The organism is Siphonobacter sp. SORGH_AS_0500 (assembly GCF_031453245.1).
Taxonomy (GTDB): Bacteria; Bacteroidota; Bacteroidia; order Cytophagales; family Spirosomataceae; genus Siphonobacter.
In genome coordinates this window covers 378,186-493,528 of the sequence record NZ_JAVIYT010000001.1, presented here as the reverse complement: position 1 = coordinate 493,528, position 115,343 = coordinate 378,186, and the positions used below count along the sequence as shown (strand labels likewise).

Here is a 115,343-nt window from a genome sequence, read left to right as displayed (position 1 = left end):
ATCTGGGAAAAATGGAACTGGGACCACACCTGGGGCTGGGATTTTCCGATGACGGCCATGACGGCTACCCGACTCTATCAGCCCGAAAAAGCAATTGACGCATTGTTAATGCCCGTCCAGAAAAATACGTATTTACCTAACGGTCATAATTTCCAGGACGGACGTTTACGCATTTACCTGCCCGGCAATGGCGGTTTGTTGGCCACTGTCGCTCTTTTGTGTGCCGGTTTCGATGGAAGTATCAAAGAAAACCCCGGTTTACCCAGGCACTGGAAAGTAAAATGGGAAGGACTTAAAAAGATGCCTTAATAAAAAATGCCGAATGAAGTTCATTCGGCATTTTTTATGGCTGTTCATCTCAGTCTTAAGGATTAGATCCTATCATGGTCAGCGTTCCCAACGCATATTGCAAGACAGCGGAAGTATGATTTGCACCACTCACGGGGAAATACTGCACTTTTGCTGCTCCTTTTGCTTTCATTGCAGCAAACGCCGTTTGGGAATTCAGAACCGGTACCAGATCGTCAGCCGTTCCGTGATACATCCAGAGCGTAGTATTGGGCTTCCAGTCATAAACGTCGTTATCCTTCACCGCATTCAGAAAACCCGTATCCGTTCCATCATTCAACCCTTTTTTAAACGAATCCGTAAACGTATTGCTAATGCTGGTATTAATAACCAGGGAAGATAAATCCGACTGATGTTTCACTTCCGCTGGAATTTGCGAAGCATAAGGCTCTTTGAAATAATAGCTAGCCGGGCGGTTTAATCCATAAATTCGATTATAAGTCAATAATACCCAGGCATATAAGCGATTGTAACTTACAGTCGTGGTAGCCTGATTATTAACGATATACTTCATAAACTCAGTCTTGTTGTAAGCTCCTGAGCCCACCGAAACTGCTCTTAAATTAAACTCTGAAGCCGCTTCTTCTTCTATTTTCTTCAATAAGGACATCGTAGCGTATCCGCCCTCGGAGTAACCTGTCAGGTACAAACGCTTATCCCAATAACGGGTATCTTTCTTCGCAAAATATTCCTTTGCTGCCCGAAGCAAATCCAGGCTCGCCTGCGATAAACCCTGACGATGTTCATACGTATGTGCCAGATTTTTCGACGCTCCGTAACCAATATAATCGGGAGCAACAGCTACATACCCCTGGGCTGCCAACAGAATTACCAACTGTGCATCGTTACCAGCACTGGGGTTTAGATTAGAAGGAGCCTGGGCTTCCGTCGAAATTGTTCCGTGCTGATAGCTAACCATTGGAACGGCACTTGCATTGGCACTTAACGCAGGAATGACGATGGCTCCTGAAGCTTCAATTTCCTGATTATCGGTATTCTTCGTTTTATAGGTAATCCGATAGGCTTTAACACCGTAAGAAACCAGGGTTCCATATAAGGGATTAGAAGTAGCGACCAAAGATTTTACCTTATCAACGGATAGAGAATCAATAGTTTCAACTTTAACTAAATACTTATCGGCAACTTCTCCTGGATTTGGTTCGGGATCTTTTCCGCAAGCCAGCAAGAAAAAAGTAATCAAACACAACAAGGCTTGGGAAGAATAATGCAATAAATGAGTTTTTTTCATGGATTTGGTAAAGAAAACTGCCGATTAAAAGAAGAATGGCCTAGACAAGCCGAAGATAACGAAAAAATATCCGTAACTCCCTAGTAATTAGCCATTCAAATTAATATCCAATCGGGTTCTGTGTTTATAAAAAACAAATAAAATCTTTATAAAGTTCCTATTATTTGAGCATTATAACCTACTAACCTACCCAAACACTCTTTTGGCAAATACCTTGATAGAATATTTTTTTCGTGCCTAAAATACATAATTTAATACATCTAAAATAAGGTACCTAAAGATTAGCTAATGAGTATTTACCTTAATGTAAAACATCTTTACATTACTTTTTAAAAGTATATTTTCGAGTCAGTGTACCCTCATAATTGGTAATAAAACAAATTTTTATTAGCTAAATAAATTAGAAATTATGTACTATTAGTTTCAACAAGCTTAAACCTATTTGTACATATTTAGTCTAATTTGGCAGTTCGTCTGAACAGGTATTTATTAGATAACGCCCCATTTAAAACTCTTTTTTAAAAACAAACGTCAACTTAATGGAGTTACATAATTAGAGTAATGAAGTAAATTTAAGGTCCTATTTTATCCAACTTTGCTTCTAAAAAATCCATACCTACCGATTTATGATACCAATGATTTGTTTTTTAAAGCATAAATCAGATATTTGTTTCGTTATTATACACAAGCAGCACAATTAATTATTTATCAATTCATGAAAAAAAAATCAATTCTTTTCTTTTCTCCTAACGACAATGTAGAGGAAAAGAAAAAGTCAGCCAAAACGAAAGAGGCCCCAACTACTTCTATTTCCAAAAAAGGAAAGCTGTTGTTATCTCCTGCTGTACTTGAATTATTGGAAGCAGACCCTGCAACCAGCTCATTCAAAGTAGGTACAGAAGAAAGAAAAAGAGGCGTTGGTTCCTTCTTTTTAGTGAAGGCAGATGAGGCAGATACAGATGCTTTCCCAATTGCCAAAAGTGGTCGTGGTCATGGTATTGCCTTAGGAGCAATTTTCGATAGAATTGGCCTGGATTACAAAACGTTCGATTATACGTTTGATATCAAACCTTTCACTTATGAAGAAGAAGGTATCAGCGGATATGAATTATCATTAAAAGAAAAATCTCCTCGTACGGCAGCTACTAGTTCTGAAGAAGAATAGTAAAGTATGAGTAAAAAAGAAAAGGTTCGGCTTTGTAAAAAGCTGAACCTTTTCTTTTTTGTCTCTATGGCTAGCACCTGATTTTTCTCAACATTGTTTAGTAATTAGTTATTAATGGTGTTTCCTGATGACTTTAACGGGCAGGAAAAGTGTAATCCGGCATTTAAGACTAAGAAAATTAGAGAGTTATCTGGTTGTTAAGCCTAAAGAAACTAGGCATTTAAAATTGTAACCCAATAACTTTGACTAGCATTCATTCTTTCTATTAGGATAGGTTCGTAGTTATTACTACCAATCGGTTATTATTCGTTAAATGCTTAACTACATTAGCGTAATTACTCCATCCCTTTTACACCTGAAATGAGAGTAAGAGCTTATCCACTGGCTGAGGCCTCACCTCTGCTCCCCTAAATAGCTCCTGAAAATTCTAACAAAATTCTAATTGCCTCCAGGCTACAATTGTTACTGAAATTGCGGAATTTTAAGGTTCTTTACTAGTACTAAAGAAAATTGGGAATGGACTGACCGGGAAAATTTTGTCCCGGTCAGTTTTTTGTAAATCCCCTCAGAAACGTAAGAATACGGTTTTTTTCAAAAAATAGCCCTTGATTTTAAAGGCGAGGACGGGTATCTGCCTATTTCATCTATTCTTTAGCAAATTCGGCTATTTTAGAACCATCCTTCGTTAAAATACCGTATATGTTTGCATGGTATACTCATCAACAGTCTGGTATATTTGCACTTGAAAACTGAATTTGCTAAATCCCCTTTAAAACTAGTATCCACATTATGAGAAAAATTTGGGTAATGCTGGCTCTGTCCACAGCCGTAATGACCAGCTCCTGCGTGAGCAAGAAAAAAGCCCGGGCCCTGCAAACCCAGGTCAACGACCTCCAGGCCGAAAACGCCCGCCTGGCTGAACGCATCCGCGTCGAACTCGGCGACTGCCAGCAAAAGTCCGCTTCCCTGCAGGCTCAACTCGATTCCAAAAACTCCGAACTCTCGGCTAAATCTGCCCGCGTCAAAGAAGTCGAAGATCAACTCGACTACCTCAAACGAACCAACGCCGGGCTCCTCGACCGCATGGCCGATCTCTCCATCGTTTCCAAACAGGGGGCCGAGTCCATCAAACGTTCCCTGGAAGCCATCGATCAGCAGAGTAAATACATCCAGAGCCTCAACTCTTCCATTCAACGCAAGGACTCTTTGAACATGACCCTGGTCATGAACCTCAAGCGGTCCCTGGCCAATGTCAATGATGAGGACGTGGAAGTACAAGTGAAAAAAGGAGTCGTTTACGTTTCCATCTCCGATAAACTCCTCTTTGCTACCGGTCAGTCCAATGTCAATGCCCGGGCTGAGGAAGTCTTAGGAAAAGTAGCCCGGGTCATCAACGATCACAGCGAGCTCGAAGTCATGGTGGAAGGCCACACCGATGCCGTCCCCATCGCTACCGAAGTCAACAAGGATAACTGGGACTTGAGCGTACGCCGGGCCACTTCCGTGGTACGCCTGCTGCAAAGCAAGTTCAAGGTCGATCCCGCTCGTTTGACCGCCGCCGGCAAGGGTGAGTACGAACCCAAGGACTCTAACAAGAGTGCGGCTGGACGTAAAGTCAACCGCAGAACCGAGATTATCCTCACTCCACGTCTGGATGAGTTCTTCCAGTTGCTGGAGAAAAAATAAGGCATTCCTTGAAGAAGGATACACGTGAAAACCCCGGCTCACCAGGAGTGAGCCGGGGTTTTTCATGACCGCCCCTCTTACTTTAGACGCAACTTGACCGCCTCTGGCCGGAAGAGGCAAGTCTCGGCCCAGGGCCTCTCCACTCATGGGGTGGCTGGTGCGACACCAGCCACGGCGTAAGAGACCCGATCAAGTCGAGGCTCTACAAGTTTTATCTTTCCAAAATGATTATAAGCCTGTTTTCAGGAATTCATTCCGATACTGAAGCGGAGCTAAGCCTGTGGTTTGCCGGAATTGGCGATTGAAATGAGATATATTTCCAAAGCCACTTTGAAAGCATACTTCTGAAACCGTTAAATCCCCGTCAGAAACCAGTAACTGACTGGCATAGCGAATGCGGTACTCATTGAGCGAATCCACAAAGGTTTTTTTAGTTACCTTCTTATAATACCGACAAAAGGATTGCGGTGTCATGTTAATTAACTCAGAGATCGTCTCTAGCCGGATTTCCTGACGGAAATTCTCAGACATATACGCATAAATCTTATTCAGCCGTTCGTAATCTGTTTTGGGTAACTGAGCGAAAAACTGACTGGTATCCAGAACGTTCACTTCCTTACTTTCCGTCAGGGTATGTAATAAATCCAAAAGCCCCAGTAATCGGTGAAAGTGACTGGCTTTTAATAAATACTGAAGTTCTTTGCTAGCTAATTCAGCCGTTTTTCCGTAGAAATGTAGCCCTGATTTTGCTTTTTGAAGTAAGCGGGCAATGGGTAAGAATTCTGGTTTTTTGAAGAAATCAGGGCCTAAAAACTCTTCTTTGAACTGAATAACTATCGAGTGAGCAGGATCGGTATTGTTTTCATTTTTCCAGTAATGGGGCATATTAGGTCCCATTAATACTAAATCGCCTGCTTCAAAATTTGATACGTTCGTTCCCACAAATCGCTTTCCCCGACTAGAAAGAATCAGCGTTAATTCCACTTCGGGGTGAAAATGATACGGAGCATCAAAGGCCTCTAAAATATGCTCTCGGAAGGTAAATGAGCTATCGGGCAAAGCATCTATGTGTTCAAAAGATGGCTTCATCTTTGCTAATGTTAATACGAAACAAGTAACAATACTAAGCAAATTAGACCTTTGAATACAAACCTTTAGCTCAAAAAACAGAAGCTAATCTTTGATACTGAGGATATTATTAATTTGCCTGCTTCATAAAAAGAGTTCAGCTTTTGCAAACTGAACTCTTTTCATGAGGATTATTTTGAAGCCCCGTTTTTAAGAATACTCTGATAGCGGTTCATATCCTGAAAAACTTTTAGCGAAGCCATAATCTCGGGATCTTTACTAAAAGAATGCTCTCGAAGGCCTTTTTGTAGATAATAGCGAAGAATGATTTCCTGCTCCAGCATGTACCGGATTTCGTCTTTAAACTTCAATAAATCAGAGTCTTTGCTATGAGCAAATTTCGTTTTTAAGACTTTGAGCTGTTCCTGAACGACATCGTAATATTTTTCCTTTTTGGCAGAAGCTTCCAGTTCTTCAAATTTACGCTCAACATCGGTTGTATAATCGTAATCTTTATCACCTAGCCATTTAACAAATTCCTGATATTCAGCGTCTGACAGACTAAATTCACGACCCGGCTTAATTGAAGCATGATCGTGGCGATACTTATTAGCATACTCGAAAATATAGCCTTTCCGGTATAAGCTCGTCAAAATAGCCGACTGAGCCGGGTGATCTACCAAAATATCAGGAGCAATACCACCGCCGTCATAAACGGTACGTCCACTTTTTCGGGTTTTGAACGCTGTCTGTAACGAATCCGGGATTTTACCTACCGAGCCATCCGCATTCCGGTGTCCATAATCAATCGCCTGAATGCAGCGTCCAGAGGGAATGTAATATTTAGCCGTCGTTATTTTCAGCTTACTGTTATAACTCAAATCACGGGTAATCTGAACCAGCCCTTTTCCGAAACTTTTCTGACCAATGAGTACACCCCGATCATAATCCTGAATAACGCCTGCTACAATCTCAGCTGCCGAAGCACTACGGCTGTTGGTTAATACTACCAGCGGAATTTCTGCATCCATAGCCGGATTCAGGGCCGTGTAGGTTTTATTCCACTCGCTTACTTTGCCTTTGGTACTAACAATCTCGGAATCCTTATTTACAAAGATATTCGAAATATCTACTGCCATATTTAGCAGACCGCCGGGGTTATCACGTAAATCCAGAATTACTTTTTTCATGCCTTTTCCTTTCAAATCGGTAAAAGCCTGACGTACTTCTTTGGATGCCGTTCCGGTGAAATCTTTGAGATCGATGTATCCAATTTCATCATTAATCATGCCGAAATAAGGCACGTTGGACATCTTCACTACGTCGCGAGTAACACTGATCTCCTCCGTATTATCCTGACCAAACCGACGAAGGCTCAATTTTACGGCACTACCCGTCTGCCCCTTCATTAACTTATCCACATTGATGCCCGGCTTCTTCACGTCCAGTCCATCAATTTTTAAAATCTCATCCCCAATGCGAATGCCTGCTTTTTCGGCAGGCGTTCCTTCATACACCATGATAACCAAGAATTTATCCTGCCGCTGCTGAGTCAGAATACCAATTCCGTTATACTTCCCGGTGGTCATGGTCATGTAATCCTCAATGTCGTCTTCGGGGTAATAAACGGTATACGGATCGAGGTTTTTAAGCATGGCGTCAATCCCCGTACGTATGGTTTTATTAGGGTTTACGTCATCTACGTAATACGTATTAAGCTCTTTGAAAAGCGTCGCAAAAATGTCGAGATTCTTCATGATCTCGAACGTCCGCTCTCCTGGATCAGTAAAGGAGAATAATCCGAGCCCTCCCACCAGACATGTGGTAAGAAGGCCAACTTTCAGAGCGGTGTGTTTCATGAATCTATGGCTGGCTTTATAAATGCGATTTCAGAACAATTTAGAGGAAAAATTTCAATTTTGGATTATGGAAAGATGAGATTTGTCGTTTCGAACCCGATTATTCCTCCCTGGTAAGTGAAGCGGAGGCCGAGTTACTGGCTTTCCCGAGTTGCTTGAGCATAAACTTCATCTTCTTTTCAATGTCAGCGAAGGGTAAAATATCTTTTGCCACGTAAACGATGGCAATGCTGGCGGGCCACTGATCGTTGGTTAACAGGATCTCTTTATGTAAACGGTAAGCTTCCCGCAGGCGGCGTTTGAGTAAATTCCGGTCAACTGCTCTTTTGAAATTGCGTTTGGAAACCGAAACCATTACTTGTGGTAAAGCCGTCGAAGCACCCGCCAAAGCATTTACCTTGAGCGGATAACTAAACAAAGCCAGGATATCTTTACCATTGCGGGCAAAAAGTTGATCAATGACTTTTTTACTCTTCAATCGCTCCGTTTTTCGTAACCGCTGATCCATAGACGCTAAATAAGAAATGGGTGGCAAAGATACAATTCATTACCCCGACCAAACGGTTTCCAAAGGATGTTTTCGGGTTTTAATGGGTTAAACTGCATTCTAATCGTCCTTTAGCAGTAGTTAATCCCGTATCTTTAGTACCTAAGTAGCATTCCAAGTAGTTGAACGATATGCAGGCAAAGCAAATTTTATTGGTTGAAGACGATCAGCGGTTATCGGAGAGTATTTCCCGAACCCTGGGTCGAAAAGGATACGAGGTTTCTCCGGTTTTTGACGGAACCGCTGGTTTACAAAAAGCTCTGGACTCCAGTTTTGATCTGGTGATTTTGGATGTGGTTTTACCCGGACTGGATGGATACGCCATTTGCGGAGAATTGCGTCGCCAGAAGCCCCGCCTGCCTATTTTGATGTTAACTGCTCTGGATGATACCGAAGACCGATTAAAAGGATTTGAACAGGGCACGGACGACTACTTGGCTAAGCCATTTGACATCCGGGAGTTACACGCCCGCATGCAGGCCTTGCTTCGCAGAAATGAGTTTATTGAAGAATCCCAGACGCAAACGAAACTACGGATTGCGAATCTGGAAATGAATTTGCTCAATAAGACCGTTATCCGGGATGGGGAAAAGCTGGAATTAACCGCGAAAGAATACGCCCTACTGGAATATTTACTACTCCATCAAAACCGACTGATTACCAAAGCCGAGCTTTTGAAAGAAGTCTGGGGACTGAATTTTGATCCTGGTACGAACATCGTTGAAGTCTACATTGCTTACCTCCGTAAAAAAGTAGATCGCAATTTTGAGCCTAAGTTAATCCAGACCAAGGCGGGACAGGGGTATGTCTTACGTCCTGAACATTAATTCATTACTCGTTGATTCATGCGGATTCGTTACAAGCTTGCTCTGCTTTTTACGCTCATCGTTGCGAGCTTACTCACCTTGTTTTCATACGTCATTTACGAAGATTCGTCGCGGCACCGGGATGAAGTTTTTCTGGGACGACTGGAAAATAAAGCCCGAACGACAGCCCGGTATCTGATTGATGTCAAAGAGATTAATAATGAGCTACTTAGAATCATAGACCAAAACTCCCTGACGGCTCTGGACGAGGAGCTAGTGCTGGTTTTTGATCCCCGAAATAAGCTCGTTTATTCTAGTATCGATGACAAACCCGTTAAATACAGCCGCAGGTTAATCGCAGAAGTTCGGGAGGAAAAAATTGTTGAATATACCGAGGGTGTCTATGACCAGATTGGGCTGGCTTTTCCTTCTAAAATTGATAGCTCCAAGGGTGAGTACGTGGTATTAGCCTCGGCCTACGATAAATTCGGAAAATATAAACTTCGCAACCTACGGAATACGCTCCTCATCTGCTGGTTCGTTGGCGTTGGGCTAACCGTATTGGCTAGTGGCTGGTTGTCCGCTTATTTCCTGCGACCAGTAGCGACAATCAATGAAAAAATACAGCACATTACGGCTCAAAACCTCAAAGAACGTCTTTCGGAAGGAAATGGGAAGGACGAAATTGCTCAGCTAGCCATTAATTTCAATCAGATGCTAAATCGGCTGGATATGTCTTTTGAGCAACAGAAAAGCTTCGTTTCTCATGCCTCTCACGAGTTGCGAACGCCGCTTACGGCCATGAAGACGGATATTCAGTCGGGACTGGAAGAAACGTTGTCCGCCGAAGAATACCGGGAAATTCTGCGGGACTTGTTTCAGGATACCCAACGTCTAATCGGGTTAACGAACGGATTATTACAACTGGCTCGTCCGCTCGATAAAGTGCTGAGGCGAAATACCCTATCCGTCGTTGATTTATTACTTGATATTCAGTCGCACATGGGAGCAACCCAGAAAGTAACTGACATCTGTTTCGACCCGGCAATTTTTGAAATGAAACCGGATGATATTCAGGTAACGGGCGATGAGTCTTTGTTGAAAACCCTATTAACCAACCTCATGGACAATGCCTGCAAATATTCAAATGGGCATCCGGTTTACATTACCATCGAACGCCAGCAGTCCAACTGCTTTATTCACGTAAAGGATCAGGGTATTGGTATTGCCGAAAAAGATCAGGAACGGATTTTCGGGGCATTTTTCCGGGGAAATAATGCGATTCGTTATACGGGATATGGCATCGGGCTGGCCGTAAGTCAACGCATTGCTGAGTGGCACGACGGCTCTGTTTCCGTTCAAAGTGAGCTTCATCAGGGCAGCACCTTTACGCTTCGCTTACCCCTGGCCTAAAGCAGGCCTTTGAAGATCGCTCGAAATGGAAGCTTTATCCCGGTAATCAGGAAGTTCGACGCATTGAAAATTTAAAATTTTTAGGCTTAATTACTTTAGTTGTAGAACAACACACGGACGACTTGTGCGAGATTTGAAATTTAAAAAATTCAGTCAAAGCCTGACTGTTCTGATGCACTTGGCTTTCTGGGCATTTTTTCTGTCCCTGCCTTTTCTGCTCAGATCACCTCAGAATCCCCCGGGTACGCCTCGCGTAAAAGTACCCGATGAGGTAATCATTTTGCTGAATATGTTGACCATCCCCTTGTTTTATGTAAATGCTAATATATTCATTCCCAGAGTCTTAAAACGCCAGGGAGTTTGGTTTTATGTGGCTTACATTCTGCTGTCGATGACAGCCGTTCTTTCCATTAATCTAAGCTTACGCAATTACGTTTTCTTCCCCGAGTTACCCTCGGCCCGAATCACGATCTATACGCTTTTTCCCGTTTTCTTCATCCTCGCCGTTAGTACCACCTATCGTCTGTTGAGTGACTATCTAGCCGACGAACAGCAGCGGAAAGAATTGGAAAATGAGCAACTTAAATCTGAGTTAAGCTTTCTACGTTCGCAGATCAGCCCCCATTTTATGTTCAACGTCTTGAACAGCATCGTTTCCCTTTCCCGGAAAAAATCGGATATGGTTGAGCCCGTCGTTATTCAGCTTTCGGATCTGATGCGTTACATGTTGTATGAGTCTAACGGCACGCGGGTTTCGTTAGAAAAAGAAATCAAGTACCTCAATAACTATATTGATTTGCAGCGAATTCGGTTCGGTAACGACGTAAAAATTAATTTTGAAGCAGACAACAGGCTTTCACATCAGCCTATCGAACCCATGCTGCTGATTCCGTTTGTGGAAAACGCCTTTAAACACGGCGTCGGCATTATTAGTGATCCTGTCATTGACATTATGTTGCAGGCACAAGGGAAAACGCTCATTTTCAAGGTAAGAAACAAAGTAAATCGCCGCTTTAAAGAGGTGAAAGACAGCAGTTCAGGTATTGGGTTACCAAACGTTCAGCGTCGTTTAAGTTTATTATACCCTGAATCGCACGAATTAACCATCAGTGAAACCGGAGAATGGTATGAAGTCCAGCTTTCACTGCATTTCAATGGAGACCATCCGTTAAAAGACCGATCTTTGACCGAAGCCATTAACGGTTGATAAATGTATTTTTAGATTATTAATCAATTAGTTAGTTACCCAAAACGACTGAAACTATGATCAATTGTCTGGCCGTTGACGATGAATCGTTAGCTCTTGATTTACTAGAAGATAACATCCGCAAAGTTCCTTTTCTGAACCTGGTTAAACGTTGTAAAAATGCGTTTGAAGCCCAGGAAGTAATGCAACAGCAACAAATTGACTTACTGTTTCTGGATATTCAGATGCCGGGTATCAGTGGCGTGCAATTTGTGCAGAGTCTGAAAAACTCACCGATGGTAATTTTTGTAACGGCTTACGAGGAATTCGCCCTCGAAGGCTTTAACCTCGACGTGATTGATTACTTGCTAAAACCCGTCTCTTTCGAGCGTTTTCTCAAAGCCGTCAATAAAGCTTACGATTTATATAATCTTAGAAATCAGGAATTTAGCACCGCATCCGTTCCTGAAATACCCGCAGTTCCGCAAGAATACTTATTCGTCAATGCAGATTATTCACTGGTAAAAATCCGCATTTCGGAAATTCTTTACGTGGAAGGCTTAAAAGACTACGTCAAGATTTATCTCGAAGGGCAAACCCGTCCGGTGATTACCCGTTTAACGATGAAGGCCATGGAAGAAAAGCTTCCCAGCGGACCTTTCCTGCGGGTCCATAAATCATTCATTATCGCCTTTGATAAAATCGAGTCCATTCGCAACCTGCGAATTAAAATTGGACAGGTTCATATTCCCATCAGCGAGTCTTACGGCGAAGCATTATTCAAAGCCATTAATGCCGGAAAAGTGGAATAGCTTGCGGTTTTAATCCCATCTTATCTCGCTTTTATTCGATATGATCGGCAAAAAATCGAGAAGAGTATATTTCCCGAAATTAGTAAAATATCTTTTGAGTTATTTGATTAAAGTTCTGCGGGCTTGAGTCTGTTTTTCCTTTTTCAAGCTTGTTCAGTTCTCTGAATTCATAGAAAAGTAATCGCCACGGCGAATCGCTATAAAGAAATCCCCTTGTGGGTAGTTTAAGTTTTGGGGTGAGAGCAACCGTCGTTTCATTGAAGCGACGGTTCTTTATTTTAGGCCAATCCGCGTATTTTGCGAGACAATCTTTCTTCGTTCTTATGGCCTTCTATTCTAATAAAGTGGTCTGGATTACTGGAGCGTCCTCCGGCATCGGGGAGGCCCTGGCTCACGCTCTGGCCCGCGAAGGTTGTCGGCTGGTTTTGTCTGCCCGGCGAGAAGCCGAGCTGGTACGGGTTAAACAAGCATTACCCGTTCCGACAGAAAACGTATGCATTCTACCACTGGACATCACCCATATCGAAGCCTTTCCCGAAGCAATTCATACGGTTCTCCAAACCTTTGGCCGCCTTGATATTTTAATTCAGAACGCCGGCATCAGTCAGCGAGGCTCCGCTCTGGAAAGCCCGCTTGCCATTGATCGCCGATTAATGGAAGTAAATTATTTTGGCGTCATTGCCCTAACCAAAGCCGTCTTACCGCATTTCATTCAGCAACGTACAGGACTCATCGTTCCTATCTGTAGTCTGGCGGGTTACGTAGCCACGCCGGAACGCACGGCTTATGCTGCTTCTAAATTTGCCCTACGAGGCTTTTTTGATGCTCTTCGGGCCGAAATCTGGAAAGAAGGCATATGGGTAACCCTCGTTTGTCCGGGTTATGTCCGAACCTCACTTTCACTTAACGCCCTGAATTCCAGCGGAAAAGCTCACAATCAACTTGATAGTCACTCCTCCAAAGGACTTTCTGCCGAAAGCTGTGCCAAAGCGATTGTAAAAGCCCTGAAGAAAGGGAAAAAAGAAGTATGGATTGGCGGTTTTACAGAAGTAATGGGGGCTTACTTAAAGCGGTATGTTCCAGGCTTGCTCTGGTTATTCATTCGTAATTACCGGAGGATATAAGACTGTTCAGAAGAATCGATTTCAAGATTAAAATAGCACTATTCATAGGATTCAGATCCTCTCAAAAGAGCATATTGACTTATACTAGTAGAATCATATTCCGTAAAAATCCTTAATTCAGAGGGTATATTTATCTAATTATCAGTAAAACTTATGAAATATACGGGTGTTTTGTTAAAAATTGATATTTGATTTGCTTGACATTAGATTCCTATTACATTTGTAGTCTATTGTAATATTCCCTTAACTAAAACTTCATCAATATCATGTATAAATCTACGCTCATTTTGGGAAAACTGTCTCCTCCTTTTCTGGTTTAGTTAATCACTTTTTTCGAAGCAGTACCATCAACCTTTCTGGTTGCTGTTCCGGCATATCCTTTCGCTAGGGTATTCTGTAGTTGTCCCATTTTCTTCTATAAATATATACTCTGATTTCATTCTTAATTCTTAACCAATTCTTTAAACATGAAGAGATTAATACTCTTTCTAAACATTCTGTTTCTGACAGCGACAGTAGCTGCTTATGGACAGGATCGGGTAGTGACCGGAGTGGTTACTACATCTGACGATGGAAGTACCGTTCCCGGCGTTAGTGTGAGCATTAAAGGAACCAGCCGGGGAGCAACCACTGATGCGGATGGGAAGTATCGAATCAGTGTTCCTTCCGGAAATGTAGTGCTTGTTTTCACTTCTATTGGATTTCAGAGACAGGAAATCGAGGTAGCCAACAAAAGCGTCATTGATGTTAAACTGATTAACGATTCCAGCGAACTTTCGGAAGTTGTGGTTATTGGGTATGGTACACAAAGTAAGCGTGATGCTACGGGTAGCATTGGTTCGGTTGCCGGAGCAAAGCTTGCTCAAATGCCTAATCAGAGCTTTGAATCAGGCCTGGCAGGCCGTACGCCTGGAGTTCAGATCACGGTTCCCAGTGGTGTATTAAACGCTCCTCCGGTGTTCCGTATTCGCGGTACGAACTCCATTTCTTTAAGTTCCTATCCGCTGGTTATCGTAGATGGTGTTCCTACCTTTACAGGGAACTACAGTGCGGGAAATGCTTCCAGTAACCCACTTGCCAGTATCAATCCTAATGATATTGAGAGCATTGACGTAGCGAAAGATGCCGCAGCAACCGCCATTTATGGTAGCCGGGCCGCTAACGGGGTAGTATTCATTACTACCAAAAGAGGTAAATCGGGTAAAGTACGCATAAGCTACGATGGATGGGCTGGTGTTTCTAATACCTATCGTCTGCCTGAAATGCTAAATGCTCAGGAATATCTGACTTTCAAGCGGATGGCCATTGCGAATAACCCTAATGCCCGCACGACGACATTAACTCAAACGAACGATGCCAATGGTAATCCTATTGATACGAAATGGCAGGATCAGGTATATCGTCAGGGCGTATCTCATAGCCATAACTTAAACGTGTCTGGCGGTAGTGAGAATACAAATTATTATTTTTCTACGGGTTATACGAACCAGCAAGGCGTTATCCGCAAAAATGACTTTGAGCGTTTAAATGCCTTATTTAACGTAGATAGCAGATTAACGAAAGCCGTTACGGTAGGCGGTAAGATTTCTTACTCCAATGAAAAGAACTTAGCGGCTAGTTCTTCCGGCTCTTTGAATGGTGAAGCTTTCAATACCGGTGGTTTAGGACGTCTGGCTATTGTATTACCTCCTATTCTGGCTCCTTACAATAACGATGGGTCACTTAATATCAATCGTGACAACGCAGCCATTGGTTCTTCTAATAATATGAGTATCACGAACATCTCGTATTATAATCCTACGGCTCTTTTAGCACTTAACCGTTCTAACTCAGAAGTAAGCCACGTCCAGTCTAATGCTTACATTCAGATTAGTCCGATCAAAGGTCTTACTCTGAAAAGCTCTTATGGTATTGATTTCCTGTTAGTTGACAACGATATTTTTCAATCTCCTCTGACAGGTGATGGATTCGCCACGAAAGGAAATGCCTCAGGTGTCTTCAGAAAAGAAAAAACCTGGTTATGGACCAACACCGCTCAATATGATCGCAGCTTCGGCGGAGCTCATAACTTCAGCTTGTTGATTGGACAAGAGCAGCAACGTAACACATCGAGAGGATTTGGTTTAAACCGCCAGAATATTTCTGACAATGCCTACACTGAGTTACAGGCAGGCTGGGCTAACAACAACTATACTAACTTAGTATACGGAGAAAATTATCTGTTATCTGGCTTTGGTCGTTTGAACTACAACTACAAAGAGAAATATTACCTGAGCGGTAACTTACGTCAGGATGAATACTCTGCTCTAGGCGTGAAAAAAGGGGTTTTCTGGGGAGCTTCTGCAGGTTGGGAAATCACACAAGAGAGCTTCTGGAAAAACGCCAGACTGAATAACATCTTTAGCAGCTTCAAAGTACGCGGCAGTTACGGTAAAGTGGGTAACATCGGTGGTATTGGTGACTATACTCCTTACTCCACGTATAACTCTGGCTTATACGGTGGCTTATCTACGCTGGCCTTCTCCAGTGTAGGTAACCCTAACCTCAAATGGGAAACCAGTACGAAAACTGATGTAGGTTTCAACTTTGGTATTCTCAATGATCGCATCACGGGAGAAGTGGCTTACTACAAAAACAACATCAACAACCTGATTCTTTATGTAGCACAAGCTCCTTCCACGGGCCTTCCTTCCAATCCTCCTCAAAACATTGGAACGATGTATAACGAAGGTCTGGAATTAGCCCTTAATGCTCGTATCATCAATACGAGTAACTTCCAGTGGTCATCCAATTTCAATATTACATTCAATAAAAATGAGGTAACGTCTTTAGCTCCTGGTATGGATGTTCTGCAAACAGGAACGAGTGGTTTGGAAACGGTAAACCAAACAGCTCCTGGTTATTCAATTGGTAACCTCTGGGTGGTTCGTACGGGTGGCGTTGATCCAGCTACGGGTAAGCGTATTTTTATTAATAAGCAAGGAACAAAAGTATATTACCAATACTACGCCCCATCAGGTCAGTTTAATTACTCAACTACTCCTGACGGTTTAACTCGTTACGTGGGTCCAACAGGCGGAACATCCATCACTCAGGCCGCTGATGGGGTTATGTATGCTAACGTTAACCCTAAGCAATACGGTGGATGGGATAACAACTTCAAGTTCAAAAACTTTGACTTAGGGGTAATGCTGACCTACCAATTAGGCTTCAATGTTTATTATGGCACCAACTCCGGTCTGCACGATCAGCGTTGGTGGAATAATGCTCGTGATGTCTTAACAGAAGCATGGATGAAAGAAGGAGATACTGATAAGAAATACGCGAAACCCGTATTCAATGATAACGTATCGAACGGTTCTTCCATGCCATTGGATATCAACGTATTTAAGGGTGACTTCCTGAAACTTAGAAACGTAACACTGGGATATACCTTGCCCAACGCATTACTAACTAAAGTAAAAATGAATAGCCTTCGGGTATATGTAAGCGGTCAGAACTTAGCAGTATTAACTAAATACCCTGGTCCAGACCCAGAAGTATCATCTAATGGTTTCTCAAGTAACAGCGGTCAGGGTGTTGACCGAAACACCGTAGGTAATGCTCGTACCTTCACTTTTGGTATCAAAGCTGGGTTCTAATATTTAAAGAGAACATTCATGAAAAAGCATTTCATATACGCATCCATTTTTTGCTTATCTCTGGTAGGTTTTTCTTCCTGCAATAGAGATTACCTGACTCCTATTCCACAAACTGAGGTTTCTGATGCCTCTGCCTTTAGTACCGAAAGCCGCATTACCACCCAGCTCTTATCGGTATATCAGGCCATGAAACATGGTAACTTTTACGGAGGCCGCTATGTAATCTACGGAGACGTCCGTGGGGAAGAGTTCATCAACGAAACTTCTAACCTGGTAACAGGTTCAGATGTGTGGTCTTTGAACCCTACTAACAGTGCTACAGCCGTTGAACGCTTATGGCAATACGCTTACCTGACCATCAATAAAGCTAATATCTTCATTGAAGGGATGCAGGCCACTGGTAATACCGTTGTGGGTAACGATGCCGGAAACCGCTACATTGCTGAAGCCAAAGTTATTCGGTCATTGAGTTATTTTAGTTTACTACAATACTACGCTCGTCCTTATGCAGATGGTAATGGTAATAATCCAGGAGTGCCTCTTCGTTTAACGGGTATTAAAGGTACTGGCCAGTCTGAAATTGCCAGAAGCACCGTTGCTGAAGTCTACGCTCAAATCCTGAAAGATCTGAACGAAGCCGAAGCCGCTTTACCTGATACGTATTCAACGGCGAATGACAATACGACTCGTGCTCATAAAAACACGGCTATTGCCTTGAAAACCCGGGTTTATCTAGCTATGCAGAACTACGCTAGTGTGATAACTGAAGCGAACAAAATTGTTAGTACTGCGGCTCCGTTTACTGCTCCTACGGGCGTAGCTCATACTTTACAGCCAGACATTACGACTATCTTCACCAACTACACAACGGCAGAATCTATTTTCTCGATGCCAATGACAGCGAATGCTGGGGATAACCCAGGAACTCAAAATCAATTGGGTTACTATTATTCTCCAACGGTTGGTAATAAGGAATATTCGCTGAACCCTAACGGAATTATCGCGAATACGAGCTGGAAAGAAACGGATAAAAGAAGATCTCTTTTAGCATCTAACAGTGGCAAAACCTGGTTAAATAAATATAAAACGCCAACTACTTTCCATGATTATGTACCTGTGATTCGCTACGCAGAAGTGTTATTAAACCTAGCTGAAGCTAGGGCTCGTTCCACAAACAGCGTAGACGCTCAAGCAGTTGCTTTATTAAATGCTGTTCGTAATCGCTCGGATGCTACGACAACTTTCACGGCTGGAAGTTTTGCTAACGCCGCCGCTCTGATCAATGGAATTTTGCTGGAAAGAAGAATTGAATTCTTAGGCGAAGGCTTACGTAATGGCGATTTAATGCGTTTGCAGCAAACCATACCAGCAAAAGGCTCTATTTCAGCGAAAGCACCCAATGAAAATGGTTACATCTGGCCGATTGCAGCTTCTGAATTGGCTCTGAACTCTTTAATGAGGGATAACTAATCCTTGGTTAGATTACCTATTAATGTTACTCAAACGACTAGCTCATAAGGCTAGTCGTTTTTTTATGTCGTTTTATCTAATCTATAAATTTCCCGGTCTATTTTATATTTTTTCTTACTCACTAAATTAAGCATAAAATAGAGATACATAGTATTTAATACTCAACCCACATTGAGGGATACGATTCTGCTTCTTTTTGGAATATCCTGAAATGAAAGCAAAATTTCGAAAAAATAATTTCATCATCTGAAAATTTAATATTTGGGATTTATAAAGGCTCTTTTTTTCATTTTTAATAAAAAAATACCCTTTAAAGCCTCTATTTATACATTTCTAAAAATTGGCTACCTCGCTTCATAGCTTATTAAAATCTTTCTTCGGCAATTTTTATCCAAATAAAATTTTGCCATTTATTTAAAACCACTATTTTTGTAGCCCATTTTAGAAACGAGCATCAAATTATTTACTTTTTTAGTAATTTATGCTCATTTCAATAAATGACATAGTAAGTAATTTTATTCCAACTTCATCATTTTATGAGCCTATGCAATATCTATCCTTTCTTCATTCAGCATTCATTCCATTTTCCAGCAATTGTCTTTTGCTTACCTAATTAAGCTCTGGTTTTCCAGGAGCTATTTCAGGATTTTACGCGTACCCAATTTGTATTTTCATTCTTAACCAACTATTCATCCACAAACCATGAAGAAACTTTTATTCTTCACGTTCCTGCTGCTTTTCGGGTGGACGGCCCAGGCTCAGGATCGCGTTGTGACTGGTAGAGTAACTTCCAGTGATGACGGCTCACCAATTCCTGGCGTGAGCATTGTAGTGAAAGGCACTACTAAGGGAACTACTTCCGATGCTAACGGTAATTATCGTATAACCATTTCTGATAACGCTACCTCGCTGGTTTTCAGCTCCATTGGTCTTAGTCGGGTTGAAGAAGCCATTAACGGCAGAACAACCATTGACGTAGTATTACAACCTACCTCAGAATCCCTTAATGAAGTCGTAGTAACGGCTCAGGGAATCGAGCGGGATACTCGTTCGCTGGGTTACGCCACTCAAAATGTAAATGGCAGTGCTTTAGCTCAACGTTCTGAACCTAACGTACTTAACACCTTACAGGGTAAAGTAGCCGGGGTAAACATCACGAGTTCTTCGGGAGCTCCGGGGGCTTCTACCAACATCAACATCCGGGGTATTACCTCTTTCAACGGTAACAACCAGCCTTTGATCGTTGTGGATGGTATTATCTTCAGTAACGATGTGGATAACTCTCAAAATACGCTTTTCGGATCGCAGCCTTCCAGCCGTCTTTCAGACATCAGCCCTGAGAGTATCGAGTCGATCAACGTACTAAAAGGCCCCGCGGCTTCGGTATTGTATGGTTCACGGGCTTCTGCCGGGGTAATCGTTATCACTACGAAAAGTGGTAAAGGTTTGAACGGTAAAACAGAAGTGACGTTTAATTCCTCCGTTAACTGGCAAAATGTAGCTTACTTGCCTAAGTTCCAAAACCGGTATGGCCAAGGTACGCAGAACAACTATGTAAACAACTCTACGGCCTCCTGGGGACCTGCTTTTGGAACGCCTGGTTTTGATAACGTACAGACAGCGTGGGGCGAAACCGTTCCTTATCAGGCCTATCCGAATAACGTTCGTGATTTCTACCAAACAGGAACTATGTTTCAAAACTCGCTGAACATTGCGGGTGGGGATCAGGACAATAACTTTGCCGCAACCATTTCAAGTACCATTCAAGATGGGGTAGTACGCCGTAGTGGATTCGACCGCCATAGTGTTCAGGTAGGGGGTAACTCAAAACTGAAAAATGGGGTTAAGTTAGGAGGAACTATCACTTACGTGAAGTCAGCTCAGACTGGTACAATCATGGGTAATGGCGGTAGTGCCTTTGGGCAGATCACCCGTATTCCCAGAAGCTTTGATTTAGTAGGACGTCCTTACCAGGATGCTACAGGTAAAAGTATCTACTTCGTAAACGGTCAGAACCACCCTTTATGGAGTTTGGAAAACGAATTCTATAAAAGCAACGTTGATCGTGTCTTCGGAAACTTGTCAGTTGGTTATGACATCACCAATTGGTTAAACGTTAGTTACCGAGTAACGGCTGATACGTATACTGATAATAGAAAACAAGTTTTACGCATTGGAGCGGCTCGTGCCCCCCAGGGACAAATCGATGAAGATTTACGGTTCCGTTCAGAATTAAACGGTGACTTATTAATCAATGCGAATAAGAAAGATTTATTCGTGCAAGGGCTGAATGCTACGTTGTTATTAGGTCAAAACCTCAACCAGCGTTCATTCAAACAGTCAGGCGTAGGTGCAGAGGCATTAACGATTCCTGGTTTTGATAACGTAAGCAACGGTTCGGTATTTACGAGCTCTTACGAATCTTCAACCAGAAGAAGACTGGTTGGTCACTATGGCCAGTTATCGCTGGATTATAAATCTTATTTATTCCTGGAGTTATCCGGCCGCGTAGATCAGTCATCTACCTTACCTAAAGGACAGAACGCTTACTTCTACCCTTCAGCAGCGTTAAGCTTCGTTCCTTTGGAGGCTTTCAAAGTTGAATCAGACGTTATTTCGTATGCCAAAGTACGTGGTAACATTGCCCGGGTAGGTCGTGATGCTGATCCCTATCTCTTACAATCGGTATACACTACGGCTGCCTTTGGTAATAACGTGGCTGACGTAACCTTCCCTTTAAGTGTAGGCGGCAGCAGTATTCCTGGTTTCCAAATCAGCAATCGAATTGGTTCTATGAACCTGAAGCCTGAATTTGTTACCTCTTACGAAGCAGGTCTGAATTTAGGTTTCTTCAACAACCGTTTAGGTATTGACTTTACCTTCTTCAATACCAAAAGTACCAGCCAGATTTTTGACGTAGCCATTTCTAACTCCAGCGGATACGACACGCGTACTACGAACATCGGAGAAATGCGTAACCGTGGTATTGAATTACAGGTATCAGCCACTCCGGTTCACACCAAATCATTCAAATGGGATTTGATGCTGAACTTTACTCGTATTCGCAATAAAGTTATCTCGATTGCTCCAGGCGTTACTAACTCAACTATCAACGGTGATGGCTTCATAGGTATCTCTCCATCCATTGCGGAAGGCTATCCTTATGGTGTAATCATTGGAACGGCTAATGCCCGTTCAGAAAGTGGTGAGTTACTGATTAACCCTAACACGGGTGGTTTCCTGCCCGGTATTGCTGGTCAGGTTATTTCAAACCCACAAAAAGACTGGATTGCTGGCTTAACGAACAACTTCTCTTTCAAAGGAATTACATTGTCGGCTCTGTTTGACATCAATAAAGGGGGTCAGATTTATTCCTTCTCTCAAGTTGACATGAGAAGTGCCGGACAAACAGAGATCACGGGTATTGATCGCGATCAGCCTCGTATTCTGCCCGGTGTTATTCAAAACGCTGACGGAACGACTCGTCCTAACAATATCCAGGTATCAGCACAAACGTACTGGGCGGGCTTAGGTGGTTTGGCTTCCGAAGGAGCCGTATTTGATGCTACCGCCTACCGCTTACGGGAAGTTTCTTTAAGCTATGCTCTTCCTAAAACGCTTCTGAGTCGTACCCCATTTGGAAATATTAGTGTTGGCGTGAGTGGCAGAAACTTATGGATGTTTGCTCCTGGTTTCCCCAGCGATCCTGAAATCAACACACAAGGTGCTGGTAATATCCAGGGTCTGGATTTGAACGGGATTCCTACAACTCGCAATTATGGAGTTAACCTTCGTGTAACATTCTAATTATGATTCACATGACATTCTTATCAAGACATAAAAAATGGGTTACCGGGCTGACTTTTGCCTGCTCGCTAGCCACTTTATCTTCGTGTTCTGATTTTTTGGATATTAACCAAACGCCGAATAACCCAACCACCGTTACTCCAGCGACCTTGCTGCCTAGTGGCCTGGTGGGTTCTGCTTTCGCTAATGCCAACGATCTGAACCGTTTTGCCAGCGTCATCATGAGTGTAACTGCCGGAGCCAATGGTAGCCCTGCTACCTGGGACCGGTACAATACAGACGGTTCTGATTTCGGTAACCAGTGGCGTTTTGAAATCTATGCAGGTGCCTTAATTAATTACGACAAACTGATTGAAGCTGCACAGACGACCAACTCCAATGCCTACATTGGAATTGCCAAAATCATGAAGGCCTATACATTTGCGTTGACAACGGATACCTGGGGAGATATTCCTTATTCAGAGGCTCTGAAAGGTGAAGCGAATACGCAACCTCGTCTGGACTCACAGCAGGATATTTACTTAGGTAATAGCGAAAAAGGCATCCAAAGCCTTTTCGACTTAGTAAAAGAAGGATTAGCAGATCTAGAAAAAACCAGCACCACCAAACCGGGCTCTGATGACCTAGTGTATGGAGGTACGATGGATAACTGGAAAAAAGCGGGTAATACTTTGTTATTGAAGTTGGCTATGCAAATCAGCAGCGTTAATCCTGATCGGGCAAAAACCATCATTAACGAAGTACTTCAGGGCAATAACTACATTACCACCAATGACCAGAATCTGGGCGTTAAATTTGGGGGTCAGGTAGGTAGCCAAAGTCCGATTTATACCTATACGTATAACTCATCGTTTAGCACGGATCAGTTGATCAGTACTCGTTTTGTGAACCTGCTTCAGGGTCTGAACGATCCTCGCCTGCCGATTTTCGTTACCAGACCTAGTGGTAGTTACGTAACCATCGACAACGGCTTTGCTGGTTCACCACCACCAGCAACTTCTCGCTCTATGTTCAGTACATACGTAACTGGAGAAAATGGCGTAGGCCCCGTTCGTCTGATTACTAACTGGCAGCGTGCCTTTATTCTGGCAGAAGCAGTAATCCGTTTAGGAACCGCTGGTGATGCTCAGAAATTATACGAAGAAGGCATCAAAGCTTCCATGAGCTCAGCAGGTATTTCAGACGCTGACATTACCGCTTATTTCGCAGCGAACCCAACAGTAGTAACGCTTTCAGGTAGCAACGACAATAAAATCAAGCAGATCATTACGCAGAAATACATTTCTCAGTATGGTAACGGCTTAGAGCAATGGAATGACTGGAGAAGAACCGGTTACCCAACGTTAGCCCAACACCAAAACGCTGTTGGCGTGGATGGTACTCGTCCGGTACGTGCTCGTTACATTGATCAGGAAATTGCTCGTAACCCTAATTTCCCCAACAACGTTTTACAGAACGTGCGGGTTTGGTGGGACGTTAACTAGTTTCAATTCTAATCATTGACACAAATGAAAAATATATTTCTCATCCTAAGCTTGTGCATGGCCGTCGCTTTTACGTCCTGCAAAAGTGACTACGGAACATTCTACGAAGACAACCGGCCGGAGGTGCCTGTAACGTTTCCAGGGACAACAACGTACGGTTTCAATCCATACATTACTAAGTCTATCAAGGATTCGACTACTGCCTTAGAATTTACGCTTTCGATCCCCGAAAGTAGTGGTCGTACGATTAAAGAAATCACGAAAGTTTCTGCTGGAAGCACCAGTATCAACGCAGGTGGAGTAGCTACGGCAACTTATATCTCCGCTCCTATTGCAGCTACTGGAACCACGGCTAAATTCACAACCAGTCTGTCTCAGTTTAAATCAAAATCAGCGGCAAACCGTGCCCTGGTTGTAGCAGGTGGTGAAATTGCCTTCATGTTCCTGGTAACGCTGGATAACGGAGCAACCATCATTCCCGTACAGGTGAGGGTTCGAATTACGGCTTAAGCCTGATTCTTTCAGTAACAAAAAGCTCGACCGTCATGGGTCGAGCTTTTTTGTTGATTACCCAATCGCCTGGGTTAAATCTTCAATCAAGTCCTCTACATCTTCAATACCCACGCTTAGCCGGATCAGGGTATCTTTCAGCCCTGACTTCTCACGTTCGGACTTGGGAATACTGGCGTGTGTCATACTTGCCGGATGCGTGCATAAGGACTCCACGCCACCCAGCGATTCGCCCAGAGAGAATACGTTAAAGCTCGACATTACCCGAATGGCTTCTTCGTAATCATCGCCTTTGAGTTCGAAAGAAAGCATTCCGCCAAAATCCCGCATTTGCGTAGCTGCCAGCTCGTGACCGGGGTGATTTTTCAAACCGGGGTAATAGACTTTCCCTACTTTGGGGTGATTCACCAGAAATTCCGCTACCTGCCGGGCATTCTCGCAATGCTGCTTCATGCGAATGTGTAAGGTCTTGATTCCCCGCAATACCAGAAAACAATCCTGTGGACCGGGCACGGCACCACAAGCGTTCTGAATAAAACGAAGACGGCTAGCGAGCTCGTCATCATTCAGCATCAAAGCTCCCATAACGGTATCGGAGTGACCACCGAGGTATTTGGTAACCGAGTGCATGACGATGTCGGCTCCTAGATCCAATGGATTCTGCAAGAAAGGCGAAGCAAACGTATTATCCACCACTGTCATCACTCCGCGACTTTTGGCTTTCTCTGCTAAAGTCTTAATATCCAGAATTCGAAGTAAGGGATTTGTCGGCGTTTCCAGCCAGAGCATTTTTGTATTTTCAGTAAAAACCGAATCAACTACTGCCGGATCGCCCAGATCGATGAACTTAAATTTAAGGCCAAAGTCTTCGAAAATTCGAACGAAAATTCGGTACGTTCCCCCATATAAATCATTGGTAGCAATAATCTCATCGCCGGGTTTAAATAACTTCAGTAGAGCATCCGTAGCCGCCAAGCCGGAAGCATAGCAAATGCCATGTTTCGCATTTTCCAGAGCAGCCAAAGCCTGTTGCAAAGCCGTTCGGGTGGGGTTATGGGTTCGGGAATATTCGTATCCTTTATGTACGCCCGGAGCTTCCTGAACGTAGGTAGAAGTCTGATAGATAGGCGTCATAATCGCTCCCGTAGAGGGATCGGGTTCAACGCCGGCATGAATGGCTTTCGTGGCAAAACGCATAAGATTTTGTTCTAATTTTTTCGTAAGTTCGGTAACAAGCTGACTTTAATTTATTCTTTTGTGCAAAAACCTATTCCTTTTAAAAAATTCACCTTTTCCAACCTGTATTTATGAAACCCTTTTTACTTTTTCTTCTATGGGGAGTAAGCCTTTCGTCGGCTTTTGCTCAAAAACTAAAACCTGGTTTTGATGGCGACGAGTACCGGGAAATGATTCAATTATTTCATCAACAAGTAGATACCGCCAAAACTGACATTATTCCCAAGCCCATCCGTTACGAACGTTTATACCGCAGCCCTGAATCGGAATTAAAGAATCTTTGGGAGTTATGGAAGCGAACGGATGGCGTTGGTGTAATCTGTATTCGTGGAACTGTTCAGGAAACCCCTAGCTGGCTGGAGAATTTCTACGCCGCCATGATTCCGGCTACGGGCGAACTGAAACTGGGTAACGATAGGGTTTTTCGATATCAATTAGCTCAAAACCCCAGGGCAATGGTTCACGTTGGCTGGACAATCGGGCTGTCGGATCTAGCTCCGACCATCGTTGAAAAAATTCAGGAGTTATACAAAACGGGTACCCGCGAATTTCTAATCATGGGACACAGTCAGGGCGGTGCTTTAGCGTACTTAACACGTGCGTATCTGGCCGATTTAGTTAATCGCAAAGAAATACCTCAGGATATTCGCTTCAAGACCTATTGCAGTGCAGCTCCTAAACCGGGTAATTTATACTTCGCCTATGATTATGAGTTTTTGACTCGCGATGGGTGGAGTTACACCGTTTTAAATGCTTCGGACTGGGTTCCGGAAACGCCTTTTTCCATTCAGACGCTTTCAGATTTCAATAAGGTTAACCCTTTCGAAAGTATTAGGCCTACTTTAAAAAAACAGCCTTTCATTGCCCGTATCGTACTGAGCCGGATTTTTAATCGGATGGATCGGGCCACGCGAATTGCGGAAAAACGTTTTCGTAAGAATTTAGGAAAGATGATGTATTCGCAAATCAAGAAATACAAAAAGGACTTGCCTCAACCGGATTATGAAAAGGGCAATAACTACATGCGGGCAGGTTCGCCAATTATTTTACAGCCTAACGATGCTTATCGGCAACAGTATCCCGATAGCTCTAAAAATATATTTATTCACCATTTGCTGGTTCCGTATTATAGCCTGAGCCAGACGTATTATCCGGGAAAATAACCACAGATCCTAGAGACGCGACTTCATCGCGGCTGGCTAGGAAATGAAAATCTCTCACCATGGCTGGTGTCCTCACCAGCCATGGCGGAAGAAAATAAGGCAAGGGTAACAAAATTTACCTCTTACCCAGCCGCGATAACGTCGCGTCTCTACAGAGATCATCGCACTATTCTATTATAAAACATGAACGGCCTAGTAAGATTACCAAGCCGTTCCTATTATTCTTCATTCAGGATATAAAACTCATACCGCAGTGGATCGAATGTATCCAGCAACTGGGTGATGAATTTAGGATTGGCCAGATAGAAATTCAGGAAGTTATCGGTGCGTTCCTGCAAGCCGCCACCGGGGAATAGGTGGGCCTTCAGTTCGCTTAAATGACGCATATCCGTTTCCTGATTTTGAGCTTCGGAGGCAAAAATTCGTCGATCCAGTCGATCGGACCAATTTTTGAGCTTCTGTTCTTCGGCTTTGATATGCCCGTCCAGCGTTGGATTAACCACCAAAGCTTTCTTCCGAATGCCTTCCATCGCCGCTAAAATTTGCTGGGTTTCAGGAGTAATGTCGAGCGAATACGCGGCGTGTTTTTCTACGTACTGCCTCCGTAATACTGCTTCGTTCTCAAATAAATCGCCAAGCTCCAATTCCAGATTAGTAATGCGTCGCTGCGTCGCCGGACTAATAACCATCGCAAAATTACGAGGCATCAGAATCGGGAAGGGAATGTGGTAGTGATCGAAAACGGGTTTGAGTTGTAACCAGTACGCCAGCTCGCCCGGCCCGCCCAGGTAAGCCAGGTTAGGCAGAATCACCTCCTGATACACCGGACGCAGAATGACATTCGGACTAAAAACTTCAGGGCTTTCCTCCAGCATTCTTCGTACTTCCGCTTCCGAAAAAGCAAGATTGGTTTCATTCACACTAACGCCGTTTTCTTCAGGAATCAGCCGTTCACGCAGGCCATTTTCCAGATAGAAAAAGTTAATTTCACGCGGTGTTACCTGCTGTTTATACCCCAGTTGCTCCAGTTTTTCGGAAGCTTCCTGTACGAGCGTAAATGCCGTATGATTGAAAATATCATCTTCAATAACTGGACGAAATTCGGCTTTCAGAGCCTGATCGTCCGCATCCAGCGAAATCAATCCCTCGGCACCGAATAATTCGTGGATGTAATACCGAACGGCATCTGCCAATGTTTCGTGTTGTAGATATGCCTGCTCAAAGAGTGGCAATCGTTCGGGAATTTCTTTTAGTAAAGTGGCTAACTCCTTCGGGTTCATCCGGCCCACCGCTCCTTTTTGCTCGGTATGCCAGGTATAGGTTTTGCCCGAAAGGCGAAAATGATTGATTTCCTCAAAATCATGATCTTCCGTAGCCATCCAATAGACGGGAACGAAGGTATATTCCGGGAATTCCTGCTTGAGCCGTTTCGCCAGATTAATTGCCGTTACTAACTTAAAAATTACGTAGAGCGGACCCGTGAAAATATTAAGCTGATGGCCTGAAGTTACCGTAAAGGTTTTGTCATTGAGTAAAACGCTAAAGTCGGGTTTATTCTCAATGGTTGCATATTGTTTTTCGAGGACAGAAACGAGCGTTTTTCGCTTCTCAACATCGAATTTTTTCTGCTCAATTTGCTTTCTAAATCCTTCTAAATCAGGAAACTCTCCATAAAAAGGTTTCAGTTTTTCCTGACCAGAAATAAACTCTTGAAAAAGCGAAGAAAACTGCCGCGTGTGGGCTAAAGAGATACAGCTAACCTGCATAATACCGGGATTTCGAGCCCGAAGTTCGTAAAACGGGACTGGCAAACAAACTGTATCAGGTCTGGCTTAGTTCAAAAAGTTTTCAGGTTGGTGCTTTTCATACATTTCACCCCCGTTCGTAAAGATGCGATTCATCGCCTCTAAGCTTCACTAATTCACTTGTTCACGTTTAAACGAGTATTATTCGCACCCAGACGCGACTCATCGTGTCTCTACGAAAAAAGGATTGAAAGCTGACTTTCAATCCTTTTTTCTGTTATTAACTAGCATTGCTTTTACACTAACTCTCCGTATAAATCAAATTCTTCCGCAGAAGTAATACGCACCTGAGCGAAATCACCCTGACTTACGTATTGAGTAGCGGGAATTAATACTTCATTATCTACTTCAGGAGAATCGAATTCCGTACGACCGATGAAGTAACCGCCTTCTTTTCGATCAAACAATACTTTGTAGGTATTGCCTATTTTGGCTTGATTCAACTCCAGAGAAATGCCCTGTTGCAATTCCATAATGTCGTCGGCCCGTTGCTGTTTTTCTTCGGCTGGGATAGTGTCTTCCATCGTGGCCGAATGCGTCGAATCTTCGTGTGAATACTGGAACACCCCCAAACGATCAAAGCGGGAGCTTTCTACGAAACGGTAGGTCTCTTCGAATAACTCTTCTGTTTCGCCGGGGTGACCGACGATTAACGTCGTTCGCAAAGCGATACCGGGGACTTTATCACGAATGGAATGAATGAGTTCTTCCGTTTTTTCACGAGTAATGCCACGACGCATGACTTTCAGCAATTCTGTCGAACCCGTTTGCAGAGGCATATCCAGATACTTACAGATATTTGGCTTAGCGTTCATTACATCCAGCACGTCCATTGGAAAACCGGAAGGATACGCATATTGCAGACGAATCCAGTCGATGCCTTCTACGTCCGAAATGCGATCCATTAACTCTGCCAGATTCCGTTTTTTGTAAATATCCAGTCCGTAATACGTCAAATCCTGAGCAATAAGAATCAGCTCTTTCGTGCCGCGACGAGCCAGGGAACGCACTTCCGTTTCCAGATCTTCAATCGTCCGGGACACGTGCTTACCCCGCATTAACGGAATCGCACAGAAACTACAGGGACGATCGCAACCTTCAGCGATTTTCAGATAAGCATAATGAGCAGGCGTAGTCAACAGGCGTTCCCCGACCAATTCATGCTTGTAATCCGCCTTTAAGGTTTTAAGCAAGCGAGGCATCTCGTTACTTCCAAACCAGGCGTCAACTTCTGGAATTTCAAGCTCCAGTTCATCTTTATAGCGGTGCGACAAACAGCCCGTTACGTATACTTTCTCGACGATACCTTCGGCTTTTGCGTCTACGTAGCGGAGGATGGTATCGATGGATTCCTGCTTGGCGTTATCAATAAAGCCACAGGTATTAATCACCACAATTTGCGAATCGTCCTTCTCTGACTCGTGAGCGACGTTATACCCGTTGCCTTTGAGCTGGGTAAAAAGGTTCTCCGAATCTACCAGGTTTTTAGAACAACCCAGCGTCACGATATTGACTTTATTCTTGCGTAATGTTTTGGTTTTCATTGACTAGTAAGACAAGAGACCCAACGGCTCGTCGAGGGGTTCTGCTTCTTTAATGGTCTAAAATGCGGCTGCGTAGTTAATCTCAAACTGCACCGGTGTATACTTTCCGGCTTCAACCGTAATGGGATACACATTACCGTCGCCGTCCGAGATGTTTGCCCAGAGTCCCCGATGTTCTTTGGTGAAGATGGAATACGTTCCGGGAGCCAGTTTCACTTTGAATTTGCCCTGGCGATTGGTAACTACTTTTGCTACCCGTTTGGTTCGGATGCGTTGGTAAAAACCATCCAGTTGCTCAGTCTGGCTCTGTGGTGTTAATTCATAAATCCAGACTTCCCGCTTAATACCTTTCGCAGCTTTTATGGGCCGATCGGGCGAGGGCATTTGATTACCTGATTTCCAGGTTACCTGACCCACTATTCCCGAAGTAAGCGACGTTTTCTGGGCTTCACTTTGAAAAACGAGGCACAAAAGTACGGATAAAATCGTTAACATTCTCATATACAGAAAGATAAAAAGCGGACACCATTCGATATCCGCTTGTCGGGTTTGAAGTTTTGGGTTTAGTATTTTGAGTTAGTTCTAATTATAACACAACAACCCTATCGGGGTTAAATTTCATAATAGCCCCAGGTGGATCACCCGGGGAGGGATTTTATTGTCCGCATCCGCAACCCTCCATTGCACACGGGGCTACTTATATTTAACCCCAATGGGATTGTTTTATTTCGTAATCACTCAGGTCTATTAACTCGGTCAGGGTTTTATTCCACACCTAACCCTGCATTTCATACGGGGCTACCCATATTTAACCCCGATGGGGTTATTTTATTGGATATTTCTAAGTCTAGTCTCCAAATAACGCTAAACACAAAACCCCAAACTCACCACTTACTTCAAAATATCCGCAGCCAGTTCGGGCAGGTTCAGTCCGTCGAACGTACCGGAGGACATGAGTAATAAATTAGCGTTATTCCATTCCTGAGCCAATAAAAACTCCCGTAGTTTCTGATTGTCCGTAAACACTTTCAGATTAGGGTTACCAAAGGTTTCGGTAATATCTTCTGGCGAAATGGGCGTTAATTTCTTCTGCTCAATGGTGTGCGGGCTGTAATAAACCGCGGCCACATCGGGCGTATTGAATTTACCTTTATACTGAGGCAGGAAATATTTATTGAGGCTGCTGAACGTATGTAATTCCACAACGGCTACCAGCTTGCGTTCAGGGAATTGATTTTTCACCGCTTTAGCCGTCGCTTCCAGTTTAGAGGGAGCATGAGCGAAATCACGGAAAATTGCCGTTGATTCATTTTCACCCGCCCGCTCCAAACGATTGGCCGCTCCGGTAAAAGACTGAATCGCTTCGTAGAACATAAAGTCTTCGATACCGATTTTCTCGAGTACCGTTTTGGCTCCGTTCAGGTTCTTCATATTGTGCCCACCAAAAATCTTCAGCGGCACTTCTTCACCATTCGGTTTTAACAAGTAAGTCACTCCTTCACGAATCACATGGGGGTGTTCAGTGTATCCGAAAGGTTGTACATCCGCCCGTTCTTTCTTGGAAATCACGGACACCACATCGTCAGTATCGTCGTAGATTAGCATTCCACCTTTGGGCGAGCTTTCGGCTAATAATTCAAACTGATGTACGTAAGCCTCAAATTCGGGGTAGACATTAATATGATCCCAGGCAATACCCGAAATCAGGGTAATGTGGGGATGATAATGCAGGAATTTAGGCTGACGATCGATAGGTGAAGAGAAATATTCATCGCCTTCAATCACGATCAGCGGAGCGTCATCCGATAATTTCACCATCGTGTCAAAACCAGCGACGCGGGCTCCAACGAGGTAATCAAATTTCCGGTTGAAATATTTCAGAACGTGCAGGATGATGGCTGTAGTCGTGGTTTTACCATGACTTCCTGCAATGACTACGCGTTGTTTATTACGACTTTGTTCAAAGACAAATTCAGGATAGGAGAATACCCGAATGCCTAATTCCTGAGCTTTCAGTAGCTCCGGGTTATCCGCCCGGGCGTGCATGCCGAGAATCACAGCGTCCAGCTCTGGCGTAATTTTTTCGGGAAACCAACCCATCTGTTCGGGCAACAGACCCGCCTGATCCAGGCGAGTTTTGGAAGGCTCATAAATTTCATCGTCTGAACCCGTTACCGTAATTCCCTTCTGGTTCAGGACGAGAGCCAGGTTGTGCATGGCTGCTCCACCGATGGCAATAAAATGTATGCGTTGAGACTTGATTATTTCGTTGGGCGAAGTCATTCAAAATCAGCTTTTAAAAAAATTAATTTTCAGGCTTTCCGTCCTCCTCACTATTAATTGAGAAAACAGAGAAAAAAAATAACCGAGCCTGCAATTATTGCAGGAGTTTTTCGGTTGCAAAGGTTATAATTTCCGTGCAAATTCGCACGCTCGTTTATGAATAGGTCAGTGGATAACTTCAGTTGTCAACAGCCTTTTCGACGAAAAACAAGTTTTTTTACGAAAATTCACCCTTAAAATGTATTTCCGTCCCAAAGGATGAAAAACTACATTGATCTCATTGAGCAAACTTTTGAATTCCCAACCCGGGAGTTCGGTGTTGACGAGAAAAACACGCTCCTCTTCAACAACGTACCCCTGATGGATATCATCCGTCAGTACGGTACCCCGCTCAAACTTACGTACTTACCCAAAATTGAAGAGCATATTGAACACGCTCGTTTGCTGTTCCGTAATGCCATGAAGAAATTCAATTACAAGGGAAGTTATACGTATTGTTATTGTACGAAGTCTTCACATTTTCAATTTATTCTCGAAGAAGTTCTGAGTAATAACTGCCACCTGGAAACTTCTTCGGCTTATGACATTGCCATTATTCGAGAATTGTATCGTCAGGAAAAACTGACTAAAAATACATTCATCATCTGTAACGGCTATAAGTTACCTCAATACCAAAAATACATTACCAACCTGATCAACGATGGGTTTAACTGTATTCCGGTACTGGATAACTTAAAGGAAATCGATTATTACATCGAGAACACCCACGCAGAAACAGTTAACCTGGCGATTCGTATTGCGACGGATGAGGAACCCAACTTCTCGTTCTACACCTCACGCTTGGGGATTCGTTATTCCGATATTATGGATTTGTTCAAGAATAAGATTGAGCCAAATCCGAAGCTGAAGTTAAAAATGCTTCACTTCTTCATTAACTCGGGTATCAAGGATAACGCTTATTACTGGTCGGAGCTGACTCGCTTTATGTTCAAATATTGCGAGATGAAGAAAGTCTGCCCTGATCTGGACTCGATTGATATCGGCGGGGGGTTACCCATCCAGACTTCGGTATTCTTCAAATACGATTATCAGGCGATGATCGACGAAATCATTGAAAACATTCAATGGATTTGTAATAAGAATAACGTTCCGGTTCCCAATATTCTCACTGAATTTGGTAGTTATACCGTCGGTGAAAGTGGTGCCGTTATTTATAAGGTAATCGACAAAAAGCAGCAGAACGACCGCGAGCTTTGGTACATGATTGACGGCAGCTTCATTACGCAGTTGCCTGATTCCTGGGGTATTGGCCAGAAATACATCATGCTGCCAGTCAATAACTGGGATCTGCCCTACGAGAAAGTAAACCTCGGCGGATTAACCTGTGACTCGCAGGATTTCTATAATACCGAAGCCCATTCGGAGGATTTATACGTACCGAGCTTTGACATTGAAAACGAAGATCAGTACATCGGTTTCTTCCATACGGGAGCGTATCAGGAGTCTCTGGGCGGTTACGGCGGTATTCAGCACTGCCTGATTCCCGCTCCGAAACATGTTATTGTCGATCTGGACGAAGAAGGGAACATCACCACTCGTCTGTTTGCTCCCCAGCAAACGCACGAAAGCATGTTACAGATTCTGGGCTATGGGCTCGAACCCAAAGAAGGAGTGAATGAGTCCGCGAATATCCAGGCTCAGGCCCAGGAAGAAGCCGCTATCAATGAGCAGGAAGCTTCTGTAGCTGAAGAACAGGAAAAATAAACGACTAGAAAGGGAATGGGTCCGAAAAAAGGACTTATTCCCTTTTTCGTTAAAAAAGTGGTAACTTGCTGAGGTATAAGAAAGAGGACACTAAAACTACTCGAAAATATTCATGAAAAAGTCTGCTTACCTGATCGCTCTTTTGGCCGTATTATCACTGGCCTCGTGTGCACGGAAAAACAATTGTCCGGCCTATGGTAACACGAGTATGGAAAGTACTAAACGCTAATTTGTTAAAACAATCTGGAACTATTTTGGATATACGCCTAAAAGTTTAGGCGTAATCGTTTGAGCTGTCCTTAGGGTTGCTTACTTTTGCGTTCCAATTTCAATAGCACCTAACAATGGCGAAGAAAAACAGCGGCTTAGAGTTCTTGGAAAGCCCCGAAGGATTAGCGGGCGAGTTCGGAAAAGCCCAGTCTTTTTTTGATAAAAATCAGAAAGTTGTATACGGCATCATTGCTGCGGCGATTATCGTTGTAGCAGGTTTCTTTGGCTACCAGGCCTGGCAGGATTCTCAAAACGCAGACGCTTCTGCGGCGTTGTTTCCGGCAGTAAACGAATTTGAAGCTGATTCTCTCAACAAAGCTCTGAAAGGAGGCCCTGGCGTTGAAGGGCTGGTTTCTATTGCCGATGAATACGGTTCTACGAAATCAGGGAAACTGGCGAACTTCTACGCTGGTGTTGCTTTATTGAAGCAGGGTAAGTTTGACGATGCCATCGAGCATTTGAAAGATTTCAGCAGCAATGATTTACTGGTGCAGGCTCGTGCCTACGCCCTGATCGGTGATGCTTATCTGGAGAAAAGAGATACTGAAAATGCAATCAGCTACTACAAAAAAGCGGTTGATTACAAACCCAATAAATTCTTTACCCCTACGTACCTGTTGAAGCTGGCTACGGCTTACGAAGTAGCCAAGCAAAACAAGGAAGCCATCGATTCGTACTCCAAGATTATTGAGGAATACCCTCAATCGGCTGAGTATGTATCTGCAAAGAAATACAAGGCCATTCTTGAAGGGCCAGCTTCCGAGTAGTTTAGGGCTTAAAGCACTAAAAATGAAAGGGATGAGGCCACACGGTCACATCCCTTTTTTTGTTTCATCGTAGTTCGTCTGTAGCTAAATCATGGCTTCTGCACTTAAAAACCTAAGCGTTTTCAGCACTGAAAACCTTCCTGATATTTCTGAAAAACACTTTGCTATCATCGTAGCAGAATGGAACAGCGAAGTTACTGGTCCCCTTTTTACCGGAGCCTACGAAACGCTGGTGAAATACGGAGCCAACGAAGAGTTCATTCACGTACGCAGCGTTCCGGGCAGTTATGAGTTAAGCTTCGGAGCAGCTCTGGCGGCTCAGGCTTCGCACATCGATGCGGTTATTTGCATTGGTTGCGTTATTCAGGGTGAAACCAAGCATAATGACTACATCAATCACGCCGTAGCTCAGGGGCTTACCAACGTAAGTTTACAGTATAATAAACCCGTAATTTTCGGGGTACTAACGCCCAACACCCAGCAGCAGGCTCTGGATCGTGCGGGTGGCATTCACGGAAACAAAGGCGACGAAGCCGCCATTACCGCCATTAAAATGTTAGGTGTTTCTTTTTAGCGTTTGAGTCTGGTTTGAAGTTTAATACCGTTTGAAAGTTTGAGAAGGCTAGGTAAATGCCCTGTACCCGTCAAACTTATTCAAACCTTCTTAAACTTTCAAACGCCCTCAAACATCTCTACATATTCAAACTTTAATCAATACTATCCTTCTCATGCAAGTCTGGAAATTTGGTGGTACTTCCGTTGGGAAACCCGAGCGGATGCACTCCATTCGAAACCTGATTACCGCCGACAGCGGCAAAAAAATTGTTGTTCTCTCCGCGTTATCCGGCTCTACGAATGCCCTGCTTGCCATGGGTGAGTTAGCGAAAGCAGGTAATGATGAAGAACTTACCCAGAAAATTGCCGAGTTACGGGCCCATTATGATGCTTTCCTACCCGAGCTGTATCAAACGTCCGAAGGACTGGCAGAAGGACAGCAAATCGTAGAGAAAGAGTTCTCGTTTATTCAGTCCGTAACCTCTATTCGTCCTTTTACACTTAAGCAGGAAAAAGAGCTCGTAGCTGAAGGAGAAATTCTGTCCACGCAGATGTTTGAAGCCTATCTGCGGGAGCAGGGAGAAAGCTCGGTCTTATTCCCCGCTCTGGACTTCATGCTGATTGATGCCGACAATGAACCCGTTCTTTCGTTCACGGAAGAAACCCTGGGTCAGATGCTGGAGCAGCACGAAGACAAGCAAATCATCATTACTCAGGGCTTCATCTGCCGGAATCCCCGCGGCGAGGTGGATAACCTCAAACGTGGCGGTTCGGACTATACTGCATCACTAATCGGTGGAGCCATTCGGGCGGAAGAAATTCAGATCTGGACGGACATCGATGGCATGCACAATAACGACCCTCGCATCGTGAAGAAAACCTTCCCGATTCGTGAGTTAACCTTCGAGGAAGCCGCTGAACTGGCGTATTTCGGAGCGAAAATTCTTCATCCCAGCACGATTACTCCCGCTAAATTACGCGGCGTACCCGTGCGTCTGAAGAATACGATGGAACCTGAAGCTTTTGGTACACTGATTGCGACGAAATCGAGCGAACGGGAAATCAAGGCTATCGCGGCCAAAGATGGTATCACTGCTATTTATATTCACTCGACGCGTATGCTGAATGCCTACGGCTTTTTGCGTCGCGTATTCGAGGTGTTTGAGAAATACAAAACACCCGTGGATATGATAACTACTTCGGAAGTATCCGTCTCGGTTACCATTGATAATCCAGAAAACCTGGAGAAAATCACGGCTGAACTGAAGCAGTTTGCCGATCTGGAAGACCACGATTACAATCAGACGATTATCTGTATTGTAGGTAATTTCTCCGCTGATAAAAAAGGCGTAGCTCTGAAAGTACTCGACGCAATGAAAAATATTCCGATTCGGATGATTTCGTACGGTGGTTCGGAGCATAACATTTCCATTTTAGTGGATGGTTCTGCCAAAAACGAAGCCTTGAATGCCTTGAATGAGCGTCTGTTCCACTACGAAGACACCATGAAAGACATTTTCACAGCTCCCTGATTTCTATAACGAGAAGCTATTTTTGAACGCGGATCTCGACTGTATCAGAAGAAATCCGCGTTCTTTTTCTATCTGACGACTCATTAGCTGGCTTTCAAAAGCCCTGATTACCCATGCTACAACTCAACTTCATCCGGGAAAATAAAGAATTAACGCTGGCCGGTTTAAAGAAGAAATACTTCAAACAACCCGAAGAGGCCATCGAACAATTGCTGACGCTGGATCAGAAACGCCGCGAAACGCAGGTCGAGCTCGACACGACGCTGGCTCAGTCTAACGCCCTGGCCAAACAAATTGGCGGCTTAATGAAAGAAGGTAAAAAAGAAGAAGCCGAGACTGCCAAAGCCGAAACCGCTTTACTGAAAAGCCGTTCCAAGGAATTGGAAGAACAGCTTCGTCAGATCGAATCTGTTTTACAGGACGAATTGGTAAAACTGCCTAACCTTCCCCACGAAAGCGTTCCAGAAGGACGTACGCCGGAGGAAAACGTAGAAATTTACCTGTGGGGCGACAAACCCACGCTGGCCGAAGACGCTCAGCCTCACTGGGAGTTAATTAAAAAATACGACATCATTGATTTTGAATTAGGTAATAAAATCACGGGTGCGGGTTTTCCGGTGTATAAAGGCAAAGCGGCTCGTCTGCAACGGGCGATGATTAACTTCTTCCTGAACGAAGCCGTAGAGGCCGGTTACATGGAAATTCAGCCCCCAATTCTGATCAATAAAGATTCTGGCTTTGGCACGGGACAATTACCCGACAAAGAAGGCCAGATGTATTACGCCAGCGAAGATGATTTATACCTGATTCCAACGGCGGAAGTTCCGGTAACGAATATTTACCGTGATGTTATCGTAGCGGATCAGGATTTACCGATTAAGCATACGGCCTATACGCCTTGTTTCCGTCGGGAAGCAGGTAGTTGGGGTGCTCACGTGCGGGGTCTGAACCGTTTGCATCAGTTTGATAAAGTAGAACTGGTTCAGATTCAGAAACCTGAAAACTCCTATCAGGCTCTAGAAGAGATGGTAGAACACGTGAAAGGGTTATTACAGAAACTGGAGTTACCCTTCCGTATCATCCGTCTGTGCGGCGGCGATATGAGCTTTACGTCTGCTTTAACGTACGATTTTGAAGTATGGTCTGCGGCTCAACAGCGGTGGCTGGAATGTAGCTCTGTTTCTAACTTCGAAAATTATCAGGCGAACCGTCTGAAGCTTCGGTATAAGGTTGATGGTAAAACCCAGTTACTGCACACGCTGAATGGCTCTGCTCTGGCTTTACCGCGTATCCTGGCGGCTTTACTGGAGAACAATCAGACGCCTGAAGGTATCAACATTCCAAAAGTGCTGGTGCCTTATTGTGGATTCGACAAAATCTAAAAGAGTAAAATTTATTCGTCCGCGATTGCGATGACGGAAGACCCGAGCACAAAAAAAGGAAGCCAAAAGGCTTCCTTTTTTTGTGCTCGGGCATTTACTAAACTTAAGGCAGGAATCGCAACTCTACGCGACGGTTTTTCTCCTGGCCTGCTTTCGAAGTGTTATCTCCGATGGGTTTGAAAGAGCCGTAGGCTTCCGTCAGGATTCGGCTGGGGTTCGTTACCCCGGCGTTCACCAGATATTTCTTCACGGCCTGTACGCGGCGTTCAGAAAGAGCAATGTTATGACGATCCGAAGAGCGACGGTCGGCGTGACCCGTTAATTGCAGACGGCAGTTGGTACGGTTCAGTAACTCAACAATCCGCGACAGCATTTCTTCGTATTCGGGCTTAATCGTGCTTTGATTGGTTTCAAAGTTAATGTTCGCAAACACTTCCAGACAAGCCTGACCCGGAATGATTGAGTTCACTACCTGTTCAAAATCAATGGCTACCCCAGCTCCAGAAACAATGCTTCCGGCAGGTGTTTCGGGTTGTTTGTCGAAGTAATCAGAAACGCCATCGTTATCCGAATCCAGTAATAAACGAGGATCAATATCTTTCGGACGGTTCGCTTTTGCAATCGAATCAATCTCAGACATGGATAGGATTTTTTCTGGTACGTACAACAAACGAGGATCGGTATAACGCAGGTTATAGGTTCCTTTCGAAGCGTCCCAGGTTTTATCGCGACCTACTTTGATTGCATTTTTCCCAAACTTGTAAGTCACAGAAATGTAAGGCGTTACGTATTTATCAAGGGCTGAATTACCGCGTTTGTAATCGCTGATATCGCCCCGGTTACCACCGAAATCATACATGCTGGAGTTATCACCCCCTACGGTTGCATCTAGTTTTTCAGTATTCACGTTATTCAGCACCATGTCCAGACCAATGTCAAAACGGGGTGATAACTCATACTGAATCGCCAGTCCCACGGGGAAAACTACTTCACGAGTCATTTTCCGGGAAGAAACCTGAAGACCCGTAATGCCGCTTTCATTGACAAACTCCTGCGTAATGTTTGACTTGCGTTTTACGCGACCCGTTCCAATTTCATAGGCCGTAGAGTTAAAAAATATGACCCCAACGCCCGCGTGTAAATCAAATTTCCAGCGGTTCAGCTTTCTAGGGCCAAATAGTAAGCTTTTCAGGTTTGTACTTCCTACCAGAGCAGCCTGATAATACTCCGCCCGAAAATAAGAGTTATAAATGCGGCTCTTTGCTCCCCGAAGGTTACCGGCGTCGAGCTTCAGGCTGGCTCCGAATAAGTGGGAAAGTTGTTTGTTCACATCCAGCCCAAAACCAATAGCTCCACGCTCAGAAGCAGGAGCGTATTCTTTGGGATGAGGAGCGGGCCAGAAATCGTACTCCCGTAAATCTCCCAGAAACTGAGGTGACCCACCCCGAACCGAAATCGACCAGGTATTTAAGGCATTAGGACCTTCATATAATGCGTTAGGCTGATAGGGTTTGGTTTGAGCACCGGCTTTTCCGGCCATCATTCCTGCGAGTACTAAAAAAGACAGACAGCGTACAATTCTCATAAGCTCTTTTTTAAAGGGACTGGAATTGAAAATCAATTCCCAGGTTGACAGTTGGAAACAGGTTGCACAAAAATAGAGGTTAATTCATGCATAAACCCTATTTGTATGCGAAGCAGAATCCCAGGTTTCAGATATACGACGAAAAAAAACTTCCTGTTTGGACGACCGCAAAGATTTTCGGAGATTTTCCTATAATCGATGCATGACCTGTCTAATCATTTGATCTTTCCAGGTGCCGTAAGTGCCATTCAGGATTTGCTGACGAGCTTCTTTAACTAACCACAAATAAAAGGTTAGATTGTGAACACTCGCAATTTGTGGGCCGAGTAATTCTTCAGATTTAAATAAATGACGCAGGTAAGCTTTACTATAGAAAGTACTTACATACCCTCCTAAAAATTCATCAACTGGCGAAAAATCATCTTTCCATTTTTCGTTTTTAATGTTGATAATACCTTGCGTGGTGTACAAAATTCCATGCCGGGCATTTCGTGTAGGTAATACACAATCGAACATGTCCACGCCCAGAGCAATGCTTTCAAGAATGTTAGCAGGCGTGCCTACACCCATTAAATAACGAGGTTTATCGTAAGGAAGAATCGAGCAAACCAGATCCGTCATTTCGTACATATCCTCGGCGGGTTCGCCTACAGAAAGTCCGCCAATGGCATTTCCTTCCCGACCCATCGACGCAATGAATTCAGCCGACTGACGACGTAAATCTGGATAGGTACTCCCCTGTACTATCGGAAAAAGTGACTGCGAGTGGCCATATTTTGGCTCAGTGGCGTCGAATCGGTCGCAGCAACGTTGTAACCAGCGGTGGGTCATTTCCATTGAACGACGGGCATAGCCATAATCGCAGGGATAAGGCGTACATTCATCAAAAGCCATCACAAAATCAGCCCCAATGGTTCGCTGAATGTCCATGACACCTTCGGGCGTAAAGGTGTGCGTTGAGCCATCAATATGCGAGCGGAACTTTACGCCCATTTCATCGATCTTACGACCTGTACCCGCCAGCGAGTAAACCTGGAAACCTCCTGAATCCGTCAGGATCGGGCGATCCCAGCCGTTAAATTTGTGTAAACCTCCGGCTTTTTCCAGAATATCAAGTCCCGGACGCAGGTACAAATGGTACGTATTTCCCAGAATAATCTGAGCATTAATGTCTTCTTTCAACTCCCGCTGGTGTACGGCCTTTACGGAGGCAACCGTTCCTACGGGCATAAAAATTGGAGTTTCAATCACTCCATGATCGGTCTGGATACGCCCGGCTCTGGCTTTACTCTGGGCGTCCTGTTTTATTAAATCAAATTGCATGGTTCTCTTCTAAAAGATTGCAAAGGTAAGGACAATCGAGGGGTCGCAGGTCAGAACGCCTATATTTCAGCAACAAACGCTTATTTTTGCGGCCTGAATTTCAAACCCTGTCGTGACTGAATTCCTTCTGCTAAGTATCGTCTGCGGTATTCAGCTTCTGTATCTATTGGTATTTGCCCGAACGGCTTTCGTTTCGGTACCCTCGTCTACTCCCCAACTACTTCCGGGAGTTTCGTTGATCGTCTGTGCCTGGAATGAGCTGCAAAACCTTCGGGAGTTAATTCCTTTACTCGAAAAACAAGAGTACGAAACATTTGAAATCATTATTGTCAACGATAAATCGACCGATGGAAGTTCAACTTTTTTGCAAGAAGCTCTTCAGCACTATTCCCGGTTAAAAGTGATTCCCATTTTAGAAACGCCCTTAGGCGTTTCTTCCAAAAAATTCGCTCTCACACAGGGAATTGATGCGGCTCAGTACGAAGTCATTTTACTGACCGACGCCGACTGTCGCCCTCATTCCAGCCGCTGGATTCAACGCATGGTGGCTCAGCTAAGCCCCACTAAAGATATTGTATTAGGGGTTTCGCCTTATTTCAGAAAGGATTCATCCGTAAACGCCTTTATCCAGTTTGAAACGTTTTATACGGCATTGCAATATATTTCCTTTGCTTTGGTCGGTAATCCGTACATGGGAGTAGGAAGAAATCTGCTATACCGCAAATCACTATTTCTTCATCAAAACGGACTACAGGAATTCATGCACATTCTGGGCGGCGACGACGATTTATTCATTAACAAAGTTGCGAACGCTACCAATACAGCCGTTTGCCTACATCCCCAAAGCCTGATGTATTCCGTTCCCAAAGTTACCTGGGCTGAATGGTGGCATCAAAAACGGCGGCACGTTTCGGTGGGCAGCTATTACCGGAAAAAAGATCAGTTTTTATTAGGGCTGCTAGCGGCCTCACACGTAACAAGCTGGCTATTTTTGTGGGGCATTCTTTGGTATTCGGTCACCACAAACCCTTACGAATGGATGGGCTGGAGTATCGGCATTTTTCTCGTCCGTTTTTTTATGACCTGGATCATCTGGTACAAAGCCAGCCGGAAGCTGGCACATCCCATTCCCGGCTATCAGTTCCCAATTTTCGATTTAACATTAACGCTGTATTTACTCAGTATGGCGGTGGTATCAGCCTTTCCCAGTAAAAAAATGAGCTGGCGGTAAACCCAAACATTAAATTCAATACTCGATGGACATTATTAAAAGATATTTTCCCGACCTGACTCCCACGCAGGAAGAACAATTCAGTAAACTCGGCGAGTTATATCGCACCCTCAACGAACAGGTTAACGTGATTTCCCGTCAGGATGTAGATAACCTCTACGAACGTCATGTGCTGCATTCGCTGGGCATTGCGAAGGTGATGCAGTTTAAACCCATGACCGAAATTCTGGACGTGGGCACAGGTGGTGGCTTTCCCGGCATTCCGCTGGCCATTTTATTCCCTGAATGCCAATTTCATTTAGTGGACAGCATTGGCAAGAAAATTCGGGTTGTACAGGAAGTCGCGAAAGGCTTGGGACTTACAAATGTGCGGGCTGAACAAAAGCGTGCAGAGTTGGTAACAGCCGAGGCCTACGATTTTGTAGTAAGCCGAGCCGTAACGCGTCTGACGCCCTTTTACAGCTGGGTGAAGACCAAGGTTCACAAAAATCAGTTTAACGACCTTAAAAACGGCATTCTTTACCTAAAAGGCGGGGACTTAGAAGAGGAACTTAAAGAGCTTGGAAGAAAGACAAAAGTCTACGAACTCTCGGATTATTTTACTGAAGAGTTCTTTGAAACGAAAAAAGTAGTCCATGTCCCTTTTTAGTGGCACATTTTTAGAGAGAGAATGACGAGAGACGTGCGGAAGGCTTATTTTTGCTAGGCATTTTCCTCATTACTGCAACGATAAAACACTTATGGGTAGCTACGTTAATAACCATCTTATCAAAGACGAACACGTCGTTTTTGAAACCACGTATCATTGGACCATCTTTTTCACCTGGGCTTCGCTATTTACACTGACGATTGCCGCCTGGATCAAACGATCGTCCGATGAATTCGTTATTACCAACAAGCGACTGGTCGTGAAAACCGGATTCATTTCTCGGGACACGGTTGAGCTCAATCTAAATAAGGTAGAGAGCATTCAGGTGGAGCAAAGCGTTTGGGGCCGTATGTTTGGCTTCGGAACGATCTCCATTCACGGAACGGGAGAAACGAGTCAAGTGTATAAGCGAATCTCTGATCCTCTGGGCTTTAGAAGAAAATACCAGGAGCAGTACGATCAGTACACCCAAACTCGCGGATCATTTAATTAAAAAAATATTACAAAACACTTGCGTTCGGCTGTTTGATGCCTTAGTTTTGCACTCGCTTTCAACGCAATCCCGAATAGCTCAGTCGGTTAGAGCATCTGACTGTTAATCAGAGGGTCGCTGGTTCGAGCCCAGCTTCGGGAGCCTAGTAGTCAAGCACTTACGAGATAAAACTTGTAAGTGCTTTTTTATTTGCACAAGATTTGCACAAGGAAAATATTTTTTATTTCGCTCGATTATTTTCACTTCATTCGAGTGCATTCTTCTTAACCGAAAGATAAATCGAAAATTTAGCTTTTATTCGTTTCCCTGCTTTCTCATTTCTCCTGCATAGATACTTTCCAAGTATAAATAAGATAAATGACTTTTCCTGTGAATCCTTCCTGCATTAGCAATGATTAGTCAAAATAGCAGGTCTTTTTCGATTGGCAGAATTAGAATCTTTGGTTCTATTCCATTTTATAAACTGCATTCGCCTTATCTGAAGGCATGGGAGGTTATATGCTTTGTTGACCATTGGTTTTCATTATTACTTCATGTAATCGCATTTAGCAGTTCCTTACTATACGTACTTTACCTATCCCTAGATAATCTTCTTTGGTTGATAGCTTCAAATTCCCTAATCTGCACGGGGACATATCACATATCTTGACAAAATTTGTGATATGTGATAGATATAGAGTTGTCACAAATTATTACTAAATTTGTGACAACTCTATAGGTGTTACTCGTATGCAAAGCGTTGAAAAACAGATAGAAAGAAGCATTAAAGCAAAACCAAAGGGTATTCTCGTCTTTCCAGAGGATTTTGCAAGCTATGGTTCGTCTGAATCGGTACGAAAGGCATTGGATCGCCTGGAAGACAAAAAGCTACTTATTCGGGTTGCTCAAGGGATCTACGTAAGACCTAAGGAAAGCAAACTTATTGGCTCCGTTTTGCCCTCTGCGGAAGAAGTAGCTGAAGCCATTGCCAAACGCGATAAAATCAAAACCGTTCCGAGTGGAGCTTACGCTTTAAATGCCTTGGGGCTAAGTACCCAGATCCCGATGAAGGTAGTTTTACTCACGGATGGTTCTCCACGTGAGATTAAGGTGGGCAAGCGAACCATTAAATTGAAGAAAACGACTCCTAAAAACCTACTTGCCAAAGGTAAAACTAGCCGCCTAGTGATTCAGGCCTTAAAAGAACTAGGCAATGGGAAAGTCAGTGAGCAAGAAGAAAAAAAAATCATAACGTTGCTTAAAAAGGAAAACATCGCCGATTTAGCTCATGACATCCCTTTGGCTCCGGTATGGATTCAAAAAATAATGAAAAAGGCTTTATAAGATGACCTCCAATTCTTTTTACCAGCTTCCTGCTTCTGACAAGAAAGCCATCTTTCAAGCAATTAGTAATCAGACTGGCATGCCTGCTTTTGCGGTAGAAAAAGATTGGTGGGTCACTCAAACCCTGGCCATCATTTTTCAAATGGAAGCAGCCCCTCATCTCGTGTTCAAAGGGGGAACTTCTCTCAGTAAGGCATGGAAGCTCATTCATCGTTTTTCTGAAGATATTGATTTAGCCATAGACCGAGCTTTCTTAGGTTTTGAAGGAGAGCTTACCAAAAGCAAAAGGACCGCCTTACGAAAAGCAGCAGGAGCATATACCACCGGCCCCTTCTTTGAAGAACTACAGCAAAAGTTTTCAGAAAATGGACTGGAAGATGTAACGTTGCACATCGTGCCCTCAGCAGACAGTGATCAGGACCCAAGGATCATTGAGATTCACTACTCTCCTATTATTTCAACACCTGGCTATGTTCAACCACGCGTGCAAATTGAAATCGGTTGCCGTTCTCTTCGTGAACCCTTTAGCCCGTGCCTCTTCGGTTCACTAGTGGACGAGCTTTATGCAGAAAGCAATTTCGCAGCTCCGCTTGTCCAGATTCCTACAGTTGATGCAGAGCGGACATTTTTAGAAAAATTATTTCTGCTTCACGAAGAATTTCATCGTCCGCCGGAAAAGATAAGAGTCGATCGGCTAAGCCGCCATCTATATGATGTGCATCATCTTTCTCAAACAGCAGTTGCTGAACGGGCTTTATGTAATCAAGAGCTTTACCAAACCATCGTTTCGCATCGATTTACGTTTTCTAAAGTTGGCAACGTCGATTATAACCTGCATAATCCTAAATCGCTGAATCCTATTCCACCTGATGAGGTGATTAATGCCTGGTCCAGTGATTATAAGAAGATGTTGGAAGAAATGATTTACGAAGAAAACCCTCCGACCTTTGAAGCATTAATAAACTCCCTAAACCAAGTAAAAGAAAAGCTACAAAATCTAGATTGGGAATTTACAATAGCTTTTTAAAGGAACTATGGTTACTCACTAAGTACTACTTTTTCTTACTTCGTTAATTATCAAATTGGATTACAGATTAAAATCATGTATATCTAGAAAGGTAGTATAAATTAGTACTCAAGCACTTCATTCAAATGCTTGTTGCAACGCGAGAGATTTTGTATGTTCGAGTATCGCATTAGCAATCTTATCCATGCAAGTTATTTGCCTCGAAGAAGCCGCCTTTTACGAACTGGTCGATCAAGTCGTTACCCGCTTGAAGGAAACGTCCTCCCAAGTAAGTAGCCGTTGGGTAGATGATGGGGAAGCCATGAAATTGCTGGGAATCAAATCGAAAACAACACTTCAAAAGCTTCGAGATGAAGGGAAAATTCGGTTTTCACAGCCGCAGAAAAAAATCATCCTATACGACCGGAATTCCATTGAAGACTATTTAAACAGAAACGCTCGAAATACTTTCTAGCATGGAAGAAGAACCCATTCATCCTGACTATATCAAAGGCTTCAATGACAGCTATCTGCTGGCCCAGCACTTGCCTGAATTGGCCGAGAAACTATCGGCTATTCCAGGAAATAGTCCTCGCTTGCAAGGCATGCGAGAGGGACGTCAGCAATATCTGTCGGAACAAGTCAAAGCGAAAATGCCGTCCTGGCTTCAAGAAGACCGCCTCAGTAAAAGTAACCCTTCATCATCCCCCAGTAAAACACGTGACATAGACCCTCCGTCTAAATAAGCTATTGTTTAATGGGCAGGTCTTTACCCTTGCCATTTTTTGAGGGGATTTCGGGTAGAATTGATTCCTGAACCTTCGTATAGCTAAGCGATTGCGTAAATCGAGCGGAGATCGAAAACGGTTTCTTCTCTTTTAATGCTTCTTTACGTATGAGGGATAGCTTTTCTTTTTCTTCTTGCTGAACGTCTTGTTTTAGCTTTAGCATGTAGTACTGGGAATAATTGATATCTTTCTTTGCCTTCAATAATCCCTTCATTTCCAACTTGGATTTTTCCTCAAAGGGGTTCGGATAGAGCGTATGTAGCGTTGCCTGACGTAGCTGCTTTGCGGTCTCGTCGTCAAGATTAAGCTCTTTTATTTGACGTTCTACCCATTCATTTACATTAGCTTCAATAGTCTCCTTTTTCTTTTCCAGGTCGTACACGACATAAGCTGGATTAGTCGGTTTTGAAGGTTTCAAAAATCCAGGAGGATTATACCGGGGTACATAGGCCTGAGGCGTGTCTCTTTCGCGAGGCGTTCGATCCAGTTGTTTATCGAGTAGCTCCATCTTTTTGCGGGCTTCGTTGACCATCTCTTCGATGTATTCAAGCCATTCCGGAAACGCGTATTTTTTAGAGTGATCTTCTGGGGTAGCCATGCTAAGAAATCGTTTTGACACTTGACATAGTCTGTTTTTCTAGTAAACTGGAAGTAGGCTTTGTATTTCTTACGGGTCGGATCTATGGACTATGAAACCTATCTCCTTGAGACTCTGTTTGATGGCGATAAAGATCGATTTGAAGAAGCCTGGCAAGAAGCTATGGCAGAAGGACGCAAGGAAGCCGTTACCTGGGCCTCTCTCATAGATTCAACGGAAACGCCTGAGCCCCGTCGTCTAGACCTCGCCTCCTTTGAGCCCTACACGGGCCTTCCTTACAAGCTAACAACCGTTACTTTTAATCCCTTTACGTCCTTCTTCGTTTGGCGAACTCAACGCTGAGCTTACCCACCATGTCTATCGGGATCGAATGACGCTGAACCGTTCGAGCAGGATCTTTCGCTGACCCGTGGGAATGGATATTCGGTGGCCGCTACATAGTACCTCGTCCGCTTCAATTCCATCCACATGATCCAGATTGATCCCTTCCGATTTAGACAATCGGTAGAAATTATCCGTTAAATGATGGTCAAAGAGATACCCAAGGTTTGCGTAAAGCTCCACCTTTCGATACGGATGAATACGGCTATACCCCTCTTGTGTCAGATGGAACTGGGAAGCAGGTCCGTTTGCTTCAATGTAAATAATCTCGTGATTGAAGACCCGTATGAAAATACCACCGACTGACAACAGGAACCCATCACTTTTCTTATTCGGATTCGGAAGCGGGTGTTGATAGAAGTTATGAATGGCCAATTCTATTTGGAGCGGTAATTCTGCCATCCGAAAGGGCTTGATCAGATAAGCGGATGGATTGGTTTGTTTGGCTCGATTTAACACTTTCATATCCGAGTGAGCGGTCAGATAAATGACCGGAATGGAATACTGCTTTGACAATCGCTGCACGATCTCTATGCCATCCAGAGGACCATTGAGCTGTATATCTACCAATAGAATATCGGTAGGACAGCTTTCTAATATACCCAGGGCCTTTTCAAGCGTCCGGGCAATGCCGCTCACCTCATACCCGTATTTAATTAAATTCTCCCGAATGTCGTGAGCCACCATTAACTCGTCTTCGAAAATAAGTATTCGTAATGCTTCCATGCCTTAGCCGTTAAAGGATAAATCAAACGTAGTTCCGGGGTTATGGTGAAATTCGTACGCTCCCTCCAATTGTTCGGCGAGCATAGTAATCAGCCACATCCCGAAGGATGCGTTCGCGGGGTCTTCTGAAAAGCCTGGCCCGTTATCAGCTACCGTCAGATGAACACGCGATCCCTGATAACTACAGGTAATCATCAGAGAAGGATTTTCAGTAGCAGTAAATGCGTGTTTGCAAGCGTTGACTAGTAATTCATTTATCATCAATCCCAAGGGGACAGACTTATCGACGTGCAACCAGATGGACTGAAGCTGGTAAACTGGCTGAAGCGTTCCAAAGCCGTAAGCCTGCAAAATGCCATTCACCAGATCAGGTATATAAGTGGCTAAGTTTACTTTAACGAGTTGATCCCCATCATACAGCCTGCGATGGAGTACGGCCATCGCCTGCACGCGTAGCTGGCTTTCTTCTACGGCTTGTTTGGCCACTGGATCTGAAAGCCGACTGAGATGTAATCCTAATAGGCTAGACACTACCTGAAGATTATTCTTCACGCGATGGTTTTGCTCGCTAACAAGTCCCGCATTCCAGCGACTGATCCGTCGATTTTTTTGAAACAATCTAAAAAAAATAAAACTCATGAGGAGTGTCAGCAGAAGCAACGTAGATACGAGTACGATTGATTGATTACGTTGGGCTAATTCATCGTTTTTAGCCTGTAATAAAAGTTCTTTCTTTTGCGTCTCGTATTCAATTTCCAAACGAGTCAAGGCTCCTTCCCGGTCAGTCGACAGAGCGTCTAATTCATACCTATGAACTTTTTCCAAATGATGGAAAGCTTCTTTCCACTGTCCCCTGTTTTGGGAGAGCTCCATAGAAACCCTTTCCATATCTATATTTTGCATAAAGTCTGAGCGTTGATGCTCTTTGGCGAGCTTTTGAGCTTTCTCCAAGGCTGTCAACGCCCGATCAAATTTTCGCTGACGGGTATAAATAGTTACCAACTTCAGCTGCATATTAAAAATACCATTATAATCGTGCTGCTTTGTATAGACTGCAAGGGCATAATTTGCGTAACTCAAGGCTCTTACCGGATCGCTTTCACTATATTTAGCACAAAAGATCGTATAAACATTCGCCAGCTCACTAGAGGGTTGCATGGCACGGGCGTATTTTAAGACTTCTCTTTCACAATAATGGGCACTGTCTAAGTAGATAGCGGCCTTACGTTTATCCTTTTCTTTATAGTACTCATAGCCACGTTCATAAGCACCCGATAAAACCATGTGAGAAGATACCAAGCCTCGCAACGAATGGACATGCTGATGGTTGATTAAGGCCCGACGAGCGTATAGTCTTGCTTCCTTAAAATGACCAGCTATGTAATGATTTTCTGATAACCGAGTGTATACCTTTCCCACGGCTTCGGAATATCCCTTTGGTTCTCTGATTCGTAAGCTTCGGAAAAACCACTGATTAGCAGCCAAGTAATCGCCGAGTGCAACGTAACGTTTACCAAGTAAATAACATATTTCTCCCATTTGAGCCGTGTCCTTCTGGGCTACTGCTTTACGATAGGCTAATTGGTTATCTAATAAGCGGGTATAATTCCTACTCCCAATCATTGGCTGTACTTTTTTAGGAATAGAAAAGTCCACAGAATCCGCTTGTCCATAACTAAAATAAGAGCCAAGTAGAAACAAAAAATAGATAGTAATAAAACGTATTACATCAGCTATTCCCATACGAATGAACACTCTAAACTGGAGACTTTGCAAATAATTATAAAAGCACGCAAATTCCCAAATAAGCTTATTCACTAACCTTCGTTAAACTGCTTAAAATCGTTCATAACTATCGAAATATATCCCATTTTATAGCCGAATAACAATCATTTTTTGTGGCATTCATGGCTCTATTAAAAATCCTTCGTTAGGAAAAAAGAAGGATTCATTGGGAGAAACTAGGCCTTACTTATGAATCTATCTGTAGGTTCGAAAAATGAAACTATTTTGAGTAATCGTCATCACCCCGTTCAATCTATCTGCTATGTTTTTTTCTATCTACTCTATTTTTTTCAGGCCTCTTACTTTTTCTAGAACCCTGAATCGTTAGCTGCTTTATTTTCTTCTGAGACAAATATCATTAGCCCATACTAAGGATCCCGTGTATTCCCCTCTGGATTCCTCATCAGACATCCCTCCTCAAACTCACCTCAAACAGATGATGAACGTAGTGGATCTCGATCAGCCCATTCTGACACTGGACGCGTCAATGGGACGCGGATTTTGGACCATCCGTCATGCGGTCGAAGGCGTACAGATTTTCGGCGGCATTGGATCGGGTAAGACTTCCGGCTCGGGTCGAATGCTAGCCCTCAAATACCTTCAAGCGGGCTTTGGCGGGTTAGTGCTCACCGTCAAACCCGATGAAAAACAAGCCTGGATCGAATACTGTCAGCAAACGGGTCGGAGCGAGGATCTGATTATTCTCGAACCCGGTGGCCCGCACCGATTCAACTTTCTTCACTACGAGTCAGCGAAATCCAGCGGTGGCAGTCCCCTCACCGAAAACCTGGTCGATGTGCTTAAAACCGTCATTCGGGCGGGTGAGGAAAAAGATGCGGGTAAAAGTGACGATGCTTTTTGGGAAACCGCCCTGGACATGCTCATGTTCAATGTCATCGATCTTTGCCAACTAGCGTACGGCCATGTTTCCATTAGCGATCTCTATAACATTGTTCAGACCATTCCAAAAACCATTGAAGGGCTCAAAACCGATGATGAGCACGGTGGTATCAAGTATTTTCATCAAGCTTTTGAACGGGCCAAGGCCCGAGTCAATGCCTGGGCGGAAGAATGGTTTACTGGCCTGTCTTTTGAGGATCAGCAACGTCTACAAGAGGACGCCTTCCTGGAAGAGGCACTTTTGGAGGCCGTTCCTCAGGCCCGGCTCTTCAAATACATCGATCAATTTTTTGTAGAAAATTTCATCCCGCTAACGGATAAGACCCGTTCCATTATCGACTTTATTTTTTCGGGATTTCTTTTCCGCTTGCTTCGCGAACCCGTTTATTCGCTGTTTTGCCGGGATGAGCAGTCTACCGTAATGCCAGAAGATTCACTGACTGGTAAAGTCATTCTCATCAATCTCCCCGTCAAGATTTATCACAAAGTGGGACGGGATTGCCAGATTCTCTTCAAGTACCTTTGGCAACGGGCCATAGAGCAACGGGATATAGGAACGAATGGGTATCCCGTTTTCCTGTGGGCGGACGAAGCTCAAAACTTTATCCACGAACACGACGCTGATTTTCAGGCCACAGCCCGGAGTAGCCGGGTTGCTACCGTCTATATTTCGCAAAATCTACCCAACTATTATGCCTGCATGGGCGGCGGGAAAGCTGAGTTCAAAGTCAAAAGCTTTTTAGGGACCTTGGCCACCAAGATCTTTCACGCCAACGCGGATATTGAAACGAATAAATATGCCTCTGAACTGATCGGAGACGCATTTTTTGAAGACCGCTCCGAAAGCATCACCGTCTCCCAGAATTTCTCTCAAACGCAGTCGCGGTCTCTGAAGCTGGAACGGGCCGTCAGGCCAGAAGGCTTCGTTCGGCTCAAAACCGGCGGGCCGCAAAATGACTTTCGCGTGGAAGGGTACCTACACCGTCAGGGCGACAGCCTGATGGGAACGGTCAACTACGTTAAAATGCGTTTTAACCAACACTACTTTCCTATTGACTAGTAGCCTCACTCTTTTAAATACCCTAACTAACTTCAATCATGAAAAAGAATCTGTATTACCGCAGTGTGTTTAAACGAACCAGTCAGCTTAAGGACAATTTAGCAGCCTTTTTTCTAGCTTTTTGCTCCTGGCCTCGCCTGCTTCTGGAAGTGTTTATTCGTCGAAACATGGGGGAACGTTACTTTTCTTTTTCGACCGCTCTTTTCATTACCTTTGTTTTGTGCCTGATCCCGCCCTTTTTTAGTCTTATTTTCAGTAAGATTAGTCCTCGATTTGGCTTCGGCTTTTTCGTTCTATCATTCGGTAGCTGGTATCTGTACCTGGCCGCTTTTATTTACATGTGCCTACAGCGGCGGGAAGAGATCAAACGATTACCTTCCGTCTTTGATTTTGCCCGATTCAGCCTTTCGACTGGCCACATTCACCCTCGCTTCCGAGCATTTACCTGGATGGGGAAAACCTGTGATACCCGTACCATTGAAACCATTCTCGAACCCGCTTTCTTCTTCCTCATTGGATTTGGACTGTTCATGCTCAGTCAATACGTAGGACTACTTATTCTCTGGTGCAGCATCTTTTATGCATTGAGTTACCGGGCTGCGTATCGACAAGGCGATCATTTCGTCATGGATAAAATAGATGAGTATATCAGTAATGAAGAACTCTCTAGATCCTTCATCGAAGGTCGACCCGTGGAGGAAACACGCGGCTTTCCCTTCTACGGACGACGACCAACGGACCCAGAGATGCGACGCCAACTCGCCAGCTCATTCATAGTTGATGATGAGGTTGTCGATGTTTCATGACTAGCCTTAGCAGTGCTAAGGGGAGATGTCTGATGCAAAAATGATTGATGGCGTTTAACACTAGCCGTTACCGGGTATACGCTTTTCGTCACACAGCTCTGAGCCGATTCGCGTTTAATGAAAGGCAAAATATGGGATATGCGTACTGGTTGAAGTGATGGTGTGTTTTCCGTTTCAACCGACCTATAGTTTATGCTTCTATTACGTGGTGGGAGGAATAGGCGTACGGCCATTTCATCGGATGGATTCAGCTCTCAGGATAGAAAAAGGTTCGTTGACCTTGGACACAAAAAATCCGGGCAAGTCACCCTGCCCGGCTTAAGCGGTCAATGGATAGAATTTATTCCTAAGAATAAATATCTACTGGCTCAAGCGGTGCCACTGGTGTTGCAGTTGGGACGTAAGGCTGAACCTTGCGAACCACCAGCGGGATACGGATACCAAACAGGCTCAGTGAGATATTCATGCCATCATTATCTGCGTGAATCCAAGCTGCACCGGCTTTGTTCCATTCTTTCTGCTCACTGCCCTTCTTGTTCGTCAGGAAGTATACAGCGTGGGTTGGGTATTTCTTTTCGGTTTGGTTTTGGGTTTCTGTGGTCATCGTAAATCTCCTTTCAGGGTTGGTCGATGATGGCAGCGAAAAGAGTGCGACCCGGACGGGACAGCTCCCCGGAGCGAAGCGGAGTCGTCAGATGATTTTTTACACCGTAAAAAATCAGGGATAAGCGTCGTCCCGTCCGGGTTGCACTACGCTGACAGCATAAATCGACTAACCCTGAAAGGAGATTCTCCCACGTGCCATGAAATACAAAGCTGAACCGAATGACTCAAACGATCGCCATGCTGCTTTGTAAATAAGAAGGGCAGTGACCCGGCAAAGCTCAACTCGGGGGCTTCGTTTGGCGAAACAAGGGTTTCGTATGGCCTATCACATCCTGATTTTTTGTTTTCTGCTGCGTTCTGTAGCTTGAGGCATTCCGTATACTAATCGAAGGCCTCGAAGGCTTGGTATTAAGGCTGTGGCTTCGTCGTTAAGGCTCGGTGGAATGAAAAGCTGGTTTCAAGATCCTGTTATAAGCTGCTCCCATGATTCGGATGATCCAGGCCAGCAACGCTGACCATGCCAAATCCTATTTCAGTCAGGCCCTTTCCAAAGCTGATTATTACATCAATGATCAGGAGATGAGCGGTCATGTGCGGGGCAAATTGGCCGAACGATTGGGATTAACGGGCCCAGCCAGCAAAGAGGTATTCTTTGCTTTGTGTGAAAATGTCAACCCAACGACGGGGAAACCCCTGACGCCCCGAACCAACGAAGAACGACGTGTGGGGTATGACATTAACTTTCACAGCCCAAAATCTTTATCGATTCTGCACGCCCTAGCCAAGGACGATCACCTGCTCAAAGCCTTCGAGGCGAGTGTGCATCAGACGATGCTGGATATTGAAGCTGATAGCAAAGCTCGCGTTCGCAAGGAAGGATCCTATAGTGATCGATCCACCGGTGAACTGATGTGGGCGGACTTTATTCACCAGACGGCCCGGCCTGTCGAAGGGCATCTGCCCGACCCTCATTTACATGCCCACTGCTTTGTCTTCAACGCCACGTTTGATGAAGCCGAAGGCCGCGTCAAAGCAGGCCAATTCGGCGACATCAAACGCGATATGCCCTACTACCAAGCTCGATTTCACAAGTACCTATCAGATCAACTCATCGATTTAGGGTATGGTATCCGTCGAACTGAGCAGTCGTTTGAAATTGAAAACGTCCCTGAAGACGTCATTAAGCTGTTCTCCAAACGTACGGATGAGATTGGTCGGGTTGCCAAAGAAAAAGGGATTACGGACATCCACGAGCTTAGCGAACTGGGAGCCCGCACCCGCAGCAAAAAACAAACGGGTGTGAGCATGACCGAGCTTAAAGCTGACTGGAAACGGCAAATCCAGGAGCTAAACCCGAAAGGGAACCCAGAGGACGGAGCCCGGATCATCCGGCACGCACCGGAGATGATCCGGGAGATCGTCCATGCCAAGGATTGCGTCGATCAGGCCGTGCTCCACGGATTTGAGCGGGCTTCGGTGTTGCCGGATCGCCGCCTGCTGGCGAGTGCCTACCGACAGAGCATTGGACAGCGATCCATTGCACTTGACGCTGTGGATCGCTGCTTGCAGGCCGATCCACGGGTCATCGCGATTGACGATGGGAATCAGAAGTTCCTCACAACCCGGCAGGTGATTGCCGAGGAGCATCGCATGGTTAAGCTCGCTCGCAGCGGTCAGGGCAAACTCAGGCCCTTGTATCTGGAAGCTCCCAAGCTTGCCCTGGATGGCAAGCAGGCCCAAGCCGTGGAACATGTCCTGACTACCTCTAATCGGGTTTCTATTATCCGAGGGGTGGCAGGTTCTGGGAAAACGACCTTGATGCAAGAAGCCGTCAAGCACATGGAAGCTGCTGGCAAGACGGTCACCGTCGTCGCTCCCACATCGGAAGCCTCGCATGGGGTCTTACGCAGCGAAGGGTTCAAGCAGGCAGACACGGTCACACAATTGCTCCTGAATAAAAAAAGACAGGAAACCTTGACAGGGCAAGTTCTTTGGGTGGATGAAGCGGGGCTTTTGGGCACTCAGGACATGACCGCTCTGCTAGAACTAGCGACCCGGCAAAATGCCCGGCTTATCCTGGGCGGTGATACGCGTCAACATTCCAGCGTGGTTCGCGGGGACGCGTTACGGATTCTCAACACCGTGGGGCGGATTCAAACGGCAGAGGTAACTAAAATTTACCGACAGCGTAACGAAGATTATCGATCGATCGTCACGGATCTGTCGCACGGGATGGTTGAGTCGGCTTTAAAAAAACTCGATGGACTTGGAGCGATTACTGCGGTTGATCCATTGAACCCCACGAAGGAACTGCTGGCGGATTATAAGCAGGCCGTCAAAGACCAAAAGTCCATTCTGGTCATTTCGCCCACCCGTCAGCAGGCAGATGAATTAACGCTCAGCATTCGCAAGGACTTGCGGGACGAAGGCCTTTTGGGAAAGAAGGAAGTTGTTGTGCATCGGCTCGTGAATCGTAATCTAACCGAAGCTGAAAAAGGAGATTGGTCGATCATTGAAGAGGGAAATATCATTCAATTCAACCAGAACCTCTCCGGTATTCAGCGGGGAAGTCGCTGGAAAGTCACTGAATGTACGGATCATCACGTTACCATTGCCAACAGTCAGGGAGAGACGCAAGTGTTACCGACCGATAAAAGTAGTTCCTATGAAATCTATCGATCCAAGCCCTTAGCTCTTTCCAAAGGAGACAAAATCCGTATTACCCGTAACGGTTTTGATGATCAGGACAAACGACTCAATAACGGGCAATTGCTAGAGGTCGCCTCCGTCAAAAAAGACGGGCAAATCACTCTGCTAGGGTCAGGGGGTAAAACCCGATACCGGGTTGGTAAGGAGTTTGGTCACCTGGCTCATGCCTATTGCGTGACCAGCCATGCTTCGCAGGGGAAAACCGTTGATGAAGTGTTCATCTGGCAGCCCGCCGAAACGTTTCCGGCCACCACCTCGAAACAGTTCTACGTTTCGGTGTCTCGTGGCCGAGATCGGGCTCGCGTTTACACGGATGATAAAGAAACCTTACTAAACTACGCCAAGCGGGTGGGAGATCGCACTTCTGCTTTAGAGCTGTTAACAAAACAACCTAAAACCCAGCAACTGGCCGAGCAAATCATCCGCCAGCAATTGCCAAGACAACCGATCAAGGACCCACTTAAGCAACCCACGCCCAAACAAAAGCAGATCAGTAAAGACGATGGACCACGGATTTAAAACACGCTTTGACCAGATGCGGGAAAACAACCCGGCGAGCTCAGAGGGCAAGCAACCAATCCAGGTTGTACCCAATCATGATACATTTCACCCCATCGGCTACGCCCGGAACCTATGTCTGATTTGGCCTGATGGTCGACGTTATTTCTTTAATTATGCCTATCTGATTGCCGCCGAGTTTTTACCCAGTCACGACAAAAATATAATTCGGCTGGATTTTTCATCTCATCAAATAATTTTAAAAGGCTATGAATTAGAATCTCTATTCATGCAATTATTAGACCACCTACCTCGTCTTATTTGTACAGTAGATCCTCGCTATACAAATAACATAAATGAAGGGGAAAGTTTAGTAGAAAGTATAGATGTACTAACATAAAATGCGAACCAATAATATATCTATTTTTTTGCACAAAAAACATCAAATCAATTTACTAGGCTAAATAAGAAACTAAAATCAATTATAAATTTAAACATTTAATCACAGCCTTTTCAACACAATCTATTGAAACATCATTAGTGATGATAAACTTACTCTTATTAGTAAAATATTCAGAATATAGTTCTTGTGTATAAAAATCATACATATTCTGCAAAAATAAGCTGTTAAACCAAATTTCATTGTCTTGATCAAATAAATAGTTTTTTCTTCGATCAATGCTGATTGAAGGTGAAGTAATAAACACTATTAAAAGACTAGGTTCAATTAATTTACCTTCAGCGATTAAATTAATAATACTATGTCTAATTAAATTATACGCTTTATTAGATATATACGAAGAAAATGTCTTAGCTAATGAGTACTGATAGGCTATTAACGAGATATAGCACCTATCTAGTAAAAAAAAACGATAATTATTTTGATCAAAAATAATACTTTCATTCTTTGCAATTTCAGCTAAAATAAACTTCTTACTTCTTTCTAATACATCCAAATGAACAATATTTTCATCAACTATTGTTTGGTCGATTACATCAATAGAATGGATAGTTCTAAACTTAGAAACTATTCTGCTCAAAACAGAAGATTTACCTGAACCAGGCATTCCCTCAAACGCAATAGTTTTATTCGAAAGTTCAATATTCATAAACATTCTCATTTCGTATAAGCAAATAAGTATAATTATTGATAGAGTTTATAGCATTATAATTTTTCATTTTACTATTTGCTTCTTCAAGCCAAGTTGGATCTTCCTGAACAAATGAAAAGAGCTTTGGATCAAATAATTTCTTATCAATTCTTGGCTTTAGTAAAACACATTTATAAATATCATGCACTTTTATAGCAACCTTTTGCCAAGACAAATTCTTTAAAATATAATCACGGCCTTGAATCGAATATTGTTGATATAGTTCATAATCATTCACTAGATTTTTAATAATAGTACCATATTTATCTAAATCATCTTCAACTATTAAAAGGCTTTTATCTGGAAATCCCCTAGCACCATCACTTGTAGTGATAACAGGTATACCAGCTAAAAGGTAATTTAGTATTTTAATTCTCATTCCGGCACCACCAGTTATAGGGGCAAGTGCAATGGTTGACTCCTTAAATACAAGGTTTAAATTTTCAACTTTACCAGTAAATACAAATTTTTCACTTTCAATAAATCTCCTCATTTGATTAGGAACATCACCGCAAATATAAAAATTGAACTCAGGAATTTGAGGACTAATTACATCTTTAATCTGATATACAGAATTTGCGTTAGGCTGAAAAAACATATTCCCTAAGAAAACTGCTTTTTTATTATTAATGTTCGATAAATTAGCTGAAAAATCAAATATATCAGCACCACTTGGAATAATACTAATTGATTCCTTAAGAATCTCTAGTCGTTCTGCTATTTGAATTACATCATCACTACTTAAGGCAATAACCGTATCAAATGATTTTCCAAAAACTGATGATAACTTTGATAATTTATCAAGTCTTTTATTAGAGACACCGATTGACTTACCAAACTCAATGTCATCGAAATGAGATTCGAAAACTAAATATGTATTCAATTCTAGAGAAAGAGGAATACCTTGAAAAATAGCATTTTCAAGATTGGCGAATTGAAGAATATCAGGTTTTTCAATGAGCAAAATGCGTTTAAGAACTTCTGACTTATTATAGAAGTCAGAAGGATGTAAAATATAAGTAGTAAATTTTTCTTTCTTGATCCTATCAATATCATACCATCCTCTGTCACATAGTATAATAATAATTTCAACATCTAGCAATTCTTGCAAATGTCTAGACAAATAATGAAACCTATTTGAAGCACCACTATAAGAAGGTATAAATTCCCCCTCAATAAAAATTGCTATCCTCATACTCAAGAAATAATATCAATTATAGTTTGTAAAGCATATTCTTTTTCTAAATTATTACATACAACTATAGAATTGAACTGCCTTAATCTTGAATTAATTAGCCTTTCTTTCTCAAGAAGATCGTTACTTCTATAAGATATATTCTTATCTCTAAGTATTATTCTATCAATTCTAATATCTTCTTCAACTTCTATAAGAAATGAAAAATCAGGCAAAATTATATTAACAAAATCTGGAATTGATATATTTAAGTTAATTGCGTTATTATAAGCAATTGTTGTATTAATATATTTATCTACTACAACGTTACGACTAATTATTAATTTTGAAATCTCATCTGATAAATGTTGTAAACTCGCTAAATAATATAGAAATTGAGAAATGGCACTACAAGTACTATCAACATCATTACGAATTTGTTCGAATGGAGGCGTAGGGTACTTAAAGTAAATACCATTTATTCTAGCACAGATTTCTTTGCATATAGTTGTTTTACCTACACCACTGACACCTTCGATAGCAATAAGTTTGCCAATTTTATTATCTTTGTTCATAACTATTATGTTAACAATAGTCGACATTAAAAATAAATTTTAAATCTATGAATCAGATAAAATCACAAAAAAGAATTATATCGATAATAAACTTAATTAATAAAATGAAATTAGTCACATTACGAATTAATAAAAAAGATTCTATAATAAAATTTTATTCCAAAAAAAAAGGTGCTTTATCAAATACAATTAAGTATTTCAATAAAATGATTATTCATCCTTCGATCAAACAAGTTTACAGCATATACATAGTTAATGATAAATACTTTTACAATAATATCATAAGCCTCAACAATATAAGTCACTTAAACATGCATACTAAAACATATCTCAATTTCCATAATAAAGATTCTGTTTTAATAATATCTCGTACGGATAGGTCACAAATATCACTATATATCTTTTGCAATGAATTATTAGAGAAAGAAGATAATTCAAATAGGATTTTTCTCTCACTTGCTAAAACTTACTTCTTATGTCGAGGATTTGTACCGTTCCATGCATCTGCTTGTAGCAAAAATGGACATAGTATTGTATTACTAGGAAATCCAGGTGCTGGCAAAACAACGACATTGCTTAACTTAATTATAAACAATCAATACGATTATGTATGTAATAGTGAGTTATATATCTGCGTAAATAAGGGAGATTTGATTGGAATTTCCTTACCAAAAGGCATAACTATTAGAAAACCCATTTTAGAAATTTTTCCTACTATCGATTTAAGAAATTCAATAAATGAAAATACTATTGATACTAAAAAATTACTTATTAAGTATAATAATATAAAATTTATGTTTAATTGCAATACAATAAGTTATTTTCATGTGAATCATATTTTTTGGGTGCAATTCAACAGTAACATTTTTGAATCAAAAATCAAAAAACTATCACTTAAAAAAACTAATTATATAATTAATTTTATATATAATAGTAAATTAGAATACGAACCTCTACTTAAAATTCTTATACTAAAGAATCCAATAATTAAAAAATGCAATGATTTAATTTTATCAAAAATTATAAATGAATATTCTGTCTCAATCTTAGAACAAGGAATAGATTCTAATCAAAATAAAATAGATAAAATTAATAATTTTATTTCATAGTTTATTAATAATTTTATCTATAAAATAATCTGTTTCTTCACTAAAAAAATTTACATTTTGTATACTATTCACATAAAGACTATCTAATCTGTAATTTTTTTCAATGTAATGTTCGCTTTCAATCCAATTCGAATGAAATATCCTCATTATATAGGCATGTATTGAGTTTTTAATATTAGTTTTATTAATAGGATTCATAGACAAATATGAATTCAAAAACCTAGTTGATTTTTCAAAATTATTAGTATTATATCTAGAATTAAAACATATAATAAACATTGACCTAATGAGTTCAATACAATCTGCACCTATTACTGATTTTTCAAAATCAAAAACGTTTTGAACTTTGCCATTTTTAGCAAAAAACACATTCTCTTGCCAGTAATCTCCATGAAGTATACAATTATTTTTTATATTTAAATCGTCTAATTTCAATGTATTACTCTCTAAAAAACTAATTTTTTTTTGAATATTACTCTTAGCATTTATATCAAAAATTGTTTTATTTTTCTTTATATCAATCAATTCGTATATTTTTTGTAACTTTAACTTACTTTTGCCAGTATCCCATCCTTCTCTAATATTATTTCCGAGAATTTTAGTATCTTCGATTTTTGTAGCTAAATGAATTTTAGACAGTAAATCACCCATCGCTTCTATATGCATTTTCTCTAAATTATCAAAAGATATTTTATGTCCATTTATATATGGGTATAAAGTATAAATTTGATCATTAAAAATAAAATGTTTTTTGTCATCTATTGTCTTATAAGGCAAAATAACTGGAATCCCAGCTTGGAAAAGTGTATCTTCAATATCTTCTATGAATCCAATATTTGAAGCTGTATCGGTTCTTTGTTGTTTCAAGAAAAATCTTTTCCCAAATGACAATATCTCTATGTTGTTTGTAAGATACCCTCCTTCGATACTTGAAGTGTTTTGCACATCAATATTATATTTCTTAAATATAATATTTCTTAACTGATCATCCATAGATAGCGCTCATAATTTTAAGATGAATACTTTTCAACTGATATCCAGAATAACGAGATATAGCACAACATAATTCAAGATACTTTGCTTCCTTTAACTTATTTATAATATTTTTCATCAATCCATTCCTGATACTAATTTCTGCTAAATCATAAAAATCTTTTGGTGAAATTGAAAATATTATCGCATCAGTAATTCCTTGCCAGAAAAATCTTTTAATAAAGAACATTTTTTTTGTACGATTATACCCTAAACTAGTAAATGAAATAGCTAAGGGTTCAATATAAACTTGAGACTTTTCTATTCTTCTTATCATCTCAATGTCCTCACCTGATAATAAGTTTTCACCACATCGCCCTAGTTTTGTATTAAAAAATCCATATTTATCAAAAACTTTTTTCTGAAATGCCATACTTGAGCCTATAATATAATACGGTTTATTCTTAACAGAAAGACACTTCGGGTAATCAGGCGGCACTATAAATCTTAGAAAATAACTTGTTAAAAATTCAGGAATTTTTTTTTCATTTAATATTACTTTTCCTCCGATACACATTGCATTAGTAGCTATAAAAGCCTCTAGTATTATTTTTATATAATTTCTATCTAGCACAACATCGTCGTCAACAAATATTAAAATATCACCTTTTGACATTTTAATGCCGAAGTTACGGGCTTTGCTTAAACCAGGAATGTTTATATTAAATACTCTATATATAATTTTGGAAAAATTCTGTAAATCCAGGTTTTCTATTTTTTCATTAGGATTATTGTTAACAATAATAACTTCTTTTTCTACTTCTTCTTGTTGAGATATTGAAATAAGAAGTTCTAATATTTTTTCTCTTCTTATTTTCGTAATAAAGGTTGATATTATTATAGACACTTTCATGCTATTTAAATTTTATTCATCTACAATTCAAATTCACTATAACATCATATGTATTATATTTTAAATAAATCACAGTAAATAATAATGAGCCACAACATATTTTAAGCATTATGAATAACCACTATTGAATACCCTACCTATTTCAAATATAAATAAAAAAATAAGAACGTTATTATACATATTTCTATTTTAGAGATAATTTATTCTATTTTATTTAAAAACTAAGATTATCTCCCCTTATCACTGCTATGAAAATTTATATTTGTACTGTATTTTTAAAAATTATTAATTATTCACATTTTTAAAAATATTTGACATAAATGATTATCTATTCAAATGATTTGACTTGAGGTGTATGCAAGTATTTGACTGCCTTCTCTGCATAGCATGCCGCCTGAATAATAAAACGTTTATCCTGTTTGAGCACATCCAGCCAAGATTGAATGTAAGCTGCATGCTGGTTTTCCGGCATGGGTTCAAAGCCCAAATCAGCCGCCAAGAAACAAGCTCCGAGTTCAGCTACCAGTTCTTCTTTGGCATAGCCTGCATCCCCATAGCTTTTACGACCCAGATCGCGATTCAAACGGCTGGGATGACGGGTCCAGTGAGTGATTTCATGGGCCAGTACGGCGTAGTAGCTTTCGGTGCTTTCAAAGCTTTCGAGGGGCGGCATTTGCACCCGATCCGTCGTGATCGAGTACGAAGCCTGCGTACCCGTATAGATATCCGCTTTGGTCTCGGCAAAGAAGCGGTCTAAGGTTTCATTGCGAGTTACTGTAGAGGTTTCTTTCAGCGGTGGTGTGGCATAGAAGTGTTCTGCCAACCCTTCAATTTGCTGGGCATTGAAAACCGTATAGGATTTTAAGAACGGAATGGAACGGGTCGTGATGTCTCCCGAGGCGTCTTCTTCCTCCCGCGTGATCGTGTTGGCATACACCACGAGTGATCCCTTCTCGCCTTTTCGAACATTGGCTTTTAATTCCAACGCCTGCTTGAACGTCATCCAGTAGGGAGATACATATCCTTTTTCAGCGGCAGTGCTCCAAAGCAGCAGTGTGTTGATACCTGTGTAGGGCTCCTGATTCCAACGCAAAGGCCGCCTGATGTGACCATTCAGGTGCTCGGCGTTCCAGGGCTTACGCCAGGTGAGCTGGCCTTGCTCTAAATCCGCCATGATTTTACCGGTAATGCGGGCATAGAGATCGTTGGTAGGTGGGGATGCATCGCTGGCGTGATGAGAAGAAACGGAAGGTGAAGAACGGGTCATGAGGAAAGCTCCATGTCAAGAGAGGGTTTACAGGAATGAAATGACCCGGCTATCAAGCGAGTGCACCGGCTAGAATTTTGGCTCGCGAGGAAGGCTGAAAGCCGGGGAAAATTGTGGTTGGTGAAAGCGAGCGGGCCGGGTACATTCCTGGCTATAAACCCGATTGACGATGGCAGTCTTGATTTTATGTACCGCTTCCAAACCCTGTTTCACGCTTAAGGCAACAAGCCCTCATCGGCTAAGGACCGATAATGCTGAGGCGTGATGATGAGGTGATCCAAAATGGCAATGTCGAGTAGCCTACCGCCTTCCCTTAACTTCGTCGTCAGGGTCCGATCAGCAGAGCTGGGCGTCAGGTTACCACTGGGATGGTTATGAGCCAGGATCAAACTGGTCGCTCCGGCTTTAAGAGCCGTAGCAAAAATGAGACGGGGATCCGCCAGGCAGGACGCTAACCCGCCCGACGAAATCGTCGAAACACCCAGACAGTGGTTATGTTGGTTTAACAGGAGAATTCTAAACTCTTCGACGAGCTCGATGCGATTTTCATTCCAGGTCCGGCGAAGAATCTCGTAAGCAGTCTGCGAAGAACAGACCTGAAGTCGGTTTTCGTACGCAATGGGATTACGATAGACGAGTTCGATCTCATTGACTTTTAAAAGCGAGGTCACATCCAATGCTTCTGCTGTCATCTAGCCCTCCGCGTTCCGAAGCCGGGCTAAATGCCAGGAGTGCACATCCCGGTGCGGAGTAAAGACCGGGCTCATCGTCTTATGATGCAGACCTTCGATGGAGCGGATCGAATTTGTGAGATAAGCCGTGGCCCGTTTGCCAGCTGCATCGTGATCCATCCAGGAATACAGCGTTTGGTAGCCGTAATGCTGCAAGTAGGGATACACCTGCCCTAAACACTCGTACGCATTCAAGACCAGACTATCCGATTGAAACGGGGCTGTATTTCTAGTACGAGCCGAGAGAAAATCCCAGCAACTTTTAAAAACATGCACAGTAGCCGTGCCGGGAACGCTGCCTCGGATGAAAGATAGTGCTTTGGGCCGAAGACAGCCTTTAAAGAAAGGATTACGGAGTTCGTAGCCGCCCTCTTCGTTATCAAAACCTAAAACGTAAAGATGCTTTCTGGTTTTCTTATGGAGCACATAGACCTGCTTGAGATGCTGCTGGGCAACTGTCAGCGGAATACCCTGCTTTTCCAGGTAGCGGATAAGTCCCAGATGCTCGATGAGACCAGCTTTCTTGAATACCAGTAGAGCGTCTTCACGTTGATGCTGCTCTGGATGTCTGTACAGTTTCAGCGGAAGGTGATCGGGCATGCGAACCATGTTCTCGATCCAACGCTTCGCATCCGCCTGGGTAGAGGCTTCCTTTTGAAAGGACAGATATTCACAGACAAAATCCAGGAGTGTGCCCCCCTTTTCGAGGCTGGCGTCATACCATTCATTCGTATCCTGTTTGATGCATAACGTAGGCCAATGCTCGGGATGAAAGGGGGATGGATAAAAAGAGGATGACGCTTCGAGTGAAGCCGGTAACAGATGAAGCTTGACCAATATTTCGGAAATAGATATATGGTTAGCAGGTTCGCTATTCATTAGAATTCTCGCTAGAAATCGGTGGGTGACGAACTAGGGCCGGAAAAGTTTTCGCAGAACTTTTCCGGCCTGTCTGTTTTATGAGCAGAGTCTTTCTTGCAGGAACGCATCCAGATCGCTGCGGCGGTAACGGACTGATCGACCTATTTTGATGCGTTTGAGCGGATAGCGTTTGGTACATGCCCAGACCGATAAGGTATCCGGGGCCACTCCCAGATACTTGGCAGCGGTTTTCCGATCCATTAGTTCGGGCAGCATTTTGGTTGGTATAGAGTTATCAGGGATCACTCCCTGATACTTGGTAGCGGCCTTCCGGTCCATTAACTCGGGCAGGATTGGGGTTAGCATAAAAGACTCCTTTTAATCAAAAGCTGTAACGAGGTTGGTGTTTGCTTTTTTGTTACAGATCAAGTCCGTACAGGACGGCTTTGGGAGCGTCAATTCAATTCGAGATTGATTAATGAAGGTTAAACAGGATCAACTTTATTGATAGCAGTGCCTGAAGATAGTTACTCGGACATCTTTGTTTTTACTTACAGTTCACATACAAATGATCAATCGATGAAAGGCAAATCTCATCGATTGATCATCGCAGAATAGTTGCAATGATTGCTGACAGTGTTAAAGCTGCAATTGAGTCCCCGATGGGATTGTTCTACGATGGTATAAGAAGCCCACTCTCTTTGGAATTACTTCTATCATACGGGCTTTAGCTACTGGATGGCTAGCTTGATAAGCACGGGATTCACGTTTCTCCGGGCAGTAGTTGCATAACCGTACGATAACATTTAACCCATGTGCGTTCTATTAAGACCAGCCAATCATTGCTTTTAGTACGGTGTTCAAGGATGGCACCTCACACCTTTGCCCTATTACCCGATAACCTCTACCCTTCCTTGATGCTTCCAATTCGATAGAGCTTCCCTTCGAAATTCAAGCAATGACGAGTGTTCCTGAAGAGTTGAACTCACCGATCTGGCTTAGGCAATTTCTTACCCGATAAACGCATCAGACAATTAACGGCTGCCCGTTTCAGCAGGTTAGGGTCTTCAGTAATATGGCCCGCCAGACGAGCCGCTTCCGTATAAACAGATAAAGGGTCTTCAGGCTTAAAATGTTTATCCATTTCAATAGCTGGCATTCCAAATCGGGTAATGCTTTCCATTTCAGAGATGAATACATAGCCCAATTCAGGGGAACCCAATCCCAAATCACATAACCCATATGCGATATCAGGATCCATGGGGTTAAGCTCCGTTAAAATCCAGGTAGCTCTTCCGAAAGGCGTAAAGAGCTTAACCACTGGCATACGATCTACGTCATTGCCATCTAAATGATCCTGACCATTGATGAGCATTCGTTCTTTTAAATCCTGTGAAAGAAGATCGGACATTCTCTACCTCCGCCTACTAGAGTTCAAAACGTTGAACGTACACCGTTAGAAAATAAACAGGAGATTATATTTCGAAAATGCGACGGGAATAATGAGCATTAATGTTAGAATAGATGACAGAAATTTATTCTGTCATTCTTCAACATCTACTACCTATACTTTATGAAACTACTATTTGCCGTATCTCTTCTACCTCTGCTTTAATCATCCACTGATCAAGCACTCTTAAGTGAACAAACCAGTGGCGTATATCAAACGGTTAGACAAATAATAATTCAATAATCTTACATAAATGTCAAACCAGTTAATTTACAGGGCTGCGCGTAAGGATATCCGTTTGAGTGCTACAAATAGCATTATTCCGACGTGGCCAGTACAAAAAATATAATTTGAAGTCCTGCTTGCGGCTGGTATCCGCTTTATCCGCAAACCGCATAGCGTTGAAGCCTTATTTCAGATTTAGGGTTAGCTCTATATCCATTAAACTAGTAATAGATAATATCTTTGTTTTAACCCGGGAAATAAACGTGAAAGCTGGCTCCTTGACCCAAGCGACTTTCAGCAGTAATGGCTCCTAAATGATTTTCCATCACCCGCTGACAAATCGACAAGCCAATGCCCGTCCCGCTAAATTCCTGTTTGCTATGCAAACGCTGAAAAACTTCAAAGATGCGGTCTAGAAACTGCTCATCGAATCCGATGCCCTGATCCATAACGCTAATCTGATGAAACCGATCGACCTTGCTTAGCGGTTTTACTGCAATAGGTAATTGGTTTCTTCGAATGATTCGAGCCGAGATACGAACCTGAGGACTTTGTCCCTGCTTTGAAAATTTAAGGGCATTGGAAAGAAGATTCTGAAAAAGCTGACTCAATTGAAATTCATCTCCCATAATGGCGGGTAAGGTCTCTATTTCAATCATAGCCTTCGTTTGCTCAATAGGCAGTTCTAACATATCCATTACTTGAGCGATGATTTGCTGAAGAGAAACTACTTGAAACGGATTTTGTCCACCTGTCATGCGTGAATACGTGAGTAGATCCTGGATTAAAGTAGACATTTGCTCGCCCGCCTTACTAATCCGATTTAGAAAGGAAAGTCCCTGCTCTCCTAAGGGATCGCCGTATTTTTGGATAACCAACGAGCCGAAGGTTTGGATTTTGCGAAGGGGTTCCTGTAAATCATGACTGGCCACGTATGCGAAACGTTGCAGGCGTTCATTGGAAAGTGAAAGCTGCTGATTGTATTCACCCAGCTCTTCTGTAGTAGCCTGTAACTCCTCGTTCAAGGCGCCTAGTGCTTCACTTCGCTCCTGTAAGGCCCCGTTACTTTCCTCGAGCATTAAGCTTTTTTGACTTAATTCATCACTCGTGGCACGAAGCTCTTCATTACTGGCTACCAATTCTTCGTTTAGGGCCTGAAGTTCCTCTAAACTAGCTTCCAGTTCCTCGGTTCTCTCCTGGACCAGGTATTCTAATTGCTGTTGCAGAGTTTTCTGCTCGTGAATATTAGTAGCCCGAAAGACCCAGCCCGAAAGCTCCTTATTTTCATCTAATAAAGCTACAAATTCTATCTCGTGCCAACAATAATCTCCTTTCCCACTCAGCAGCCGCCCTTCAAAGGAGAAAGTTTGTTGAGAAAGGAAACCTTGTAAAATGTGATAGGAAAGGTTTTGCAAATCTTCGGGGTACAAAAGACTTTGCCAGCCTTTCTGCTTACTTTGCTCCAGACTTAGACCCGTATATTCTCCGTACCGATGGTTTTGAAAGGTAAACGTACCTTGTGGAGTAAGAATACACTTTAATAGCAAACTGCCCTCCATTAAAGCTTTAAACTGTTCCTGCTGGATTTCTAACGCCCGGCGAGCCTGCACCTGCTGTGTAATATCGGTAGCGGTATGAATGATGCCATATACCTGGCCAGACTCGCTTTTCAATGGAACATAGGAATAAGTAAACCAGAATTCTTGCAACCGCCCCTTTACTTCCAACATTGCCGGACCTTCAGGGGTATAGTACGCCACCCCTGTATCGTAGACGCCTTGTAAAAGCGTTAAAAAGGGTTGCTCAGCTACTTCGGGAATGGCTTCATCGAAGGTTTTGCCTCTTACCGATTCGTCTTTTCCCCAGATGTTGATCATGGCCTGATTGACGGCCTGAATTCGCATTTCTCTTCCCTGATAAATAGCCGTGGCCGTAGCTGAATGATCGACTAAACTACGCCAATGCCGCTCACTTGCTTCTAACTGTTTTCTAGACTCTACGATGGCAGTAGTCTCCTGAGCCATACCTGAAAAGCGAGTCACTTCCCTTTCAATATACACTTTACCAATACAACGAAGCCAGCGTTGGGGCTGATTCGCGGCTGGGCAAGTTCTAAATTCAACCTCGTAGTTTCCCTGGGACGCGGGATTTAAAGCCCAAATTAATGCCTCATCCACCTGCCTTCGATCTTCGGGATGAATGAATTTGAGTAGCTCTTGATAAGCAATGGTATAGGCTCCTGAAGTTCCAAAAATCTCCTGACAGCGATCATCCCAACGTACCTGTTGGCTTTCTATATCTAAACTCCATATCCCAACTCTAGCGGCTTTTAAAGCAATAGAGAGTTCTTCAAAGGAAGAAAATGGATGATGTACCAAGGAAGCAGATGACTCACGAGACATGAATAAGAGCGGATAAACTAATGCGAAAGATAATACCTAATCAACAGTTTTCCTTGTCAATCTGATTCTATTCAACGATGAACGTTCCATTTTTAAAGACATACACGTATTACTTAATTAAGTTTTTTAATAGACTTGTCACTAATAATTCTCAACTTCAAGGAGGCTTTTTTTAATTAATAAGTTTTTATTGAAGCTACAGAGTCGAAGATTGAACTTTTAAAATTAATACCTCCTTTGTGGATTAAGTTTGTAAACTCTATTTTCTAGTAGAAAGCCTAACTTGTTTTCATTCACTAATTCTCTTTTACATGTCGCACCAAGGTCCTATTCTTTTAATTGATGACGATGCAGACGATCATTTTATTTTTGAGTCTATCCTTGAAGAACTAGGCGTTTCAAACAAAATTCTTTCGTTCTACGACGGCAAGCAGGCACTGGACTATTTATTAACCACCACTGAACAGCCATTTGTGATCCTTTGTGATATCAATATGCCCGTGATGAACGGGGTTGAATTGCATCAGGCTATTATTGAAAGTGAGTTTCTTCGCAAGAAGGCTATTCCTTTTGTCTTTTTAACGACTGCAGCCAATTCCAAAGTCGTTAATTTAGCGTATGAACAAAGTGTGCAGGGCTTTTTTCAAAAATCTACTTCGATGGATTCCTATGAAGAGCAACTCAGGAGTATCATCAACTACTGGAGAAATTGTCTTCACCCTAATGTCTTTCCTTTATAGTTCTGAAAGGCAACCCAAAGCTTGAAAGTAGGATTAATTTAGTGGTGAGCATGTTTGAGGCAGCCATGTAACACTTTTTCAAAGGTACACTTTTCTTTCGGCTGAGATGAAAAGTAAACCCACTGCCAGTAGATGAGTTAGAATAGATTTTTAGTCCTATTCATCCCGATGATCAGGCGTTTGGGGACTAATAGTTAGTACCAGTCATGAGAGCTACACCCCTATTTTTAGTCATTGAAGACAACTCCGACTTTTGTTCGCTTTTAGAATGGAGTTATCAAAAGCAGGCATTGCCCTGCCATTTACATTTCTTATCTTCCGCTGAAGAAGCTTTGACTTATATAGAGAAAGCTGAAATTCATCCGGATCTTATCATCCTGGATTATGACTTACCGGGTATAAATGGATTGGAATTTCTAGATCGTTTACGGCACTTAAAAAAATGGAAACATGTGCCTGTGATTGTGCTTACCATTTACGATGATGCTGAGATCATAAACCAGGCCTATCAAAGAGGAGTGAATGCCTTTGTGGTCAAACCTAAAAGCTATCATGAGTTGACCCATCTCTGGCAAACGCTGATCACCTTTTGGGGGAAGCACATCGCGTTAGGCAAGCGAACGAAATAACTTCAGAGCATAGGAGCTTATTATCTTACGTTTAGTAGCTAAAGCTATTGGGATGCATACATCCTTTCCAGTATTCGATAATATATTGCAGCTGCCGTTTAAAACCTTCAAAGGAGCTAGCTTTTTGATAGAAGCCCTGCACACTTTGCTCATAGGCTTCATTGACCAATTTCTTATTAGCGGCAGTCGTTAAAAAGACAAAAGGAATAGCCTTCCTGCGAAGGAATTCGCTATGAAAAATCTGTGAATGAAGCTCCAGGCCATTCATCATGGGCATATTGACATCACAAAGAATAAGAAAGGGCTGCTCCGGAGTGGTGAGCAGATAATCAAGTGCCTCTTTTCCATGGCTAAAAAACAATACTTCATTGCTAACACCCAGCTCACGCAAGACGTCCTTAATTAAATACTGATCGTCTTCATCATCTTCAACAGAAATAATAGGGCCTTTTAAAGACATAGGGTTGGGATACTTATAAAATATAAAAGCACTAATTAGGCAAATATACGCAAAAAGTCGCTCCCTGGCCTGGTTTGCTTTGGGCTATAATGAAGCCGCCATGGTTTAAAGCTACCTTCTGACAAATGGCCAACCCTACTCCCGTACCCGCAAATTCATTTTTGCCGTGCAACCGCTGAAATACCCCAAAGATTCGTTCAGCATATTGATTGTCAAAGCCAATGCCATTATCCTGAATGATGATTTGATGATAGTGGGCTTGAAGGGGCTGAAAACTCAGCATTGAACTCAGCGGGTCGTATTCTACCAGTTGGTGAGTAATGGTTATGTAAGGCTGAGCCGGATTTCCATTTTCATCTTTACTTGAAAACTTAAGCGCATTGGAAAGCAGGTTTTGAAAGAGCTGCTCTAACTGCCGCTCATCGCCTTGAATGATTGGTAAGGATTCCAGGCTAATTTCCGCTTTAGTTTCTTCAATAGATACAGATAAGGTATCTACTACCTGAGCTAACACACTAGTTAGGGAAACGCTTTGCTTACTAGGGAACCCACTGGAAATTTTTGAAAAGGTCAACAGATCATCAATCAACAAACTCATCCGCTGGGCAGACTTCTGGATGCTATCTAAAAATCGAGCATCTTCCCCTAAGCTGCTACGATGGCGAAGATCTAGACGATCAGTGAATTGCCGAATCTTTCGCAAAGGCTCCTGTAGATCGTGACTGGCAATGTAGGCAAACTCTTCCAGGCTTTCATTCGAGCGAAGTAATTGCTCATTGGCTTGAAAAATTTGCTCATTCGAAGCTTGTAGTTCTTCATTGGTCGCTTCTAACTCTTCGGTTCGCTCCTGGACTAATAGCTCCAACGCAACCTGCGTATTTTTTTGCAGCGTAATATCCTGAGCGGTACCACTCATACTCTTTACCTTCCCCTCTTGATCTAGTTTTACCTTCCCCTGAGCGTGCAGCACACGTTTCTGCCCGGTTTTTAGATTAGAAACGCTATACTCTACATCAAAGAGAGCATCATTGGGGAAGCGGCGACAATGATCCATCGCTGCTTTTAATTTTGCATGATCGGCTGGGTCAATCGCTTCATACCCCCTGGGAATGCTTAATACTTCATCCCCCTCTAATCCACACCATTGGCGTAGTCTAGGGGAGTACTCCACATTACCAGTTTCAAAATCCACCTGCCAGGTAGCCAATTCAGCCATATCAATGGCCTGGGCTAAATTGCTTTGAGCTTCTGCCAACTGCTTCTGGGTCCGGATGCTTTCGGTCACATCAATGGCAATATCCAGAATCGCATACACTTCTCCTTTTTCATTGAGTAAAGGGGTATAGGTAATGTTGTAGAAATTATACGTCATCACCCCATTCTGCACGATGTTTACCTGAGAGCCATCACTCTGAAACATCACCCCTGACGTATAGACATCATCGAGGATTTTAAGAAAGGGTTGATTTTCTAGTTCAGGCATGACCTCTCTCAAGGGTTTACCTGCAATGTCAGGACCTTTGCCGACAATATCAATAAATGCCTGATTGGGCATTTCAACGATTAAATCCCTGCCTACAAAGAGTCCCATTGCTGCTGGTGCCGTAGCAATGATGTCCCGGAGCTGCGCTTCCCGAGCTTCAATGATTTTTCTACTCTGTACCTGCTGGGTTACATCCGTAGCGATCACCAGAATGCCTATGATCTGAGAGCTTCCCAGTTCAAACAAGGGTTGGTAAGTGAAATCTATGAAAATGGTTTCAAGGCCACTTCCTCTTTCTAAAGTCACGGAGGCTTCCTTGGCTGTATAAGGAAGGCCTGTTTCTAGAACGCCTTGCAATAATTTGACAAAACCCTGACCCTGAATTTCAGGAAGGGCTTCGATCAACGGTTTCCCAACAATTTCATCTGGTTTTCTTCCCACGAGCTCCCCGTAAAAGGAGTTCGCCCGCAGAAACGTAAGCTCCTTCTGATCCAGTAAAGCAATGCCTACGGGCGAAGCTTCAAAGGAATCCAGAATTTGCCGCTGAGTGGCCTGTTGACGTTGCTGAGCTTGTACATCTTGGGTTACATCCTGAGCTACGCCTCCAAAGCGGTAGACTCGCCCAGTTTCATCAAAATATGACTTGCCATAGAAACGGACCCAACGAAGCTTGCCATCATCCGCACCCATCGTGCGGTAGGTTACATCATAGAGTCCTCCCGATTCTGGTTCGAAAGCTTTTTGTACGGCCGCATCGACCCGGGCAACATCTTCAGTATGGATAAAGGCAATGGCTTGCTCGTAAGGCAGGAAATTATCTGTGGCCAGACCAAAAAGCTCCCGGCAGCGATCATCCCAAAGCACCTGCATGGTAATCGGGTTCAGCTCCCAAATGCCTAAGCCGGCTGAATTCAAGGCAAAATCTATATCTAAACGATCTCGAAGAGAATCTCTCTCCGCTTCGTTATCAAACTTACCTGGCATATATAAAGTCAAAAGTGTAGTAGTATAACTCGTTCAAACGTAAATGGTTGGAACTTTTGACAAGACTGGGCTTTCAAAATGCCGTTCACAGAATATAGGGCAAAAAAAGCCTATCCCTAGTAAAGATAGGCTTTAGCTTATTTCATTAAACGAGTATAGAAATCAAACGTATTGAATACAACTCTGCAATTGAATTAATTTTTTATTAGCCAGAAGCCTGAGCCGTCAGTATCCAAAAAGCATACAGGTTCTGCCAAACTTGTTTTAATCCTTCAATGGAAGGGGGTTTACTCACGTAACTACTGGCTCCAGACTCATAAGATTGAGCAATAACATCGGGAGAAGTAGTGGTCGTCAGCATGATTACTGGAATTCTGTTCCAATCAGGATGGACTTTGAGCGTTTTTAAAAGTTCTAGTCCATTGAGCTTGGGCATATTAAGATCAGTAAGAATAAAGCTTGGTTTTTTCTTCAGACTAGCTAATTGATCCAAAGCCTCTTCTCCATTAGAGGCAAATACTAATTCACAAGCAGACTCAGACTGAGCAACCACGGTTTGAAGAAGGAACTGATCGTCGTCATCATCTTCTACCACTAATACCAGGGGCACGTTTTTCATTGCACGTGGGAAAAGACTTTCCTAAAAGGAAAGCAATTAAATACGTCATAAAAGAACTGAAGTAGTAAAGAATCCGCTTTAGTAAGCAGTTATCTAAATCTACATAAATACTATTTATTTACTTAGTATCCAACTAGAGATCAAATTATTACTAAGCCTAAAGTTTGGCTAATAAAGTTGTTAGAGGCATGAGTAGGTAACGGTTCAAGTTAGACAAATGTCTTGCCTTTGTTCATGAACGGTAATGATGGTACCTATCGAATGCTTAGGAGTATTTAGAAAGGTTTTCCAGGTAGGGGTCATTAGTTCCCGTATAGAGATCTTGTAAGGCCTGATCATACATAGGATCTACCCGATAAGTCGCTGGTTTTTCATCCCCTACTACGTTAAGGATGCCCAGTGCCAGTAAAACATCTATTCTTTTTTGAAATGTCTTTACCAGTAAAAAGGAAAAGCGTTGCCGTAGCTTTTGAAACAAACCTTCGGCAGTTAATGGCCCTTGAGTCAACAAACCCAGGCAGTAAAAATTAAAAGACTTATCAAGTAAATTCAGTAAGATGATCATCTGTCTCCCTTCAATCGGCATTAAAGAGATCTTTTCATTTTCAATAGTCATAAGGCGGGGTTTTATCCAAAGCTAGGGACTTTTAGGGAGATAAAAAATGATGATAGGTACCCACAGTCACTTTTACCCTAACCATCTATACGTTAGTCAAGAGAATTATAAGCGTAAGTATAGTGGCAATATCATTGGCATCCAATGTAGATACCCCACTATACTAGTTTACCATTAATCTAGTAATTTCAAAGGTTAAACACCATCAACTTTTGAAAGCTGCACGAAAGATAGTTACCCTACCCACCCTTTTAGAAAAATTGGGAATAGGGAATGCAGGGAATAGATATTTTAGAAGAACTTGTCATTGTCCGGTATTTGGTATTTGATGAAAATTCATAAAAAGTTACGTGGAGCTAGAGTCACCCTGTAATTCACGTTCTAACTCTTCAATCGTCGGTAAGGTACCTTTCAAATCAGCCGGAATATTTTCGGTCAAACGATATTCAGAGATAGCAATGGGTTAATTGATATCCTTCAACGCATACTCAGCTATGATTTTGTCTTTATCCTGAGAAATCAGTAGCCCAATACTAGGTTGATCTTGTTCCGTTTTCAATTGATCATCGACTACTGACAAATAAAAGTTGAGCTTGCCCGCATATTCTGGTTTAAAGCTCCCTCGCTTTAACTCAATCACCACATATGCTCCAGAGCTTTGTGAATATGAGACTCTCGCTCTCGGGGCTCTTTGATCCAGTCCATTACGATAAAATGATGCGACCAGAGTAATTGTGCAACGGGTCGTTGCACAAATGTAGGATCAGGATACATCTCGGCAAATTTCCGCCTATACAACAGATTCCGACGAGAAAGACCTTGCATATCGGGGAAATCGGACCGTAAATCACGGGACAACTGGTCGATGATTTTGGCTACCCAGCCCGCTTGTTCCTGTTGCTCAAGGATTACTTTTCCAATTCGCCAATAGTTGAAGGAGCTCCAGGTTGGCGGTCATGGCTGCTCGCTGCCTGGACTGACGAATATCGGCTTTCAATTGATTGAGGAGTGTCGCATGATTACTGGGAAGCATTGACATTCATAATCGGTAGCCCGGCATATAAATAAGGATAAAGCTAAGAAATGATCTCTTTACTTTAATAAGACCGTTCTAGTAAACACAAGCTATCGTTTTCTGTAGCTTGGTAATAATCGTACGGCAGGTTCTTCCCACTGTGAATTCAATATGAAGTACTCTCTCTACCTGTACTAAAAGGCAATCTTTAACTTTCACAAGTATCTGACAGGGTCATTAACCATCACCATACGTCTTTAGCACTTGATCAATATAATCTGCATATTCCTGCATCATTTTGGTGCGTTGAACTAAAAACTGGGCACGGTCATAGGCACGGTCAACACTGCTCTTTGGAACGTGTGCTAGTTGCCGATCCGCAATGTCATGCGGGTAGCCCAACTTTTCCTTTAAAATGCCTAGAGCAAGGGCACGAAAGCCATGACCCGTCATTTTGCCATTATAGCCCATTCGTTTGATGGCAACCAGCATCGTGTTTTTGTTCATCGGTTTTTTCGGGTTATAATAACCGGGAAAAATAAAGTCCCGGTGCGCATTCAATGCCTGGAGCTCTCGCAAAAGGGCTAGCGATTGATGCGATAACGGAACGATATGAGGTAAATTCATCTTCATCCGTTCCGCTGGAATAACCCACATCGCCTTTTCAAAATTGATTTCGTCCCATCTGGCTTCCACCAGTTCACCCGTACGCACGAATGTCAGCAGCAATAGTTTGAGGGCCAGAAAAGTTTGGCGATGAACACGATCCTGATAATTAGCCATACAAACGAGAAACTGGGGAAATTCATCAACCGAAATGGACGCATAATGCCCTCGCTTGAATTTCTTCATGGCAGCCTCTAGACCATAGGTGGGATCGCTTTCTGCCCGACCCGTAGCAATGGCATATTTAAAAACATGGCTACACGCTGCCTTCATTCGACGAGATAGATCAGGGGCTGTTTTTTCGATCTTCTGAAGGCAACTGAGCATCATCAAGGGTTTTATATCCGCCAGTGGAAAGCTACCTAAGAACGGAAATACATATTTCTCAAAGCGATGTTTAATGATGTTGGCGTGTTTGGACTTCCATAAAGGCATCTGCTTGCCGTGCCATTCCAGGGCCATCGATTTAAAATCGAGTTGGCCGCTCAACGCTTGCGTCTGAGCGGCTTGTAGCCGCTTTAAGACGGGATCAATGCCAATCTTTATATCTCGTTTCATATCATCTTTGGCCTTACGGGCATTGGCTAGTGAAACGGCAGGGTAGCCCCCCAGTGAAATGCGTTTTTCCTTACCATGAATTCGGTACTTAAGCCGCCAGAGTTTTGTGCCGTATGGAGTGATTTCCAGATACAACCCTTCTCCGTCTGCCATCTTATACGGTTTACTTTTCGGTTTCGCTGTTTGACAGGTCATATTTGACAAAGCCATTAGTGCACCCCCTGATTCGCGTGGCTACAAATCCCAGTATTGATTGGCAAGTTCATGCCCCCATCCATGCCCCCATTTTTGATTAATGTGGGTATTAGATGGACGCAGACGGATAAGGTGAGGATATAATTAAGATGCTGCGAAAATGGAATAATTTTCGCTCGCGTAACGACCAATAATGTCAGTAAAAAAGAGAGTGGTGCCCGTAGCCGCATTGCCAGATCCTTCCCAAATGTTTGAATTCATTGATATTAAAATGGATCATCCTGTTAGCTGCCCCCAAGTATGCCCCCAGTTACGATGAATGTCCATATAACCTAGGGTATCATCAAGCTATTCTTTAGGCAACGAAAATTTATGAAAAGCTGTACTAGAGTACCATCAATCATGTAGGCCGATGAACGGAGATGCCCTCAAGGGCTTCTGAAACGATGCTCTAGCTGACTTAAAAAGCAACCGCCACTTTGTATATCCGTGTTTCAAAAACAATAAGCTTATTAGCATTGGGCAAGATGATTTTCTGAACAGCCCCGCCAAAGAAGTCAGAAGCTCAACTGGCATTTTATACCTAACCTACTTAATGTTACCAAGCAGTAACAAACCCCAAAGGCAGCAGTTTGACTACACAATCATGGATACAATTGCTTGCCATTCCCTTTTCACAAAGAAACAATGTCAAGTTTTTTGATCAAAAAACTTGACATTGTTTACGATCTAACAAATTCACTCAAAAGGGTATACTCATATTGATCCGCTGCCTTGAGTGCTTTAATGTATTGTTTGCGGACCGCATTAGCACTGGACAGATCTTCTTTTCCCCACGTAAAAAGGGGCTGATTCAAAAGCTCAGTGAGAATAACATCCGTCATTAGCCGCGAATGCCGACCATTTCCATTTGAAAACAGGTGAATCCAGACTAGCCGATGATGAAACCGGTAAGCGATTTCATCTGGAGAATAGGCATTAAATTCAATCCAAGCTTTCGTATCGTCTAACAGCCGTCGCAATTCCACTGGCACTTGCGACCAGGACACACCTATATTTTTATCGGTACGACGAAACTTGCCGGCCCACTGCCAAACTTTATTAAACATTTTTTCATGCAGTTGCAGAACAAAACGTTCATCTAAAATATCCGTTTTACGTCTTCTAGCGAGCCAGGCAAACGCCTCTTGGATGTTTTCATGCTCCCACCGATCCAATTCACTACGGGTCAGGATATGCTTAAGTTTTAAGCCTTCCTGCTCTTCAGGAGTTAACGGGGTTGCACCCTCGGGAAACGTAAATGCGTTCATTGATCCCAAAAATCTTTTGCATCTTCAAGGAGTATTTTTTGCACTAAGTCATCAAAAGCTTTTGCCTTTTCCTCTACCGATAGTTCTTGTTCCTCCAGACGCATGGTATGATTAACCCGGTCCATACGCTTTTTAGCGATCTTCTGGGCTTGCTCTTTGACGACTTGCTCAAAACTATCTTTAGGCACAAATCCATAGACAAAGCGAAGATTAAGCCCTTCCGCTATTTTTTTAAGGGAGGATAGTTTGAGGTCTCCATCGATTTCAGCGTGCTCAAGTCTTGAAATACGCGACTGGTCAATCCCTACGCGTTTAGCTAGTTGCGTCGTTGACATTCCTAATGCATCTCGCAGTAGCTTAATCCAGCCATAATCAGCCTGCAATAACTGCACTAACGAGCCTTTCAGCCGTTTGTCGAGTTGCTCACGAATTAGTTTTCGGTCCCAATACGTCATTTTATGCTATATCTAACCTAATTAATTATTATTATAATGCTAAATATAGCATATAAAATATAAAAGTCAATGCCATTTATAGCATTGACTTGAATTGAGTAATAGAATAAGAATAGCCTTATTTATCTTCTTGGGAACCAGCAAAAATCTCGCTCAGCGGTGATTAGGCTATCATAAATAGCCCACCCCTCGACTTTCAAAGTAATCGAACTTAGCTGTTTTCTGATGGCATCAACAAAAATTCTTTTCGATTGTTTCTCTTCTAAAGTCCGGATTTCAATTACTATCAAACAAATAGTTGGCAAAATGGCCTTTCTCTAAGCTATTAACAGGAATTGTTACATAAAAATGATTATCTAATTCCAGGCATGCTTCAATCAAAGCATAAGAGTTATTCCTTTTTGTAGAAAGAAGTCGACTGATAACTTGACATTTTAGGTTTTATTTTATGCTACTTTCAGCATAAAAAACAATAAAACAATGCTAAAATTAGCATCAAATGGTGGCTTATTAGGACTGGCTTTCTTTGGGGCATACCCAATACACCAGGCACCCACTCATACACACCGAGCGGTAGTGGCAGGACTTGTAATTCGCTGAGCGTTTTCCTCCCCATGACTGCTCCGTTTAGCCATTTCGACAATGCCTAATTTTGTATCAAAGGTTGGGCATTGTCTACGCCAGTGACAGTAATGCATGTTGACGAAGCCTAAGTATAAAGATTAAAATACGTTATTTAACTATCTAACTGTATGTAGCTTTAATTACAAAGTTGATACATATTTTTACTCTGATAAGAGGAGTATAGCTCAAAGATACCCCGCTCCCAAACAAACACCATTAAAGAGCTTGTGATGGGCATTGCACGCTTAAAAGAGCCTTTAGTGAGGAGTATGTATTTCGAAGCAAACAGATGAGAAGACCCTTACCTAAAAAAATCCCTTTAACAAACCGCCAAGTGGTTAAAGGGATAAATCAATCAATGGGATACACATCAAATCATTAAAGGCACAACCCGTATGTTTGATCACCCCGCCGCGACCGGACGGCTTAATGTTAAGGCAGCCGATGGGGTGACGATAGACAATGACTATCAGATAGCTTACAATGAGATTGTCGCATGCATGGAAGATGAAGAGGATGGGCCAGGGTATTTATATGTTGCCATGAAAGGTGAAATAGGTATCATCGTTTACAACGCCCTTGGAAAGCAGCCTGCCCCTACATCACCGAACCAGAAACAACCCCAATCCCGCACGAGGTCGTCGAACAGGTGGCTGAGGCTTTGGAGTTCTATCAGAAGGCACTTTGTACCATAAGATTATAGACTTTGACTGCATTGCTTCTCGTGATACCATAAAGATATGGGTTTGCGTGCTAAGAGCATTTTGAAAGCCCTCGCCCCTTACCGGAGACAGAATGATGAGTAATAGGCATGACAATGAAATTATGAAGCTTTTGGACAACAAAGTCGAGGGTAATTTTCGACAAATCTACTTAGGTCAAGACGGCAATTTCTACATCACTTATAATGGTGGTGACGTTCCGATTGATCAATTTAAAAAGCTCGAAAAGCATAGAGGAATAGTCAAACAACACCCTGATTGCCCTGATCTATTTATTTCTAAAAAGTGGAGAAAGAAGAATGACCGAAGCAGTTAACCCAGACACGCATGTCTTTGGCATGGGTTATCGGTATCTTGGTGCAACAACGTCACCTGTTGATCTTGTTTATCCTGACCTTTTTACTGCTTCCTGGCCTTAGCGTTAGTGTGCTTGGGCAGGATAAGCCTTTGGGCATCATTTTTTAAAGGTAACTATCCATAGGTGCTCGCTGTGGTGCAGCAAAAAACTACCGGTATTTGTAGACATGTACACAGACTGGTGCACGCCCTGCAAACGGATAGAGCAGAAAATCTTTGCCCTGCCAAATGTCGCATCGCCATTTTCCTCCTAAGTGCTTGAATTCATGGATTGTATAACAGGTTTTGTTGTGGCGTGCCCCCAATTAGCATGAATGTCCAGATCACTATAAGAGCCAATACCTTTTTTACAACAAAAACTATTCAAAAATGTACTCAAGTGCCATTGATCATTCGAGCCTTTCAACAGTATTATTAAAGCATGAGGTAGTGCCACTATTGCTTCTATTTGTATGAGATCCGCTACAACAACAGTACATTTCATTCGGGCAAGCATTGTTTTAGCAAGATGCCCCTACCCCTACAGACAAACTCTGGTGGAGAGTCTTCTGTTAGCCAAAGAGACATTACTTGAACACTGATCAAATTTATTTTTTTAACTTCTATTCAACAGGGGGCTGAGCAGTTAGTGATTGAAGAGAGGGGCTCTACCCGATTCAGTTGTCTGACTCTAAAGGCAACAACTGACAGTTGTAATTTTATCCCTTACGATCAGATCAAGTAGTGGCTACAACATAGATAAATAGGATTCTCATGACAGGAAAAAATGGGGATTAGTGGTGTTTCGTAGACTTTGTGTAATCCATCTTTACAAAAACATGGCCTACCAAGGCTCGGCTACTGGCAAGACGAATCATTACCTTTACTTGGTTGAATAATTAAAACGCTATATAGTTGCGGCGGACCAGGCCTAAAATTAGTACTGAAGGGGACACATATAACAAGCCTAGCTAACGTTAACTGGCCTAAAGCGTCTCGTCTACTCTCTACTTATAATAATCCCCAATAAATTTTAAAGTCCGTACGGCATTGCTTCATAGAAAGATAACATAATCAACATCATTCCTTGACAGGCTCTATCTAAAAGTACGTCTACATTTACCTGTAAAGCTTTACCTTCCACGTGTATGTCTTTACTACTAACCGATTTCACGCTGGTCACCCGCGTTTCAAACGGAGATGAGCGGGCCTTTCGAATCTTGTTTCACCGCTATCGAAACAAACTTTTCAGATTTAGCCTTCGCTACGTTAAATCTACGGCAGCGGCAGAAGACATTCTTCAGGATACGTTTTTAAAAATTTGGGAACAGCGTCAATCGCTCCAGCCCGAGCTAAACTTTGAGGCTTACTTGTTTCGGATCAGTCGAAATCAGATTTTTAACGAATTTAAGAAAAGTGCTTATCACGCTGCTTTCGAGCAGTTTGTCAGTCAAAATGCCGCAGAACATCAGCAAACGGAGTCGGAGGTTGTGTCGAACGATTATCAGGAAATTCTTCAAAGTGCATTGGAGCGACTTCCTCCTCAAAGAAGGCAAATTTTTCAGCTCAGTCGCATGGAGGGGTTATCTCACGAAGAGATTGCTCAGCAGCTAAATATTTCTAAAAATACCATTAAGGTACAGATCAATAAAGCCTTGAAAAGCATCCGTCAATCCTTGGAAATGAATTCAGAGGTATCTGTTCCGATTTTTTTACTGGTCTCCCGGATGTTATATACGCCTGCAAGTGAATTATTTTTTCTGTTAGAGTAATACCTTACTGCACTTTGATTGTAGATAGAATAACAAGTCTGAAAAAGCGTTGAATACACCCGAATCCATAGCAAGCCTCTTTGATAAATATCTTCGCAATCAATGTGATGCGAAAGAACTTCACTTCTTAAGTGAAGCGTTAAAGAAGCAGCCTTCCAGTGTTTTTTTTGATCTCATGGAGAAGGACTGGGATACGTTTGAGGAGCAGAATATTCCTGATATTTCCTTTCAGAAAGGGGATGCAGTCATGAATACCATCCTCCGTAAAAAGCGGGTTTCGTTTGGTTCAAAAATACACTTGAAAAATTGGGCAGCAGCGGCTTGCCTAGCCTTATTCATTGTGGGGACCGCAGGAGCAATCGTACGCTGGTATCAAACTCAACCGGTAATTTATACGTCAACGCCTTTTCGTCCTTTACAACTTCCGGATGGTACCCAGGTCCAATTAAATCATCAGGCACAAGTCTCATATCAGGAGTCATTTTGGGGAGATTTTCGTCGGGTGAAGCTCCGGGGTGAAGCTTTTTTTAAGGTATTTCCTAACAAGCATCAACCTTTCATCATTGAAGGCTCCCGGGCTTCCATCCGCGTCCTAGGAACGCAGTTTAATGCCAAACAACACAAACAGGGCCTTTGGGTAGCCGTTACGGAAGGGAAGGTCGTTTTGAGTAACGCTCAGGGGAACTCCGTTAGTCTGGTCAAAAATCAATGGGGGCAGGCTCTTGACAACGGAAGTCTGGAGGTAGAATCCGGTGATGTTCAAAATTACCTGAGTTGGCAAGAAGGTCGTTTTCTCCAATTCAAAAACGTTGCTTTTCCTATTTTAGTGAATCAACTGGAACGACTCTATGGTGTAAAAATGCTTTGGCCCGCTTCGATGCGGAATAAATACCTGACCTCCACAAGCCGCTATGAACCTTTAGCTCAATTGTTACCCAAATTATCGCTTTCGCTGAACATTAACTACCGAATCGAAAACGACACGGTCGTTTTCTCAGAAAAGTAATCACTCAACTTTTACTACTCAAATCAACCACACCTCTGCAAGGAAGTGATCCGGTTCTTCGTGCCCTAAACGTACCTCTTTATGAAACGACTGCTCTGCTTCCTGATTGGAAGTTGTCTGCTCAGTGTGCCCTTACTCAGCTCTGCACAAGTGCATCACGCCCAATTAGGGCTTGGGTATCAGCATGAGCCCGCTCAGGACGAAATTGCTCAAAAGAAAATTTCTATTCACTTTAGTAACACTAGCTTAGAAGCAGCTTTACAGGCCATTGCTGAAAAATCAGGAATTGGTATTTATTACAACCCCCACTTACTTCCCCGTAAGTCTGTGTCCATCCGGCTGGCAGACATCGCTTTGCAGCAGGCTTTTGAGCTACTTTTGAAGGATACTCCACTGGAGGCTATTTTTCGGGGAGGCGATGTGATCTTAAAGGAAAAACCCAAGCACAGTCCCGCCAAGACGACCTCTAAAACCCAGCTTCAGCAGAAGGAAATTACCGTTACAGGTGTGGTTACGGATGCGATAACCGGTGAGGCTTTGCCTGGCGTGCATGTGCTGATTAAAGGAACGTATAAAGCTACCGTTACCGATAGCAAAGGAAGGTATTCTCTAGCGGTGCCTAGTCCGGAAGCTATCCTTATTTTTTCGTACATCGGGATGGATACCCAGGAACATCCCATAGGCAACCAGTCGGTGCTTGATGTCAAACTAAGGAGTTCAATCAAGGGTCTTAATGAAGTGGTGGTGATTGGGTATGGCACCCAGCTTCGCAAAGATTTGACCGGGTCTATTGGGTCTGTGAGTGAAAAGGCATTACGACAGGTACCGATTACGGGTATGGACCAAGCCTTGCAGGGGCGAGTGGCCGGAGTTCAGGTCACGCAAACTTCTGGTCAACCTGGTGGGTCAGTCAACATTCGTATTCGGGGTACGAGCTCGATTACCGCGGGTAATGAACCCTTGTACGTGATTGACGGCGTACCTTTCTACAATTGGGGAACGACGAACAATAATGGCCCGGCGGGAATTTTTGGAACCGGGGTTGTACATAACGCTTTGAGTGCCATCAATCCCAACGACATCGTTTCAATGGAAGTCCTCAAAGACGCAGCAGCGGCTTCTATTTACGGCTCCAGAGCAGCAAACGGCGTAGTCTTGATTACTACCAAACGAGGAAAAGCTGGTCAGGCCCGGGTGGAACTTGACGCGTACTATGGCATACAATCGGTTGCTCATCAATTACCAACGCTTCATTCCAGCCAATACGCAGAGCTAATAAATGAATCCAGAGGCAATGCACGGGCAGATTTAGGTAATCCGGCTTCGGTGCCTGTAGCCGCCCGGCCCATTCCCGAACTGGCGGATCCTTCCAGTCTAACAACCAGTACGAACTGGCAGGATCAGATTTTCAAAAAAGCGGCCATTCAAAACTACCAGTTATCCATTTCGGGGGGTAATGAATTCACCCAGTATGCATTGTCGCTGGGTTATTTTAATCAGGACGGGATCATTAAAGTTTCCGGTTACAAACGCTACTCAGTCCGGCTTAATCTGGATCAGCAGGTATTCAAAAAGTTTAAAATAGGCAGTAGTATCACCGTCAACAATGCGACGAATACCATCAACCGGGCGACGGGGAATGAATTGCAGGGCGGTTTAATCTATGGTGCTTTACTGCAAACGCCGACCATTCCCGTTTACGATGCTAGCGGCAACTATGCCCGTCCCAATTATACCAGCGGTTTTGCACTGATTGATAACCCCCTGGCATCCGCTCTGGAATACTGGCATCCCATCAATACAACCCGGATGATTGGCAGTTCTTACGCGGAATACACCTTTTTGCCCGGATTTACGCTTCGAACCAGCATCGGTCTTGATGCTAACTATTTGAAAAATAATATTTTCATTCCTACGTCTACCGGTACTCCGCCGCCCAGTGTAGGCTCCGGCTTTGCTTTTGCTTCTCAGGAATTAGGCTGGTTAAACGAAAATATTCTTTCATATTCCAAACATTTCCACGCTGATCATCACCTATCGCTGGTAGGTGGGGCCACGTTTCAGGGAGCAAACTTTGAACGGATGATTAGCCGGGTTACCAATTTCCCGAATGATTTGGTAACGACGACCAATGGAGGCCAGACCGATTTGACCAACTCTTTTCGAGAAGGCTGGCGGATGGCGTCTTTTCTGGCCCGGGCTCATTATGCCTTCCGTAGTAAGTATTTATTTTCAGTAGCCATGCGGGCGGATGGATCTTCCAAATTTGGTCCTCAAAAACGATTCGGGTACTTCCCTTCTATCTCTGCGGGCTGGAATATTAGTGAGGAACCTTTTCTGGTTAATCATCGCTGGTTGAATGATCTTAAAATCCGACTTAGCTATGGATTAACGGGGAATAGCGAAATTCAGAATGGGGTCAATAGCCTGGCTTATTATGCCTACATCGGTAGCGTAGCGACGGCCAATTATGCCTTTGGCGGCAAAGCCGTGAACGGCTTAGCTCCCAACATCCTAGCCAATGCTCGTTTAGGCTGGGAATCTACCGCTCAATTTGATGTAGGGCTAGATGTAGGGTTGTTTAACAATCGACTCAACCTGGTTACGGATGTGTACGTAAAGAATACCAATCAAATGCTGGTGTCAGGTACTCCTTTAGCCTATACGACGGGCTTTTCGGGGTCTACGCAGAACATTGGAGGAATGCAGAATAAAGGATGGGAATTTGCGATTAACTCCGTCAATCTACCCGGAGCTTTTCGCTGGACGACTAGTTTGAATGCAGCACTCAATAAAAACCATGTCGTAAGTCTAGGGCAGGCCGATCGCCAGATTATTTTAAGCAGTAATACCCTCATCCGGGCAGGATTACCCGTAAGTTCTTTCTATGGCTATGTCATGGAAGGCATTTTCCAAAGTGCTCAGGAGATAGAAGCTTCTCCGGTTCAACCGTTTGCCAAGCCCGGAGACCTCAAGTTTAAAGATGTCAACGGCGATGGAGTAATTAATGATGATGATCGAACCATCATCGGTAATCCAACGCCTGATTGGGTGTATGGAATGACGAATGCCTTTTCCTACAAAGGCGTTGAACTGAACATCTTCTTTCAAGGTGTACAGGGCAATCAGATTTACAATGTCACTCGTCAGAAGCGGGAATCCATGCTGGGCCAGTATAATGGCTCCACGCAAACGCTCCACCGCTGGCGTTCGGCGAGTGATCCTGGCGATGGAAAGACGCCCCGAGCCGTAGCGATAGATCGTAATAACAACAATCGCTTCTCTACCCGCTGGATTGAAGACGGATCTTTTCTACGACTGAGAAATATTTCCCTAGGGTACCAATGGCCCGCTAAACTACTGAATAAGTGGCACTTAAAAGGATTAAAAACCTACGTATCTGCTCAAAATCTAATCACCTTCACTTCTTACTCGGGTTATGACCCGGAAGTGGGCCGATCCGGGAACGATCCTCTGGTAAGTGGCTATGATGATGCGAATTATCCCTTGCAACGCATGTTCATGTTTGGTCTGAACCTCTCTCTTTAATCTTCCCATGAAAAGATCTATCTTCCTCCTCACGTTAGTGCTTGGCCCTGTATTGTTTAGCTCTTGCGACAAATACCTTCAACTCGAGCACCGCTCGGTAGCCGATGAAAAATCGTTCTACAAAACTTCTCAGGATGCTATTGTAGCCACAAATGCTGCTTATAATCCGTTGCAGGAAATTCATCGCAGCACACAAGGAATTTGGCTTTTGGCAGAAGTGGCTTCCGATAATACCGATGATCCGGATGTATCCATTGATAATTTGACCTTAGGTACTAGTCACGCCGCGGTATTGCAAGCCTGGCAATACCACTACTTAGGAATTGCTCGCTGTAACACGGTACTGAATCGTTTACCGGGTATAAGCATGGACGCCAGCCTTCGGAACAGGCTCATGCTAGAGGCTCAATTTTTAAGGGGACTGTATTACTTCAACTTAGTACGTCTATTCGGCCCCGTTCCCTTAGTTACTCAGGAAACGAAAGACCTGGAACAGACCCTGCCGACTAATTTACCCGCCCGGGCTTCTGAAGATGAAATCTATACGCAGATTATCGCTGATTTTACTGCAGCCGAGGCTTTACCTGCTACGTATTCTTCTTCTGATTTGGGCCGGGCTACCCGTGGAGCAGCCAAAGCGTATCTGGCTAAGGTTTACCTAACCCGTAAAAACTGGGCACAGGCAGCAGCTAAGGCTAAGGAAGTAATGGATTCTCAAGTCTATCAATTGCTGCCTTCTTACGCAAATGTTTTTGCCGTTACGCAAAAGAATAGCCGAGAGTCCATTTTTGAAGTTCAATACTTTATCGGAGCTCAGTCTGGAACGGGCAACTTTCTGGGCCATAACCTGCACGAATTATTTGCTCCGGCGGGTTCAGGCTCTTCGGTTACGGGCGTTACGGGTAGTAATGGCGTAGGCCGAAATATCCCGAGTGATGAATTAGTCGAAGCTTATGAAGCAGGTGATCCTCGAAAAGAGGCTTCCCTCAAAACGTCTTATATCAATGCTTCAGGCAATGTAGTCAATGTCAATTACACCCTTAAATACCTCGATCCATCGGCAACTGGCGGAACCCAAGGGGGGAGTGGCGTTGGCAGTAGCAATTCCGTTCGGGTCTACCGCTACGCAGATTTGTTGCTCGTATATGCAGAAGCGTTAAATGAACAGCAGGGCGGTTCTCAGGAAGCGTTGGAAGCTCTTAACAGCGTCCGTCGCCGGGCTCGGTCGGGTCAATCTGGTATTTTGCCCGATTGGACGGGTCTGAGCCAAGCCGCGTTAAGAGAGGCTATTGATCGCGAACGTCGCGTAGAGCTAGCCTTTGAAAACCACCGCTGGTTTGATTTAGTCCGCACCGGCAAAGCCAAAGCCGTCTTAGTCCAGACCAAAAATATCCAGATTCGAAATACGCTTTATCCCATCCCTGAACGGGAACGAACCATCAATCCGAAGCTAACTCAGAACGACGGTTACTAACCCCTTACGCATTTTTATTCATCCGCTTTTTATTCAAACCAATTTCTAACTGTTTTTATCAATGAAGAAAATGAAAATTTCCACTCTTTTCGCTTCGGCTTCACTGGCTTGTTTACTGATAGCAGGCATTGGTTGCCAAACCGACCAAACGGAAGTGAGCCCTGCTACTACTCAAGGGTCACATATAAATGTGGATAAAATCAAAGCATTTGCTCAAAATGCCGTAAAACCGGGTATGCAGGATCATTATGCCGCCATGGACGAGATGTATAAGAATTTAACTTTTGAAGAACTGGAAGTATTTAACAAAGAGATAAGCCGCTTAGGTTTAGAAAAAGAATTGCAATCAGCAGCCGGAGGCCGAGTAAGTGCTGCCCAGCAGGCAGCATTGGAAAAACATACGGCAAACGTGGAGATCTACCGCAGCGAAGTCAATAAGCTGGCTGTAAAGAAGTATGGCGTTTCGTTCAATAAACTCACTCCTGAACAACTCGATGGGATTTTAACTGGCATCGTGGCTCCTTCTCTTGGGAAGGAGGGAGCGAAAATAATGGCCTGTTCTTCCGCCAGTTTTCCCTATGTGACTAGCAAAACGGATAATGCTCCTGCCAATCATACGGGTTGGACTCGCCGGGCGACACCCAGTGCCCCTAATGACTGTGATTATGAATTTTCATACAGCGGATTTCGTTCGGAAATTTCTGCAGATAATTACTTATCTCAGCTATTATGTAGTCATTGGAATTACAAAATTGCTAGAAGATCCGTCTTTTATCCTTCTGCTAGTATTACTTATTTGTTATTCGGTAACAGAGGGGTTCAATTATATACTGGTACTGCTAATTATGACGTAAACATGAGATAAGGACGTCTTATTGATTTATTAAAGCACTAAAAATCAACTTTAAAAGGCTGTTTTAACCATCCCTATACAGCTAAAAGTATGATTCTATCATAACTACTATTATGAAAAAGAAATCCTTTAGTTTATTTATTACTACTATTATTGGCACCAGCCTCATCTTGGGCTGCCAAGAGCCATCTTCCCAGCAAGTAACGCCTCAAAACGAGCAAGAGGTAGCGATGGCGGCCTTTGTTAAGCAGGGAGTAAATCAGGCGACCACCGAAGAGATAGAAAATTGGGTAACTCGTTACAAAAAGCTGAGCTTTGATGAGTTAGAGCTTTTTAATAAGATACTTAATACGTATGTTCTTGAAAAAACGACAAAAAACTTTTCTAATGCTCAGGGACGTGTAAGTGAAAGTCAGGTGAGCCTTCTGACTGCTGAAGTTAAAAAACTTGAAGAGTTCAGCAAAAAAGTGAATCAGGCTTCTATGAATACTTACCACAAACCATACAATCAACTCTCAGAAGAAGAACTTAGCCTGGTGTTAACGAAGGTTCATCTTCCTATTGATTTATTATACTGGCAAACGGCAGAGCCTATCAAAGCAGGAAAGGTGGCGGCTTGTTCTCAGGATTCGCATCCATTTACGGCTTCTCTAGTGAATGGGGGAACAATCAGTCATACTGGCTGGTCTTACAAAAGTGATCCTAAACATCCCAATGACTGCGACTATCAGGTGAGGTATCCTGCCTACTCGGTTCGTTTTTCTCCAAGAAATCCGATCTCTAAAGCAATGTGTGATTCTTTCAATAACCGTATTGCTTACACCCAAAGGGCTCAAACCACCTATCTTTTATTTGGGAATAACCGGATAAATTTAGCGGGAGGTATGGCTACGTTTGATGTAGATATGCAATAGTATTCCTAATTCCACCCCCTTCTTTCGTTCTTGAAGCCTCTGTTAAAGGAGGCTTCATTTGTTTGTATTACCTTAGGTCATTCCGGGGTATCTGACTTTGGTCTATCCGAACAAGCGTTCAGACCCCAACAATGTTTACCTTATGTTAATATAAGTTAAGTATTAATTTATGTTAATAGTTAAATTCTCGGTAAATAATTAAATTTAAGGCATTATCCCATACCTAATAAACTTATTATGCTGGCTTTAACTAGGCAATGTCCCTATTGCCACTCCAAAGATGTTGATCGGGTACGTCGTCCTTTCTATGTTCGTAACGTACTTTTTCCCAAGCGTTATTATCGCTGTCAACGATGCATGAGGCACTTTTTCATATGTCCAGCATGGATATCGAAAGGTGTTACCATTTTTCACCGCCCGCCTAAAAAAGAACCTTCGTAAGACCTGCTGCTAGAGCATCCGCAGCCATGTCAAACAGAAAGACGGCCTCACTGTTATGATTATTCCTATAGCCAGACATCAACAATAGGATGCAACTATCCCATGATGCTACTGCTTAAATAACATCATTTCGCCTTTTACTCCTTAAAGTGCGAAACCTGGCCGTCCTTTAGCCCCCCGCTCTATTGCCCTTTTGCTGTTTTGTGGTAGCTATATTTTCATATTTCTTGGAATAGCACAAAAATGGCATTATTAGACTTGCGAGCCCCTCTGACGGGTAAACGGCTTTACCTCAATGTCAATGAGCGGAAACGCTTCCTGGAGACAACGCGGCTTCAAGAGCCCAACATCAATTATTTTTGCAAGATTTTATGTAAATGATAGGATGTTCCATCGTCTATTTCTGTTATAAGAAGTCGGATTGATTGCATAGGGATTATTCTGCAAAGCAACACCTAACTACTGTTCATGCCTGTATCAACTATCTTATCATTTGTCCCTTCTTTAGACGTTAGAAGCTGTACTCTAATGTCATCAATCTTGAGGAATGCTGTTGATTGCGTTATTAGTATAATACTTACTCTTTGATTTAAATGGTGGGTTTTACTGCTGATTTATTAAATACTACGAAGTTCCTCCATCATTTCAGCTAGAGAAATCGCTACGACATCTTTAGCAATCGGATAGCGTTCACGACCTGGATAAACCAGAAACCGTCTGGTCGCACCCATGTCTTCGCAGCCCAAATAAAACCCTTTAGAGAGTACGGGAGTCATAGAACGCTTAATTTCGATGGCATAAATCTGCTGTCGGTTTCGTTCAATAACCAAATCAATTTCAGCCCCTGCCGATGTCCGGTAAAACCAGGGTGTAGCACCGACCGGTAAACAGGATAACAGGTTTTCTACGACAAACCCTTCCCAACTCGATCCTACCACCGGATGCCCTAAGAGGTCATCCATAGCCGTCAGGTTCAATAACGCATGGGTAATGCCACTGTCACGAATATAAACTTTAGGCGACTTAACCAGCCGTTTGCCCACATTTCCAGACCACGGACGCAGATGACGGATCAATAACAAGTCTTCCAGTAATTCTAGGTAACGTTTGGTCGTGGGTATGGCAATGCCAAGATTTGCCCCTAGTTGGGCCATATTTAATTGAGCCCCTTGATTATGAGCTAGCATTGTCCACAAAAGCCGCAAAGTCATCGCCGGAATCCGCGGCCCTAATTGTGGTACGTCCCGTTCCAAGTAGGTACTGATAAAGTTGAGCCTCCAACGAAGACTAGCCGCATCGGTTTTGGATAAAAAACTGTCAGGAAATCCCCCACGCAACCAAAGTCGGTTTTGATCCCCCACATGAGAAGACCTGATTTCCGTCGCTGTCAAACCTGATAATTCTTTATAGGCGATACGACCCGCAAGAGATTCGGAGGATTGTTTTAATAGATCAAGTGAGGCCGACCCTAACATGAGAAATTGACCCGTTTTATATCCTTCTCGGCGGCGACGATCGATGACACCCCGCAAAGTCGCAAACAACTCCGGTACCCGCTGGATTTCATCCAAAATAATGAGTTGGCCTTTATGCAATTCGAAATAGGCCTCGGGTTCCTGCAATTTGGCCAAATCCGTAGGGCTTCCCAGATCCAGATAGATGGGATTGGGGCTAATGGCCGTGGCAATGGTTTCAGCTAACGTCGTTTTACCCACTTGACGAGGGCCAAGAACGGCAACGGCTGGAAACTCTTCCAAGAGTTCAGCAATTTCAGTTTGAGCTTCACGAGTAATCATCCTTGCAATTATAACATATATTATTATAATTACAAGGATAATTTAGGGCAAGTGGCTTTAAATATATAGTACTAAGGATTCCAAATCGTCGTATAAAAGAGGTACTCTGTTGGAAGATAAACCCATGAGAGATTTAGACTGTTTCGCGATGAGTTGACTTTCTTTTTATAATATACAAGATACTAAAGTAAATACACTGTCTTCTGTTAAAATATAGCTTTAATTCTATTCATTAAAGATAGAAGGAATTAATCAAATAGTATTTTGATTAATTCCTTCTATCTTTCAATGATAAAGTGCCTTATCAGTTCGTAATTAATCCATTGCCATTGAGCAAGTGGTACAGCCTGAACAAGAATATGCACAATTGCCTAAAAAGCAATCTTTATGGAGTTTGCAATTATCTCCTCCATGTTTCCCTGAACAACTACATGCAGGAGGAGCAGGTTCTGCCGCCATTGTTCTTAATCCAGGTATAACTCTAAATAAACTTTCCTCTTTAGGAAGAAGTAATCCTATTTCAACGCCCAATAGAGAGAATTTACCAATAAAATAAGTAGAGGGTAAATTATTGGGATCAATCTTATCGAAATCAGGTTTTGCGGAGTTTTTATATAATAGATCATAATTTTTACTTAGCTCTTTTTGGACCTCTGGGAGCATAAAGAAAGCTTTTTTCCCTTCTGTGGTTAAACTGGCCCTGTTACTATAAGCCGATAGGTTTTCTAGTTGATCATTTTTATTATTAAGTATGCCTACTATTGTTTCCTGTTTGTCTGGCGTTTTAGGTGTAGAAGGAGTTCCTGTACAACTACCTGTACATCCATCTTGCAAACAACCATACCCAACCTTTGATTGGTAGAAAACCTTGCAACTGCCTGATTTAGAACACGAGCAAGAGTACCCACTCCCACCGCTAGGGTCTGATGCAACATAGTAACTACCGTCAGATTCTCTTTTCATTAAATAAGAGTACCCTTTGGGAAGAGTAAAAGATACTGCTGACCCTTTTTCGTTAGTATAGTGCCATTCAGTACCCTTAGGTAGATACATATTATCATCCAGAAGTGCGGGCTCTTCTAGTTTATAAATCTGGTTTATGTCTACTGATTCCTTATCTATAACAGCTTTATCATGGCTGCAAGATGATAGAAGCGTGACGTATAAAATCAGAGTACTCTTAAGTAAGGTTAAAGTTCTTGATTTCATAATTGTTTCGATTAAGGTTGTTTTATAAAGGCACTTATCATCGTTGTGAATTTAATGATTAAATATTATTATCATACAATTTTATATTTTTTTATCATACTTATTTAACTAAAACCTACTCGAAGTTTGCCTTTATATAAGTCACTTATTAAAATTATTTTTCAACCTAAACCTATATTAAAATAAAAATTATTGATAAGAATAATTCCTTGATAATAATAAACAAATCGATTATGTACAAAAGGTGTAATCCAAAAAATATTCGATTAATAAATAAGTGAATAATTTCATCATCCATAATCTTAAATTTGTAAAAAGCAACGGTTTTACGGGCTAGTCTTTTGATTCGAGATCCTAAAGGTTCAAGAGAATGTATGAGTGATTTATCTTAAGAATTCATTTAGATTGATTCAGACCATCTAGGTAAGCCCATTGTTGCGATGGTCGCCAAGCGAAGTCTCTCCATTGATCTTAATTACAGTAAACATGGTAGCGGGGATTTGCCAGGTGTTTTTATTAACACGGAATACAGTGAATTTTTTAAAAAGAAGTGGTCTTATAGCTTAGGTATAGGTTATAGCTTGCACGATGGTAATTATCCTCTCTTTTATTCGGATGATAGAGGCAATAATTATGACGGATCTTATAGATACACTACTGGAGGCATCCAGGTTGCAGGAAAGATAGGCTACAGCTTTGTAAGAACAGAGCGTAGTAACTTAATGGCAAAGCTTGGTGTCTTGGGTCGATATGAGTCTTCATCATTCTATGATCAAATAGTAGTATTTTTTCCAGCAGCCACTCAGTTACCTTTTCCAGTTATGGTTCTTTATAATATGCATCCTCAAAGAACTATAAGCTTAGGAGGAATTTTGAGTGTTAATTATAGTTACTCTATAACCTCTAAAGTTGCAGTAGGGATTAATGGTGCTATACAAACCGATACCAATGGGGACACTATCAGACAATATGGTTTGTCAATATTACGAACATTCTAATGTGTATACCACACTGTAGTAACGAGTTCAAATGTCTATTCCTGTTAAAACGAGCCAGTTTCTTGAGTTCCTATTTTCGTAGAGATGGGTATATACCTTCGCTGACGGATTGTTTAGCTAAATCACGTTTCTCAAGGGCTTTTGATAAAGTAATACCAATGGCTCATGATTAGCAGTTTGTCTTTTCCTAGAAAATAGTGCCGCAGACGCCAAGCCCGTTTGCCCGTAGGCATCACATTCAGATACAAACCATTTGAATCAAGTCGGTGAGGGATTCAGATACGTTATTTAACTATTTGATGTAGCTTTAATTATAAGATTGATATATGTTTTGTTACCCCTTTTTTTACCCCAGAGAACAGAGGAATATAACTAGTGCACTATATTAGATTGTATAAATATAATTATATAGTTAAAGTGAATTATAAATAAGATCATATTAAGTTATAACTTAATAAAGCTGTATTAATAAAAACATACCCATAAATAGGTATATTATTAATTAGATATTAGAGGGATATTTGATAACTAAATCTCAACTTTTTACAAGATGAAAAAACTACTCTTAATTATATTCATATTTAGGTTATTCTCTGCAAATAGCCAATCTATAAGTCCATCGATAAAGTCAATTAAGGGTGAGTTTGGTGTAATTGAAAATGATACTAAATGGCTTCTGCCTTTTCGTAAAGATAATGATTTAGCACAATTTTATGATAGTGATCAAGCAAGCAAACTAGCTGGTCTTTCTGTAGCCTCAATTAGACCAGGATTTAATAATTCTAAGACAAATTCAGCTTATGTAGAATTGATATCTCTAGTGCCATCAAATATTTTTAGAATTAGTTTAGGCACTAACATAGTCCAATCAAGTCTAAAGGATTCTCTAAAAACTTCCCAAGAAATCGCTTTGCAGAAATTGACAAATGGCGGGGGAAATATTGTACTAAATATTAGCAGACCATTAGCATTCAAAAAGCTATGGAACAGTTCATTCATATTATTAAATGCTGACATCACTTTTTTTACTGATATTGATAAGTTTAACCAAGACGTATACAACCCAGGTTGGGGAATGCTTATAAACCCAAACTTAGATTTGAGAATTTACAATAGTAAAATAGGAGATAAAGATAATGGAGATATTTTCAGGTTCGGCATTAACACTAGATGGCAAAAAAATATCATTAACAATAAATACAGTTTAAAAAATGAAATAGATTCTGAGTTTAGAAATTTAAGTATTTTTTCAAGTGGTGTTTATATAGGAATCGCCATGTTTAATATTCAGATAAATTATAACTTATATAACAAAAATATTGAATTTTTTAAGGAAAAGTCTTGGTTATTACGCGTTGAATTAATTCCTGTAAAATTCTAAATATATGTTTGTATGATTAATATTAAACATTATTTACTTATCTGTTTTTGGGCTTCTTATATAGTTTGCTTTGCTCAAGCGAATGTAGATACCCTAAATATTGAAGAAGCTTACAGTGAATGCGGTATAGTGGAATCATATAAATACGAAAGTGTAAGTAATTTAAATTCTATTGAAGTTCCATTTACTATGTGGGTAAACAAAACCTTAAAACAATTAGGAATTGATAATAACATATACACTATTTACCAATCTTCAAGCGTAAGGTATGCATCTGCTGGCGTAGACAGAAAACAACCATATTTTAAATTTAATCCCGAATTATTGTTAAACTTCAATGAAAAATGTGGAAGCACATGGGCTATAATTTCAATTATTTTTCATGAAATAAATCATCATTTTACAGGAGATTATTATAGATATGAAGAAACTAACGAAGCCATAGAACTACGAGCCGATTACTTTTCTGGATTTCAAATGAGGAAATTATCAGAAATCTATAAGTCTATAACAGAACAAGATGCAATTGCAGCTATTTCTACAATAGCAGATGATAATCCAAAAAATTACCCTTCTAAACAAAAAAGAATTGATGAAATTAAAAGAGGTTGGAAAAATGGTAATATTAATTATATATCTAAAAATAGTATTTTTAAAAATATAGAAAGATTAAAAAGGAATACTATAGAGTCATTACCAAGGTCAATTTTAGCACATGCTAAGATAAAAGCTTCAACTTCATGGGATTCCCCATATCTTATTACAACTGATAATATTGCCATGTCAGTTACCCCTAAATTATGGTCAATTGATAATGGTTATTTTAACAATGAATTTTTGTTCGAAAATAAACTTCTAAATATTATAGATAAGCCTGTTGATGTTTTCTATATTTCAAATGGTAAAGAATTAATTTATAAAAAAAATAATCAGGAGACGATATTAGGCATAGTAGTCAATTCAAATAATACAAAATACCCATACCTCGTACAAGATAATTTATTTCAAAAATGGTATATTGATAATAATGGATTTCTGCTTGACAGCAGTTTCAAAAAGATAGGAAATATTCTTAAATAGTAGAATACATTTATGCTATTGATTGCATATAATCACTATTTAATATAAAAAACGAATAAAATAATTTATTTTTATTGAAAGTATTACTTAATTAAGTCTCAAAGTATTTTTGATATTAGAACAAAGCAATTTTATTCGAACCTATTCGTCATTATTAATAAGTCAAGGCTTAAGGATCAGTAAATTTACTAAGATAGTATGAGTCTTATAACGTGCATCTAAGCTACCCTCCACTGGAAATTAATTAAAATCTTTTTATAGAAATTTTATAGTGTGGAACACTAGTCCACACTATAATAATTAATTCAATACCTATGATTAAATTCTACAATCAGAATTTATCTAATTTCTGGTAAAGCAATTCCTTCAATTTTTCGGTATAAGGATATTGCAAAACCATCGGTCATTCCAGATATATAATCTATAATATCAAGATAGCGTTTATGCTGAATCTCAAAATCTAAAGTACCCGGAATACTTTCAGTGACGGGTCTGTACTTTTCAGGTAAAAGGCTTTCTAGCTTTTTTTGTTCCGCATTTTTTACTTCACCACATGACTGACATATACTTGCAGTATCAGCAAATGCTCGTAGAAGGCCCCCTATAACTTTAAAGCCGGCAGCTTCAGATTCTAGCACAGGTGGATAGTTATAAACGTATTTCTTTATAAGATGACTCATGGCACTTAAGTTCTCGTACACGATATCATTACTGATATCATCTACGAGAGCCTGGTCATAACTGCCATCCATTATAGAATGATAGTTCTTTTCAAATACCTGATAAGCCAAGTGAGTTAAAACGTTTATAGTTTTAGACCGTAAATAGCTTAATTCCGCTCGACCTCTTTTACTAACTTTTTGTGAGTAATTGGGGTCAAATGAGTTATCAATCTTAGCTATTTCTAATAAAATTTCTCGTGGAGAACGATCGATATGCTTAATGGAATTTTTCTCTTTACCTATTGGTATCTCTTCATACACTTCGTTGAAATTGATTAGCCCTAATCGACAACCGTCTTCAAAATCAATCATTTTATAACATATATCATCAGCAGCCTCCATCAAAAAAGCAAAAGGGTGTCTTTTCCAAGAATAATCTTCGTTACTAAAATTATTACATGGAATAAGTCCTAATTCTTCAGCAACTTGCTTAAAGATATCTCTTTCAGTTTGGAAGAACCCATATTTAGTTTGACTTTTAGAAACATTTTGGGCAGGTGTCAGTAAAGATTCTTCCTTCAAAAATGACTCACGAGGATATTTGCTAAATGCTCCTAGCGTTGCGCAAGTAGGATCTAATACTTTGTTTCTACAACGGGCCATAATACGAAAACCATTTGCGTTGCCCTCAAATTTTGTTAGATCTCTTATTCTTTTGATATCTTCATTTGAACCAGTAAACGATAGGTTTGCATTACTCATGTAATGCGAGATTGAGTCTTCTCCCGAGTGCCCAAAAGGAGGATTCCCTATGTCATGTGCTAAACACGCAGCATAAATCACATCTGCTACATCTCCTTCATTAAAGCCCTCTGGCAAATCTTGTATAGACTCTTCTTTAAGAATCAGCCGTCCAGCTAACCTTCCGAGTGATCGTCCTACGGAAGCTACTTCGAGAGTATGGGTTAAGCGAGTATGGACAAAGTCATATTCTGGGAATGGAATAACCTGCGTTTTGTCTTGTAGACGGCGAAATTGTGTACTATATATAATTTGGTCTGCATCACGCTCAAAAGGAGTCCGTGCTTCAGTAAATTGGGTTTTAATGGCCTCAGCTTCTGTAGCTAAACATTCTGTACTTAATTCAGAAACTCGTTTTGTAGAGAGCAGCTTTGCCCAATTCATTCTTGTTATCATTATATTAATGCGAATTAGTTTAATAACCGATTTTAAAGTATCAATCGAAATTCGTTAATATTCTTCCCTATTTGAGAGTTTCATGATTAAAAAAATATGTTACACTACTAAATAATGAGTTAATCAATACACGGTAGTCCTAACTCTTTCAAAAAACATCATGTCTATCAGTGGTCTCTCTTATTTTGGTATTTATTTCAGCTAAAGACCTACTTACGTTTCATAAGTCATTTTTTTTACCTCGACGGAGGTACTCATATAATGATAAATATTAAGATTAAACTCATTATTCTCAATTTCTTCCATTGATACCCGTCAAGGATACTTTTCGACTTCTCTACGGTATTGATATGTTTTTACGATTAGATCGATGTCCGTTTCACGTAGAAGATTTTGTCTCTTTCCTTTCCCTAAATAATCAGTGGCATTAATAAATAATACATCATCTTCTTTTTTGCACTTCTTTGACGGAGGGATTAGTATTTGAAGGTTAACCAATTGCTATATAGATAAATTCCCCTATGATTTAAATAGTATACCTCTCAAATATCCCCCACTATAGTTCAAAGTTTTTTACAATATTAAAGTGATAGATAAAAAAGAGGTGTCTTTAATTCCTTAATCTTCTGATATATATAATGAAATTGATTACGATTCGAATAAATTATCGTCAATTACATCGCCAAACCAATCTTGTAAGGTCAAAATGGCTTCAGAAGATAATTCCTGAGTGAATAATAGACATAACCTTTTCCTTGCTCTTGAACAAGCTACATAAAAAAGGTTCCTATTACGTTCAAATGAATCCTTATTTGTAGCTGAGATAGGTCCAGCTCGTACAAACTCTAGAAATTGACTCCAATTGTACTGATTCCATCCACGGCCTAATACAACAATAACATTTTCAAACTCTGCGCCTTTTACACCATGTTTTGTTGAGTAAAGAGTTTTATCTTCAATATATCGAGCAACGTTTGAAATTTCAGTATACGGAATAGAACGTATAGACATTACTTTAGAAAATAAACGTTTATCTTCCTCACTTCGGTCTTCTTCACTTACAGCACTAATATCTTTGATTCGTTTCTCTTTTTCTTCAATTCTACGAGTTAATCGTGGTTTATTTGTTTCTTTCAAATGATCAATTACATCACCAATAGTATAATTCCTACGAAGTTCATTAAGCCGCATCATGCTTTCATGCCAGCTCCTTTTATCAGAATGTTTCCGAATAACCCCTGTATTTATCCTAAAGGTATCAGCCATTGTACCATACTTCCTTTGCTCAAATGCCTCTGACCCAACTTCAATTGTATCTGTTAGAAAAGCTATATAATCATCTTTTTTTTTCAGATATTCATCATTATCAGAAAATAAAGAAGCAATAGTTTGATACCCCTGCTCCGCAGCTAAGACATTATTGGTTAACATCAGTATTTTTGTCTTGCCTGGTTCTAAACTCCACCCTTGTTCACTTAATCTGTTTTTAACTTTTTCAAGAGCGTTATGTGCTACATCTGGTGGGAGATCCCCAGCCCAATGGCCACCTATGCGTCTCTGCCCTTGCCAGCGGTTTGAATGAAAAACTAAAATTTCTCCTAAAGAACTTGGATCATATTCAAACTGCGTCAATTCAGGCCTCATTTTATTTAAAGCACCCACAATTAACTTATCTGACCTGAAATTTGCTCGCTTTCCAATAACTATAAGATTTTGTTCTTCAGCCTCAATTAAACCGCAAGATTCAGTTCCGTAGATCTTCTGCCAGTGATCACCAAAAAGGCCAACTAAAGGCCCCCTATTGGTCTGAATAAAGTTAGTAACTATTGCAGTTGCTAGATCTTTGTTAGTATCTTGATATTCATCAATCAATAAAACTGGGTATCGAGTCAAAAATATTCTTTTAAACTTCATATCGCTTAGAAGCGATGTAAAAAGTTTAATTACATCATTATGATGTAAGAATATTTCACTCTCAGTTATTTTAGGATAACCTAAGCTATAAATTACTTGTTGCTTCTTTATGCCGCCAGCTTCCTCTATTCGATTCATCCATTTCTCACCAAGATTACCTATTCGTTCTCTTAATGATTTTTGGAAACTTTGTATTACTTGCCAAGCAAATGCATGAATTGTATCAGCGAGTACTATAGGGTGGTTGTCAGTACGAGATCTGATCTCATCTCTTGCAACATTCGTATAAGTAATACAGGCTATTTTTTTTCCTGTTTTCTGATAATCAATTTCATTCTTTGCAATAAGGTGCTTGAGAGCTTTGATAAGAGTGTACGTTTTTCCCGCACCCGCACCCGCTTCGACACGAAAATTATTATCATTATCGATTGCATTAAACACCTTTTCAAGGCATTCAAGAGATGCTTGTTCTGCGGGACTAAATTGATTCTCCTCTAGCATATTCTAAACTCTAAGTTCTTGTATAACTTGTTGAACATCGTCAGCTGGTAAATTTGGTTTTTTTGCCAACCATTTCAATCCTTCAGCTATATAGTTAGGGACCCTCCATTCCGTTTCTTCTAAAGCATATTTAAGTGCAAATTCTGTCTTCTTTTTATCTGAAGGTGCTTTTTCACTTGCACATTTTTCTATTTCTAAACAAGTTTCACCCTGAATATCAAATTTTTCCCGATTTGCAAGTATTAACGCCTCCTCGAAACTACGCCCAACTCCCTCTAATCCCTCTTCCGGAATCTGATAAGCAATTCTTCTAGACCCTAAAACTTTTTCTTCTGATGTCTTCGCAACACATTTGGATAACGTATAGTGCCCATCTTCTCCTCTTGCAAACCAGTTTTTAATCCCTGCATTTGAAGTGTGTGAACCATTTTTTACAAGAGATTCTTGGTATGTCACTCTTTCTCCATCTGTTCGACTAACAGAATCAATATCAGTAATAACCAAGCATCTCAATTCAAGGAAGTCTAAGAACTTGTAAAAGTGATGGGCATATGCTCCTCCGATTTCTATTACCGAAATATACTGTGATCCGAGCTTCGGGTCACTCTCTGCACTAGTCGCGTCAACTTTTTCAATCAGCACTGGCATTAGCATTCTCTCAACCGGACCTTCAATTAAAATTGCTTTATCTGCAAAATACAGGTCACACTTTGTAAGAGTTAAATACTTATGTAGAAAATCTCTGTCTTCTTGAAGCTCAGCGGTCACAAATTCCTTCCGTAAATCTTTAACAGTAGTTTCTCTTTGCTCATTACTAGATGTGAGAAAATACCTTATGGCACTAAATTCGGCTTGATTGGCTATATGTGTTGAATGAGTTGAAACAACAAATTGAACAGGCCAAGATACACCGTCATTTAATTTTTGTGAAAAAACACGTGCTATATCTGAAAGGCATTTAATAAAGGTCTGCTGCATTTGAGGATGTAAATGTGCTTCGGGCTCCTCTATAAAAATAATGTCTAGCCCATTTGACACGGGTCTGCTTTGGTATTGGCAGAAGAACTCATACAATTGAAATAAAATGTAAATTAAATTCCTGGAACCTAAACCATTGTAAGTCTCCGGTAGAAACAAGTCATTTCCTTGTTTATATCTAATTTTCGTATGAGTATCTAAAATTCTACCAATATCGATCGTAGTTTCTGTACACAAATTCGGATCTGATAGACCTGGGTATCCAAAGATTTCTAATGCAGGTAATAATTTATCTAATTTTGAAGTAAATTCATTGTCTACTTTTTCTTGAATATCATCAACAATAAGTCGAAGTGCGTCTGATTTTTCTTTAAGATCTTCGGGAGCAGATGATGACTTAGAAGTTTTAAATACTTGGGCCAATACTTTACCTAGAACATCTTTTTCTGTATGGGTTATATCATCAAGTCCTCTTTGTGCATTGATGAAGCTTGCCCCTAAAACAGCTTTAAATTTAGAATAATCCATGACACATGTATTATCCTCATCACAAGGGTCCTGGGCAATTATTCTTGTTTCGAATAAGTCTGGAATTCTTTCTTTAAGTAATTTTATCAATATTTTGTTTGATGAATCACTTGTATCTTCAATGCCATCGAATAAAGCACCTATTTTTCCATCTTTAAGGCAATACTGTACAACTATAATAGCTTCATTCTTATTGACATCTAAATCGATAATAAAATCTCCTAGAGCACCTAAATCTTCCGATTCAATTGGATACTCAATCGTTAATTTAACTTGAATATATGGAATTAAGGCACGAATTACATCTTCTTCTTCACCTGCTATTTTTTTTATTAATGCTTCTTTGAAATTATCAATTGCACAAATGCTAAAGTCATACAAGGAAAAGGAAGGATTTTTGTCTCCAATTAAGCGGCGAAAAACTTCAGTAAGTGAAGTTTTACCTGAATTATTGCGACCAACAATGACTGTTGTTTCTTTCTCTAATGAAACAACAACGTTTTTTAATAATCTAAAATTACTGATTTCAATAGATGTTATCTTCATTCATTTATCCAAAGGTGATTAAGAATAATAGTATAAAAATATCTAGCCTATTTGTACTAGATGTTCCCAAATTAATAAAAGCAGTGAAATTTATAATATTTTTTTAAATATATTTAATAAGTAACATCTCATTTTTTAGAATGATTTTTCTAATCTCTAGCCTATAGAATTGATTTTATATACTATATTATCACGGTTCATACTGATCCACTTTAAGCAAGCGTTAACTTAATACTATTTTTGCACCATTATGACACTATACTAATTAAAGACAATTAGGTGAATAGCAGCTAGAATCAAAGAAGGATTATCTTTCACCAACCTTTGAATTTTTCGGCTATTTTATGTTTCATTTAGTTTTGCGTTAAGAATTATTTAATTATCGACTTATACTTATAGTATTTAATACTTATTATTTTTAAGTTCCTCCCTTAATTTATCTATGAGTTAGACATACAATGTACATGTATTAAATGTACCATGCTTGACGTATTAGTAATTCACAATATCCCTTTACCAACCTAGCATGGTTTTATATTAGGTTTCCCCATATCTTCTAAACCATTTTAAATCCCGTTCGAGAATGAATAGATTCCCGTAAATATCTCGATATCGCACCTTCACTATAATTGGGGTTAAGTGCTTCCGAACTTCAACTATCTTAATCTCATCTACTTTAGTTTCAAAAACGATGAGCTGAGCATTGGGCAGGATAATTTTTTGAATGGAGCCACCGACGGTGATGCTGGTGTAAGAGCGAGCGTCTAATTCTAGGCATTCCTTGATAGATGTATAGGCTTTGCCATCTTTCTCAAAACGAATTTCATCTAGGATCATCGGGCCCATTCCGTTATTGCTGATCCGAACAGCGATGTGCCCTTTGCGGTCTTCCAAATCAATCTGACCAAAGGGTCGAACCGATTTTTCATTATGGCTACGTTGGAGATACAGCTGGTAAAAGGTGGCAAATAAGGCCAGTACTGAAATAACGAGGGTACCATCAAAAGACATGTGCTCTTACATCCCTAGCAAGAGGTGTAAGCGAACAATAGAGCAAAAAGGGTTAAAGCATGTTGAAACCTTGAAGCTGTTTAAGTCGCTCCTGAGCCTGAAGATCATAAATCAGGGGAATGATCCTGTGGTAGAGGCTACACTGCGGATCCTTGTCTTTGATCCGATACACGGGGCACCCACTGGTGCACACGGAGCGGTAGCGGCAGTTCCTGCAATCCGCTGAGCGTTTTGCTTCTTCATGGCTACCCGCCTCAATCATCTCGACTAAATCCAGCTCTGTATCAAAAATAGAGTATAAGGACTTAGACGCGTCGCCTACGTGTACATGGCAGTAATGCAACGTCCCATCTACATTGATGGCTCCTCCCGAAAAGCCGGAGGCACAAGTTTGAAAGCCTAGTTCTGTAGGCTTTAGATCACAGAACTGGTGACGGCGAGTAAACGACCAGCCCTGCCCGATGGCCTGCTTCATTACTGCATAGGAAGCCATGAGCTTCTCTTCCAGCTTATCCGCGTCAATGGCTTCTCCTTTGACAACCGAGTAGCGAAAGGGAATGTCCAGATCAATCAGGTACTGCGTCAATTCCGGTAGGCCATCCAGATTCTGATTATTCACCACCGTGTTGACCGATACCCGAATCTGTTCAGCCAACAGTCGTTTTAAATTTCGATTAACTACCTCAAAAGAACCTGCCCCTTGCCTGAACGGGCGGCTGGCATCCTGATACGCCTTTACGCCATCAATCGACACGCCAAAGCTGACGCGGTGAACTTTGGCAAAATCGATGACCTCGTCAGTTAAAATGGTGAGGTTGGTCAAAAAAGAAACCTCAAATTGGCAGCCATAGGGGGTAAGCCGTTCTCGTAGGTCCGGGATAAAGGCTTTCCAGGATTTGAACTGGGTTAAGGGCTCTCCGCCCGCCAAGCGAAACCTCACCTGTCTAAGTTTTCGAGCTTTGACCGTTTCTACCACTTTTTCAAGCAACTGCTTTCGGGTCGCTTCATCCATCCCATCTGGATTATGCAGGGTTGGAATATAGCAATAACTACAACCGAGATTGCAACGGTTGGTAGTGTGAACCCAGAAGTTCAGTGACTCGGGTGATGGGGGTTTAACAGGCTCCGAAAAAGCCTGATCCGTTCGAACGATTTCCGTTTGGGCCAACAGAAAAAGTAGTTCTTCCAAAGTCTTTAAAGAAAGACCCGTTTTTTCGGCGATGCCAGCCACCGAGGTCTTACCATCAATGGCAGATAAGACCTCGGCTTGAATGGGAGAGAGAATACGCAGTGAACGCGGAAAGGAGCAGTTCACTGCGTAGAAATAGCCCTTTTCAAGCGGCCTAAGCAGCAAGTGCGGGGAGCGAGCAGGAATCAGATTCTTCATTCTCCTCAGAGGGATGAGATGGATAATAGGCCGAGCAGTCACAATCGGCATGGACTAAGGCAGCAGGTACGGCGTTTAGACCCATTGCCATTTCTAGACAGGCTGCATCATTAAAAAGGGCGGAGATTTCAGCGTTTGCATTCATAAGCATTTCAGATAAAAATTATTTGGGTAATCGATGAATAAGAGCGAAGACGGTACTCACATGCCAGTGAGCGTTACCGCGAAAAGTGGGAACGCCCTGATGGTTGAGTTCCTCAGCGATCCCTCGAAAGGTGGTAATTCCCTGGTTTCTGAGTTTTTGGATTACTGGCAAAAGCTGCCTGGCAAAAGCCTGAGCTGCCTGTTGATTTTGTCTGGCTAATCGCTTACCATTTTTCCCCAGCACGACGCCCCTTTTGCGAGCGGCAGCTAACGCATCTTTGGTATTTTCGCGAATGCGTTGGCGTTGCTCTTCAGCAACTGCGGCCAGAATGTGAATGGTAAACCGGGTCGCATGAGGGTTATCAGTGACAATAATTTCCACGTCTGACTTGATAAGCCGAGCTATTTTTTCCACGTCACGACCCAGCCGATCAAGCCTGGCTACTATCAGCGAAGCGTTCAGCAACCTGCATTGCTCTAAAGCTTCCAGTAGGCGGCTTTGTTGCTTACGCGTGGATTTAACCTCAATCACTTCATCGAGCAAATCATAGTCATGAAATTGACAGTAACTGGCAATGGCTGCCTGTTGAGCTTCCAATCCTAATCCACTGCGGCCCTGTCGCTGGGTGGATACGCGGTAGTAAGCAATGGCCTCTTTCATAGCTAATTACCTGCCCTTCTGTTCAGGAGTAAACCATGGTATATATTTGAACAGGATTTGCTTAAAGAGAGGTTATTTTGGCAAAGATTGATCCTGATTTACAAGTATTTACAGGCGTAGAGAAACGCTAAAAAGAGGTGCCTCATGTTCATAAGTAAACGATCGTTAACTTATGAACAAATTTTCACATCAGAACTTTACAAATCGGTGTAACGTACTGATGCCGCAAAAGTAAAATAGTATTTTAGGCTAGCAAACCCAACAAACGCTTAATCACTATAGTCCCAAGAGGTATGTACATCAATTGGAGTAGATTATAGAAACCTATCATACAATCATGAAACGCAAATAAAAATCTGAGTTCTAGCGACTGCCCTCTCTCATCAAATAAGGTAGGGAAACTAAAACTCGTTTTTGATATTGTGTCAGATCGCGTTTATCTGTGCCAATCACGTACTTTTTGGAAATAGATACCGTAAGAGCGGGTCCAATGTGACTTGAAAAGAAGAATTATTCTCCCAGCCTTGTTCTCCTTTAGCTATAAAAAACAATGTATCTTTAGGTTTAAGGATATTGGTATCTTTGTCTCTAGCGGTACGCAGAAAGTAAATTCAAAATAGTTCAATAGTTGGAAAAGTCCATAATACCATATTTATCAGTGGGAGACCGTCTTGACATGGCCAGTCCCGATCAGGTCAACAAGAACCTGGAAGCACTGGCTGCCCTATTCCCAAACTGTATTACTGAAACTGAAAATGGAAAGGCTGTTGATTTCGACTTACTGAAGCAGGAGCTTAGCCATCAGGTGATTGAGGGCAGCAAAGAACGTTATCGTCTAGAATGGCCCGGTAAGCGGGAGGCGATTGTTACGGCCAATCTGCCTACTACCAAAACCCTACGTCCGGTCCGTGCAGACTCTCTCAACTTTGATGAGACAGAAAACCTGTATATCGAGGGTGACAATCTGGAAGTGCTGAAGCTTTTGCAGGAAAGCTACTTTGGGAAGATCAAGATGATCTACATTGACCCCCCTTATAATACAGGAAATGATTTTGTCTATAAGGACAACTTTGCCCAGGCTACTGAAGAGTTCAAAGAGGAAAGCGGATTGGTAGATGAGCAAAACCAGCGACTAGTAGCCAATCCCGAAACATCTGGACGCTACCATTCTGATTGGTTGAGCATGATGTATTCCCGTCTAAAACTAGCCCGTAATCTCCTCACGGAGGAGGGTATGATTTTGTTATCCATAGATGATAACGAAATTCATAATCTTAGAAAGTTGTGCGATGAAATATTAGGAGAAGAGAACTTTATTGAGTGCTTCATCTGGAAGAAACGCTATGGTGGCGGTGCAAAAGAAAAATTCATAGTAAACTTACACGAGTATATTTTATTTTATTGTAAAAATAGATCTATTTTAAACACAATCGAAGTCGCTAATAACCCAGAATTCATTGCTAAGTATTACACAAAAAAAGATCAATTCTTTAACGAAAGAGGTCCCTACAGAACTCAGCCATTAGAAGCAGCAAAAAGTATGGGAGAAAGAAAAAATCTTGTGTACGAAATTCCAGGGCCAGATGGGGTTTCAATTTGGCCAAAGAGGCAGTGGTTATGGTCAAAAGAACGGACTTATGATGCACTAAAACGTGATGGATTAGAGTTCAACGTTGATTCAGTGGGAAAATATACTGTTAATATTAAACAATATCTAAGGGACGAAGACGGAAATGAAAAAACTTTAAAAGTTACGTCAATTATAGAAGAAATTTTCACCCAACATGGGACCAAAGAGATTGAGAGTATTTTTGGTAGAGTAGATTATTTTTCTTACCCTAAGCCATCAGAACTTATAAAGGTTCTATTAAAATTTGGCCTGAAGGAGGGAGGGATAATTTTAGACTTTTTCTCTGGTTCTGCAACGACCGCCCACGCTGTAATGCAGCTTAATGCAGAGGATGGAGTTAATCGCAAATTCATCATGGTTCAGCTCCCCGAAGCAATGGATGAAAAAAGCGAGGCATACAATGCTGGATATAAAAACATCTGTGACATTGGTAAAGATCGTATTCGGCGGGTAGGGAAAAAAATACAAGAAGAGCTCGCTCAGAAAAAATCTAAAGAATTGGATTTTAGTGGTCAGGAGCCTAAGCAGCTCGATACTGGCTTCCGTGTTTATCGTTTGGACTCTAGTAATATGCAGGACGTATATTATCGCCCCCAAGATTACCAGCAGGATCAACTAGACATATTCGCAGACAATATCAAACCGGATCGTACCGCTGATGATCTATTGGCTCAGGTCATGCTGGACTGGGGCTTACCGCTTTTCTATAAGATTGAGCCACTACTGGTACTTGATAAAAAGGTGTTCCGCGTAGCCCAGGACTCATTGCTAGCCTGTTTTGATAAGGGAATAGATGAGGCCTTTGCAAAGGAAATAGCATCCTATAAACCGCTGCGTATTGTGTTTCGGGACCAGAGTTTCAAAGATGATACGGCCAAGGAAAATGTTCGACAGTTGCTTAAGCAATTGAGCCCTGATACTGAAATGCGTGTGATTTAAAGTATGAAACTACAATTTAAAGAACAAAGCTTTCAGTTAGATGCTGTTCAGGCCATCACCGACTGCTTTCTGGGGCAACCCAGAGAAACGAACCGTTTTACGCTGGAAAAAAGCAAGGAACTGATTGCCAAAGCGAGGTCGGCAAGTAAAGGTCAGTTTGGCATGGATCTGGAAGTAGAGGAGCTTATTGGTTACCGAAACCGGCAGATCCAGATTACTGAAGACCAGTTATTGGAGAACATTCAGCAGGTTCAGCGGCAAAATGATATCACCCAAAGTAAATCCCTTGAAAAGCCCAAAGGAGTAAAGAAGGGCTATCAGTTCACCATCGAAATGGAGACAGGTACGGGTAAAACGTACACCTATATCCGCACCATGTATGAACTGCACCAGCTTTATGGCTGGAGTAAGTTTATTGTGGTTGTTCCCAGTATTGCAATTCGCGAAGGGGTCTATAAGTCGTTCCAGGTGATGCAAGATCACTTTCAGGAGCGGTATGGACATCGCATTAGCCCATTTATTTATAACTCATCTCGTCCACAGGATATTGAGAGTTTTGCATCGGATAGCCGCATCAGTGTGATGATTATAAATACACAGGCATTCAACGCTAAGGGTAAAGATGCACGTCGTATTTATATGGAGCTTGATCAGTTCGGTACCCGAAAACCCATTGAGATTATCGCTCAGACCAATCCCATTCTGATTATTGATGAACCCCAATCAGTAGAAGGTGATAGAACCTTGGAAAGTATGCAGGATTTTAATCCACTTTGTACGCTCCGTTATTCTGCTACCCATAAACATGAATACAACAAAGTTTATCGCTTGGATGCACTGGATGCCTATAACAAAAAGCTAGTAAAGAAAATCCAGGTGAAGGGGATCAACATTAAAGGAACTACCGGAACCAGTGGGTATTTATATCTGGAACAAATTCAGCTTTCTAATTCAAAGCCCCCTCTTGCTGTCTTGGAGTACGAAAAGCGTAATGGAACGGGCGTCAGGCGGGTACGCGAGAAAGTTCAAAAAGGTGCCAACCTGTTTGAACTTTCCGGCGAAATGCCTCAGTATAAAAACTGGCTGTTAGAAGAGGTCGATGGCTATTTTAACCGGGTGGTGATCAATGGGGAAATAATCGAAGCCGGAGAGGCTATTGGCGATCTGGACGAAAAAGCATTCCGGCGAATACAAATCCGAGAAACGATCAGTTCCCATTTAAAAAAAGAGCGTGAGCTTTTTGATAAGGGAATCAAGGTACTATCGCTCTTCTTCATCGATTCAGTAGATAAATACCGTGTATATGATAAGGATGGTAATCCTGGTTTGGGTGAATATGCTCAGATGTTTGAGGAGGAGTACGTTCATTTGAGGAACGAGTATATGGACCTATTCTCTTCCAATTACAATCAATATCTGCAACGCGATTCGGCAGAGCGGGTGCACAACGGATACTTTTCTGTTGATAAGCAGCGAAAATTGGTTGATCCCTCAGTTAAGAAAGGAAGTGAAGAGACGGATGATATCAGTGCTTATGATCTGATAATGAAAGATAAGGAGCGATTGCTGAGTTTTGATGAACCCACTCGCTTCATTTTTTCGCATTCTGCCTTAAAAGAAGGATGGGACAATCCGAACGTCTTTCAAATTTGTGCCCTCAAACATTCGGATTCAACTAATCGTCGTCGTCAGGAAGTTGGACGTGGAATGCGACTTTCGGTCAATAAACATGGAATACGGCAAGACGAAGAAGTGACCGGAGAGCAGGTACATGAAATCAATAAACTGACAATTATTGCCTCTGAAAGCTATGAAGAATTCGCCCGAGGCCTGCAATCAGAAATTGTGGCTACCTTAAAAGATAGACCTCAAAAAGCGACCGTTGAATTTCTAACGGGTAAACTTTTAACTGATGAGCATGGAAATCAAAAACGCCTGACCTCCGAAGAGGCGAAAAAGTTGAACAAGTATCTCTATAAAGAGGATGTTTTAGACGACGATGATAAAATTACGGAGGACGGACGGAGATTGATTGATGAAAATAAGCTCCCTCTTCCAACTCATCTGGAAGCATTTCGGGATAGCGTGAATCAATTGCTACGATCCGTTTATATGGGCGAAGCCATTAAACCTGAGAATGACCGGCAAAGCATTACCATTCAGACGAACAGCAATTTTCATAAAAAGGAATTTCAGGAGCTTTGGAATAAGATCAACCTGAAAACTATTTATGAAGTACAATTTAACTCGGAAAAGTTGGTTGCTGATGCCAAAATCCGGATCAACGCTGATTTGAACATTTCGGAGCGTACGTATGAAATCCGCAGCGGGGAGCTGGAGGAAAGCACGAAAGAGCAGTTACAGGAGAAGAATGCCTTTCACGAGACTTCCCGTCAATACAAGAAACTCAATTCCGATGTCTATACAAATACAAGATACGATGTGGTTGGAGAGGTTGTCAAACATACCAACCTTACCCGAAAAACCATCGTAGAGATATTAAAGGGCATTGATACGGGCAAGTTTCTAATGATCCGGAAAAATCCAGAGGAGTTTATCGCCCGAACCAGCAAGCTAATCAATGAAGTAAAGGCCAGTCTGATCATCAATAACATCGTCTATCACAAAGTTGATGACAGGCATGATGCTAAAACCGTATTTGTGAATGACAAATCCGTTATTCGGCAGTCAGAAACATTGAAAAAGCACGTTTATGACTTTCTGACTACTGATTCACAAACCGAAGCCCGTTTTGCCGAAGCATTGGAAAATAGCAACCACGTTCAGGTATACGCTAAGCTTCCGAAAAGCTTCTACATTACCACGCCAGTTGCTAATTATAGCCCTGATTGGGCCATTGTGTTTGATAAGGACACCATCCGCCACATCTATTTTGTAGCAGAAACCAAGGGTACGGATTCAGAACTAGAGCTACGTGAGATAGAAAAGCTGAAAATCCATTGTGCCGGGGAACATTTCAAAGCAATCAGCGGACAGGAAGTGAAGTTCTCAAAAGTCAGCAGTTATGAACAAATGCTGGAAATAGTACAGGTTAAATAGTCTTGGATGAAAATCTTCAATAACATTGATAATCGTCTGGGAGATGATTTGAAGCTGGAGTTCAGAAAGGGTAGTAAGCTCAGTATAGCCGCTTCTGCCTTTTCAATCTATGCATTTGAAGCATTAAGGAAAGAACTGAAGAGCATTGAAGAGCTTCGGTTTATTTTTACAACTCCGACTTTCCTGGAGGAGAAGTCTAAACCAAAGCTGCGGGAATTTTACATTCCGAACATCCGGAAAGAGGCTGATTTGTGTGGTGGTGAATTTGAGTTACGTTTGAAAAACGAGATGACTCAGAAGGCCATCTCACGGGAGTGCGCACAGTGGGTGAAGGACAAGGCTGTGTTTAAAACAAACGCCCTTGGCAATTCGCCATTGAATAGCCTGATCCACGTTGATAACGGGCCTGAAGATAGTGCATCCTATTCAGGATTTGCTGGATTTACATCGCCCGACCTGGGTTTTACTTCCCGGAAAGGCCATCGCTCAATGATAACAAAAGTCAACTACCCAATGGCCGAAGGCTATTTGGAATGGTTTGACGAGATATGGAATAACGACGAAAATACGGATCTAGTAACGGAAAGCGTGCTGCGTTATCTGGCGGGAGCTTATCAGGAAAACAGTCCGGAATTTGTCTATTTTGTAACGCTCTACAATATTTTTCACGACTTTCTCAGTGACTTGTCACTGGACAATCTACCGAATGACAGCATCGGTTTTAAAGAAACCGTCATCTGGAATAAGCTGTACAATTTTCAGCAGGATGCTGTCATTGGTGGGATTAACAAGCTTGAAAAATACAACGGCTGTATCATTGCCGACAGTGTAGGCCTGGGGAAAACTTTTACAGCTCTGGGAATTATCAAATACTACGAGAAGCGAAATAAAGATGTTCTGGTATTATGCCCTAAAAAGCTTGAGGCCAACTGGAACACCTACCGACACAACGATAAGAACAACATCTTAGGGAAAGATCGCTTTCGATATGACGTTTTGTTTCATACAGACCTTTCACGAGACAAAGGAATTAGCAACGGGAGGAGCCTCGAAAGTGTTAACTGGGGGAACTACGGCTTAGTCGTCATTGATGAATCGCACAATTTTCGTAACAACAACACAGTTGTAGGGAAGGAAAACCGCTATCAGAAATTACTTCGGAAGATCGTTCAGGAGGGAATTGAAACGAAAGTATTGATGCTTTCGGCTACTCCTGTCAATAACCGCTTTAACGATCTGCGTAATCAGCTTGCCCTGGCCTATGAGGGTGCAGCCGAGCAAATTGATGAGAAACTGGATACAGACCTTGGAATCGAACTAGTTTTCCGGCGGGCGCAGCAGGCTTTCAACAGTTGGTCTAAACTACCTACTGAAGAAAGAACCTCAGACCGGCTTTTGGAAGCGCTGGATTTTGATTTTTTCCAAATATTAGATAGCCTTACGATTGCCCGCTCCCGTAAACATATCACCAATTATTACGACACGACAGCAATCGGGAAATTTCCTCAACGGAATAAACCAATCTCGATTTACAGCCCACTAAAGGAAGGAACGGAGTTAAATTACAAACATATCGCCGATTGGTTAGAGTTTCTGAATCTTTCGATTTACTCACCCTTAAATTACATTCTGCCAAGCAAAATTCCGTTTTACGCGGAGAAATATGATAAGCGTGTTAAGTCGGGAACCTTCAAGCAAAGGGACCGTGAAAAGAGCTTACAGCTCCTGATGCGCATCAATCTTTTAAAGCGAATAGAAAGTTCCGTCGATTCTTTTGCTCTGACTCTCCAGAATATTCGTGCGTTAATAGAAGAAGGATTAGGCGCAATTGCGCGGGGGGATGCTAACACGTATTCCGGCCTTCAGGCAGACCCTACATCTGAAGAGTTCGATTGGGAGCCGGATTGGGGAGAAGAGGAAAATGTTTTCGGGAGCAAGGTTAAAGTTCATATCGCTGATATGGATAAAGTAAGATGGCAGGAAGACCTCTCTGCTGATCTCTTGGTCATCAACGAACTCCTGAAAGAAATTGAATTGCTGAGAGGGAAAGATGATCTGAAACTAGGTAAGCTTAGAGAAATTATTGTAGATAAGATCCAAAACCCGGTTAATGCCGGGAACAAAAAAGTGATCGTATTTACCGCTTTTGCAGACACGGCAAATTACCTTTATTCAGAGCTGAAAGATTATTTTAGGAATGAGCATGGTCTGAATACCGCTCTGATTACGGGATCAAAACGAGCTTGTTCATCCAAGACTGTTCCATCTGATCTGAATACGCTATTAACTTGCTTTTCACCACGATCTAAAGGAAAAGCAATCATTTATCCTGATATTCAGGAAGAAATCGATATTCTGATTGCAACAGATTGCATTTCGGAAGGGCAGAACTTACAAGATTGTGATTACCTGATTAATTACGATATTCATTGGAACCCCGTTCGTATCATTCAGCGGTTTGGTCGTATTGATAGGATTGGCTCAGTGAACGACACCATCACCATGGTTAATTTCTGGCCGGACGTCA

General features: G+C 42.0%; 90 protein-coding genes, 1 tRNA gene and 1 pseudogene (2 of these 92 cut by a window edge). 48 read left to right on the top strand and 44 right to left on the bottom strand.

Translation table 11 applies throughout. The features are described from left to right. Positions 1-309: the 3' portion of a hypothetical protein gene (locus QE357_RS02160; RefSeq protein ID WP_309705468.1), read on the top strand. 1,791 nt of this gene lie to the left of the window's left edge; only the last 309 of its 2,100 coding nucleotides appear in the window; its start codon lies off the left edge, out of view; its stop codon occupies positions 307-309. A gap of 55 nt (positions 310-364) precedes the next feature. Here the strand turns inward: QE357_RS02160 and QE357_RS02155 are convergent, their stop codons facing one another. Continuing rightward, positions 365-1,597 (bottom strand): lipase family protein, encoded by a 1,233-nt coding sequence (locus tag QE357_RS02155; RefSeq protein WP_309705466.1) that lies wholly within the window; start codon positions 1,595-1,597, stop codon positions 365-367. A 715-nt stretch (positions 1,598-2,312) separates the two neighbouring features. On the opposite strand from QE357_RS02155, the gene QE357_RS02150 reads away from it, so the two are divergent. Beyond that, positions 2,313-2,762 carry a hypothetical protein gene (locus QE357_RS02150; protein WP_307141848.1) on the top strand — a complete coding sequence of 150 codons (450 nt, stop codon included), beginning with the start codon at positions 2,313-2,315 and terminating at the stop codon, positions 2,760-2,762. Between the two features lie 789 nt (positions 2,763-3,551). Next, a complete protein-coding gene (locus tag QE357_RS02145; RefSeq protein ID WP_307141847.1) occupies positions 3,552-4,448 on the top strand; it encodes a flagellar motor protein MotB in 897 nt (298 codons plus the stop codon). A gap of 228 nt (positions 4,449-4,676) precedes the next feature. Here the strand turns inward: QE357_RS02145 and QE357_RS02140 are convergent, their stop codons facing one another. From QE357_RS02140 to rnpA, 3 genes are all read right to left on the bottom strand, one after another. Beyond that, complete coding sequence (locus tag QE357_RS02140) at positions 4,677-5,537, bottom strand: AraC family transcriptional regulator (RefSeq protein ID WP_106636649.1); 861 nt, start codon at positions 5,535-5,537, stop codon at positions 4,677-4,679. 170 nt (positions 5,538-5,707) lie between these two features. After that, entirely contained in the window at positions 5,708-7,375 is a 1,668-nt protein-coding gene (locus QE357_RS02135) for a S41 family peptidase (RefSeq protein ID WP_106636648.1), read from the bottom strand. Between the two features lie 100 nt (positions 7,376-7,475). After that, complete coding sequence (gene rnpA / locus QE357_RS02130) at positions 7,476-7,883, bottom strand: ribonuclease P protein component (RefSeq protein ID WP_309705462.1); 408 nt, start codon at positions 7,881-7,883, stop codon at positions 7,476-7,478. 170 nt (positions 7,884-8,053) lie between these two features. On the opposite strand from rnpA, the gene QE357_RS02125 reads away from it, so the two are divergent. The 10 genes from QE357_RS02125 to QE357_RS02080 all read left to right on the top strand — a co-directional run bounded on the left by QE357_RS02125 (position 8,054) and on the right by QE357_RS02080 (position 24,175). After that, positions 8,054-8,749, top strand: a complete 696-nt coding sequence (locus tag QE357_RS02125; protein WP_106636646.1) for a response regulator transcription factor — start codon at positions 8,054-8,056, stop codon at positions 8,747-8,749. A gap of 18 nt (positions 8,750-8,767) precedes the next feature. Beyond that, positions 8,768-10,141 (top strand): HAMP domain-containing sensor histidine kinase, encoded by a 1,374-nt coding sequence (locus tag QE357_RS02120; RefSeq protein ID WP_106636645.1) that lies wholly within the window; start codon positions 8,768-8,770, stop codon positions 10,139-10,141. A 124-nt stretch (positions 10,142-10,265) separates the two neighbouring features. Beyond that, positions 10,266-11,348, top strand: a complete 1,083-nt coding sequence (locus QE357_RS02115; protein WP_309705458.1) for a histidine kinase — start codon at positions 10,266-10,268, stop codon at positions 11,346-11,348. 56 nt (positions 11,349-11,404) lie between these two features. Then, on the top strand, positions 11,405-12,139 hold the full coding sequence (locus QE357_RS02110) for a LytTR family DNA-binding domain-containing protein (RefSeq protein ID WP_309705456.1): 735 nt from the start codon (positions 11,405-11,407) through the stop codon (positions 12,137-12,139). A 323-nt stretch (positions 12,140-12,462) separates the two neighbouring features. Next, positions 12,463-13,263 (top strand): SDR family oxidoreductase, encoded by an 801-nt coding sequence (locus QE357_RS02105; RefSeq protein WP_309705454.1) that lies wholly within the window; start codon positions 12,463-12,465, stop codon positions 13,261-13,263. Positions 13,264-13,730: 467 nt separating this feature from the next. Next, positions 13,731-16,904 (top strand): TonB-dependent receptor, encoded by a 3,174-nt coding sequence (locus tag QE357_RS02100; RefSeq protein WP_309705453.1) that lies wholly within the window; start codon positions 13,731-13,733, stop codon positions 16,902-16,904. 18 nt (positions 16,905-16,922) lie between these two features. Continuing rightward, the gene (locus QE357_RS02095) at positions 16,923-18,374 is read left to right on the top strand and encodes a RagB/SusD family nutrient uptake outer membrane protein (RefSeq protein WP_309705450.1); all 1,452 of its coding nucleotides are present in this window, start codon (positions 16,923-16,925) and stop codon (positions 18,372-18,374) included. A 702-nt stretch (positions 18,375-19,076) separates the two neighbouring features. Next, entirely contained in the window at positions 19,077-22,181 is a 3,105-nt protein-coding gene (locus QE357_RS02090) for a SusC/RagA family TonB-linked outer membrane protein (protein ID WP_106636639.1), read from the top strand. A gap of 11 nt (positions 22,182-22,192) precedes the next feature. Then, positions 22,193-23,665 carry a SusD/RagB family nutrient-binding outer membrane lipoprotein gene (locus QE357_RS02085; RefSeq protein ID WP_307141836.1) on the top strand — a complete coding sequence of 491 codons (1,473 nt, stop codon included), beginning with the start codon at positions 22,193-22,195 and terminating at the stop codon, positions 23,663-23,665. A gap of 24 nt (positions 23,666-23,689) precedes the next feature. Then, positions 23,690-24,175 carry a hypothetical protein gene (locus tag QE357_RS02080; RefSeq protein ID WP_106636638.1) on the top strand — a complete coding sequence of 162 codons (486 nt, stop codon included), beginning with the start codon at positions 23,690-23,692 and terminating at the stop codon, positions 24,173-24,175. 57 nt (positions 24,176-24,232) lie between these two features. Here QE357_RS02080 and QE357_RS02075 read toward each other — a convergent pair. Beyond that, positions 24,233-25,375, bottom strand: a pseudogene (locus QE357_RS02075) (cystathionine gamma-synthase); the annotation flags it as partial. Between the two features lie 107 nt (positions 25,376-25,482). On the opposite strand from QE357_RS02075, the gene QE357_RS02070 reads away from it, so the two are divergent. Further along, a complete protein-coding gene (locus tag QE357_RS02070) occupies positions 25,483-26,574 on the top strand; it encodes a lipase family protein (RefSeq protein WP_309705446.1) in 1,092 nt (363 codons plus the stop codon). A 218-nt stretch (positions 26,575-26,792) separates the two neighbouring features. Here QE357_RS02070 and bshC read toward each other — a convergent pair whose 3' ends face one another. From bshC to murC, 4 genes are all read right to left on the bottom strand, one after another. After that, entirely contained in the window at positions 26,793-28,385 is a 1,593-nt protein-coding gene (gene bshC, locus QE357_RS02065; RefSeq protein WP_309705444.1) for a bacillithiol biosynthesis cysteine-adding enzyme BshC, read from the bottom strand. A 230-nt stretch (positions 28,386-28,615) separates the two neighbouring features. Continuing rightward, on the bottom strand, positions 28,616-29,923 hold the full coding sequence (rimO, locus tag QE357_RS02060) for a 30S ribosomal protein S12 methylthiotransferase RimO (protein WP_309705442.1): 1,308 nt from the start codon (positions 29,921-29,923) through the stop codon (positions 28,616-28,618). A 57-nt stretch (positions 29,924-29,980) separates the two neighbouring features. Then, positions 29,981-30,424 carry a carboxypeptidase regulatory-like domain-containing protein gene (locus QE357_RS02055; RefSeq protein ID WP_309705440.1) on the bottom strand — a complete coding sequence of 148 codons (444 nt, stop codon included), beginning with the start codon at positions 30,422-30,424 and terminating at the stop codon, positions 29,981-29,983. 390 nt (positions 30,425-30,814) lie between these two features. Further along, complete coding sequence (gene murC, locus QE357_RS02050; protein ID WP_106636633.1) at positions 30,815-32,206, bottom strand: UDP-N-acetylmuramate--L-alanine ligase; 1,392 nt, start codon at positions 32,204-32,206, stop codon at positions 30,815-30,817. Between the two features lie 258 nt (positions 32,207-32,464). Here murC and QE357_RS02045 point away from each other — a divergent pair, with 258 nt between their 5' ends. From QE357_RS02045 to serS, 5 genes are all read left to right on the top strand, one after another. Continuing rightward, complete coding sequence (locus QE357_RS02045) at positions 32,465-33,970, top strand: arginine decarboxylase (protein ID WP_309705437.1); 1,506 nt, start codon at positions 32,465-32,467, stop codon at positions 33,968-33,970. Positions 33,971-34,314: 344 nt separating this feature from the next. Continuing rightward, positions 34,315-35,007 carry a tetratricopeptide repeat protein gene (locus QE357_RS02040; protein ID WP_309705435.1) on the top strand — a complete coding sequence of 231 codons (693 nt, stop codon included), beginning with the start codon at positions 34,315-34,317 and terminating at the stop codon, positions 35,005-35,007. Positions 35,008-35,098: 91 nt separating this feature from the next. Further along, entirely contained in the window at positions 35,099-35,581 is a 483-nt protein-coding gene (gene ribH / locus QE357_RS02035; protein ID WP_106636630.1) for a 6,7-dimethyl-8-ribityllumazine synthase, read from the top strand. Between the two features lie 154 nt (positions 35,582-35,735). After that, positions 35,736-37,094 carry an aspartate kinase gene (locus QE357_RS02030; RefSeq protein WP_307141829.1) on the top strand — a complete coding sequence of 453 codons (1,359 nt, stop codon included), beginning with the start codon at positions 35,736-35,738 and terminating at the stop codon, positions 37,092-37,094. 113 nt (positions 37,095-37,207) lie between these two features. Beyond that, a complete protein-coding gene (serS, locus tag QE357_RS02025; protein ID WP_106636629.1) occupies positions 37,208-38,476 on the top strand; it encodes a serine--tRNA ligase in 1,269 nt (422 codons plus the stop codon). A gap of 103 nt (positions 38,477-38,579) precedes the next feature. Here the strand turns inward: serS and QE357_RS02020 are convergent, their stop codons facing one another. Further along, the gene (locus tag QE357_RS02020; RefSeq protein ID WP_307141827.1) at positions 38,580-40,061 is read right to left on the bottom strand and encodes an OmpA family protein; all 1,482 of its coding nucleotides are present in this window, start codon (positions 40,059-40,061) and stop codon (positions 38,580-38,582) included. 189 nt (positions 40,062-40,250) lie between these two features. Further along, positions 40,251-41,384, bottom strand: a complete 1,134-nt coding sequence (tgt, locus tag QE357_RS02015) for a tRNA guanosine(34) transglycosylase Tgt (RefSeq protein ID WP_106636628.1) — start codon at positions 41,382-41,384, stop codon at positions 40,251-40,253. Between the two features lie 112 nt (positions 41,385-41,496). Here tgt and QE357_RS02010 point away from each other — a divergent pair, with 112 nt between their 5' ends. The 8 genes from QE357_RS02010 to QE357_RS01975 all read left to right on the top strand — a co-directional run bounded on the left by QE357_RS02010 (position 41,497) and on the right by QE357_RS01975 (position 46,832). Then, entirely contained in the window at positions 41,497-42,615 is a 1,119-nt protein-coding gene (locus QE357_RS02010; RefSeq protein ID WP_309705430.1) for a glycosyltransferase, read from the top strand. A 25-nt stretch (positions 42,616-42,640) separates the two neighbouring features. After that, the gene (rsmG, locus tag QE357_RS02005; protein ID WP_106636626.1) at positions 42,641-43,264 is read left to right on the top strand and encodes a 16S rRNA (guanine(527)-N(7))-methyltransferase RsmG; all 624 of its coding nucleotides are present in this window, start codon (positions 42,641-42,643) and stop codon (positions 43,262-43,264) included. Positions 43,265-43,355: 91 nt separating this feature from the next. Continuing rightward, positions 43,356-43,757: a PH domain-containing protein gene (locus tag QE357_RS02000; protein ID WP_106636625.1), complete on the top strand. Its 402-nt coding sequence runs from the start codon at positions 43,356-43,358 to the stop codon at positions 43,755-43,757. Positions 43,758-43,824: 67 nt separating this feature from the next. Further along, positions 43,825-43,898: transfer RNA gene (locus QE357_RS01995), tRNA-Asn, on the top strand. A gap of 588 nt (positions 43,899-44,486) precedes the next feature. Next, entirely contained in the window at positions 44,487-45,080 is a 594-nt protein-coding gene (locus QE357_RS01990) for a DUF6088 family protein (RefSeq protein WP_309705427.1), read from the top strand. A 1-nt stretch (position 45,081) separates the two neighbouring features. Further along, positions 45,082-46,107, top strand: coding sequence for a nucleotidyl transferase AbiEii/AbiGii toxin family protein (locus QE357_RS01985; RefSeq protein WP_309705425.1), 1,026 nt, complete (start codon positions 45,082-45,084; stop codon positions 46,105-46,107). Between the two features lie 184 nt (positions 46,108-46,291). Then, on the top strand, positions 46,292-46,561 hold the full coding sequence (locus QE357_RS01980; protein ID WP_309705423.1) for a helix-turn-helix domain-containing protein: 270 nt from the start codon (positions 46,292-46,294) through the stop codon (positions 46,559-46,561). A 1-nt stretch (position 46,562) separates the two neighbouring features. Next, the gene (locus tag QE357_RS01975; protein WP_309705418.1) at positions 46,563-46,832 is read left to right on the top strand and encodes a hypothetical protein; all 270 of its coding nucleotides are present in this window, start codon (positions 46,563-46,565) and stop codon (positions 46,830-46,832) included. A gap of 1 nt (position 46,833) precedes the next feature. Here the strand turns inward: QE357_RS01975 and QE357_RS01970 are convergent, their stop codons facing one another. Further along, positions 46,834-47,472 (bottom strand): hypothetical protein, encoded by a 639-nt coding sequence (locus QE357_RS01970; RefSeq protein WP_309705417.1) that lies wholly within the window; start codon positions 47,470-47,472, stop codon positions 46,834-46,836. Positions 47,473-47,556: 84 nt separating this feature from the next. On the opposite strand from QE357_RS01970, the gene QE357_RS01965 reads away from it, so the two are divergent. Further along, on the top strand, positions 47,557-47,814 hold the full coding sequence (locus tag QE357_RS01965) for a hypothetical protein (protein ID WP_309705415.1): 258 nt from the start codon (positions 47,557-47,559) through the stop codon (positions 47,812-47,814). Positions 47,815-47,829: 15 nt separating this feature from the next. On the opposite strand, the gene QE357_RS01960 is transcribed toward QE357_RS01965, so the two are convergent. Together QE357_RS01960 and QE357_RS01955 are read right to left on the bottom strand one after the other, a co-directional pair. After that, positions 47,830-48,579 carry a response regulator gene (locus tag QE357_RS01960; RefSeq protein ID WP_309705413.1) on the bottom strand — a complete coding sequence of 250 codons (750 nt, stop codon included), beginning with the start codon at positions 48,577-48,579 and terminating at the stop codon, positions 47,830-47,832. A 3-nt stretch (positions 48,580-48,582) separates the two neighbouring features. Then, a complete protein-coding gene (locus QE357_RS01955) occupies positions 48,583-50,202 on the bottom strand; it encodes a sensor histidine kinase (RefSeq protein WP_309705411.1) in 1,620 nt (539 codons plus the stop codon). A 598-nt stretch (positions 50,203-50,800) separates the two neighbouring features. On the opposite strand from QE357_RS01955, the gene QE357_RS01950 reads away from it, so the two are divergent. Beyond that, a complete protein-coding gene (locus QE357_RS01950) occupies positions 50,801-52,324 on the top strand; it encodes a TraM recognition domain-containing protein (RefSeq protein WP_309705409.1) in 1,524 nt (507 codons plus the stop codon). 38 nt (positions 52,325-52,362) lie between these two features. Next, entirely contained in the window at positions 52,363-53,130 is a 768-nt protein-coding gene (locus QE357_RS01945; RefSeq protein ID WP_309705408.1) for a hypothetical protein, read from the top strand. Positions 53,131-53,476: 346 nt separating this feature from the next. Here QE357_RS01945 and QE357_RS01940 read toward each other — a convergent pair whose 3' ends face one another. Then, positions 53,477-53,734, bottom strand: a complete 258-nt coding sequence (locus QE357_RS01940; RefSeq protein WP_106636606.1) for a hypothetical protein — start codon at positions 53,732-53,734, stop codon at positions 53,477-53,479. A gap of 485 nt (positions 53,735-54,219) precedes the next feature. Between QE357_RS01940 and mobF the strand changes: the two genes are divergently transcribed. Together mobF and QE357_RS01930 are read left to right on the top strand one after the other, a co-directional pair. After that, on the top strand, positions 54,220-56,964 hold the full coding sequence (gene mobF / locus QE357_RS01935) for a MobF family relaxase (RefSeq protein WP_309705404.1): 2,745 nt from the start codon (positions 54,220-54,222) through the stop codon (positions 56,962-56,964). Beyond that, positions 56,948-57,343: a hypothetical protein gene (locus QE357_RS01930; RefSeq protein WP_309705402.1), complete on the top strand. Its 396-nt coding sequence runs from the start codon at positions 56,948-56,950 to the stop codon at positions 57,341-57,343. Before mobF ends, QE357_RS01930 begins: the two co-directional genes overlap by 17 nt. 82 nt (positions 57,344-57,425) lie before the next feature. Here the strand turns inward: QE357_RS01930 and QE357_RS01925 are convergent, their stop codons facing one another. From QE357_RS01925 to QE357_RS01915, 3 genes are read right to left on the bottom strand one after another with little or no spacing between them, the layout of a single operon-like run. Continuing rightward, a complete protein-coding gene (locus tag QE357_RS01925) occupies positions 57,426-58,052 on the bottom strand; it encodes a hypothetical protein (RefSeq protein ID WP_309705400.1) in 627 nt (208 codons plus the stop codon). After that, the gene (locus QE357_RS01920; RefSeq protein ID WP_309705398.1) at positions 58,042-59,289 is read right to left on the bottom strand and encodes a glycosyltransferase family 4 protein; all 1,248 of its coding nucleotides are present in this window, start codon (positions 59,287-59,289) and stop codon (positions 58,042-58,044) included. The genes QE357_RS01925 and QE357_RS01920 overlap by 11 nt, the downstream gene beginning before the upstream one ends. A gap of 2 nt (positions 59,290-59,291) precedes the next feature. Then, complete coding sequence (locus QE357_RS01915; protein ID WP_309705396.1) at positions 59,292-59,843, bottom strand: hypothetical protein; 552 nt, start codon at positions 59,841-59,843, stop codon at positions 59,292-59,294. Positions 59,844-59,947: 104 nt separating this feature from the next. Between QE357_RS01915 and QE357_RS01910 the strand changes: the two genes are divergently transcribed. Continuing rightward, positions 59,948-60,952, top strand: a complete 1,005-nt coding sequence (locus QE357_RS01910) for a hypothetical protein (RefSeq protein ID WP_309705395.1) — start codon at positions 59,948-59,950, stop codon at positions 60,950-60,952. Here QE357_RS01910 and QE357_RS01905 read toward each other — a convergent pair. The 8 genes from QE357_RS01905 to QE357_RS01870 all read right to left on the bottom strand — a co-directional run bounded on the left by QE357_RS01905 (position 60,947) and on the right by QE357_RS01870 (position 69,773). Further along, positions 60,947-61,945: a phosphotransferase gene (locus QE357_RS01905; RefSeq protein WP_309705393.1), complete on the bottom strand. Its 999-nt coding sequence runs from the start codon at positions 61,943-61,945 to the stop codon at positions 60,947-60,949. The two genes, QE357_RS01910 and QE357_RS01905, sit on opposite strands and share 6 nt — an antisense overlap. Then, positions 61,938-62,837: a glycosyltransferase family 2 protein gene (locus QE357_RS01900; RefSeq protein ID WP_309705391.1), complete on the bottom strand. Its 900-nt coding sequence runs from the start codon at positions 62,835-62,837 to the stop codon at positions 61,938-61,940. Before QE357_RS01900 ends, QE357_RS01905 begins: the two co-directional genes overlap by 8 nt. 328 nt (positions 62,838-63,165) lie before the next feature. Beyond that, on the bottom strand, positions 63,166-64,104 hold the full coding sequence (locus tag QE357_RS01895; RefSeq protein ID WP_309705389.1) for a zincin-like metallopeptidase domain-containing protein: 939 nt from the start codon (positions 64,102-64,104) through the stop codon (positions 63,166-63,168). Positions 64,105-64,319: 215 nt separating this feature from the next. After that, a complete protein-coding gene (locus QE357_RS01890) occupies positions 64,320-64,796 on the bottom strand; it encodes a JAB domain-containing protein (RefSeq protein ID WP_309705387.1) in 477 nt (158 codons plus the stop codon). Beyond that, the gene (locus QE357_RS01885) at positions 64,797-65,714 is read right to left on the bottom strand and encodes a hypothetical protein (RefSeq protein WP_309705385.1); all 918 of its coding nucleotides are present in this window, start codon (positions 65,712-65,714) and stop codon (positions 64,797-64,799) included. Positions 65,715-65,792: 78 nt separating this feature from the next. Next, a complete protein-coding gene (locus QE357_RS01880; RefSeq protein WP_309705380.1) occupies positions 65,793-66,062 on the bottom strand; it encodes a helix-turn-helix domain-containing protein in 270 nt (89 codons plus the stop codon). Positions 66,063-66,681: 619 nt separating this feature from the next. Then, positions 66,682-67,107 (bottom strand): DUF2958 domain-containing protein, encoded by a 426-nt coding sequence (locus QE357_RS01875; RefSeq protein ID WP_309705378.1) that lies wholly within the window; start codon positions 67,105-67,107, stop codon positions 66,682-66,684. 509 nt (positions 67,108-67,616) lie between these two features. Further along, positions 67,617-69,773, bottom strand: coding sequence for a PAS domain S-box protein (locus tag QE357_RS01870; protein ID WP_309705376.1), 2,157 nt, complete (start codon positions 69,771-69,773; stop codon positions 67,617-67,619). Positions 69,774-70,084: 311 nt separating this feature from the next. On the opposite strand from QE357_RS01870, the gene QE357_RS01865 reads away from it, so the two are divergent. Continuing rightward, complete coding sequence (locus QE357_RS01865; protein WP_309705374.1) at positions 70,085-70,513, top strand: response regulator; 429 nt, start codon at positions 70,085-70,087, stop codon at positions 70,511-70,513. A gap of 206 nt (positions 70,514-70,719) precedes the next feature. Next, entirely contained in the window at positions 70,720-71,142 is a 423-nt protein-coding gene (locus QE357_RS01860; RefSeq protein ID WP_309705372.1) for a response regulator, read from the top strand. Positions 71,143-71,173: 31 nt separating this feature from the next. Here the strand turns inward: QE357_RS01860 and QE357_RS01855 are convergent, their stop codons facing one another. From QE357_RS01855 to QE357_RS01815, 9 genes are all read right to left on the bottom strand, one after another. Then, positions 71,174-71,602: a response regulator gene (locus tag QE357_RS01855; protein WP_309705370.1), complete on the bottom strand. Its 429-nt coding sequence runs from the start codon at positions 71,600-71,602 to the stop codon at positions 71,174-71,176. 31 nt (positions 71,603-71,633) lie between these two features. After that, positions 71,634-74,069: a PAS domain S-box protein gene (locus tag QE357_RS01850; RefSeq protein WP_309705368.1), complete on the bottom strand. Its 2,436-nt coding sequence runs from the start codon at positions 74,067-74,069 to the stop codon at positions 71,634-71,636. 205 nt (positions 74,070-74,274) lie between these two features. Then, positions 74,275-74,688 (bottom strand): response regulator, encoded by a 414-nt coding sequence (locus tag QE357_RS01845; protein ID WP_309705366.1) that lies wholly within the window; start codon positions 74,686-74,688, stop codon positions 74,275-74,277. A 265-nt stretch (positions 74,689-74,953) separates the two neighbouring features. Next, positions 74,954-75,304, bottom strand: coding sequence for a hypothetical protein (locus tag QE357_RS01840; RefSeq protein ID WP_309705363.1), 351 nt, complete (start codon positions 75,302-75,304; stop codon positions 74,954-74,956). 463 nt (positions 75,305-75,767) lie between these two features. Next, the gene (locus tag QE357_RS01835; RefSeq protein ID WP_309711295.1) at positions 75,768-75,944 is read right to left on the bottom strand and encodes a PDDEXK nuclease domain-containing protein; all 177 of its coding nucleotides are present in this window, start codon (positions 75,942-75,944) and stop codon (positions 75,768-75,770) included. Continuing rightward, a complete protein-coding gene (locus QE357_RS01830) occupies positions 75,941-76,174 on the bottom strand; it encodes a DUF1016 N-terminal domain-containing protein (RefSeq protein WP_309711291.1) in 234 nt (77 codons plus the stop codon). Before QE357_RS01830 ends, QE357_RS01835 begins: the two co-directional genes overlap by 4 nt. A gap of 382 nt (positions 76,175-76,556) precedes the next feature. Beyond that, on the bottom strand, positions 76,557-77,738 hold the full coding sequence (locus tag QE357_RS01825) for a phage integrase central domain-containing protein (protein ID WP_309705361.1): 1,182 nt from the start codon (positions 77,736-77,738) through the stop codon (positions 76,557-76,559). 722 nt (positions 77,739-78,460) lie between these two features. After that, a complete protein-coding gene (locus QE357_RS01820) occupies positions 78,461-79,048 on the bottom strand; it encodes a mobile mystery protein B (protein WP_309705357.1) in 588 nt (195 codons plus the stop codon). Beyond that, positions 79,045-79,503, bottom strand: a complete 459-nt coding sequence (locus tag QE357_RS01815) for a mobile mystery protein A (protein ID WP_309705355.1) — start codon at positions 79,501-79,503, stop codon at positions 79,045-79,047. Before QE357_RS01815 ends, QE357_RS01820 begins: the two co-directional genes overlap by 4 nt. Before the next feature lie 1,673 nt (positions 79,504-81,176). On the opposite strand from QE357_RS01815, the gene QE357_RS01810 reads away from it, so the two are divergent. The 7 genes from QE357_RS01810 to QE357_RS01780 all read left to right on the top strand — a co-directional run bounded on the left by QE357_RS01810 (position 81,177) and on the right by QE357_RS01780 (position 90,753). Then, positions 81,177-81,314, top strand: coding sequence for a hypothetical protein (locus tag QE357_RS01810; RefSeq protein ID WP_309705353.1), 138 nt, complete (start codon positions 81,177-81,179; stop codon positions 81,312-81,314). Positions 81,315-82,333: 1,019 nt separating this feature from the next. Beyond that, positions 82,334-82,957, top strand: a complete 624-nt coding sequence (locus QE357_RS01805; protein WP_309705350.1) for an RNA polymerase sigma-70 factor — start codon at positions 82,334-82,336, stop codon at positions 82,955-82,957. 49 nt (positions 82,958-83,006) lie between these two features. Then, positions 83,007-83,963, top strand: a complete 957-nt coding sequence (locus tag QE357_RS01800) for a FecR domain-containing protein (protein WP_309705349.1) — start codon at positions 83,007-83,009, stop codon at positions 83,961-83,963. An 81-nt stretch (positions 83,964-84,044) separates the two neighbouring features. Beyond that, positions 84,045-87,512: a SusC/RagA family TonB-linked outer membrane protein gene (locus tag QE357_RS01795; protein ID WP_309705346.1), complete on the top strand. Its 3,468-nt coding sequence runs from the start codon at positions 84,045-84,047 to the stop codon at positions 87,510-87,512. Between the two features lie 7 nt (positions 87,513-87,519). After that, positions 87,520-88,986, top strand: coding sequence for a RagB/SusD family nutrient uptake outer membrane protein (locus QE357_RS01790; protein WP_309705344.1), 1,467 nt, complete (start codon positions 87,520-87,522; stop codon positions 88,984-88,986). Between the two features lie 61 nt (positions 88,987-89,047). Next, positions 89,048-89,851: a hypothetical protein gene (locus QE357_RS01785; protein ID WP_309705341.1), complete on the top strand. Its 804-nt coding sequence runs from the start codon at positions 89,048-89,050 to the stop codon at positions 89,849-89,851. Between the two features lie 101 nt (positions 89,852-89,952). After that, entirely contained in the window at positions 89,953-90,753 is an 801-nt protein-coding gene (locus QE357_RS01780; RefSeq protein WP_309705339.1) for a hypothetical protein, read from the top strand. Positions 90,754-91,811: 1,058 nt separating this feature from the next. Here QE357_RS01780 and QE357_RS01775 read toward each other — a convergent pair. Beyond that, positions 91,812-92,990, bottom strand: a complete 1,179-nt coding sequence (locus tag QE357_RS01775) for an ATP-binding protein (protein ID WP_309705337.1) — start codon at positions 92,988-92,990, stop codon at positions 91,812-91,814. 315 nt (positions 92,991-93,305) lie between these two features. Beyond that, the gene (locus QE357_RS01770) at positions 93,306-94,199 is read right to left on the bottom strand and encodes a hypothetical protein (protein WP_309705335.1); all 894 of its coding nucleotides are present in this window, start codon (positions 94,197-94,199) and stop codon (positions 93,306-93,308) included. A 440-nt stretch (positions 94,200-94,639) separates the two neighbouring features. On the opposite strand from QE357_RS01770, the gene QE357_RS01765 reads away from it, so the two are divergent. From QE357_RS01765 to QE357_RS01755, 3 genes are all read left to right on the top strand, one after another. After that, the gene (locus tag QE357_RS01765; RefSeq protein WP_309705333.1) at positions 94,640-95,197 is read left to right on the top strand and encodes a hypothetical protein; all 558 of its coding nucleotides are present in this window, start codon (positions 94,640-94,642) and stop codon (positions 95,195-95,197) included. A gap of 550 nt (positions 95,198-95,747) precedes the next feature. Then, complete coding sequence (locus QE357_RS01760; RefSeq protein WP_309705331.1) at positions 95,748-96,578, top strand: hypothetical protein; 831 nt, start codon at positions 95,748-95,750, stop codon at positions 96,576-96,578. 12 nt (positions 96,579-96,590) lie between these two features. Further along, positions 96,591-97,658: a hypothetical protein gene (locus QE357_RS01755; RefSeq protein ID WP_309705329.1), complete on the top strand. Its 1,068-nt coding sequence runs from the start codon at positions 96,591-96,593 to the stop codon at positions 97,656-97,658. A 338-nt stretch (positions 97,659-97,996) separates the two neighbouring features. Here the strand turns inward: QE357_RS01755 and dgt are convergent, their stop codons facing one another. From dgt to QE357_RS01725, 7 genes are all read right to left on the bottom strand, one after another. Continuing rightward, on the bottom strand, positions 97,997-99,505 hold the full coding sequence (gene dgt, locus QE357_RS01750; RefSeq protein WP_309705327.1) for a dGTP triphosphohydrolase: 1,509 nt from the start codon (positions 99,503-99,505) through the stop codon (positions 97,997-97,999). A gap of 327 nt (positions 99,506-99,832) precedes the next feature. Continuing rightward, on the bottom strand, positions 99,833-100,015 hold the full coding sequence (locus tag QE357_RS24990; protein ID WP_409050225.1) for an N-6 DNA methylase: 183 nt from the start codon (positions 100,013-100,015) through the stop codon (positions 99,833-99,835). Positions 100,016-100,165: 150 nt separating this feature from the next. Continuing rightward, positions 100,166-101,932 (bottom strand): UvrD-helicase domain-containing protein, encoded by a 1,767-nt coding sequence (locus tag QE357_RS01745; protein WP_309705326.1) that lies wholly within the window; start codon positions 101,930-101,932, stop codon positions 100,166-100,168. A 3-nt stretch (positions 101,933-101,935) separates the two neighbouring features. Continuing rightward, positions 101,936-103,984: an AAA family ATPase gene (locus tag QE357_RS01740; RefSeq protein WP_309705324.1), complete on the bottom strand. Its 2,049-nt coding sequence runs from the start codon at positions 103,982-103,984 to the stop codon at positions 101,936-101,938. Positions 103,985-104,521: 537 nt separating this feature from the next. Beyond that, positions 104,522-104,995: a hypothetical protein gene (locus QE357_RS01735; RefSeq protein ID WP_309705322.1), complete on the bottom strand. Its 474-nt coding sequence runs from the start codon at positions 104,993-104,995 to the stop codon at positions 104,522-104,524. 52 nt (positions 104,996-105,047) lie between these two features. Beyond that, positions 105,048-106,382 (bottom strand): radical SAM/SPASM domain-containing protein, encoded by a 1,335-nt coding sequence (locus QE357_RS01730; protein WP_309705320.1) that lies wholly within the window; start codon positions 106,380-106,382, stop codon positions 105,048-105,050. A gap of 163 nt (positions 106,383-106,545) precedes the next feature. Beyond that, positions 106,546-107,187, bottom strand: a complete 642-nt coding sequence (locus QE357_RS01725) for a recombinase family protein (protein WP_309705318.1) — start codon at positions 107,185-107,187, stop codon at positions 106,546-106,548. A 676-nt stretch (positions 107,188-107,863) separates the two neighbouring features. Here QE357_RS01725 and QE357_RS01720 point away from each other — a divergent pair. The 3 genes in view from QE357_RS01720 to QE357_RS01710 are tightly spaced (at most 6 nt apart) and all read left to right on the top strand, a layout consistent with a single transcriptional unit that may run on beyond the window. Continuing rightward, complete coding sequence (locus QE357_RS01720) at positions 107,864-109,756, top strand: site-specific DNA-methyltransferase (protein ID WP_309705316.1); 1,893 nt, start codon at positions 107,864-107,866, stop codon at positions 109,754-109,756. A 3-nt stretch (positions 109,757-109,759) separates the two neighbouring features. Further along, the gene (locus tag QE357_RS01715) at positions 109,760-112,816 is read left to right on the top strand and encodes a DEAD/DEAH box helicase family protein (RefSeq protein ID WP_309705314.1); all 3,057 of its coding nucleotides are present in this window, start codon (positions 109,760-109,762) and stop codon (positions 112,814-112,816) included. Positions 112,817-112,822: 6 nt separating this feature from the next. Continuing rightward, positions 112,823-115,343, top strand: partial view of a helicase-related protein gene (locus QE357_RS01710; RefSeq protein WP_309705312.1) — the 5' portion only. 704 nt of this gene lie beyond the right edge of the window; only the first 2,521 of its 3,225 coding nucleotides appear in the window; it begins with the start codon at positions 112,823-112,825; its stop codon lies beyond the right edge, outside the window.

Bases quoted from the DNA above. Each gene is read 5' to 3' on its own strand.
- QE357_RS02155 (WP_309705466.1), bottom strand. From the start codon at position 1,597: ATGAAAAAAACTCATTTATTGCATTATTCTTCCCAAGCCTTGTTGTGT.
- QE357_RS02150 (WP_307141848.1), top strand. From the start codon at position 2,313: ATGAAAAAAAAATCAATTCTTTTCTTTTCTCCTAACGACAATGTAGAG.
- QE357_RS02145 (WP_307141847.1), top strand. From the start codon at position 3,552: ATGAGAAAAATTTGGGTAATGCTGGCTCTGTCCACAGCCGTAATGACC.
- QE357_RS02140 (WP_106636649.1), bottom strand. From the start codon at position 5,537: ATGAAGCCATCTTTTGAACACATAGATGCTTTGCCCGATAGCTCATTT.
- QE357_RS02135 (WP_106636648.1), bottom strand. From the start codon at position 7,375: ATGAAACACACCGCTCTGAAAGTTGGCCTTCTTACCACATGTCTGGTG.
- rnpA (WP_309705462.1), bottom strand. From the start codon at position 7,883: ATGGATCAGCGGTTACGAAAAACGGAGCGATTGAAGAGTAAAAAAGTC.
- QE357_RS02125 (WP_106636646.1), top strand. From the start codon at position 8,054: ATGCAGGCAAAGCAAATTTTATTGGTTGAAGACGATCAGCGGTTATCG.
- QE357_RS02120 (WP_106636645.1), top strand. From the start codon at position 8,768: ATGCGGATTCGTTACAAGCTTGCTCTGCTTTTTACGCTCATCGTTGCG.
- QE357_RS02110 (WP_309705456.1), top strand. From the start codon at position 11,405: ATGATCAATTGTCTGGCCGTTGACGATGAATCGTTAGCTCTTGATTTA.
- QE357_RS02105 (WP_309705454.1), top strand. From the start codon at position 12,463: ATGGCCTTCTATTCTAATAAAGTGGTCTGGATTACTGGAGCGTCCTCC.
- QE357_RS02100 (WP_309705453.1), top strand. From the start codon at position 13,731: ATGAAGAGATTAATACTCTTTCTAAACATTCTGTTTCTGACAGCGACA.
- QE357_RS02095 (WP_309705450.1), top strand. From the start codon at position 16,923: ATGAAAAAGCATTTCATATACGCATCCATTTTTTGCTTATCTCTGGTA.
- QE357_RS02090 (WP_106636639.1), top strand. From the start codon at position 19,077: ATGAAGAAACTTTTATTCTTCACGTTCCTGCTGCTTTTCGGGTGGACG.
- QE357_RS02085 (WP_307141836.1), top strand. From the start codon at position 22,193: ATGACATTCTTATCAAGACATAAAAAATGGGTTACCGGGCTGACTTTT.
- QE357_RS02080 (WP_106636638.1), top strand. From the start codon at position 23,690: ATGAAAAATATATTTCTCATCCTAAGCTTGTGCATGGCCGTCGCTTTT.
- QE357_RS02070 (WP_309705446.1), top strand. From the start codon at position 25,483: ATGAAACCCTTTTTACTTTTTCTTCTATGGGGAGTAAGCCTTTCGTCG.
- rimO (WP_309705442.1), bottom strand. From the start codon at position 29,923: ATGAAAACCAAAACATTACGCAAGAATAAAGTCAATATCGTGACGCTG.
- QE357_RS02055 (WP_309705440.1), bottom strand. From the start codon at position 30,424: ATGAGAATGTTAACGATTTTATCCGTACTTTTGTGCCTCGTTTTTCAA.
- murC (WP_106636633.1), bottom strand. From the start codon at position 32,206: ATGACTTCGCCCAACGAAATAATCAAGTCTCAACGCATACATTTTATT.
- QE357_RS02045 (WP_309705437.1), top strand. From the start codon at position 32,465: ATGAAAAACTACATTGATCTCATTGAGCAAACTTTTGAATTCCCAACC.
- QE357_RS02040 (WP_309705435.1), top strand. From the start codon at position 34,315: ATGGCGAAGAAAAACAGCGGCTTAGAGTTCTTGGAAAGCCCCGAAGGA.
- ribH (WP_106636630.1), top strand. From the start codon at position 35,099: ATGGCTTCTGCACTTAAAAACCTAAGCGTTTTCAGCACTGAAAACCTT.
- QE357_RS02030 (WP_307141829.1), top strand. From the start codon at position 35,736: ATGCAAGTCTGGAAATTTGGTGGTACTTCCGTTGGGAAACCCGAGCGG.
- serS (WP_106636629.1), top strand. From the start codon at position 37,208: ATGCTACAACTCAACTTCATCCGGGAAAATAAAGAATTAACGCTGGCC.
- QE357_RS02020 (WP_307141827.1), bottom strand. From the start codon at position 40,061: ATGAGAATTGTACGCTGTCTGTCTTTTTTAGTACTCGCAGGAATGATG.
- tgt (WP_106636628.1), bottom strand. From the start codon at position 41,384: ATGCAATTTGATTTAATAAAACAGGACGCCCAGAGTAAAGCCAGAGCC.
- rsmG (WP_106636626.1), top strand. From the start codon at position 42,641: ATGGACATTATTAAAAGATATTTTCCCGACCTGACTCCCACGCAGGAA.
- QE357_RS02000 (WP_106636625.1), top strand. From the start codon at position 43,356: ATGGGTAGCTACGTTAATAACCATCTTATCAAAGACGAACACGTCGTT.
- QE357_RS01990 (WP_309705427.1), top strand. From the start codon at position 44,487: ATGCAAAGCGTTGAAAAACAGATAGAAAGAAGCATTAAAGCAAAACCA.
- QE357_RS01985 (WP_309705425.1), top strand. From the start codon at position 45,082: ATGACCTCCAATTCTTTTTACCAGCTTCCTGCTTCTGACAAGAAAGCC.
- QE357_RS01980 (WP_309705423.1), top strand. From the start codon at position 46,292: ATGCAAGTTATTTGCCTCGAAGAAGCCGCCTTTTACGAACTGGTCGAT.
- QE357_RS01975 (WP_309705418.1), top strand. From the start codon at position 46,563: ATGGAAGAAGAACCCATTCATCCTGACTATATCAAAGGCTTCAATGAC.
- QE357_RS01970 (WP_309705417.1), bottom strand. From the start codon at position 47,472: ATGGCTACCCCAGAAGATCACTCTAAAAAATACGCGTTTCCGGAATGG.
- QE357_RS01965 (WP_309705415.1), top strand. From the start codon at position 47,557: ATGGACTATGAAACCTATCTCCTTGAGACTCTGTTTGATGGCGATAAA.
- QE357_RS01960 (WP_309705413.1), bottom strand. From the start codon at position 48,579: ATGGAAGCATTACGAATACTTATTTTCGAAGACGAGTTAATGGTGGCT.
- QE357_RS01955 (WP_309705411.1), bottom strand. From the start codon at position 50,202: ATGATTGGGAGTAGGAATTATACCCGCTTATTAGATAACCAATTAGCC.
- QE357_RS01950 (WP_309705409.1), top strand. From the start codon at position 50,801: ATGATGAACGTAGTGGATCTCGATCAGCCCATTCTGACACTGGACGCG.
- QE357_RS01945 (WP_309705408.1), top strand. From the start codon at position 52,363: ATGAAAAAGAATCTGTATTACCGCAGTGTGTTTAAACGAACCAGTCAG.
- QE357_RS01940 (WP_106636606.1), bottom strand. From the start codon at position 53,734: ATGACCACAGAAACCCAAAACCAAACCGAAAAGAAATACCCAACCCAC.
- mobF (WP_309705404.1), top strand. From the start codon at position 54,220: ATGATTCGGATGATCCAGGCCAGCAACGCTGACCATGCCAAATCCTAT.
- QE357_RS01930 (WP_309705402.1), top strand. From the start codon at position 56,948: ATGGACCACGGATTTAAAACACGCTTTGACCAGATGCGGGAAAACAAC.
- QE357_RS01925 (WP_309705400.1), bottom strand. From the start codon at position 58,052: ATGAATATTGAACTTTCGAATAAAACTATTGCGTTTGAGGGAATGCCT.
- QE357_RS01920 (WP_309705398.1), bottom strand. From the start codon at position 59,289: ATGAGGATAGCAATTTTTATTGAGGGGGAATTTATACCTTCTTATAGT.
- QE357_RS01915 (WP_309705396.1), bottom strand. From the start codon at position 59,843: ATGAACAAAGATAATAAAATTGGCAAACTTATTGCTATCGAAGGTGTC.
- QE357_RS01910 (WP_309705395.1), top strand. From the start codon at position 59,948: ATGAAATTAGTCACATTACGAATTAATAAAAAAGATTCTATAATAAAA.
- QE357_RS01905 (WP_309705393.1), bottom strand. From the start codon at position 61,945: ATGGATGATCAGTTAAGAAATATTATATTTAAGAAATATAATATTGAT.
- QE357_RS01900 (WP_309705391.1), bottom strand. From the start codon at position 62,837: ATGAAAGTGTCTATAATAATATCAACCTTTATTACGAAAATAAGAAGA.
- QE357_RS01895 (WP_309705389.1), bottom strand. From the start codon at position 64,104: ATGACCCGTTCTTCACCTTCCGTTTCTTCTCATCACGCCAGCGATGCA.
- QE357_RS01890 (WP_309705387.1), bottom strand. From the start codon at position 64,796: ATGACAGCAGAAGCATTGGATGTGACCTCGCTTTTAAAAGTCAATGAG.
- QE357_RS01885 (WP_309705385.1), bottom strand. From the start codon at position 65,714: ATGAATAGCGAACCTGCTAACCATATATCTATTTCCGAAATATTGGTC.
- QE357_RS01880 (WP_309705380.1), bottom strand. From the start codon at position 66,062: ATGCTAACCCCAATCCTGCCCGAGTTAATGGACCGGAAGGCCGCTACC.
- QE357_RS01875 (WP_309705378.1), bottom strand. From the start codon at position 67,107: ATGTCCGATCTTCTTTCACAGGATTTAAAAGAACGAATGCTCATCAAT.
- QE357_RS01870 (WP_309705376.1), bottom strand. From the start codon at position 69,773: ATGTCTCGTGAGTCATCTGCTTCCTTGGTACATCATCCATTTTCTTCC.
- QE357_RS01865 (WP_309705374.1), top strand. From the start codon at position 70,085: ATGTCGCACCAAGGTCCTATTCTTTTAATTGATGACGATGCAGACGAT.
- QE357_RS01860 (WP_309705372.1), top strand. From the start codon at position 70,720: ATGAGAGCTACACCCCTATTTTTAGTCATTGAAGACAACTCCGACTTT.
- QE357_RS01855 (WP_309705370.1), bottom strand. From the start codon at position 71,602: ATGTCTTTAAAAGGCCCTATTATTTCTGTTGAAGATGATGAAGACGAT.
- QE357_RS01850 (WP_309705368.1), bottom strand. From the start codon at position 74,069: ATGCCAGGTAAGTTTGATAACGAAGCGGAGAGAGATTCTCTTCGAGAT.
- QE357_RS01845 (WP_309705366.1), bottom strand. From the start codon at position 74,688: ATGAAAAACGTGCCCCTGGTATTAGTGGTAGAAGATGATGACGACGAT.
- QE357_RS01840 (WP_309705363.1), bottom strand. From the start codon at position 75,304: ATGACTATTGAAAATGAAAAGATCTCTTTAATGCCGATTGAAGGGAGA.
- QE357_RS01825 (WP_309705361.1), bottom strand. From the start codon at position 77,738: ATGACCTGTCAAACAGCGAAACCGAAAAGTAAACCGTATAAGATGGCA.
- QE357_RS01820 (WP_309705357.1), bottom strand. From the start codon at position 79,048: ATGAACGCATTTACGTTTCCCGAGGGTGCAACCCCGTTAACTCCTGAA.
- QE357_RS01815 (WP_309705355.1), bottom strand. From the start codon at position 79,503: ATGACGTATTGGGACCGAAAACTAATTCGTGAGCAACTCGACAAACGG.
- QE357_RS01810 (WP_309705353.1), top strand. From the start codon at position 81,177: ATGTCTTTGGCATGGGTTATCGGTATCTTGGTGCAACAACGTCACCTG.
- QE357_RS01805 (WP_309705350.1), top strand. From the start codon at position 82,334: ATGTCTTTACTACTAACCGATTTCACGCTGGTCACCCGCGTTTCAAAC.
- QE357_RS01795 (WP_309705346.1), top strand. From the start codon at position 84,045: ATGAAACGACTGCTCTGCTTCCTGATTGGAAGTTGTCTGCTCAGTGTG.
- QE357_RS01790 (WP_309705344.1), top strand. From the start codon at position 87,520: ATGAAAAGATCTATCTTCCTCCTCACGTTAGTGCTTGGCCCTGTATTG.
- QE357_RS01785 (WP_309705341.1), top strand. From the start codon at position 89,048: ATGAAGAAAATGAAAATTTCCACTCTTTTCGCTTCGGCTTCACTGGCT.
- QE357_RS01780 (WP_309705339.1), top strand. From the start codon at position 89,953: ATGAAAAAGAAATCCTTTAGTTTATTTATTACTACTATTATTGGCACC.
- QE357_RS01775 (WP_309705337.1), bottom strand. From the start codon at position 92,990: ATGATTACTCGTGAAGCTCAAACTGAAATTGCTGAACTCTTGGAAGAG.
- QE357_RS01770 (WP_309705335.1), bottom strand. From the start codon at position 94,199: ATGAAATCAAGAACTTTAACCTTACTTAAGAGTACTCTGATTTTATAC.
- QE357_RS01765 (WP_309705333.1), top strand. From the start codon at position 94,640: ATGGTCGCCAAGCGAAGTCTCTCCATTGATCTTAATTACAGTAAACAT.
- QE357_RS01760 (WP_309705331.1), top strand. From the start codon at position 95,748: ATGAAAAAACTACTCTTAATTATATTCATATTTAGGTTATTCTCTGCA.
- QE357_RS01755 (WP_309705329.1), top strand. From the start codon at position 96,591: ATGATTAATATTAAACATTATTTACTTATCTGTTTTTGGGCTTCTTAT.
- dgt (WP_309705327.1), bottom strand. From the start codon at position 99,505: ATGAATTGGGCAAAGCTGCTCTCTACAAAACGAGTTTCTGAATTAAGT.
- QE357_RS01745 (WP_309705326.1), bottom strand. From the start codon at position 101,932: ATGCTAGAGGAGAATCAATTTAGTCCCGCAGAACAAGCATCTCTTGAA.
- QE357_RS01740 (WP_309705324.1), bottom strand. From the start codon at position 103,984: ATGAAGATAACATCTATTGAAATCAGTAATTTTAGATTATTAAAAAAC.
- QE357_RS01735 (WP_309705322.1), bottom strand. From the start codon at position 104,995: ATGTCTTTTGATGGTACCCTCGTTATTTCAGTACTGGCCTTATTTGCC.
- QE357_RS01730 (WP_309705320.1), bottom strand. From the start codon at position 106,382: ATGAAGAATCTGATTCCTGCTCGCTCCCCGCACTTGCTGCTTAGGCCG.
- QE357_RS01725 (WP_309705318.1), bottom strand. From the start codon at position 107,187: ATGAAAGAGGCCATTGCTTACTACCGCGTATCCACCCAGCGACAGGGC.
- QE357_RS01720 (WP_309705316.1), top strand. From the start codon at position 107,864: ATGGCCAGTCCCGATCAGGTCAACAAGAACCTGGAAGCACTGGCTGCC.
- QE357_RS01715 (WP_309705314.1), top strand. From the start codon at position 109,760: ATGAAACTACAATTTAAAGAACAAAGCTTTCAGTTAGATGCTGTTCAG.